The 112372-nt window shown below is 65.1% G+C and carries 115 protein-coding genes, 1 tRNA gene and 1 pseudogene (1 of these 117 cut by a window edge); 53 read left to right on the forward strand and 64 right to left on the reverse strand.

Annotation, left to right across the window (positions count from 1 at the left end; translation table 11 throughout):
* The 6 genes from AB4061_RS14965 to AB4061_RS14990 form a co-directional block, all read left to right on the forward strand.
* Positions 1-164 (forward strand): citrate/2-methylcitrate synthase (locus AB4061_RS14965; RefSeq protein WP_441635230.1); only part of this gene is annotated, 164 nt, incomplete at its 5' end.
* Between the two features lie 196 nt (positions 165-360).
* Complete coding sequence (locus AB4061_RS14970) at positions 361-897, forward strand: hypothetical protein (protein ID WP_441635008.1); 537 nt, start codon at positions 361-363, stop codon at positions 895-897.
* Between the two features lie 137 nt (positions 898-1034).
* On the forward strand, positions 1035-2486 hold the full coding sequence (locus AB4061_RS14975; RefSeq protein ID WP_441635010.1) for a bifunctional 2-methylcitrate dehydratase/aconitate hydratase: 1452 nt from the start codon (positions 1035-1037) through the stop codon (positions 2484-2486).
* A gap of 312 nt (positions 2487-2798) precedes the next feature.
* The gene (gene acnA, locus AB4061_RS14980; protein ID WP_441635012.1) at positions 2799-5504 is read left to right on the forward strand and encodes an aconitate hydratase AcnA; all 2706 of its coding nucleotides are present in this window, start codon (positions 2799-2801) and stop codon (positions 5502-5504) included.
* A gap of 278 nt (positions 5505-5782) precedes the next feature.
* Positions 5783-5929: a hypothetical protein gene (locus AB4061_RS14985; protein WP_170301880.1), complete on the forward strand. Its 147-nt coding sequence runs from the start codon at positions 5783-5785 to the stop codon at positions 5927-5929.
* Between the two features lie 132 nt (positions 5930-6061).
* Positions 6062-7264, forward strand: a complete 1203-nt coding sequence (locus tag AB4061_RS14990) for a DUF2863 family protein (RefSeq protein ID WP_150986348.1) — start codon at positions 6062-6064, stop codon at positions 7262-7264.
* Positions 7265-7316: 52 nt separating this feature from the next.
* On the opposite strand, the gene trmB is transcribed toward AB4061_RS14990, so the two are convergent.
* On the reverse strand, positions 7317-7991 hold the full coding sequence (trmB, locus tag AB4061_RS14995) for a tRNA (guanine(46)-N(7))-methyltransferase TrmB (protein WP_441635015.1): 675 nt from the start codon (positions 7989-7991) through the stop codon (positions 7317-7319).
* A 258-nt stretch (positions 7992-8249) separates the two neighbouring features.
* On the opposite strand from trmB, the gene AB4061_RS15000 reads away from it, so the two are divergent.
* Positions 8250-9893: an ABC transporter substrate-binding protein gene (locus AB4061_RS15000; protein WP_441635017.1), complete on the forward strand. Its 1644-nt coding sequence runs from the start codon at positions 8250-8252 to the stop codon at positions 9891-9893.
* Between the two features lie 84 nt (positions 9894-9977).
* On the opposite strand, the gene AB4061_RS15005 is transcribed toward AB4061_RS15000, so the two are convergent.
* Complete coding sequence (locus AB4061_RS15005; RefSeq protein ID WP_441635019.1) at positions 9978-10838, reverse strand: spermidine synthase; 861 nt, start codon at positions 10836-10838, stop codon at positions 9978-9980.
* Between the two features lie 74 nt (positions 10839-10912).
* On the reverse strand, positions 10913-11668 hold the full coding sequence (locus AB4061_RS15010) for a hypothetical protein (protein WP_441635021.1): 756 nt from the start codon (positions 11666-11668) through the stop codon (positions 10913-10915).
* A gap of 247 nt (positions 11669-11915) precedes the next feature.
* Between AB4061_RS15010 and AB4061_RS15015 the strand changes: the two genes are divergently transcribed.
* Positions 11916-12611, forward strand: a complete 696-nt coding sequence (locus tag AB4061_RS15015) for a mobilization protein (protein WP_441635023.1) — start codon at positions 11916-11918, stop codon at positions 12609-12611.
* 169 nt (positions 12612-12780) lie between these two features.
* Here the strand turns inward: AB4061_RS15015 and AB4061_RS15020 are convergent, their stop codons facing one another.
* From AB4061_RS15020 to AB4061_RS15030, 3 genes are all read right to left on the reverse strand, one after another.
* Positions 12781-13302 (reverse strand): DNA-deoxyinosine glycosylase, encoded by a 522-nt coding sequence (locus AB4061_RS15020; RefSeq protein WP_441635025.1) that lies wholly within the window; start codon positions 13300-13302, stop codon positions 12781-12783.
* A gap of 149 nt (positions 13303-13451) precedes the next feature.
* A complete protein-coding gene (htpG, locus tag AB4061_RS15025; RefSeq protein ID WP_441635027.1) occupies positions 13452-15365 on the reverse strand; it encodes a molecular chaperone HtpG in 1914 nt (637 codons plus the stop codon).
* Between the two features lie 163 nt (positions 15366-15528).
* The gene (locus AB4061_RS15030; RefSeq protein WP_441635232.1) at positions 15529-16950 is read right to left on the reverse strand and encodes an aminotransferase-like domain-containing protein; all 1422 of its coding nucleotides are present in this window, start codon (positions 16948-16950) and stop codon (positions 15529-15531) included.
* A gap of 258 nt (positions 16951-17208) precedes the next feature.
* Here AB4061_RS15030 and AB4061_RS15035 point away from each other — a divergent pair, with 258 nt between their 5' ends.
* From AB4061_RS15035 to AB4061_RS15070, 8 genes are all read left to right on the forward strand, one after another.
* Positions 17209-17901 (forward strand): VOC family protein, encoded by a 693-nt coding sequence (locus AB4061_RS15035; RefSeq protein ID WP_441635029.1) that lies wholly within the window; start codon positions 17209-17211, stop codon positions 17899-17901.
* Positions 17902-17965: 64 nt separating this feature from the next.
* Positions 17966-18682 (forward strand): alanyl-tRNA editing protein, encoded by a 717-nt coding sequence (locus AB4061_RS15040; RefSeq protein ID WP_441635031.1) that lies wholly within the window; start codon positions 17966-17968, stop codon positions 18680-18682.
* A 17-nt stretch (positions 18683-18699) separates the two neighbouring features.
* The gene (locus tag AB4061_RS15045) at positions 18700-19338 is read left to right on the forward strand and encodes a LysE family translocator (RefSeq protein WP_441635033.1); all 639 of its coding nucleotides are present in this window, start codon (positions 18700-18702) and stop codon (positions 19336-19338) included.
* Positions 19339-19420: 82 nt separating this feature from the next.
* Positions 19421-20359 carry a DMT family transporter gene (locus AB4061_RS15050; protein ID WP_441635234.1) on the forward strand — a complete coding sequence of 313 codons (939 nt, stop codon included), beginning with the start codon at positions 19421-19423 and terminating at the stop codon, positions 20357-20359.
* Positions 20360-20370: 11 nt separating this feature from the next.
* Positions 20371-20829, forward strand: coding sequence for a RidA family protein (locus tag AB4061_RS15055; protein WP_441635035.1), 459 nt, complete (start codon positions 20371-20373; stop codon positions 20827-20829).
* A gap of 105 nt (positions 20830-20934) precedes the next feature.
* Positions 20935-21264, forward strand: a complete 330-nt coding sequence (locus AB4061_RS15060; RefSeq protein ID WP_441635037.1) for a DHCW motif cupin fold protein — start codon at positions 20935-20937, stop codon at positions 21262-21264.
* 39 nt (positions 21265-21303) lie between these two features.
* Positions 21304-22491 (forward strand): aminotransferase-like domain-containing protein, encoded by a 1188-nt coding sequence (locus AB4061_RS15065; protein ID WP_441635039.1) that lies wholly within the window; start codon positions 21304-21306, stop codon positions 22489-22491.
* A gap of 155 nt (positions 22492-22646) precedes the next feature.
* Positions 22647-23291, forward strand: coding sequence for a glutathione S-transferase family protein (locus tag AB4061_RS15070; RefSeq protein WP_441635041.1), 645 nt, complete (start codon positions 22647-22649; stop codon positions 23289-23291).
* Positions 23292-23340: 49 nt separating this feature from the next.
* On the opposite strand, the gene AB4061_RS15075 is transcribed toward AB4061_RS15070, so the two are convergent.
* Entirely contained in the window at positions 23341-23994 is a 654-nt protein-coding gene (locus AB4061_RS15075) for a LysE family translocator (protein WP_441635043.1), read from the reverse strand.
* Positions 23995-24420: 426 nt separating this feature from the next.
* On the opposite strand from AB4061_RS15075, the gene AB4061_RS15080 reads away from it, so the two are divergent.
* Positions 24421-26097, forward strand: coding sequence for an L-lactate permease (locus AB4061_RS15080; RefSeq protein WP_441635045.1), 1677 nt, complete (start codon positions 24421-24423; stop codon positions 26095-26097).
* A gap of 95 nt (positions 26098-26192) precedes the next feature.
* Here the strand turns inward: AB4061_RS15080 and hutG are convergent, their stop codons facing one another.
* From hutG to hutU, 5 genes are all read right to left on the reverse strand, one after another.
* Positions 26193-27149 carry a formimidoylglutamase gene (gene hutG / locus AB4061_RS15085; RefSeq protein ID WP_441635047.1) on the reverse strand — a complete coding sequence of 319 codons (957 nt, stop codon included), beginning with the start codon at positions 27147-27149 and terminating at the stop codon, positions 26193-26195.
* Positions 27146-28453 (reverse strand): MFS transporter, encoded by a 1308-nt coding sequence (locus AB4061_RS15090; protein ID WP_441635049.1) that lies wholly within the window; start codon positions 28451-28453, stop codon positions 27146-27148. The genes hutG and AB4061_RS15090 overlap by 4 nt, the downstream gene beginning before the upstream one ends.
* A 185-nt stretch (positions 28454-28638) precedes the next feature.
* Positions 28639-30039 (reverse strand): amino acid permease, encoded by a 1401-nt coding sequence (locus tag AB4061_RS15095; protein ID WP_441635051.1) that lies wholly within the window; start codon positions 30037-30039, stop codon positions 28639-28641.
* 103 nt (positions 30040-30142) lie between these two features.
* Positions 30143-31675 carry a histidine ammonia-lyase gene (hutH, locus tag AB4061_RS15100; protein WP_441635053.1) on the reverse strand — a complete coding sequence of 511 codons (1533 nt, stop codon included), beginning with the start codon at positions 31673-31675 and terminating at the stop codon, positions 30143-30145.
* A 2-nt stretch (positions 31676-31677) separates the two neighbouring features.
* A complete protein-coding gene (gene hutU / locus AB4061_RS15105) occupies positions 31678-33363 on the reverse strand; it encodes a urocanate hydratase (protein ID WP_441635055.1) in 1686 nt (561 codons plus the stop codon).
* A gap of 372 nt (positions 33364-33735) precedes the next feature.
* Here hutU and AB4061_RS15110 point away from each other — a divergent pair, with 372 nt between their 5' ends.
* The gene (locus AB4061_RS15110) at positions 33736-35568 is read left to right on the forward strand and encodes an ABC transporter ATP-binding protein (protein WP_441635057.1); all 1833 of its coding nucleotides are present in this window, start codon (positions 33736-33738) and stop codon (positions 35566-35568) included.
* A gap of 948 nt (positions 35569-36516) precedes the next feature.
* Here AB4061_RS15110 and AB4061_RS15115 read toward each other — a convergent pair.
* The 5 genes and pseudogenes from AB4061_RS15115 to AB4061_RS15135 all read right to left on the reverse strand — a co-directional run bounded on the left by AB4061_RS15115 (position 36517) and on the right by AB4061_RS15135 (position 43130).
* Complete coding sequence (locus AB4061_RS15115; protein WP_441635059.1) at positions 36517-37047, reverse strand: chromate transporter; 531 nt, start codon at positions 37045-37047, stop codon at positions 36517-36519.
* Positions 37048-37175: 128 nt separating this feature from the next.
* Positions 37176-37748: pseudogene (locus AB4061_RS15120) on the reverse strand (chromate transporter); the annotation flags it as partial.
* Between the two features lie 103 nt (positions 37749-37851).
* Positions 37852-40203: a DNA topoisomerase IV subunit A gene (parC, locus tag AB4061_RS15125; protein ID WP_441635060.1), complete on the reverse strand. Its 2352-nt coding sequence runs from the start codon at positions 40201-40203 to the stop codon at positions 37852-37854.
* Positions 40204-40295: 92 nt separating this feature from the next.
* The gene (locus AB4061_RS15130) at positions 40296-41090 is read right to left on the reverse strand and encodes a lytic transglycosylase domain-containing protein (protein WP_441635062.1); all 795 of its coding nucleotides are present in this window, start codon (positions 41088-41090) and stop codon (positions 40296-40298) included.
* 48 nt (positions 41091-41138) lie between these two features.
* Complete coding sequence (locus tag AB4061_RS15135; protein WP_441635064.1) at positions 41139-43130, reverse strand: DNA topoisomerase IV subunit B; 1992 nt, start codon at positions 43128-43130, stop codon at positions 41139-41141.
* A 305-nt stretch (positions 43131-43435) separates the two neighbouring features.
* Between AB4061_RS15135 and AB4061_RS15140 the strand changes: the two genes are divergently transcribed.
* Entirely contained in the window at positions 43436-44668 is a 1233-nt protein-coding gene (locus AB4061_RS15140; RefSeq protein WP_441635066.1) for an MFS transporter, read from the forward strand.
* Positions 44665-44811: a hypothetical protein gene (locus AB4061_RS15145; protein WP_173430684.1), complete on the forward strand. Its 147-nt coding sequence runs from the start codon at positions 44665-44667 to the stop codon at positions 44809-44811. The genes AB4061_RS15140 and AB4061_RS15145 overlap by 4 nt, the downstream gene beginning before the upstream one ends.
* Positions 44812-44878: 67 nt before the next feature.
* Here the strand turns inward: AB4061_RS15145 and AB4061_RS15150 are convergent, their stop codons facing one another.
* Positions 44879-46801, reverse strand: coding sequence for an ATP-binding cassette domain-containing protein (locus AB4061_RS15150; RefSeq protein WP_441635068.1), 1923 nt, complete (start codon positions 46799-46801; stop codon positions 44879-44881).
* Positions 46802-47372: 571 nt separating this feature from the next.
* Between AB4061_RS15150 and AB4061_RS15155 the strand changes: the two genes are divergently transcribed.
* The gene (locus tag AB4061_RS15155) at positions 47373-48299 is read left to right on the forward strand and encodes an amino acid ABC transporter substrate-binding protein (protein ID WP_441635070.1); all 927 of its coding nucleotides are present in this window, start codon (positions 47373-47375) and stop codon (positions 48297-48299) included.
* 95 nt (positions 48300-48394) lie between these two features.
* Positions 48395-49585, forward strand: a complete 1191-nt coding sequence (locus AB4061_RS15160) for a benzoate/H(+) symporter BenE family transporter (RefSeq protein WP_441635236.1) — start codon at positions 48395-48397, stop codon at positions 49583-49585.
* 10 nt (positions 49586-49595) lie between these two features.
* On the opposite strand, the gene AB4061_RS15165 is transcribed toward AB4061_RS15160, so the two are convergent.
* Positions 49596-50036: a hypothetical protein gene (locus AB4061_RS15165; protein ID WP_441635238.1), complete on the reverse strand. Its 441-nt coding sequence runs from the start codon at positions 50034-50036 to the stop codon at positions 49596-49598.
* Between the two features lie 343 nt (positions 50037-50379).
* Here AB4061_RS15165 and AB4061_RS15170 point away from each other — a divergent pair, with 343 nt between their 5' ends.
* Positions 50380-50712 carry a DMT family transporter gene (locus tag AB4061_RS15170; RefSeq protein WP_441635072.1) on the forward strand — a complete coding sequence of 111 codons (333 nt, stop codon included), beginning with the start codon at positions 50380-50382 and terminating at the stop codon, positions 50710-50712.
* A gap of 74 nt (positions 50713-50786) precedes the next feature.
* On the opposite strand, the gene AB4061_RS15175 is transcribed toward AB4061_RS15170, so the two are convergent.
* Positions 50787-50861 (reverse strand) — tRNA-Arg (locus AB4061_RS15175).
* Between the two features lie 165 nt (positions 50862-51026).
* Between AB4061_RS15175 and AB4061_RS15180 the strand changes: the two genes are divergently transcribed.
* From AB4061_RS15180 to AB4061_RS15200, 5 genes are all read left to right on the forward strand, one after another.
* Positions 51027-52067, forward strand: a complete 1041-nt coding sequence (locus tag AB4061_RS15180) for a site-specific integrase (protein ID WP_441635074.1) — start codon at positions 51027-51029, stop codon at positions 52065-52067.
* A 61-nt stretch (positions 52068-52128) separates the two neighbouring features.
* Complete coding sequence (locus tag AB4061_RS15185) at positions 52129-52503, forward strand: hypothetical protein (RefSeq protein WP_441635076.1); 375 nt, start codon at positions 52129-52131, stop codon at positions 52501-52503.
* Between the two features lie 10 nt (positions 52504-52513).
* Positions 52514-53185 (forward strand): SOS response-associated peptidase, encoded by a 672-nt coding sequence (locus AB4061_RS15190; protein ID WP_441635078.1) that lies wholly within the window; start codon positions 52514-52516, stop codon positions 53183-53185.
* A gap of 167 nt (positions 53186-53352) precedes the next feature.
* Positions 53353-54168 carry a DUF2971 domain-containing protein gene (locus AB4061_RS15195; protein ID WP_441635080.1) on the forward strand — a complete coding sequence of 272 codons (816 nt, stop codon included), beginning with the start codon at positions 53353-53355 and terminating at the stop codon, positions 54166-54168.
* Positions 54169-54291: 123 nt separating this feature from the next.
* Complete coding sequence (locus tag AB4061_RS15200) at positions 54292-54693, forward strand: hypothetical protein (RefSeq protein ID WP_441635082.1); 402 nt, start codon at positions 54292-54294, stop codon at positions 54691-54693.
* A 13-nt stretch (positions 54694-54706) separates the two neighbouring features.
* Here the strand turns inward: AB4061_RS15200 and AB4061_RS15205 are convergent, their stop codons facing one another.
* The 34 genes from AB4061_RS15205 to AB4061_RS15370 form a co-directional block, all read right to left on the reverse strand.
* Complete coding sequence (locus tag AB4061_RS15205; protein WP_441635084.1) at positions 54707-55252, reverse strand: DUF2514 family protein; 546 nt, start codon at positions 55250-55252, stop codon at positions 54707-54709.
* On the reverse strand, positions 55245-55541 hold the full coding sequence (locus AB4061_RS15210; protein ID WP_441635085.1) for a phage holin family protein: 297 nt from the start codon (positions 55539-55541) through the stop codon (positions 55245-55247). The genes AB4061_RS15205 and AB4061_RS15210 overlap by 8 nt, the downstream gene beginning before the upstream one ends.
* Positions 55542-55561: 20 nt before the next feature.
* Complete coding sequence (locus tag AB4061_RS15215; protein ID WP_441635087.1) at positions 55562-56203, reverse strand: glycoside hydrolase family 19 protein; 642 nt, start codon at positions 56201-56203, stop codon at positions 55562-55564.
* A 61-nt stretch (positions 56204-56264) separates the two neighbouring features.
* Positions 56265-58682, reverse strand: a complete 2418-nt coding sequence (locus AB4061_RS15220; protein WP_441635088.1) for an SGNH/GDSL hydrolase family protein — start codon at positions 58680-58682, stop codon at positions 56265-56267.
* Positions 58683-58744: 62 nt separating this feature from the next.
* Positions 58745-61924: a host specificity factor TipJ family phage tail protein gene (locus tag AB4061_RS15225; RefSeq protein WP_441635090.1), complete on the reverse strand. Its 3180-nt coding sequence runs from the start codon at positions 61922-61924 to the stop codon at positions 58745-58747.
* Positions 61896-62312: an NlpC/P60 family protein gene (locus AB4061_RS15230; RefSeq protein ID WP_441635091.1), complete on the reverse strand. Its 417-nt coding sequence runs from the start codon at positions 62310-62312 to the stop codon at positions 61896-61898. Before AB4061_RS15230 ends, AB4061_RS15225 begins: the two co-directional genes overlap by 29 nt.
* Positions 62309-62845 carry a DUF1833 family protein gene (locus tag AB4061_RS15235; protein ID WP_441635093.1) on the reverse strand — a complete coding sequence of 179 codons (537 nt, stop codon included), beginning with the start codon at positions 62843-62845 and terminating at the stop codon, positions 62309-62311. The genes AB4061_RS15230 and AB4061_RS15235 overlap by 4 nt, the downstream gene beginning before the upstream one ends.
* A complete protein-coding gene (locus AB4061_RS15240) occupies positions 62842-63339 on the reverse strand; it encodes a hypothetical protein (protein WP_441635095.1) in 498 nt (165 codons plus the stop codon). Before AB4061_RS15240 ends, AB4061_RS15235 begins: the two co-directional genes overlap by 4 nt.
* On the reverse strand, positions 63340-66300 hold the full coding sequence (locus tag AB4061_RS15245; protein ID WP_441635097.1) for a phage tail tape measure protein: 2961 nt from the start codon (positions 66298-66300) through the stop codon (positions 63340-63342). It abuts the gene before it with no gap.
* Positions 66290-66727: an HK97-gp10 family putative phage morphogenesis protein gene (locus AB4061_RS15250; protein WP_441635099.1), complete on the reverse strand. Its 438-nt coding sequence runs from the start codon at positions 66725-66727 to the stop codon at positions 66290-66292. The genes AB4061_RS15245 and AB4061_RS15250 overlap by 11 nt, the downstream gene beginning before the upstream one ends.
* Entirely contained in the window at positions 66727-67011 is a 285-nt protein-coding gene (locus tag AB4061_RS15255) for a phage tail assembly protein T (RefSeq protein WP_441635240.1), read from the reverse strand. The genes AB4061_RS15250 and AB4061_RS15255 overlap by 1 nt, the downstream gene beginning before the upstream one ends.
* Before the next feature lie 17 nt (positions 67012-67028).
* Positions 67029-67433 carry a hypothetical protein gene (locus AB4061_RS15260; protein WP_441635101.1) on the reverse strand — a complete coding sequence of 135 codons (405 nt, stop codon included), beginning with the start codon at positions 67431-67433 and terminating at the stop codon, positions 67029-67031.
* Position 67434: 1 nt separating this feature from the next.
* Positions 67435-68079: a phage tail tube protein gene (locus AB4061_RS15265; RefSeq protein ID WP_441635103.1), complete on the reverse strand. Its 645-nt coding sequence runs from the start codon at positions 68077-68079 to the stop codon at positions 67435-67437.
* A gap of 83 nt (positions 68080-68162) precedes the next feature.
* Entirely contained in the window at positions 68163-68519 is a 357-nt protein-coding gene (locus AB4061_RS15270; protein WP_441635105.1) for a DUF3168 domain-containing protein, read from the reverse strand.
* The gene (locus AB4061_RS15275; protein ID WP_441635107.1) at positions 68512-68868 is read right to left on the reverse strand and encodes a phage head closure protein; all 357 of its coding nucleotides are present in this window, start codon (positions 68866-68868) and stop codon (positions 68512-68514) included. Before AB4061_RS15275 ends, AB4061_RS15270 begins: the two co-directional genes overlap by 8 nt.
* 10 nt (positions 68869-68878) lie before the next feature.
* Positions 68879-69748 carry a head-tail connector protein gene (locus AB4061_RS15280; protein WP_441635109.1) on the reverse strand — a complete coding sequence of 290 codons (870 nt, stop codon included), beginning with the start codon at positions 69746-69748 and terminating at the stop codon, positions 68879-68881.
* 54 nt (positions 69749-69802) lie between these two features.
* The gene (locus tag AB4061_RS15285) at positions 69803-70252 is read right to left on the reverse strand and encodes a hypothetical protein (RefSeq protein WP_441635111.1); all 450 of its coding nucleotides are present in this window, start codon (positions 70250-70252) and stop codon (positions 69803-69805) included.
* A gap of 67 nt (positions 70253-70319) precedes the next feature.
* Positions 70320-71615 (reverse strand): phage major capsid protein, encoded by a 1296-nt coding sequence (locus AB4061_RS15290; protein ID WP_441635112.1) that lies wholly within the window; start codon positions 71613-71615, stop codon positions 70320-70322.
* Between the two features lie 112 nt (positions 71616-71727).
* Positions 71728-72639 carry a S49 family peptidase gene (locus AB4061_RS15295; RefSeq protein ID WP_441635114.1) on the reverse strand — a complete coding sequence of 304 codons (912 nt, stop codon included), beginning with the start codon at positions 72637-72639 and terminating at the stop codon, positions 71728-71730.
* Complete coding sequence (locus AB4061_RS15300; protein WP_441635116.1) at positions 72636-74180, reverse strand: phage portal protein; 1545 nt, start codon at positions 74178-74180, stop codon at positions 72636-72638. Before AB4061_RS15300 ends, AB4061_RS15295 begins: the two co-directional genes overlap by 4 nt.
* Positions 74180-74368: a hypothetical protein gene (locus AB4061_RS15305; protein ID WP_441635118.1), complete on the reverse strand. Its 189-nt coding sequence runs from the start codon at positions 74366-74368 to the stop codon at positions 74180-74182. Before AB4061_RS15305 ends, AB4061_RS15300 begins: the two co-directional genes overlap by 1 nt.
* Positions 74365-76056, reverse strand: a complete 1692-nt coding sequence (locus AB4061_RS15310) for a terminase large subunit (protein WP_441635120.1) — start codon at positions 76054-76056, stop codon at positions 74365-74367. Before AB4061_RS15310 ends, AB4061_RS15305 begins: the two co-directional genes overlap by 4 nt.
* Positions 76053-76523 carry a phage terminase small subunit P27 family gene (locus AB4061_RS15315; RefSeq protein ID WP_441635122.1) on the reverse strand — a complete coding sequence of 157 codons (471 nt, stop codon included), beginning with the start codon at positions 76521-76523 and terminating at the stop codon, positions 76053-76055. Before AB4061_RS15315 ends, AB4061_RS15310 begins: the two co-directional genes overlap by 4 nt.
* A gap of 200 nt (positions 76524-76723) precedes the next feature.
* Positions 76724-77065 (reverse strand): hypothetical protein, encoded by a 342-nt coding sequence (locus AB4061_RS15320; RefSeq protein ID WP_441635124.1) that lies wholly within the window; start codon positions 77063-77065, stop codon positions 76724-76726.
* Positions 77066-77069: 4 nt separating this feature from the next.
* A complete protein-coding gene (locus tag AB4061_RS15325) occupies positions 77070-77447 on the reverse strand; it encodes an HNH endonuclease signature motif containing protein (RefSeq protein WP_441635126.1) in 378 nt (125 codons plus the stop codon).
* Complete coding sequence (locus AB4061_RS15330; protein WP_441635128.1) at positions 77447-77845, reverse strand: hypothetical protein; 399 nt, start codon at positions 77843-77845, stop codon at positions 77447-77449. Before AB4061_RS15330 ends, AB4061_RS15325 begins: the two co-directional genes overlap by 1 nt.
* Before the next feature lie 527 nt (positions 77846-78372).
* Positions 78373-78792 (reverse strand): hypothetical protein, encoded by a 420-nt coding sequence (locus AB4061_RS15335; protein ID WP_441635130.1) that lies wholly within the window; start codon positions 78790-78792, stop codon positions 78373-78375.
* Positions 78779-79108 carry a hypothetical protein gene (locus AB4061_RS15340; RefSeq protein WP_441635131.1) on the reverse strand — a complete coding sequence of 110 codons (330 nt, stop codon included), beginning with the start codon at positions 79106-79108 and terminating at the stop codon, positions 78779-78781. The genes AB4061_RS15335 and AB4061_RS15340 overlap by 14 nt, the downstream gene beginning before the upstream one ends.
* Positions 79105-80172, reverse strand: coding sequence for a hypothetical protein (locus AB4061_RS15345; RefSeq protein WP_441635133.1), 1068 nt, complete (start codon positions 80170-80172; stop codon positions 79105-79107). The genes AB4061_RS15340 and AB4061_RS15345 overlap by 4 nt, the downstream gene beginning before the upstream one ends.
* Positions 80172-80345, reverse strand: a complete 174-nt coding sequence (locus AB4061_RS15350; protein WP_441635135.1) for a hypothetical protein — start codon at positions 80343-80345, stop codon at positions 80172-80174. Before AB4061_RS15350 ends, AB4061_RS15345 begins: the two co-directional genes overlap by 1 nt.
* Positions 80346-80353: 8 nt before the next feature.
* Positions 80354-80767 carry a hypothetical protein gene (locus tag AB4061_RS15355; RefSeq protein WP_441635137.1) on the reverse strand — a complete coding sequence of 138 codons (414 nt, stop codon included), beginning with the start codon at positions 80765-80767 and terminating at the stop codon, positions 80354-80356.
* Positions 80764-81060: a hypothetical protein gene (locus AB4061_RS15360; protein ID WP_441635139.1), complete on the reverse strand. Its 297-nt coding sequence runs from the start codon at positions 81058-81060 to the stop codon at positions 80764-80766. Before AB4061_RS15360 ends, AB4061_RS15355 begins: the two co-directional genes overlap by 4 nt.
* Before the next feature lie 47 nt (positions 81061-81107).
* Positions 81108-81623 (reverse strand): phage regulatory CII family protein, encoded by a 516-nt coding sequence (locus AB4061_RS15365; RefSeq protein ID WP_441635141.1) that lies wholly within the window; start codon positions 81621-81623, stop codon positions 81108-81110.
* 196 nt (positions 81624-81819) lie between these two features.
* Positions 81820-82059, reverse strand: a complete 240-nt coding sequence (locus AB4061_RS15370; RefSeq protein WP_441635143.1) for a transcriptional regulator — start codon at positions 82057-82059, stop codon at positions 81820-81822.
* A gap of 95 nt (positions 82060-82154) precedes the next feature.
* On the opposite strand from AB4061_RS15370, the gene AB4061_RS15375 reads away from it, so the two are divergent.
* Positions 82155-82973, forward strand: a complete 819-nt coding sequence (locus tag AB4061_RS15375; protein WP_441635145.1) for a LexA family protein — start codon at positions 82155-82157, stop codon at positions 82971-82973.
* Between the two features lie 20 nt (positions 82974-82993).
* On the opposite strand, the gene AB4061_RS15380 is transcribed toward AB4061_RS15375, so the two are convergent.
* Positions 82994-83365 carry a hypothetical protein gene (locus AB4061_RS15380; protein WP_441635147.1) on the reverse strand — a complete coding sequence of 124 codons (372 nt, stop codon included), beginning with the start codon at positions 83363-83365 and terminating at the stop codon, positions 82994-82996.
* Between the two features lie 275 nt (positions 83366-83640).
* Here AB4061_RS15380 and AB4061_RS15385 point away from each other — a divergent pair, with 275 nt between their 5' ends.
* From AB4061_RS15385 to AB4061_RS15445, 13 genes are all read left to right on the forward strand, one after another.
* Positions 83641-83772, forward strand: coding sequence for a hypothetical protein (locus tag AB4061_RS15385; RefSeq protein ID WP_441635149.1), 132 nt, complete (start codon positions 83641-83643; stop codon positions 83770-83772).
* Positions 83773-83780: 8 nt separating this feature from the next.
* Positions 83781-84290 carry a hypothetical protein gene (locus tag AB4061_RS15390; RefSeq protein WP_441635151.1) on the forward strand — a complete coding sequence of 170 codons (510 nt, stop codon included), beginning with the start codon at positions 83781-83783 and terminating at the stop codon, positions 84288-84290.
* A complete protein-coding gene (locus AB4061_RS15395) occupies positions 84287-84412 on the forward strand; it encodes a hypothetical protein (protein ID WP_441635153.1) in 126 nt (41 codons plus the stop codon). The genes AB4061_RS15390 and AB4061_RS15395 overlap by 4 nt, the downstream gene beginning before the upstream one ends.
* The gene (locus tag AB4061_RS15400) at positions 84409-84633 is read left to right on the forward strand and encodes a hypothetical protein (RefSeq protein ID WP_428178949.1); all 225 of its coding nucleotides are present in this window, start codon (positions 84409-84411) and stop codon (positions 84631-84633) included. Before AB4061_RS15395 ends, AB4061_RS15400 begins: the two co-directional genes overlap by 4 nt.
* Positions 84634-84667: 34 nt before the next feature.
* A complete protein-coding gene (locus tag AB4061_RS15405) occupies positions 84668-85372 on the forward strand; it encodes a hypothetical protein (RefSeq protein ID WP_441635155.1) in 705 nt (234 codons plus the stop codon).
* A gap of 12 nt (positions 85373-85384) precedes the next feature.
* On the forward strand, positions 85385-86308 hold the full coding sequence (locus AB4061_RS15410) for a hypothetical protein (protein ID WP_441635157.1): 924 nt from the start codon (positions 85385-85387) through the stop codon (positions 86306-86308).
* Positions 86309-86332: 24 nt separating this feature from the next.
* Positions 86333-88381, forward strand: coding sequence for an H-NS family nucleoid-associated regulatory protein (locus AB4061_RS15415; protein ID WP_441635159.1), 2049 nt, complete (start codon positions 86333-86335; stop codon positions 88379-88381).
* Positions 88378-88503: a hypothetical protein gene (locus AB4061_RS15420; RefSeq protein ID WP_441635161.1), complete on the forward strand. Its 126-nt coding sequence runs from the start codon at positions 88378-88380 to the stop codon at positions 88501-88503. Before AB4061_RS15415 ends, AB4061_RS15420 begins: the two co-directional genes overlap by 4 nt.
* Positions 88500-89291 (forward strand): hypothetical protein, encoded by a 792-nt coding sequence (locus AB4061_RS15425; RefSeq protein ID WP_441635163.1) that lies wholly within the window; start codon positions 88500-88502, stop codon positions 89289-89291. The genes AB4061_RS15420 and AB4061_RS15425 overlap by 4 nt, the downstream gene beginning before the upstream one ends.
* Positions 89284-89742 carry a hypothetical protein gene (locus tag AB4061_RS15430; RefSeq protein ID WP_441635165.1) on the forward strand — a complete coding sequence of 153 codons (459 nt, stop codon included), beginning with the start codon at positions 89284-89286 and terminating at the stop codon, positions 89740-89742. The genes AB4061_RS15425 and AB4061_RS15430 overlap by 8 nt, the downstream gene beginning before the upstream one ends.
* A gap of 37 nt (positions 89743-89779) precedes the next feature.
* The gene (locus tag AB4061_RS15435; RefSeq protein ID WP_441635167.1) at positions 89780-90898 is read left to right on the forward strand and encodes a hypothetical protein; all 1119 of its coding nucleotides are present in this window, start codon (positions 89780-89782) and stop codon (positions 90896-90898) included.
* Positions 90895-91254, forward strand: coding sequence for a hypothetical protein (locus tag AB4061_RS15440; RefSeq protein ID WP_441635169.1), 360 nt, complete (start codon positions 90895-90897; stop codon positions 91252-91254). Before AB4061_RS15435 ends, AB4061_RS15440 begins: the two co-directional genes overlap by 4 nt.
* Before the next feature lie 178 nt (positions 91255-91432).
* On the forward strand, positions 91433-91672 hold the full coding sequence (locus AB4061_RS15445) for a hypothetical protein (RefSeq protein ID WP_441635171.1): 240 nt from the start codon (positions 91433-91435) through the stop codon (positions 91670-91672).
* A 202-nt stretch (positions 91673-91874) separates the two neighbouring features.
* Here AB4061_RS15445 and AB4061_RS15450 read toward each other — a convergent pair whose 3' ends face one another.
* Positions 91875-92270 carry a YXWGXW repeat-containing protein gene (locus AB4061_RS15450; RefSeq protein WP_441635173.1) on the reverse strand — a complete coding sequence of 132 codons (396 nt, stop codon included), beginning with the start codon at positions 92268-92270 and terminating at the stop codon, positions 91875-91877.
* Between the two features lie 1012 nt (positions 92271-93282).
* Here AB4061_RS15450 and AB4061_RS15455 point away from each other — a divergent pair.
* Entirely contained in the window at positions 93283-95259 is a 1977-nt protein-coding gene (locus tag AB4061_RS15455) for a DEAD/DEAH box helicase (RefSeq protein WP_441635175.1), read from the forward strand.
* A gap of 143 nt (positions 95260-95402) precedes the next feature.
* Here AB4061_RS15455 and AB4061_RS15460 read toward each other — a convergent pair whose 3' ends face one another.
* Both AB4061_RS15460 and egtD read right to left on the reverse strand, forming a co-directional pair.
* Positions 95403-96662 carry an SUMF1/EgtB/PvdO family nonheme iron enzyme gene (locus tag AB4061_RS15460; RefSeq protein ID WP_441635177.1) on the reverse strand — a complete coding sequence of 420 codons (1260 nt, stop codon included), beginning with the start codon at positions 96660-96662 and terminating at the stop codon, positions 95403-95405.
* 163 nt (positions 96663-96825) lie between these two features.
* Complete coding sequence (gene egtD, locus AB4061_RS15465; RefSeq protein ID WP_441635179.1) at positions 96826-97926, reverse strand: L-histidine N(alpha)-methyltransferase; 1101 nt, start codon at positions 97924-97926, stop codon at positions 96826-96828.
* A 553-nt stretch (positions 97927-98479) separates the two neighbouring features.
* On the opposite strand from egtD, the gene AB4061_RS15470 reads away from it, so the two are divergent.
* The 3 genes from AB4061_RS15470 to AB4061_RS15480 all read left to right on the forward strand — a co-directional run bounded on the left by AB4061_RS15470 (position 98480) and on the right by AB4061_RS15480 (position 100671).
* The gene (locus AB4061_RS15470; protein ID WP_441635181.1) at positions 98480-99178 is read left to right on the forward strand and encodes a TerC family protein; all 699 of its coding nucleotides are present in this window, start codon (positions 98480-98482) and stop codon (positions 99176-99178) included.
* Positions 99179-99379: 201 nt separating this feature from the next.
* Positions 99380-100174, forward strand: coding sequence for a thymidylate synthase (locus AB4061_RS15475; RefSeq protein ID WP_441635183.1), 795 nt, complete (start codon positions 99380-99382; stop codon positions 100172-100174).
* A complete protein-coding gene (locus AB4061_RS15480) occupies positions 100171-100671 on the forward strand; it encodes a dihydrofolate reductase (RefSeq protein ID WP_441635185.1) in 501 nt (166 codons plus the stop codon). Before AB4061_RS15475 ends, AB4061_RS15480 begins: the two co-directional genes overlap by 4 nt.
* A 79-nt stretch (positions 100672-100750) precedes the next feature.
* Here AB4061_RS15480 and pmbA read toward each other — a convergent pair whose 3' ends face one another.
* Entirely contained in the window at positions 100751-102121 is a 1371-nt protein-coding gene (gene pmbA / locus AB4061_RS15485; RefSeq protein ID WP_441635187.1) for a metalloprotease PmbA, read from the reverse strand.
* A 57-nt stretch (positions 102122-102178) separates the two neighbouring features.
* Here pmbA and yjgA point away from each other — a divergent pair, with 57 nt between their 5' ends.
* Positions 102179-102796 (forward strand): ribosome biogenesis factor YjgA, encoded by a 618-nt coding sequence (yjgA, locus tag AB4061_RS15490; protein ID WP_441635189.1) that lies wholly within the window; start codon positions 102179-102181, stop codon positions 102794-102796.
* A gap of 40 nt (positions 102797-102836) precedes the next feature.
* Positions 102837-103490, forward strand: a complete 654-nt coding sequence (gene mog, locus AB4061_RS15495; protein ID WP_441635191.1) for a molybdopterin adenylyltransferase — start codon at positions 102837-102839, stop codon at positions 103488-103490.
* A gap of 18 nt (positions 103491-103508) precedes the next feature.
* On the opposite strand, the gene AB4061_RS15500 is transcribed toward mog, so the two are convergent.
* Both AB4061_RS15500 and orn read right to left on the reverse strand, forming a co-directional pair.
* Positions 103509-104390, reverse strand: coding sequence for an AEC family transporter (locus AB4061_RS15500; protein WP_441635193.1), 882 nt, complete (start codon positions 104388-104390; stop codon positions 103509-103511).
* Positions 104391-104457: 67 nt separating this feature from the next.
* On the reverse strand, positions 104458-105114 hold the full coding sequence (gene orn, locus AB4061_RS15505) for an oligoribonuclease (RefSeq protein WP_441635195.1): 657 nt from the start codon (positions 105112-105114) through the stop codon (positions 104458-104460).
* Between the two features lie 195 nt (positions 105115-105309).
* Here orn and AB4061_RS15510 point away from each other — a divergent pair, with 195 nt between their 5' ends.
* The 3 genes from AB4061_RS15510 to AB4061_RS15520 are packed head-to-tail and all read left to right on the forward strand — an operon-like array spanning position 105310 to position 107945.
* The gene (locus tag AB4061_RS15510) at positions 105310-106557 is read left to right on the forward strand and encodes a M48 family metallopeptidase (RefSeq protein ID WP_441635197.1); all 1248 of its coding nucleotides are present in this window, start codon (positions 105310-105312) and stop codon (positions 106555-106557) included.
* On the forward strand, positions 106554-107582 hold the full coding sequence (rsgA, locus tag AB4061_RS15515) for a ribosome small subunit-dependent GTPase A (protein WP_441635199.1): 1029 nt from the start codon (positions 106554-106556) through the stop codon (positions 107580-107582). The genes AB4061_RS15510 and rsgA overlap by 4 nt, the downstream gene beginning before the upstream one ends.
* Positions 107583-107636: 54 nt before the next feature.
* A complete protein-coding gene (locus tag AB4061_RS15520) occupies positions 107637-107945 on the forward strand; it encodes a putative signal transducing protein (RefSeq protein WP_043348200.1) in 309 nt (102 codons plus the stop codon).
* A 77-nt stretch (positions 107946-108022) separates the two neighbouring features.
* Here AB4061_RS15520 and AB4061_RS15525 read toward each other — a convergent pair whose 3' ends face one another.
* Both AB4061_RS15525 and AB4061_RS15530 read right to left on the reverse strand, forming a co-directional pair.
* Positions 108023-109015, reverse strand: coding sequence for a CobD/CbiB family protein (locus AB4061_RS15525; RefSeq protein WP_441635201.1), 993 nt, complete (start codon positions 109013-109015; stop codon positions 108023-108025).
* Between the two features lie 164 nt (positions 109016-109179).
* Positions 109180-109878, reverse strand: a complete 699-nt coding sequence (locus tag AB4061_RS15530) for a pirin family protein (RefSeq protein ID WP_441635203.1) — start codon at positions 109876-109878, stop codon at positions 109180-109182.
* 150 nt (positions 109879-110028) lie between these two features.
* On the opposite strand from AB4061_RS15530, the gene AB4061_RS15535 reads away from it, so the two are divergent.
* The gene (locus AB4061_RS15535) at positions 110029-110952 is read left to right on the forward strand and encodes a LysR family transcriptional regulator (protein ID WP_043348213.1); all 924 of its coding nucleotides are present in this window, start codon (positions 110029-110031) and stop codon (positions 110950-110952) included.
* Positions 110953-111002: 50 nt separating this feature from the next.
* Positions 111003-111935 (forward strand): tRNA glutamyl-Q(34) synthetase GluQRS, encoded by a 933-nt coding sequence (gene gluQRS, locus AB4061_RS15540; protein ID WP_441635206.1) that lies wholly within the window; start codon positions 111003-111005, stop codon positions 111933-111935.
* Between the two features lie 97 nt (positions 111936-112032).
* Here gluQRS and AB4061_RS15545 read toward each other — a convergent pair whose 3' ends face one another.
* Positions 112033-112372: the 3' end of a DEAD/DEAH box helicase gene (locus tag AB4061_RS15545; protein WP_441635208.1), read on the reverse strand. It continues 1151 nt past the right edge of the window; the window shows 340 of its 1491 coding nt (coding positions 1152-1491); the start codon falls outside the window, past its right edge; the stop codon is at positions 112033-112035.

Consider the following 112372-nt stretch of genomic DNA (forward strand, 5'->3'; position numbering starts at 1 on the left):
GCGTGCCCACCGCCATGTTCACCCCGCTGTTCGTGATCGCGCGCACCTCGGGCTGGGCTGCGCATATCATCGAGCAACGCATCGACAACAAGATCATCCGCCCCAGCRCCAACTACACCGGGCCGGAAAACCTGAAGTTCGTGCCGATCGGAAAACGGAAATAGGCTGTGCAGGCCGCAAACCGCCTTGCCATGTAGCGAAGGCGCCCCCTTGCGTGGCCTGGGCTACACCGAATTATGTAACCGATAGTAGGGGCACTACGCCCCGACTTTCAAATCGTAGAGAATAGCGGCGGACCTGTGACTGCCGGCCTTCCTGGCAATCACCGCCTTTGACCCAACTCCAGAAGGAACCCACAGAATGAAGCATCTCGTCCTCGCCGCCTGCATCGGCGCATTTACGCTGACCACCGCCGGTGTCGCGATGGCCCAGGAACCGGCCAAGAAGGCCGCTCCCGCCAAGAAGGCTCATGTGAAAAGCACCAAGAAGGCTGCCGCGGCAGCACCTGCGGCCGCCCCCAGTGGCGAAAAATGGCAGTGCGAACTGGGCCATGTCCTGTACATCGGCGGCAACATGCAGCGCGATGAAGTCATCACCGTGAACTGGGAGGGCAAGGAATACCGCCTGCCCCGCCTGTCCACCGTAACCGGCGCCGACCGCTACTTCGACGCCCGCTCCGGCCTGGACCTGGTTGTGATCCCGAGCAAGGCCATGCTGTTCAACAAGAACGCCGGCCAGCGCCTGGCCGACGAGTGCCAGACCGCGGACATGCAGGCTGGCGGCTCGGCCCCGACCCAGGCAGGCGCGCTGCGCGCACCGGTAGCCACCCCGTTGCTGGTTGCCCCGTCGGCACCGGCAGCCGATGCCGCCCAGGCACCGGCCGCCCCCAAGCAGTAAGCACCAACCTATAAGCAATAAGAGCAGTAAAGGCAGTAAGAGCAGTAAGCGGTAATCAGTAGTAAGGGGCTGTAGCCTGGCATCGTCCGGCCACAGCCCCATGGGCACCAGGAAGCACAAAACGCCGAGGGAATCCCATGTCCGCGCATATTTCGAACGTCCGCCCCGAACCGGACCCGGTCATGGCCGACATCGTCGACTACGTCACCAGGTATCAGGTCAAGAGCGCGCTGGCCTACGACACGGCCCGCAACTGCCTGATCGACACGCTCGGCTGCGGCCTGGAAGCGCTGTCGTATCCGGCCTGCACCAAGCTGCTGGGCCCGATCGTGCCCGGCACGGTGGTCCCCAACGGCGCCAAGGTACCCGGCACCCAATTCCAGCTCGACCCGGTTCAGGCCGCCTTCAATATCGGCGCCATGATCCGCTGGCTCGATTTCAACGACACCTGGCTGGCCGCCGAATGGGGCCACCCGTCCGACAACCTCGGCGGCATCCTCGCCACCGCCGACTGGATCTCGCGCAACAACGTGGCCGCCGGGCGCAAGCCGTTGACCATGAAGGACGTGCTCACCGGCATGATCAAGGCCCATGAGATCCAGGGCTGCATCGCGCTGGAAAACGCATTCAACAAGGTGGGCCTGGACCACGTGGTGCTGGTCAAGGTGGCTTCCGCCGCCGTGGTTGCGCAGATGCTCGGCCTCGCCCGTGACGAAATCCTCAACGCGGTGTCCCTTGCCTGGGTCGACGGGCAAGCGCTGCGCACCTACCGCCACGCCCCCAATACCGGCAGCCGCAAGAGTTGGGCCGCCGGCGACGCCACCAGCCGCGCGGTGCGCCTGGCGCTGATCGCCCGTACCGGCGAGATGGGCTATCCCTCGGTGCTGAGCGCCAAGGGCTGGGGCTTCTACGACGTACTGTTCAAGGGCCAGCCCTTCAGGTTCCAGCGCCCGTATGGCACCTACGTGATGGAGAACGTGCTGTTCAAGATCGCCTTCCCGGCCGAATTCCACTCGCAAACCGCGGTGGAGGCCGCCATGACCCTGCACGGCCAGCTGTCCGCCGCGGGCAAGACGGCAGCACAGATCAGGCAGGTCACCATCCGCACCCACGAGGCCTGCATCCGCATCATCGACAAGAAGGGCCCGCTGGCCAACCCCGCCGACCGCGACCACTGCATCCAGTACATGGTGGCGGTGCCGCTGCTGTTCGGCCGGCTGACCGCCGAGGACTATGAAGACAAGATAGCGGCAGACCCGCGCATCGACGCCCTGCGCGACAAGATCGTGTGCGTGGAGGATCCGCAGTTCACCGCCGACTACCACGACCCGGAGAAGCGCTCCATCGCCAATGCGCTGACCGTGACGCTGAACAACGGCACGGTGCTGCCCGAAGTCGTGGTGGACTACCCGCTCGGCCACAAGCGCCGGCGCGACGAGGGCATCCCACTGCTGGTGGAGAAATTCAAGACCAACCTGGCCCGCCGTTTTCCGGCCAGGCAGCAGCAGGCGATCCTGGCGGTGTCGCTGGACCAGGCGCGCCTGGAGGCTATGCCTGTCAATGAGTATGTCGACCTGTACGTGATCTGAGTGATCTGAGCGATCTGAGCGATCTGAGTGGCCTGAGCAAAAAAACAGGGGCGATTCGCACGCGCCAAAGCCAACAGGGGCTGACGGCGGCAGACGCCTTGGCCTAAAATCCACGCGGCACGTGCCTTGATTTAGCGATTCGGCAGCAAGGCAGTCCTGCAAGATCAATCAGCAAGAAAAGCAGTAGGCATGAACACGGCGCGCAACCCGCGCCGCGCGCCGCGCGGCGACCCTGCTTCTCCGGCAGCCGGCGGCAATAGACGATTTACGAGTCCAAGCAAGTCCGCACCATCCTTCGATTGGAGTAAGGCAATGCCCCACAATCTCAATAAGACTCTGAAAGAATTCAAGATCGGCCCGTCGAGCAAGGGCCAGTTCTACTCCCTGCCGCAACTGGGCAAGGCACTAGGCGTGGCGGTCGAGCGCCTGCCCGTATCGATTCGCGTCGTACTGGAATCCGTGCTGCGCAACTGCGACGGCAAGAAGGTCACCGAGGAGCACGTCAAGCAACTCGCCCACTGGAAGCCCGTCGCCGAGCGTGTCGACGAGATCCCCTTCGTGGTGGCGCGCGTGGTGCTGCAGGATTTCACCGGTGTGCCCTTGCTGGCCGACCTGGCCGCCATGCGCAACGTGGCCGAGAAGATGGGCAAGAACCCGAAGAAGATCGAGCCCCTGGTTCCCGTGGACCTGGTGGTCGACCACTCCGTGCAGATTGACCACTTCCGCGAGAAGAACGCGCTGGACCTGAACATGAAACTGGAGTTCGAGCGCAACAACGAGCGCTACCAGTTCATGAAATGGGGCATGCAGGCCTTCGATACCTTTGGCGTGGTGCAGCCGGGCTTCGGCATTGTGCACCAGGTGAACCTGGAGTACCTGGCCCGCGGCGTGCACAAGAAGGACGGCGTGTACTACCCCGACACCCTGGTCGGCACCGACAGCCACACCACCATGATCAACGGCATCGGCGTGGTGGGCTGGGGCGTGGGCGGCATCGAGGCGGAAGCCGGCATGCTGGGCCAGCCGGTCTATTTCCTGACGCCTGACGTGGTCGGCGTGGAACTGAAGGGCCGCCTGCGCGAAGGCGTGACGGCAACCGACCTGGTGCTCACCATCACCGAAATGCTGCGCCGCGAGAAGGTCGTCGGCAAGTTCGTCGAGTTCTTCGGCGAAGGCACGGCCAGCCTGGCACTGCCGGACCGCGCCACCATCGGCAACATGGCACCGGAGTACGGCGCCACCATGGGCTTCTTCCCGGTCGACGAGAAAACCATCGACTACTTCAAGGGCACCGGCCGCACCGAAGAAGAAATTGCCGCCTTCGAAGGCTATTTCCGTGCCCAGAAGATGTTCGGCGTGCCCAAGGCCGGCGAAATCGACTACACCAATGTGGTCACGCTGGACCTGGGCACCGTGGCCCCCTCGCTGGCCGGCCCCAAGCGCCCGCAGGACCGCATCGAAATCGGCAACGTCAAGTCCACCTTTGCCTCGCTGTTCGCCAAGCCGACCGCCGAGAACGGCTTCAACAAGGACATCGCGGAACTCGACAAAACCTACACCACCGCCGACGGCGTGAACGTGAAGAGCGGCGACGTGCTGATCGCCGCCATCACGTCCTGCACCAACACCTCCAACCCGAGCGTGCTGCTGGCCGCCGGCCTGCTGGCCAAGAAGGCGGTGGAAGCCGGCCTCAAGGTGGCGCCGCACATCAAGACGTCGCTGGCCCCTGGCAGCCGCGTGGTAACGGAATACCTGCAAGCCGCCGGCCTGCTGCCGTACCTGGAAAAGCTGGGCTTCGGCGTGACCGCCTACGGCTGCACCACCTGCATCGGCAACGCCGGCGACCTGACGCCGGAACTGAACGAGGCCATCACCAAGAACGACCTGGTGGCCGCCGCCGTGCTGTCGGGCAACCGCAACTTCGAAGCACGCATCCACCCGAACATCCGCGCCAACTTCCTGGCCTCGCCGCCGCTGGTGGTGGCCTACGCCATCGCCGGCAACGTCACGCGCGACCTGATGACCGAGCCGGTGGGCACGGGCAAGGGCGGCCGCGAGATCTACCTGGGCGACATCTGGCCGACCTCGGAAGAAATCCACGCGCTGATGAAGTTCGCGATGGACTCGAAGGTGTTCAAGATCAACTACGAGCAGGTCAAGAAGCCGAGCAAGCTGTGGGCCAAGGTCAAGGGCACCAAGGGCCAGGTCTACGACTGGCCGAAGTCCACCTATATCGCCGAGCCGCCCTTCTTCGACGGCTTCGGCATGGAACCGGCCGCCACGCAGTCAAGCGTGCGCAATGCGCGCGCGCTGGGCGTCTTCGGCGACTCCGTGACCACCGACCATATCTCGCCGGCCGGCTCCATCAAGGAATCGTCGCCCGCGGGCAAGTACCTGCTGGCCAACGGCGTGCTCAAGGCGGACTTCAACAGCTACGGCTCGCGCCGCGGCAACCATGAGGTCATGATGCGCGGCACCTTTGCCAATGTGCGCATCAAGAACCTGATGCTGCCCGTCAAGGCCGACGGCTCCCGCGTGGAAGGCGGCGTAACGCTGCACCAGCCTTCCGGCGAAGAACTGTCGATCTACGACGCCGCCATGAAGTACATCGCCGAGGGCACGCCCACCGTGGTGTTCGGCGGCGAAGAGTACGGCACGGGCTCGTCGCGCGACTGGGCGGCCAAGGGCACCCAGCTGCTCGGCGTGAAGGCCGTGATCACGCGCAGCTTCGAGCGCATCCACCGCTCCAACCTGGTCGGCATGGGCGTGCTGCCCCTGCAGTTCAAGGGCAGCGACAGCGTGCAGACGCTCGGCATCGTCGGCGACGAGACCTTCGACATCGAAGGCATCGAAGGCGAACTGAAGCCGCAGCAGGACGTGACGCTGGTGATCAAGCGCGCCAATGGCGACGTGCAGCGCGTGCCGGTGCTGCTGCGCATCGACACCCCGATCGAGGTCGACTACTACAACCACGGCGGCATCCTGCCGTTCGTGCTGCGTCAGTTGCTGGCTGCCTGACCGGAGCAACCCTGGCCCTTCGGGGCCAAGGGGTGACGCCGCTGGCTCTGCGCCTCTTTCGGAGGTCATGGCCAGCGGCGTTTTTCTTTGGGGCGCCATCCGCGCTGGCCCTAAAGCGCATCAACCGTCGCTTGTACCGGGCTTACCCCAAGTCTTGGGTTGGCCGGTGTAAGTTCCACGCAAGGCTGCCCTGCCAAACTGCCCGGCATCCACAAAGAAAACGCCTTGCGCGGGACAGCCATGCCGGCCAACCCCGCCTGAAACGCACAGGAGACATCATGGCAAAGATTTTCATCGCATTCGTCGTCATTGCCGGCGCGGCACTGTATATGCTGTCAAAGGGTGGCGACATCTCGATGGGCGGCGAGCAGCACGGCGTGGAAACCCACGCGCCGGAGGCTGCGCAAGCGCCCGCGCAGAAGTAAAACCTGGCCGGTTCCGCCGCTGCGCGGCGCTGCCTGACGCAATGCAATACAGCCGCCCAGCCCCCAGGCGGCTTTTTTTGTCAACGCAGCGAGTAGAATACCGTTTTACCGAAAAACGGATGATTTCGACTTATGGCAGGTTTTCGCCCCAAGGCTTCCCAACGTCTTTCGCCTGACGCCGAGCGTCTGGTGGCCGATGCGCTTGCGCTCGATGCCTCGGGCAGCCGCATGGAGGATGGCTACTGGGAGCGGCGTCTTTCGCAACGCCTGGGCCGGCTCCTGAAGAACGGCAGCCAGTCCGCGCTCGACGCAGCGCTCGAACACCTGTTCAAGCACAACGCCGACGCCTCCGACGTGCTCGCCGAGCAAGCCGAGACCCTGGCCGAATCGGCTACCGTCGAAATCGACGGCGTCAGCTACGACGCCCTGCTGATCGCCGCGCCCATCCTGGCCCACACCCGCTACGCCATCCCGTCCGGCGCGCTCAAGCCCGAGCTGTCGCAGACGCTGGCTGTGCACATGCAGGCGCATGTGCTGGCGGCCAACACCAAGATGGCGCTGTCACCCTACCTGTACAGCATCGACCAGCTGCCGCGCACGCACAGCGACACCTTTGCCCTGACCTACAAGCTGGTATCGGCCGCCATGGCCGGCACCACGCCCAAGGTCGACCTGCGCGACCTGCCGGAAACCGCGCCGATCCTGGCCGATCCGCGCTACCTGCTGGCCGTGGTGGTGGCGCCGCACGAGCAGGCCCTGTTCCGCTGGCAGGAAGACGCCAAGGAGCACCACGCCGAGCGCAGCGTCTGCCTGGAACAATGGCGCACCCAGGTGCAGCCCTCGATCGCGCTGCTGATGCCAGGCTGTGAGTTCGACCTGCTGCTGCCCGACGCCTTCTTCCTGTCCTGCCGCGAATCCGACAAGAGCATCCGCCCGCTGACCGTGCGCGCTGCCGTCAACTACCTGTGCGGCACGCTGGACGTGCCGGCCGGCCAGATGGCGGCCGTGGTGGCGGCATTCGGCGAGGAAGAAGTCGAGGAATACCGCGTGGGCTTCACCATGCGCGGCGAGAAGGATGTGATCTACGGCATCGTCTGGCCGGTATACGGCCGCGAGTCCGGCGAGATCGATGCCAGCGAGAAGGACAACCCGCTGGAGCAGATCTGCGAGGAACTGCGCAACGCCGGGGTGGAAGACATCTTCCGCCACGCCGCGCTGTTCGACCCCGAGTATTGTGAAGACTGCGGCACGCCGCTTTACGCCGACCGCTCTGGCGAGATCGTCCACGCCGAGTTGCCGGAAGACGCGCCCACGCAGCAGCCGCTGTTCCACTAAGCTGCGTCGCTTCGCCTGACCAACGGCCCGCCTTGCGCGGGCCGTTTTTCCTTCAGCCGGCGGGCGAAGGGCTGATGCAGCGCCACAGCGCATGGCCGGAGGCCGCGTACTTGCGCTCGAACGGCGTGATGGCCTCGGCCGGCTGCCACAGCTCGACCTGCGCAGGCCGGCCGACCAGCGCCAGGGCCCGGGCGAACTCGTCGATATAGACCTGCCAGTTGCTGCGGCACTCCAGGTACCGGCCGCACGCAGCCAGCGCCGGGAACACCGCATGCCCCTGCCAGCGCCGCCCCAGGTGGCCGATCTTGGGCCAGGGGTTGGGATACAGCACGTAATGGCGATCCACCGCGATGCGAGCCGCCTGCAGCATCCGCCAGACGTCGACCAGGTCCGCGCGCGCCCAGGCAAAATTGGCCGGCATCGGACCATCCCACCAGTCCTTGCCCCCGGTCAACCGCTTTTCCGACTGGTCCACGCCGATCACAAAGTGCCCGGGGAACGCCGTGGCCAGGCGCAAGGTGCTCTCCCCCACGCCACAGCCAGCGTCCAGGATCAGCGGGGCCGCCCCGGCCTGCTGCCATTGCTGCAACGCAAGATCCAGCGCGCGCCGGCTTGGCTCGCCGATGGGCTTGCGAAAGGGCTCGGCCAGGTGGCGGGCAAGGCGCGCCTCGAGGTGGTCGTGGACATCGGCCTGGGCCGAGGTGATGGTGCGGGAGTTGGCAAACATGGGCGGGATTCTACCCGGCTGCCGAGCGCTGCGGGATCGCCTGGGCTTGCGGTTCTGGCGACGGGCGTGGACAAATGCCATCCACTGCTGCGAGCATATGGATATGACGTCGATGTCGCACGCAGATGTCGTTTTGACGGCACAATGCGGGCAACCGGGGTGGACAAGCGGGCGGCCCAAGCGTGCCCCGCCACCCCATCTGAGAACCCGCCGCCGCCATCCCATCCTGGCGGCGGCCCGTACGAGGAGCGCATCCCGATGACCGCCACACGCCGCACACGCCGCACACGCCACACCTCCAGCCTCACCGCCATGATGCCGCGCCGCGCGCTGCTGCAAGCCGGTGCCGCGCTCGCGCTCGGCAGTGCCACGCTGATGCTGCTGCCCGCCGGTGCGGCGCAGGCCGAAGACCTGCGCATCGGCTTGTCTGCCGACGTGACCTCGATGGACCCGCAGTGGAACAACTCTGGCCCCAACAACGCCATCGCGCTGCATATCTTCGAGTCGCTGGTGTTCCTCGACAAGAACGCCCGCTACATCCCCGGCCTGGCGCTGTCGTGGAAGCCGGTCAACGCCATCACCTGGGAAATCAAGCTGCGCCCCAACGTGAAATGGCATGACGGCACGCCGTTTACCAGCGAAGACGTCAAGGCCTCGCTCGAACGCCCCGACAAGCTCACCAACAGCCCCGGTTCCTTCACCAGCTACACCAAGCCGATCGCGCGCATCGACACGCCCGACCCGTTGACCGTGCGCCTGACCATGAGCGTGCCGAACTACGCCAACCTGGCCAACGACCTGAACAGCGTGCCGATCATGCCGAAGAAGGTAGCTGCCACGCTGAGCCAGGCGGACTTCGACTCTGGCAAGGCGATGATCGGCACCGGCCCGTTCAAGTTCGTGCGCTTCGCGCGCGGGCAGGAAATCGTGATGGCGAAGAACCCCGATTACTGGGGCCCGAAGACGGAATGGGATCGCGCGATCTTTCGCATCATCACCGACAACGGCGCGCGCAGCGCGGCGCTGCTGTCCGGCGACGTCGACGTGATCGAAAGCGTGCCGTCCGCGGACGTGGCCAAGCTCAGGCAGAACCCCAAGTTCCGCATCGAGCAGCAGGTCTCGTGGCGCACCATCTTCTGGCAGATGGACCAGTCGCGCGACAACCCGCCCTACGTCACCGACAAGGCCGGCAAGCCGCTGGGAAAGAACCCCTTCAAGGACGCACGCGTGCGTGCCGCCATCAGCCGCGCGCTGAACCGCGACGCCATCGTCAGCCGCATCATGGAAGGCCTGGCCGTGCCGGCCTCGTCGATCGTCTCGCCGCAGATCTTCGGCCACCCCGGCACCAAGCCAGAGGCCTATGACCCCGAAGGCGCCAAGAAGCTGCTAGCCGCGGCGGGCTATCCGGATGGCTTCGGCCTGACGCTGCACGCCACCAACAACCGCTACCTGAACGATGCCGCCGTGGCCCAGGCCACCGCCAGCATGCTCACGCGCATCGGCATCCAGACCAAGGTGGAAACGCTGCCGGTAGCCGCGTACTTCACCCGCGCGCGCCAGGGCGACTTTGCGTTCGAGATGCTGGGCTGGGGTTCGGCGGCGGCCGACGTGGCGCTGCGATCGATCACTGGCACGCCGAACCCCAAGACGGGATACGGCACTTGGAACTGGGGCAAATACAGCAATACCCAGCTCGACCAGCTGATCGAGAAATCGCTGACCACGGTGACCAGCGACAAAGCCCGCGAAGAGAACGCCCGCGCCGCGGCCAGGTTCGCCCTGGCCGACCACGCCATCATCCCCTCGCACAGCCAACTGGCGATGTGGGCCATGCGCAAGGACCTGAGGTACGAGGCGCGCACCGACGAATGGTCGCTGGCGCAGTTCTTCCACAAGCAGTAAGAGAGAGGCGGAGAGGCAGAGAGGTGTCTCGCGAGGCGGCGCTGGGCGTTGAACCCGGCGCCGCCAGCCGCCGCGTGGCTTGAATCAGATCCGCAGGCCGTCTTCCTGGTTTGCGTTCGCCGCCCGCAAACCATTCACCCAACTCCGCGCCGGCAACCCGGTCGTATCCTCCAGCACCTTCGCGCGAATCTCCAGCACATCCCACGACACATCGATCGCCGGCCCATTGAAGGCAAGCGCAATGACATTGCCGTCGTGCACTTCGGGGAACACCAGCACACGGTTATCAAACGCTTCGCAGATCCGCACAATGTTCTTTGGGAAGCTGTCGTGGTCGCCGAACAGGTTGATCGTCATCACGCCCGGCGCCTTGAGCACGCGGCGGCACGCCTTGTAGAACGCCGTGGTGTCAAGCACCGGCCCGCGCGCGGTGGCGTCATACAGGTCCACCTGCAGCACATCCAGCGCGCCGGTGTGCGCGCCATCCATCACGTAATCCCACGCATCCTGCTCCCGCACGGTAAGGCGCTCGTCGTCTTCACGCAGGCCGAACATGCTGCGACCCGCAATGATCACGGCCGGGTTGAGTTCCACCGCCGTCACGCGCGCGCGGCTGAACTGGCGATGGCAGAACTTGGTGAGCGCGGCGGCGCCCAGGCCCAGTTGCGTCACGTGAAACTCCGGCGCCGAGGGCGACAGGAACAACAGCCACGCCATCATCTGCTGCGCGTACTCCAGCTCAATGGCATCGGGCTTGCGCAGGCGCATGGCGCCTTGCACCCATTCGGTGCCGAAATGCAGGTAGCGCACGCCGTCCATCTCGGAGAAAGTCACCGGCGCGAAGCGCGGGGTCATGCGCTTTTCCTCGCGCTGCGCGGCTTGCGCGCCGCGCGCGGGACGGCGCGAGGCCACGGCTTCAATCGATTTGCGTTTGAGAAGAGTCATGGTGGTCAGGAAGAATGCATGTAAGCGTGCCGCCCACCGGGGCGGCACGTAAGTCGGTTCGGATCGATCCGGGATCAGGCTTTGCCGAGCGCGCCCTGGGCACGCTGCAGCCACTCCCGGTTGTGCTCGCGGGCGTGGCGCGGCCAGTGCTTGCCGTCGTGCACGATCTCCGCGTACAGCGCCTGGGCACGCTCGCGGTCGGCTGGTTCCCCGCGTGCCGTCAACCAGTCGGCAAACAGGCAGCGCGCGGCGGCATCGTTGGCGCAGGTCAGCGCCTGCTCGAATGCGGCGCGCGTGCCGGGCGCGTCCGACGCGGCCAGCGCGCGCGCGTACAGCAATGCAGGGTCCGCTTGCTGGCGGGCCTGGGGCTGGGCGGCGAACAAGCGCTCCAGCGCTGCCACGGCAGCGGCATGGCCAYYGGTGGCGAACTGCGCGCGCGCCAGCCCCAGCAGCAGCGCCGGGTCAGTGGCGAACGGTCCGCTGGCGGCAGCCTCATAGTGTTCCAGCGCGGCTTTGGGCTCGCCGGCCTCAAGCAAGGCGGCGCCCAGGCGCATGCGGTGATCCACGGTGGGCGCGCGGTCGAACGCGTCGCGTGCCTCGCGCACCGCGCGGTTGGGATCGACCAGCTGGCCGATGGCGCGCTTGGCGGCTCGCGCGCCCCGCGTCTGGCGCAGCCCTGGCAGGTAGATGGCGAAGAAATACACCACGCTGCCCAGGCCCGGGAAGGCGAACAGGATCAGCAGCCAGTACATGTTCTGCTGGGTGCGCACCGCGTGCACGGCGAAGAACACGGCGATGATGACGTGAAAACCAATTCCTAGATACGGCATTGTCTATCTATCCTGCAAAGCGTTGGCCGGCGGACTTCCCGCCGGCATGCATGGCCGTGATTGTGACAGATGCGGCCGGGGTGCCCGATGCGGCATGCTACTTGCTACTGTCACAAATGCCTTTTACGGTAAGGCTGTTTTGCGCTTACGTTCTGCGCTTACCTGCCAGGCTTACCTGCCAGGCGTACCTTAGCAAAACCCGAGACGCCCCTCCAACCTGGCCCTCCACGACAAAGGATCCGCAGATATGAGCTACATCCACTTCATCGGTGGTGAAAAAGGCGGCGTCGGCAAATCGCTCGTCGCCCGCCTGCTGGCCCAGCATTTTATCGACCGGAGCATGCCCTTCCTGGGCTTCGACACCGACAAGTCGCACGGCGCCCTGCTGCGCTTCTATGCCGACTTTGCCGCGCCCGCCGTGCTGGACAAGCACGACAGCCTGGACCCCATTATCGAGCACGCCGTGGAAGACCCGCAGCGGCGCATCCTGGTCGACCTCGCGGCCCAGACGCAGCACGCACTCGCAAGATGGATGGACGACGCCGACGTGCTGGCGCTGGCCGAAGAGCATGGCCTGACGCTCACCTGGTGGCATGTGATGGATGCGGGCCGCGACTCGGTCGACCTGCTGCGCCAGTGGCTTGACCAGTTCGGCGGCCGCATCAAGCTGGTGCTGGTCCTCAATGAAGTCCGCGGCGATCGCTTCGAGATCCTGGAAGCCTCGGGCGAACGCGCCCGCGCCGAAGCGCTGGGCGCCAGCGTGATGACGCTGCGCCACCTGCCCGATACCACCATGCAGAAGATCGACCAGCAAAGCACCAGCTTCTGGGCCGCGGTGAATCATCCGGATCGCGCCGCCACCGGGCTCGGCATGCTGGAGCGCCAGCGCGTCAAGGTCTGGCTGAACCGGGCTTATGGGGAGATGGCAGCGCTGGCGTTGTGAGTGGAGTTGTGAGTGGAGTTGTGAGCGGAATCGGCACCTTGAGCATCGCATCGATGCACGTCGGAATCAAAGAGCGCTCGACACGCGGGCGGCCGATGCCCTCGACCCGCGATCCGACGTCCAGGCTCAGGCTGCTGTCCGGCTGGCCCGCCAGCGCGAATATCGGTGCTTAGTTCAGCAGCGCACGCCACAACGCCAGTTTCTGCTCGAAACTACGCGCCGCATGCGCTGGGCTCGATGAGGGCAGCACGACCGTCTCGTAGCCTGCCGCCGCGAACTGCGCGGCGAAACGACCCGACGTACCGCCGTTAAAGCCGACGCGGCGCAATGCAGGCGCCAGCGCCTTGAGCCGTGCGAAATCGTTGGCCTGCGGATAGCGGATATTGGAGTCCAGGCTGCCCTCGCGCACGCAGGCGCCGAGCACGTCCCACACGCCGATGCCATGGGACAGCAGCCGCACCAACCGATCGGCGTAAGGCAAGTCAGCCAGCGGCTCTCCGGTCAGCGCGCCCAGCAGCGGCCAGAACTGGTTGCGTGGATGCGCGTAATACTGCTGCGCCGCCAGCGATGCCGCCCCGGGAAAGCTGCCCAGCACCAGCACGCGGATGTGCCGATCGATGACCGGTGCAAGGCCTTGCTGTAGATCGGGGGAAAGACGACGCGGAGGGGATGCGGGAGATGGGACTGGCATGGGGTGAGTGTACTTGGCCCCGGGGGAGGACAGGCGCCGGCGCGGCTTGTGTGCGTCAGCCTGATGCCGGCGCCCGCCCTCTGCTCCGCCCCCCTCCCCACAGTTGCACACACGCGGGAAAGGGGAACAAGGGAGCAAACCCGCTACGCTTACGCCAGCAGCTTGTTGACGCGCTGCACGTAGATCGACGGATCTTCGAGCGTGCCGCCCTCGGCCAGCAGGGCCTGGTCGAACAGCACATGCACGCGGTCGCCGAAGGCGTCGTCCGTGGGACCGGCCTCCGCCAGCGCGCGCAGCTTTTTCACCAGCGCGTGGTCGGGGTTCAGCTCCAGGATGGGCTGGGCGTCGGGCGCCTTCTGACCAGCCTGCTTCAGCAGGCGTTGCAGGTAGCCGCTCATGTCGCCTTCGTCCGAGACCAGGCAGGAGGCCGACGCGGTCAGGCGCAGCGTGACGCGCACGTCCTTGGCCTTGCCATCCAGCACAGCCTTGGCGCGTTCCAGCACGTCTTTCCAGTCGCCTTCGGCCTTCTCCTGCTCGGCCTTCTCGTCGGCGTCGGCCAGCGCGCCAAGCTCCAGGTCGCCGCGTGCCACCGAGACCAGTTCCTTGCCATCGAACTCGCGCAGGAAGGACAGCATCCATTCGTCCACGCGGTCCGTCAGCAGCAGGACTTCGATGCCCTTCTTGCGGAACACTTCCAGGTGCGGGCTCGACTTGGCCGCGGCCCAGCTATCGGCCGTGACGTAGTAGATCTTGTCCTGGCCTTCCTTCATGCGGCCCACGTAGGCAGCCAGCGCTACGCTCTGCTCGGCGCTGTCCTGATGGGTGGAAGCAAAGCGCACCAGCTTGGCGATGCGCTCCAGGTTGGCGGCGTCTTCGCCCAGGCCTTCCTTGAGGGCCTGGCCGAACTGCTGCCAGAAGGTGGTGTACTTGGCGCGTTCGGCTTCGTCCTCGCTGTCCGCCAGCGTTTCCAGCATCGACAGCACGCGCTTGGTGCAGCCTTCGCGGATGGCCTTCACGTCGCGGCTTTCCTGCAGCAGTTCGCGCGAAACGTTGAGCGGCAGGTCGGCCGAATCCACCACGCCCTTGACGAAGCGCAGGTAAGCCGGCAGCAGCTGCTCGGCATCGTCCATGATGAAGACCCGCTTCACATAGAGCTTGAGGCCGGCCTTGTGGTTACGATCCCACATATCGAACGGCGCGCGCGCCGGCACGTACAGCAGCTGCGTGTATTCGCTGCGGCCTTCGACGCGGTTATGGGTGTAGGCCAGCGGCGCTTCGTTGTCGTGCGCGATGTGCTGGTAGAAAGCGGTGTACTGCTCTTCGGTGATGTCCGACTTGGAGCGGGTCCACAGGGCGCTGGCCTGGTTCACGCTCTCCCACTCGCCCGTTTCCTTGTAGGCGCTGGTCTCGGCATCCCAGACTTCCTTGGGCATGCGGATCGGCAGCGAGATGTGGTCGGAATACTTCTGGATGATGCCCTTGATCTTCCAGGCGGAGAGGAAATCGTCCTCGCCTTCGCGCAGGTGCAGCGTGACGGTGGAACCGCGCTCGGCACGATCGATGGCATCGACGGTGAACTCGCCGTCGCCTGCACTTTCCCAGCGCACGGCTTCGCTGGCGGGCAGGCCGGCGCGGCGCGTTTCCACGGTGACCTTGTCAGCCACGATGAACGCCGAATAGAAGCCCACGCCGAACTGGCCGATCAGGGCGGCGTCCTTCTGCTGGTCGCCGGAGAGCTGCTGGAAGAATTCCTTGGTGCCCGAGCGGGCGATGGTGCCAAGGTTGCGGATCGCCTCGTCGCGGCTCATGCCGATGCCGTTGTCGGTGATCTTCAGCGTGCGGGCCTTGGCGTCGGCCTCGATGCGGATCGCCAGGTCGGCGTCGTTCTCGAGCAGGGCCGGGTTGGCAATCGCCTCGAAGCGCAGCTTGTCAGTGGCGTCGGAAGCATTCGAAACCAGCTCGCGCAGGAAAATTTCCTTGTTGCTGTACAGCGAGTGGATCATCAGGTGCAGCAGTTGCTTCACTTCCGCCTGGAAGCTCATCGTCTCGTGCGGTGCGGTCATGGTTCTCCTCTTAACAATCTTGGCTAACTTGGCTGATTTGGGAATCTAGGCAATGTGGCGGGCTGGCGCCCCGGGAAGGAGGCTGCCGGCCGGCGTCAGGCCGGTGACCCGAAACATAAGGGCGTCCGACCGGTTTTCAAGACGTGACCCGGCTGGGACCCGGTTAGCGCCGCTCCAGCTGGCGCGCCAGGAAAGCCAGCATGGCAGGGTCCTGGCTGCTGGCCACATTGAAGCGCATCCAGCCGGACGGCATCTGCGACGGCGAGAACAAGCTGCCGGGGGCGAACAGGTAGCCCTCCTCATGCCCGGCGACGGCAATGGCGTTGGTATCGCGCCCGGTGTCCGCCCACAGGTACATGCCGGCGTGCTGGCCCGGGAAGAGCGACAGGCCCATCCGCTCGATGGTGCGCCGGGTCTCGTCGCGCGCCCGGTCGAGCCGGTTGCGCACGCGCTCCACGTGCTTGCGGTAGTGGCCTTCGGTCAGCACCTTGTACAGCACGCGCTCGTTGATCTCCGGCGAAGCCAGGCCCGCCAGCAGCTTGCTGTCGGTCAGGGTGGCGGCCAGCTCCGGATGGGCGGCGATAAAGCCCACGCGCAGGTTGGCGGCCAGCGTCTTGGAAAAGCTGCCCAGGTAGATCACCCGGCGCAACTGGTCCAGGCTGGCCAGCCTGGTGGCGGAGTGACCCGGGGGGCACAGATCGCAATAGATGTCGTCCTCGACGATCAGCAGGTCGTACTGCTCGGCGAGGCGCAGGAGCTGGAAGGCCTTGGCGGCCGACAGCGAGGTGCCGGTGGGGTTGTGCAGCACCGAGTTGATCACCATCAGGCGTGGGCGGCGCGCCTGCAGGATGCGCTCCAGCGCCTCCAGGTCCGGGCCCTCGGCGGTGTAGGGCATGCCGATCAGCTGCGCGCCCTGGGCAGCGAAGCGGCCGAACATGACGAACCACGCCGGGTCGCCCACCAGCACGGCGTCGCCGGGGCGCWGGTAGAGCCGGGCGATCAGGTCGAGCGCCTGGGTGATGCCGGAGGTGAGCACGATCTGCTCGGGGGTGGCGCCGATCTCCAGTTCGGCCAGGCGGTTGCGCAGTTGCTGGCGCAGCGGCAGGAAGCCCTGCGGCGTGCCGCTGGCCAGGAAGTGGCTGCCCGGCTGGCGTCCCAGGCCGCGCAGCGCGCTGGCGATCAGGTCGCCGTCGAGCCAGTCGTTGGGCAGGAAGCCCATTCCAGGCGACTTATGCGGCTCGGTCGAGTGGAACATGCTGCGCAGCAGCCAGGTCACGTCGATGTTGCGCGCGCCGGTCGAAACCGGGGCCACCGCCGCCACTTGCGGCGTGCGCTCGCGCACATAGAAGCCCGAGCCGCGGCGGGATTCGAGATAGCCCAGCGCCACCAGCCGCTCATAGGCCTCGACCACGGTGAAGCGCGAGATGCCCTTTTCCTGCGCGAGCTGGCGGATCGAGGGCATGCGCATGCCGGCGCGGAAGACCCGCTCGTCGATGCGCAGCCGCGCCCATTCGGTCAACTGCTCCACCAGCGTCATCTGCGCCGAGGGCACGGGGTCGGGCATGCGCTCGGTGGGGGGCGGCATGACCAGGCGCAATGAGCGCACCTGCTCGTCAGCCTGTTTGCCAGCCTGTTTGCCAGCCTGTTTGCCAGCCTGTTTGCCAGCCTGTTCGCCAGCGTGGAACGCCGCGCCCTCCTGCTTGCCTGCCGCGGCTCCCTTATCCTTGAGCCCTGGCGCAACCGGTTCCCTGCTGTTCATGCCCTGCTCCCACCACTGTACTGAGAATGTTCTGCATAACTGTATCGGTACTGTACCGACAACCTTGTCTACCATCAACACACAATGCCAATTGCCCTCGACCATCTCGTGATCGCCGCGCCCACGCTTGAAGCGGGGGCGCAGCATGTCGCCGACGCGCTCGGCGTGACGCCCCAGCCGGGCGGCGCGCACCCTGGCATGGGCACCCACAATTGCCTGCTCGGCCTGTTCGGCGGCATCTACCTGGAAGTCATCGCCATCGACCCCGAGGCACCGGCCCTCGCGCGCCCGCGCTGGTTTGGCCTGGACACCGAGGCAGTGCAGGCCCGCCTGCGCCATGGTCCCTTCCTGATGCACTGGGTCGCGCGGGTGGAACGCCCCACCGACCTGTCCCTGTGGCAGGCGCAGTACCCCACGCGTATCGCGCCGGTCATCCCGATGACCCGTGGCGACCTGCGCTGGCGCATCACCGTGCCGGAAGACGGCAGACTGCCCGCGTGGCCGGCTGACGATGCACAGGGTACGGACGGCGCGGCGACGCCGGGCGATGGCATCCTCCCCACGCTGATCCAGTGGGATGTATCGACCCATCCGTCGTCCCGGCTGCCGAACCAGGGCCTGGCGCTGCGCTCGCTGCGGGCGCGCCATCCGCAGGCCGCGCGGCTGGCCGAGGCCTTGCAATGGCTGGGCGGCACCCAGTTCGTCCCGGAAGCATCCACGCTCGCGGAACTGAGCGCGGAGATAGAAACGCCCGATGGCGTGCGCACGCTGCGCTGAAGCTAGCGCCGCAAGACACAAAAGAAGCTGCAACCACAAGAACAACCGCCAAGGAGCCCCTTCGATGTCCGCCACCCGCAAACGCTTCGACGACGACGCCTATCTCGGCAGCTGCACCGCCACAGTGGTAGCCGTGCACGCTGACGGCATCGAACTCGACCAGACCGTGTGCTACGCGCGCAGCGGCGGCCAGGCGGGCGATACCGGCACGCTCAAGCTGGCCAACGGCGCGGCCATCGAACTGCTGGAAACCGTGTACGCACCGGACCGCAGCCATATCCTGCACGTGCCGGCGCCGGGTACCGCGCTGCCGGAGCCGGGCGACATCGTGGCCGTCACGATCGACTGGGAGCGCCGCCACCGGCTGATGCGGCTGCATACCTGCCTGCACCTGCTGGGCTCGCTGATCCCGGTGCCAGTGACCGGCTGCGGCATCTCGCCCGACTCGGCGCGCATCGACTTCGACCTGCCGGAATCCACACTCGACAAGGCCGTGCTCACCGAGCAGCTCAATGCGCTGATCGGCGCCGACAGCCGCGTGCAGGTGGAGCGCATCACGTCCGAGCAACTCGCCGAGCAGCCCGAGCTGGTGCGCACGGTGGGCGCGGCGCCGCCTGCTGGCAGCGGCGTCATCCGCATCATCGACATCCCCGGCGTGGACCGCCAGCCTTGCGGTGGCACCCATGTGGCGGCCACCGGCGAGATCGGCGCCGTGCTGGTGACCAAGATAGAAAAGAAGAGCCGCACCAACCGCCGCGTGGTCGTGCAGTTCGCTGCGTGAGAGCGGCAGGACGATAGATGGATCCCGCACTGCTCACCGGGCTGTCGGCCGCCCAGTTCGCCGCACTGCTGTCGCTGATGGCAGTCGGCGCCTTCACGCCCGGCCCCAACACGACGATTGCCGCGGTCACCGGCGCCAACTTTGGCTTGCGCGCCGCGCTGCCGCACTGCGTGGGCGTAGCGTTCGGCTTTGCCAGCATCCTGGCGCTGTGCGCGGCGGGCGTGGGCGCGCTGATCCTGGCCAGCCCGGCGCTAGCGCTGCTGGTGCACGCCGCCGGCGTGCTCTATCTGCTGTGGCTGGCGCTCAAACTGGCGCGCAGCACCGTGCTGTCGGACAAGCAGGTGCTGCGCCCGCTGTCGGTGTGGCAGTCGGCCGTGCTGCAGTACGCCAATATCAAGGCATGGATGCTGGCGCTGGCGACAGCCGCCTCGTATATGGCGGGCGCGCAGTCGCCAGTGCATCGGGCCTTGCTGGTGTGCGCGGTGTTCGCCGTGTTCGGCTTTGTCAGCAATGGCGTGTATGGCGTGATTGGCGCCACGCTGCGGCAATGGCTGCAGGTTGGCCACCGCATCCGCTGGTTCAACCGCGCAATGGGCCTGGCGCTGGCACTCACGGCGCTGTGGATTGCGCTGGCCGGCCGGCCCACCCTGCACTGATTCAAACTCAAACGCCATGGCTGCCAAATCCACCTCTGTCCAACCCATCGCTAGCTCCCCTGCTGACACCCACAGCGGCGGCATGCTGCTTGGCTTTGTCGGCGTCGCCGTGTTCAGCCAGACCTTGCCCTTCACGCGCATGGCTGTGGCCGAACTGGACGCCACCTTCGTCGCGCTCGGCCGTGCGGTGGTGGCGGCGCTGCTGGCGCTGGTGCTGCTGTGGCAGCGCGGCGCGTTCGCCCGCGCGCGCTGTCCCCGGGGCGGCCAGTGGTGGCGCCTGGGGGTGACCTCGCTGGGCGTCGTGGTGGGCTTTCCGCTGTTTTCCTCGCTGGCCATGCGTGAAGTGCCGGCCGGCCACGGCGCCATCATCACCGGCCTGCTGCCGCTGGCCACGGCGGTCTTCGCCGCGTGGTTCGGCCGCGAGCGGCCGTCGCCGGCATTCTGGCTGTCGGCGGCCGGCGGCAGTGCGCTGGTGGTCGCCTTTGCCCTGTGGCAAGGCGCTGGCGGGCTGCAGCATGCCGACTGGCTGCTGTTCGCGGCGATGGTGCTGGGCGCGCTGGGCTATGCCGAGGGCGGCAAGCTGTCGCGCGAGCTTGGCGGGCTGGAAACCATCAGCTGGGCGCTGGCCGTGGCGCTGCCGCTGCTGCTGCCGGTGGTGGCGTGGCTTGGGCTTGCGCATGCCGGCCAGATCGCAGCCGCCACGCCGCGCGCCTGGCTCGGCATGGGCTATGTTTCCGTATTCTCGATGTTCATCGGCTTCCTGTTCTGGTACGCCGGGCTCGCAAAAGGCGGCGTGGCGCGCGTCGGACAGATACAATTGCTGCAGCCGTTCCTCACGCTGGCGGGCGGCGCCCTGCTGCTGGCCGAGCCGCTCGATGCCGTCACCCTGGCGTTTGCGGTGGCGGTGATCGGCGTGGTGGCCCTGGGCCGCCGTACCGCCGTGCGCAGCGCGCCCGCGAGTCCCATGCCCGCGCCCGCCGTCGAAGAACCCCACCCTGCCCCTACGGGACGATCCCTCTGACTGGAGACCCTATGTCCGTTCACGACACCCTTGCCCGCCTCGGCATCGCACTGCCCACCGCTGGCGCACCGGCCGCCGCCTACGTCATGGCCGCGCAAACCGGCAACACCGTATTCCTTTCGGGCCACATTGCCCGCAAGGATGGCAAACCCTGGGTAGGCAAGCTGGGCAAGGACCTGGGCACCGAAGACGGCAAGGTTGCCGCGCGCGGCATCGCCGTGGACCTGCTGGCCACGCTGAACACCCACCTGGGCGGCGACCTGGACCGCGTCAAGCGCATCGTCAAGGTGATGAGCCTGGTCAACTCCACGGAAGACTTCACCGAGCAGCACCTGGTGACCAACGGCGCCTCGGAGTTGCTGGCGGAAGTCTTCGGCGAGGCCGGCAAGCATGCCCGCAGCGCCTTTGGCGTAGCGCAGATCCCGCTGGGCGCCTGTGTCGAGATCGAGATGATCGTCGAAGTGAAGTAAGCCGGCGTCACGCTAGAAGGCACGGACAAAGTGAATTGAAGTCGGGCCAGGGATCGGGGGATACCTCCCGCCCTGCGCCCAACCAACTGAAGGCACCTCCCACCCATGCGCATCGACAACCTGCCTTTCGGCACCACCGACTGGTCTGACATCACCCCGACCCGCCACCCCGGCGACGCCGGGGAAGCCCTCTGGCGCACCCGCCAGTTCGGCGACATCCGCGTTCGCATGGTGGAGTATTCTGCCGGGTATCTCGCCGATCACTGGTGCACCAAAGGGCACATCCTTTTTGTGCTGGAAGGCGAGTTGCATACCGAGCTGGAAGACGGCCGGCATTTCGTGCTCCGCGCGGGCACGAGCTACCAGGTCGCCGACCAGGCCGAGCCGCACCGTTCGTCCACCCCGACCGGGGCGCGGCTTTTTATTGTTGACTGAGTCGAGCCAACCCGACTCCCCACACACCAAGAGAACATCATGAACTGGGCCATCTCCCGCCGGGCGCAACAGCTGACCAGCTCGGCCATCCGCGAAATCCTGAAAGTGACCGAGCGTCCGGAAGTTATTTCCTTCGCGGGCGGCCTGCCGTCGCCGGCCACCTTCCCGGTAGCGGCCATGGAACAAGCGGTGGCCCGGATCTTCGCCGACAACCCGCAAGCCGCCCTGCAGTACGCCGCCACCGAAGGCTACATGCCGCTGCGTGAATTCATCGCCAAGCGCCATAACGTGGACGTGGAGCGCGTGCTGATCACCACCGGCTCGCAGCAGGCGCTGGACCTGATCGCCAAGGTGATGATCGATCCGGGCAGCCCGGTGCTGGTGGAAACGCCCAGCTACCTCGGCGCGCTGCAAGCCTTCTCGCTGTTCGAGCCCGAATTCGTCTCGGTGCCGGGCGACCATAAGAGCCTGCTGCCGGAATCGCTCACGCCCGAGCTGACCGCCGGCGCGCGCTTCCTCTACGCCCTGCCCAACTTCCAGAACCCCACCGGACGGCGCATGCCGCTGGAGCGCCGCCAGGCCCTGGTGGCCCGCGCCCGCGAGCTCGGCGTGCTGCTGGTCGAGGACGATCCCTACGGCGAACTGAGCTATCGCGGCGACCAGTTGCCGAGCCTGCTGTCGATGAACCCCGACGGCGTGATCTACATGGGCTCGTTCTCCAAGATCCTGGCCCCCGGCCTGCGCCTGGGCTTCGTGATCGCCCCGCCCGAGCTGCACTTCAAGCTGTGCCAGGCCAAGCAGGCGTCGGACCTGCATACACCCAGCTTCACCCAGCGCCTGGCCTATGAAGTGGTGCGCGATGGCCTGCTGGACTCGCATATCCCCACCATCCGCACGCTCTACGCGGCGCAGTGCCAGGCCATGCTGGATTCGCTCGCACGCCACATGCCGGAAGGCGTAACCTGGAACGCGCCAGAGGGCGGCATGTTCATCTGGATGGAGCTGCCCGAAGGCCTGGACAGCATGGAGATCCTGCAAGAAGCGGTCAACCGCAATGTGGCCTATGTGCCGGGCGCGCCGTTCTACGCCAGCAACCCGCGCCGCAATGCGCTGCGCCTGGCCTTTGTCACGGTGGCGCCGGAACGCATCGAGCAAGGCGTGGCCATCCTCGGCACGCTGTTCCGCGAAGCCATCGCCAGGCACGCGCCGCAAGCCAAGGCTGCCTGAGCGTCGCTTGAGCGACACGCGTGGCACGGATACGTCCCTGGCTGATACCGGGCTGGCGGGCTTCATGGCAAGATAACGGCCATCGCCTGTCAGTCCGGGCCGTGAACGCGCAGGCATTGCGCATGCGCGGCCCACGCCTTAAGGAGAAGGTTTTCGTGCTGCGTATCTGGGGTCGACTCTCATCGATCAACGTGCAGAAAGTGGTCTGGTGCGCGCGCGAGCTGCACCTGGATCACGAACGCATCGACATTGGCGTCAGCGAGGGCGACCTCGATACCGAGGCCTATGTCCGGCTCAACCCCGACCGCAGCATCCCGGTGATCGAGGATTTCCGCGGCACCGACGTGGGCGGCGAGCCCTTTGTGCTGTGGGAATCCAATGCCATCGTGCGCTACCTTTGCGCGCACGACGGCGAGGACACCCTGTGGCCCGGCAACGTCAAGGCGCGCGCGCTGGCCGACCGCTGGATGGACTGGCAAACCAACGCCTTCAGCCCGGCCATGGTCGACGCATTCCGCCACCTGGTGCGGCTGCCCGCCGAGCAGCGCGACCCCGACCTGACCGCCCGCTCCCTGGAGCGCACCGAACCGCTCGCGGCCCGGCTCGACGAAGCCCTGGCGCAGCGTGAATTCATCTGCGGCGACCGCTTCACCATGGCCGACATCCCGGTTGCCTGCGCCGCCCACCGCTGGCTGGGCCTGCCGGTCACACACCAGCCCCGCCCGCACCTTGAGCGCTGGGCAGCGGCCATGCGTGCACGGCCTGCCGCCCGCACCATCCTGACGCTGCCGCTGGTCTGAGCCGCGTCCTTATTTGCTGATTTACTGGCCTGCTGATTTACTGGCCGATTTATTTGCTGTTGCGCCCGCCCGACACCGCGGCAAGCAGCCCCAGCCCGATCAGCGCGCCGCCCGTCAGGTAGCGGCCCACGGCCTGCGCGCCCCTGGCGCGCGCGAGCAGGGGCAACAACGCCGCCGCGGCCAGCACATAGCAGCAATCGGTGGTGGCGGCGATCAGGACGAAGGTACCGCCCAGGGCCACGCTCTGCGGCAGCGCCGCGATGGCGGGGTCCATGAACTGCGGCAGGAAGGCAGCGAAGAACAATGTGGTCTTGGGGTTGAACAAGGCCACCACGAAGCCATCGCGAAACACCCGCCGCAGCCCGGCGCCGCCAGCAGCCGGGTCCGTCTGCGCAGCAGCGGCCGGTCGCGCGCGCMGCGCGCGCACCCCCAGGTAGACCAGGTAGGCCGCGCCGGCGTACTTCATCACGGCAAAGGCCAGCGACGACACCGCGAACAGCGCCGCCAGGCCCAGCGCGGCCGCCAGCACATTGACCAGGTTGCCCAGCACCACGGCCGTCACCGAAGCTAGGCCGGCAAGCCGGCCTAGCGACAGCGTGCGCGCGACGATGTAGATCACCGCCGGCCCCGGCGTCACCGCAAGCAACAGGCTGGACAGCAGGAAAGCGGCAAGCACGTGACCGCCGGGAAGGATGGGCAGCATGGCAATGCTCCTTCAGAAACAGGGAACGAGGAACAGGGAACGAGGAACGCCACCTTTCATGCCGGTCCGGTCGGCTTATCGGCAGCGCCAAGGCGCAAAAGGACGACCGGCACATTCTGCCACCACGGGCCTGGCCAGCATACATTTGCGTATCGAGTGGTTTGGAGTACTCTGCCAATAAGGCAGCGAGTGCGCCAACCTGCCCCCCAGGCAAACCCTGAGCCATGAATCCGGCTCACGATGACGGTGACCGGATTTAGGGCAGCGCGGCAGGAACCCATCCTTAGAATCCGGAGTTTGCTGGTCRCTCGGTTGGCAGGTTGGCAATGCGCGCCCGGACAAGAAGACGACACGGCAGCCTGGGCCTAATACGCCTAATACAAAAGACAAAAGCAACCTGTCGCCCCAACCCGAGGAGGACTCATCGTGTGGACTCAAGTCTATGACCCGCTAGGCAGCCTGGCATTGTCCACGCTGGCAGCAGGGATTCCCGTCGCCGTACTGCTGGCGGCGCTAGCCTTCTTTCATTTGCAGGCCCACTTGGCCGCGGGGCTGGCGCTGGTGGTCGGCGTGGTCATTGCCTCCGCGGTGTTCGGCATGCCCGCCGCGATGGCCGGCAAGGCCGCCGGCCTGGGCATTGCTTCGGGGCTGTTCCCGATCGGCTGGATCGTGCTGAACATCATCTTCCTGCACCGGCTGACCACCATCAACGGCTCCTTCAAGGTGCTGCAGAACTCGATCTCCGGCATCACCGAAGACCGCCGCCTGCAACTGCTGCTGGTGGCCTTCAGCTTCGGCGCTTTCTTCGAAGGCGCCGCCGGCTTCGGCACGCCGGTGGCGGTCACCGGCGCCATCCTGATCGGCCTTGGCTTTTCGCCACTGGCGGCATCCGGCCTGGCGCTGATCGCCAATACCGCGCCGGTGGCCTACGGCGCGCTGGGCGCGCCGCTGATCGGTCTATCCGCGGTGACGGGACTGGACCTGCTGCATCTCTCGGCCATGGTCGGCCGCCAGTTGCCCTTCTTCTCGGTGCTCGTGCCGTTCTGGCTGATCTGGGCCTTTGCCGGCTTCCGCGGCATGCTGGCGATCTGGCCGGCGATCCTGGTGGCCGGCGTCACCTTTGCCGTGCCGCAGTTCCTGGTGTCGAACTTCCACGGCCCCTGGCTGGTGGACGTGATTGCCGCGCTGGTGTCGATGGGCAGCCTGACGCTGTTCCTGAAGGTCTGGAAGCCCAAGGAAATCTGGACTTCCACGCGCATCCTCGGCCGCAGGGACGACTCCAAGGTCGACGACCCCGAAGCGGTGGCCGCCGAAGCCCGCGCCAGCGCCGCCTCCACCGGCATCTCGGTGGTCAAGGCCTGGATGCCCTGGGTGATCCTGACCGTGTTCGTCTTCGTCTGGGGCGTGCCGGAATTCAAGAAGCTGATGGACGGCCTGTGGCAATGGAAATTCCCCATCCCCGGCCTCGACAAAGCCGTGTTCAAGGTGCCGCCGGTGGTGCCCAAAGCCACAGCCGAAGGCGCGGTCTTCACCTTCAACGTGCTGTCGATGGCCGGCACCGGCATCCTGGTCTCCGGCATTCTCGGCGGCCTGCTGATGGGCTACTCCGTGCCGCGCCTCGTCAAGGAATACTGGGAGACCATCAAGCTGGTGAAGTATTCATTGCTGACCATCTGCGCGATGTTCGGCGTGGGCTACCTGACCCGTTACTCGGGCCTGGATGCCACGCTGGGCCTGGCCTTTGCCCACACCGGCGTGCTCTACCCGCTGTTTGGCACCATGCTGGGCTGGCTGGGCGTGGCGCTGACCGGGTCCGACACTGCCTCCAACGTGCTCTTTGGCGGCCTGCAGAAAACCACGGCCGAGCAGCTGGGCCTATCGCCGATCCTGATGGCCTCGGCCAACAGCTCGGGCGGCGTGATGGGCAAGATGATCGATGCGCAGTCCATCGTGGTAGCGTCCACCGCCACCAAGTGGTACGGGCACGAAGGCGAGATCCTGCGCTATGTGTTTTTCCACTCGATCGCGCTGGCGATCTTGGTGGGGCTGTTCATTACGCTGCAGGCTTATGTGCATCCGTTCACGCAGATGGTGATTCACTGAGCTGGCGCGCCGCGCGCCCATGACGAACCCCCGCCCCTTGCAGGCGGGGGTTTTCTTTACGGCGATGGCGATGACGATGACGATGACCACGGCCCTCAGGCCACCAACCGGTAAGCCAGCCGCGCCGCAGCCCGAGCGCCGCAGGTGTCGCGGTCATAGAGCGGATTGAACTCCGCCAGGTCCGCCACGCGCAGCTTGCCGCTGGCGCGCACCAGCGCCACCACCTCCTCCACCACGGGCAGGGGCACGCCATAAGGGGCGGGCGCCGAGACCGCCGGCATCACTGCCGCCGGCAGCACGTCGAGGTCGATCGTGAGGTAGACGTGATCGACCGCATCCATCAGCCCCTGCAATTCGGCAAGCCGCGCGTCCAGGTGGCGCTCCTGCATCTGCACGTCCTCAACGTAGTGCACGCCAAGCGCCTGGGCACGCGCGAACAGCGCTGCGGTGTTGCCAAGACGGCTGACGCCCAGGCAGGCGTACTCGAAGCGCTCGCCGCGCTCGCGGCAAGCTTGCGCGATCTGGTCGAACGGCGTGCCCGAACTGCCGGGACGGCCGGTGCGCAGGTCGAAGTGCGCATCGAGGTTGATCACCAGCACGCGGCCGTGGTCGCCACGCGCATCGAGATGCGCGCGCAGGCCCTGCCAGGTGCCCCAGGCGATCTCATGGCCACCGCCGAGCACCAGCGGGAATGCACCCTGCGCCAGTTCGGCCGCGACCGCTTTTGCCAACGCTTGCTGCGCGGTCTCGAGATCGCCATCGTGGCAGACGACGTCACCCGCATCGTGGAACGCTTCCAGGCCATGGGCCGGGATGCCGGCCAGCGCGCGGCGGATCTCGCGCGGGCCACCGGCCGCGCCGGGACGGCCCTGGTTGCGCAGCACGCCAGCGTCGCAGCAAAAGCCCAGCAGCACGGGGGCGCCGGGCACGCGCTCGGCGCCTTGCGCGCGCACGACATTGAACAGCCGGCGCGTGTCGCCCAGCTCGCCCGCATCGCTGCGGCCGTGCCAGATGCTGCCCGGCGCTGCGGCCTTTGGATCCCGTTCGCTCATGACAGGCGGCGGCCCAGGGTTTCCGGCACCATCGCCAGGCCGATCAGCGAGATCAGGCCGCAGCCGATCACGTAGAACGCGGGCGCGTTGGGATTGGCGGTGAGATGGATCAGCTCGGTCGAGAAGAACTGCGCGAAACCACCGAAGATGGCAATCGCCACGCAGTAGGCAATCGACAGGCCGGTGGCGCGCATGCGCTGCGGCAGCACCTCGCTGACCAGCACCATCGACGCGGGCGAAGTCATCGACATCGGCACCGAGAGGCAACCCACCACCAGCAGCAGGCGCGTCAGGCCGGGCTCGGCGTTGATCAGCACGAAAGCGGGATAGATCATCAGCAGCAAGGCCACGCGCGACCACAGCACCACCGGGCGCCGGCCCACCCGGTCGCTCAGCCAGCCGGCGAACGGCGACAGCACGACCTGCACGGCAGCGGCCACGCAAGCGGCCCAGATGCCCAGCGACAGCGGCATATGCAGCTGGCTAACGGCATAGTTGCTCAGGTAGTACACCACGATATAGGTCGACGAAGCCACGCCGATCATCAACAGGATGCTGGCCACCAGCGCACGCCCGTGCTCACGCAGCAGCTGCAGCGTGGAACCGTGCTCCGACTCGCCAGCGGCCGGCGCCGTCTCTTCCAGGCGGCGGCGAATCACCAGGCCCACCGGGATCACCAGGATGCCGATCACGAAGGCCAGGCGCCAGCCCCATGCCTCCAGTGCTTGCTGCTCCAGCACATTGCTGAGCAGCAAGCCAACCAGCGCGCCGAACAGCGCTGCCAGGCCCTGGCTGAACGGCTGCCAGCTGGTATAGAAGCCGCGCGAGCGGTCGTCGGCATATTCCAGCAGCAGTGCCGTGGAGGCACCCATCTCCCCGCCGATGGCAAAGCCCTGCACCAGGCGCGCGAGCAGGATCATGATCGGCGCGAGCATGCCGATCTGCGCATACGTCGGCGTCACCACGAAGATCACCGAGCTCAGGCCCATCAGCCAGAGCGTCAGCGCCACCGCCGGCTTGCGCCCGACACGGTCGGCATACATGCCGATCAGCAGGCCGCCCAGCGGGCGCATCAGGAAGCCCACGCCGAAGGTGGCGAAGGACAACAGCAACTGCCCGGTGGGATCGGAGACCGGGAAATACAGGCGGCCGATCAGCGTCGCGAAGAAGCTGTAGACCACGAAGTCGTAGAACTCCAGGCCGTTGCCAACGGTGATGGCCGCGATGGACTTGAACCTGGACAGCGGCCGGGCCGTGGCGGCATGCTGGGCCGCTATGCCGGGAATGGTGTTGTCAATGGACATGATGAAACTCCGAAGCAAGAAAATCCTGGCCGCCCGCAAGCGGGCGGTGAGCGCAACCCAGAGAGGGTGTTGTTCGCGCCACTACGGCAGCGCGCGGGGTTGGCGTGCGCTGCCGGTTACCCTGGCCTCCGGCTAGACGGATGCCAGGCAACGCGGACCATGCCCAGGCATGGTCCGCGCATGTCTCAGTCCGCCGCAAGGGAGGAAGCAGGCGCACCCTCCTGCCCGCGCGGGCGTCCCCAGCACCACCACGCCACCACCAGCAGCAGCAGCCACACCGCGCCTACCAGCAGCGCCGCGCGGGTCTGCGGGAACCAGCCGAGCACGCCGAAGATGAACAGCATGAAGGCGATGGCCGCGAGCGGCGCTACCGGCCAGAACGGCACGGGGAACTTCAGCGCCGCCACCTCGGCGCGGCTCATGCGCCTGCGCAAGGCGACCTGCGACAGCAAGATCATCAGCCACACCCAGACCGTGGCAAAGGTGGCGATGGAAGCGATCAGCGTGAACACGTCCTCGGGCATCACGTAGTTGAGCACCACGCCGGCCAGCAAGGCGAAGGCCATCACCACCACCGTCATCCAGGGCACGCCCTTGCGCGATACGCTGGCGAAGATGCGTGGCGCCTGCCGTTGCACCGCCATGCCGTACAGCATGCGGCCAGCGCCGAAGATGTCGCTATTGATGGCGGATACCGCGGCGGAGATGACCACGACATTGAGCAACGCGGCGGCCGAGCCAATGCCCAGCCGGCTGAAGATCTGCACAAAGGGGCTGCCCTCGCTGCCGATGCGGTGCCAAGGATAGAGAGACATCAGCACCGCCAGCGTCAGCACATAGAACAGCAGGATGCGCAGGGGCACCGCGTTGATCGCACGCGGAATCACGCGCTCCGGGTCGCGCGCCTCGCCGGCCGTGATGCCGATGATCTCGATGCCGCCAAAGGCGAACATCACCACGGCGAACGAGGCGATCACGCCAGCAATGCCGTTGGGCATGAAGCCGCCGTGCGCCCAGAGGTTGTGGATGCCGGTGGCAACGCCGCCGTCGGCCATGCCAAAACCGAACAGCATGATGGCAACGCCGCCGCCGATCATCGCGGCGATGGCGCCGACCTTCAGCAGCGAAAGCCAGAACTCCAGCTCACCGAACACCTTGACGCTGAGCAGGTTGAGGCCGCCGATCAGGAACACGATGCCGAGCACCCAGATCCAGCGCGGCACGTCCGGGAACCAGAAGCCCATGTAAATACCGAAGGCGGTCACGTCCGCCAGGCAAACGACGATCATCTCGAAGGCATAGGTCCAGCCAAGCAGGAAACCCGCCAGTGGCCCCAGGCCGGTGCTGGCGTACTGGCCGAACGAACCCGCCACCGGATTGCGCACCGCCATCTCGCCCAGCGCGCGCATCACCATGTAGACCGCGGCACCACCGATCACGTAGGCCAGCAGCACCGCCGGTCCCGCGGCCTGGATGGCCGAGGCCGAGCCGTAGAAAAGTCCCGTGCCGATGGCCGATCCGAGCGCCATGAAGCGGATATGACGGGCGCTGAGGCCGCGCTGCAGGCCTTGCGACTGCTCTTGCATCTATTTGTCTCCGAATCATTATTCTGTCTTCTGTCTTCTGTCGCGCCCGGGGCGGGGCCTGCTGCGTGGCAGGCGTCCCGCCGCCGGGCGTCATGCCCCAGCCTCAGAGGCTGGGCAGCAACCGCGCGGGCAGCAGCGCGTTCAGGGTGCCGGCCGCCAGCAAGCGGCTCGCCGTCTCGATGTCCGGCGCGAAGAAGCGGTCCTTCTCGTAGTAGGGCACTTCGGCGCGCAGCTGGCTGCGTGCCTGTTCGAGCTTGGGCGAACTCTTCAGGCCTTCGCGGAAGTCCAGGCCCTGGCAGGCGCCCAGCCACTCCACGGCAAGGATGCCGCGCACGTTCTCGGCCATCGCCCACAGGCGCTTGCCGGCATTCGGCGCCATCGACACGTGGTCCTCCTGGTTGGCGGAGGTCGGCAGGCTGTCGACGCTGTGCGGATGGGCCAGCGCCTTGTTGTCGCTGGCCAGCGCCGCGGCGGTGACCTGGGCGATCATGAAGCCGGAGTTGACGCCGCCGTTCGCTACCAGGAAAGGCGGCAGCTGCGACATGTGCCGGTCCATCATCAGCGAGATACGGCGCTCGGACAGCGAGCCGATCTCGGCGATGGCCAGCGCCAGGTTGTCGGCGGCCATCGCCACCGGTTCGGCGTGGAAGTTGCCACCCGAGATCACGTCGCCTTCGGCGGCAAACACCAAGGGATTGTCCGAGACCGCGTTGGCCTCCACTTCCAGGACCTCGGCGGCCTGCCGCAATTGCGTCAGGCAGGCGCCCATCACCTGCGGCTGGCAGCGCAGCGAGTACGGATCCTGCACCTTGTCGCACTGCGCATGCGAACGCGCCAGCTCGCTGGTATCGGTCAGCAGGCCGCGATAGGTGGCAGCCGCATCGATCTGGCCGCGCTGGCCGCGCACCGCGTGAATGCGCGCGTCGAAAGGCGCGCGCGAGCCGAGCATGGCCTCGACGCTGAGGCTGCCGCATACCGTGGCCGCGGCAAACAGATCCTCGGCCTCGAACAGGCCGCGCAGCGCGTAAGCGGTGGATACCTGGGTGCCGTTGAGCAGGGCCAGGCCTTCCTTGGCGGCCAGGGTCAGCGGCTCCAGGCCGGCGCGGGCCAGCGCCTGGCGCGCCGGCAGCCATTCGCCCTGGTAGCGGGCACGGCTTTCACCCAGCAGCACCAGCGACATATGCGCCAGTGGCGCCAGGTCGCCAGAGGCGCCCACCGAGCCCTTGAGCGGGATATGCGGATAGACCTCGGCGTTGACCAGGGCGATCAGCGCGTCGATCACCTTGCGGCGGATGCCGGAGAAGCCGCGCGCCAGGCTATTGATCTTTAGCAGCATGATCAGCCGCACCATGGCGTCGTCGAGCGGTTCGCCCACGCCGGCGGCGTGCGACAACACCAGCGAGCGCTGCAGGTTCTCCAGGTCCTCGCGGGCGATGCGGGTCTGCGCCAGCAGGCCGAAGCCGGTATTGATGCCGTAGGCGGTCCGGCCTTCGGCAACGATGTTCTCGACGCAGGCCACGCTGGCGGCGATGGCCTCGGCGGCCCCGGCGTCCAGGCTCACGCGCAGCGGCTGCAGATAGGCCTGGCGCAGCTGCGCCAGGGTCAGTTGACCAGGTTTCAGGTTCAGCGCGTTCACGTTCAGGCTTCCTTTTTGCTGTTGAGCATCGGCAGGTTCAGGCCCTGCTCTTGTGCACATTCGATGGCGATGTCGTAGCCGGCATCCGCATGGCGCATCACGCCGGTGGCGGGATCGTTGTGCAGCACGCGGGCGATGCGCGCGGCCGCCTCGTCGGTGCCGTCGCACACGATCACCACGCCCGAATGCTGCGAGAAGCCCATGCCCACGCCGCCGCCATGATGCAGCGAGACCCAGGTCGCGCCGCTGGCGGTGTTGAGCAGCGCGTTGAGCAGCGGCCAGTCGGACACGGCGTCGGAGCCGTCCTGCATGCTTTCGGTTTCACGGTTGGGGCTGGCGACCGAGCCGGAGTCGAGGTGGTCGCGGCCGATCACCACCGGCGCCGACAACTCGCCACTACGCACCATCTCGTTGAACGCCAGGCCAAGCTTGGCGCGCAGGCCAAGGCCAACCCAGCAGATGCGCGCCGGCAGGCCCTGGAAGCTGATGCGCTCGCGCGCCATGTCCAGCCAGCGGTGCAGGTGCGCATCGTCGGGGATCAGCGCCTTGACCTTGGCGTCGGTCTTGTAGATGTCCTGCGGATCGCCGGACAGCGCGGCCCAGCGGAACGGGCCGACACCGCGGCAGAACAGCGGCCGGATGTARGCCGGSACGAAGCCGGGGAAATCGAAGGCATTGTCCACGCCCTCTTCCTTGGCCATCTGGCGGATGTTGTTGCCGTAGTCGAACGTGGGCACGCCCATCTTCTGGAAGTCCAGCATGGCCTGCACATGCAGCGCCATCGATTGCTTGGCGGCCTTGACCACACGAGCCGGCTCCGTCTGCGCGCGGTCGCGGTACTGGCCCCAGGTCCAACCCACCGGCAGGTAGCCGTTGAGCGGATCGTGCGCACTGGTCTGGTCGGTGACCATGTCCGGACGCACGCCGCGGCGCACCAGTTCGGGCAGCACTTCGGCGGCGTTGGCGCACAGCGCGATGGAAACGGCGCGGCCTTCGGCAGTGTATTTGGCGATGCGCGCCAGCGCGTCGTCGAGGTCGGTGGCCTGTTCGTCGACATAGCGGGTGCGCAGGCGGAAATCGATGCTGGCCTGCTGGCACTCGATGTTCAGCGAGCAGGCGCCGGCCAGCGTGGCGGCCAGCGGCTGCGCGCCGCCCATGCCGCCCAGCCCGGCGGTCAACACCCAGCGGCCCTTGAGGTTGCCGTTGTAATGCTGGCGCCCGGCTTCGACGAAGGTCTCGTAGGTGCCCTGCACGATGCCCTGGCTGCCGATATAGATCCAGCTACCGGCGGTCATCTGACCGTACATGGCCAGGCCCTTGGCATCGAGCTCGTTGAAGTGTTCCCAGGTGGCCCAGTGCGGCACCAGGTTGGAATTGGCGATCAGCACGCGCGGCGCGTTGCTATGGGTCTTGAACACGCCGACCGGCTTGCCGGACTGCACCAGCAGGGTCTCATCGTCGTTCAGCGTCTTGAGCGTCTCGACGATCTTGTCGTAGCACGCCCAGTTGCGCGCGGCGCGGCCGATGCCGCCGTACACCACCAGCTCCTTGGGGTTCTCCGCCACTTCCGGGTCGAGGTTGTTCATCAACATGCGCAGCGGCGCTTCGGTCTGCCAGCTCTTGGCGTTCAGTTGGTTGCCGCGCGGGGCGCGGATCTCTACATCGCGAAAGCGGTCGGTGTTGCTCACGGGAACTCCTTGGGTCAATAAGGCCGGCTCGAACCGGTCTGTTCAGCCATGCTAGGTATGTATAGTGTTGTATAGACAAGCAAGGATAAATTGGGGTATTCCCGGAGACAAACCACAGGTATGGATGGAAAAGTGCGCTTATGATTGCTTAAATGATGAGAACGACGGAAAGTGCTCGCCGCTCCGAGCACGCGGTCCAGCACCGCGACATGGACGCTCCGCTGCCCCGACTGCCGCGGGTACGGATAGCGGCGATGTGCAAGCGCGGTATCATGCTCCTGATCCGCCGCATGCCCATGGCATCGATACCACCCTGGCGAGCACGCCTGCGCCCCGGACCAAGCGGTCACCGCGGAACACCCCTGGACTCCCATGCTGATGCGTTTCCTGGAACGGCTGATTGACCCGTTCCGCGCCCTCCCCGACACCCAGCCGCCCGGCCAGATCTGGCGCTTCTACGCCTATTTCCTGCGGGAGGTGTGGCCGGTCTTTGCGCTGCTGCTGGGCGTGGGGCTGGCTGGCGCGCTGATCGAAGTCTCGCTGTTCGGTTTTCTCGGCCGCCTGGTCGACCTGGCGCAAGCAACGCCGCCCGCCGACTTCTTCGCGCGCCACCGCGCCGAGCTGGTGTGGATGGCGGTGGTGGCGCTGCTGCTGCGCCCGTTCTTCAACGGCCTGCACGACATCCTCGTGCACCAGGTCATCAACCCGAGCCTGGGCAACCTGGTGCGCTGGCAGAACCACCGCTACGTCCTCAAGCAGAGCCTGTCGTTTTTCCAGAACGACTTTGCCGGGCGCATTGCGCAGCGCATCATGCAGACCGGCTTCTCGCTGCGCGATTCAGCGGTGCAGGCCGTGGATGCCATCTGGCATGTGCTGATCTACGCGGCCAGCTCCCTCTACCTGTTCGCGCAAGCCGACTGGCGCCTGATGATTCCCCTCGTGGCGTGGATCGCATGCTACGTGGCCGCCATGCTGTACTTCACGCCACGCGTGAAGGCGCGCTCGGTTGCCGCCACCGGCGCGCGCTCGCGGCTGATGGGGCGCATCGTCGACGGCTATACCAATATCACCACGCTCAAGCTGTTCGCCCACACGCGCCATGAAGAGGACTACGCGCGCGAAGCCATGGCCGACCTGACCGACAAGGCACGCCTGTCCGGGCGCATGGTCAGCGCGATGGATTTCACCGTGACCTCGCTCAATGGCCTGCTGATCGCCGGCACCACCGGGCTGGCGCTGTGGCTATGGAGCCAGGGCCATATCAGCGTCGGCGCGATTGCGCTGTCGAGCGGGCTGGTGATCCGCATTGTCAGCATGTCGGGCTGGATCATGTGGGTGATCAGCGGCATCTTCGAGAACATCGGCCAGGTGCAGGATGGCCTGCAGACCATCTCCGTGCCGCGCACGGTCGGCGACCGCGACAACGCGCAGGCGCTGCGCGTCACGCGCGGCGAAGTGCGCTTCGAAGGCGTGGGCTTTCACTACGGCAAGGGCTCGGGCGTGATCGAGAACATCGACCTGATCGTGCGCCCGGGCGAGAAGATCGGCCTGGTCGGCCCCTCCGGCGCCGGCAAGTCGACGCTGGTCAACCTGCTGCTACGGCTGTACGACGTGGAGCAAGGACGCATCCTGATCGACGGCCAGGACATCGCCGGCGTCACGCAGGAAAGCCTGCGCGCGCAGATCGGCATGGTGACACAGGATACGTCGCTGCTGCACCGCTCGATCCGCGACAACCTGCGCTACGGCCGCCCCGGCGCCAGCGAGGCCGAGCTGCTCACTGCGGCCAACGACGCCCATGCCGGCGAGTTCATTCCACGCTTGCGCGATGCGCATGGGGCTACGGGGCTGGATGCGCAGGTGGGCGAGCGCGGCGTGAAGCTGTCGGGCGGCCAGCGCCAGCGCATTGCCGTGGCACGGGTGCTGCTGAAGAACGCACCGATCCTGATCCTGGATGAAGCCACCTCGGCGCTGGACTCCGAAGTGGAAGCCGCCATCCAGGAGAACCTGGAGACGCTGATGCAGGGCAAGACGGTGATCGCCATCGCACATCGCCTGTCCACCATTGCGCGGATGGACCGGCTGGTGGTGCTGGAGGACGGGCGGATCGCCGAAAGCGGCACGCATGCGGAGTTGCTGGCGCGTGGGGGGCTTTATGCGCGGTTGTGGGCGCATCAGACTGGGGGGTTTGTGGGGGTGGAGTAGAGCGGGTTGGTTGGGGGCTCGGCGTTGGCGGTTGTGGTTTTTGGGGCCAAGAGCCTCCATGCTCGGTCTTTCGCTGCTTCTTTTTACGGCGTTGGTTTTTGGGCCCAAGGGCCATACGACATCCCCCTGCGGGGGCTGCCGGTCACTTTTCTTTGGCCGGCAAAGAAAACTAACGAAAAGAAAGCCGCCCTGCCGGGAGCAGAGCAGTTAGGCTGTTCAGCCTCGGTGGTTCCGTCGTACGGCCCGGAGTGTTGGCCGGCGAATCCTACCGGCCCGAAGGACATCGCAACTGCATGACCTATGGGTTACGTCGTGCGGCCCCTGACCTCGTATGCGGTGACCATTCCCACATCTGCCGTTCGCGGGGTGAAGTGCTGCGCCGTTTCGGGTGTGGCTGGTTTCGTGGTTTTGTCTCGGAGGGCAAGCACCGTGAGATGCGGGCGCGGCCCTCGCGGACGGGCCACGGTGCCCACCACGAAACCAGAGGGGGCGATAGCAAGGTGCCGCCCGCGCCGGTACGGCAGGGCATCAAATACCCCGGTGCCAGCCGCCAGAGACAAAACCACGAAACCACCAAAGCAGGCAGGATCGTGGCGCTCCGCACCGCGAACGGCAGATGGTCGAACGCTCACCGAGCAAAGCGATGAGGGGCGCTACGACGTGACCATTGGGTCATGCAATAGCGATGTCCTTCGGGCCGGTTGGACACGCCAACCAACACTCCGGGCCGTACGACGCAACCACTGCCCCACATGAGCCTGATTGCTCTGCTCCCGGCAGGGCGGCTTTCTTTTCGTTAGTTTTCTTTGCCGGTCAAAGAAAAGTGACCGGCAGCCCCCGCAGGGGGATGTCGTACGGCCCTTGGGTCCAAAAACCATCGCCGCTCAAAAAAACAGCGAAAGACCCGAGCATGGAGGCTCTTGGCCCCAACAACCAACAACCACATCCTCAAACCAACCCCATTACCCCCGCCCCGGCCCCCAACCCCACCAGCACCAGCGGATGCACCTTCGTCTTCAGCATCAGCACGATAGTGACCACCGTCACCGCCACGGCGGTCCAGCGGTGATCCACGCTCGCGGCAAGGATCCAGCCGGTGGAAAACAGCAGGCCGATGGTCAACGTGGCCAGGCCGCGCCGGATCAGGCCGGGCCACCTTGCCTGCGGCGAGCGGCCGGCGAAATACTCGAAGCCGAGCGCGATCACGCTGGACGGCCCGCAGATGCCGATCATGCCGACGATGGCGCCGGCCAGACCCGCCACCTGCCAGCCGAACAAGGCAACGAACAGGATGTTCGGCCCTGGCGCGGCCTGCGAGATGGCGTACATGGCGGAGAACTGCGCGTCGCTCATCCAGGCGTTGGACTCCACCAGGAAGCGATGCATGTCGGGGATGGTGGTACTGGCTCCGCCGATGGCGAGGAACGACAGCATCAGGAAATGCGTGAGCAGGCTGGAAAGCACGTTCGGTGAACTCATTGCCGCGGCTCCCCGGGTACAGGCCGCATGGGCGGCACGGGATCGATGCCGTCATCGCTGGATGACATGAGCGGCATGGACGGCACCTCGATAGCAGCCGGCGCCTGCGCGCGCCGCGCAAGCTGCTCGCTGCGCCACTCCAGCACCAGCCCCATCGGCACCAGCACCGCCATCACCGGCACCAGCGGCCAGCGCAACAGCCCGATGCCGGCAAACGCCGCGCCGCCGATCATCAACCCGCGCGCGGTGCGCGGCTGGCTCTGCGCCAGCTTGAAGCCAGTCGACAGCACCAGGCCCGCCGACACCGCCGTCATGCCCGTGAGCATGCGCTGCACCGCCGCCACGTCGCGGTAGTGCTCGTACAGCAGCATCAGCGCCAGCACGCCCACCATCGGCACCATCACCAGCCCCGCAAAGGCCGCCAGCGCGCCGCGAAGCCCGGCAAAGCGCAAGCCCAGCATCAGCGCGAGGTTGATCACGTTGGGGCCGGGCAGCACCTGCCCGAGGCTGAGCAGTTCGACAAAATCGCGGTCGCCCAGCCAGCGGTTGCGCTCGACCACGGCGCGCCGCACGAAGGGCAGCACGCCGCCGAAGCCGGACAGCCCCATGCGGGCGAATTCGATAAACAGGCGCCGCGGCGTGGGTGGGGGTGCTAGCGCTACCATCAGATCGTCGCCGGCGGGAGAGGGAGTAACTGGCATCGCTTGTAACGGGAGAGGCATGGCCGCCGGGGCGGTCCGGCATGCCGGGAAAGAAAAAAGGCCCCGCGCATTGTCGCGCAGGGCCAGTTCGGGTTGGCGCGGCTTAGTTGCCGCTCGCCGGAGGCACGATCCGTACCGGCTCGATGCTCGGCTCCTTGAGCTTGAGATCCAGCGCGCGGCCCTTGCGGGCGCGCTTGCCCACGTAAGGCAGCAGCAGCTGGCCGTAGAGCTTCTGCGAGCTCGGCTTGCCGCCGCGTCCGGCACCGGACACCACCAGCCCCGGGGCGCCGACGGCAATCGCCTGCTGCAGCGTCTCCTTGGGTTCCAGCTCCATCAGGATCACGCCGCGGCCACCGGCCGAGAGCGACTTGATCTCGTCGAGCGCAACCAGCAGCATGCGGCCGTTGGCCGACAGGCAGGCCACGTGCGTGGCATCCTCGCCGATCGGCGCGGGCAACAGCGGCGCATCGCCCTCGTCCAGCGTCAGGTAGGCGCGACCGCCCTTCTGCCGGCTGACCATGTCGCCGACCTTGGTCTGGAAGCCATTGCCGCCGCGCGTGGCGATCAGCAAGCGCTGGTCGACGCCGCCGGCAAAGGTGTGGGCGATCTGGCTGCCGGGCTGCAGCTCGATCAGCGTGGTCACGGGCACGCCGTCGCCGCGCCCGCCCGGCAAGCCGGCCACCGGCACCGTGTAGGCGCGGCCATTGGTGCCGAACACCAGCATCACGTCCACGCTGCGGCACTCGAAGGTGCCATACAGCGCGTCGCCCGCCTTGAAGGTGAACTGCTGCGCGTCATGGCCGTGGCCCTGGCGCGTGCGCACCCAGCCCTTCTGGGAGACCACCACGGTGACGGGCTCGTCGACCACGCGCACCTCGGCGTTGGCGCGACGCTCTTCCTGGATCAGCGTGCGGCGCGGATCCTTGTCTTCCGGGCTGTATTGCTTGGCGTCGGTCTCGATCTCCTTGATGATGCGCCGGCGCATCATGGTCTCGGACTTGAGCAGCACATCCAGCTCGGCCTGCTCGTCGCGCAGGCTCTTCAACTCCTGCTCGATGCGCAGCGCTTCCAGCCTGGCCAACTGGCGCAGGCGGATTTCAAGGATGTCCTCGGCCTGGCGGTCCGACAGGCCGAAGGCCTGCATCAGCGCCGGCTTGGGCTCATCGCTCTCGCGGATGATGCGGATCACCTCGTCGATATTGAGCAGCACCAGCATCCGGCCTTCGAGAATGTGGATGCGGTCTTCGACCTTGCCCAGGCGATGGCGCGTGCGGCGGGTGACGGTGGCGAAGCGGAAGGCGATCCACTCGCGCAGGATGTCGGCCAGGCCCTTCTGGCGGGGGCGGCCATCGGTGCCGATCATCACCAGGTTGATCGAGGCGCCGGACTCCAGGCTGGTGTGCGCCAGCAGCGTCTGGATGAATTCCTGCTGCTCGATGTTCTTGCTCTTGGGCTCGAACACCAGCCGCACCGGCGCGTTCTTGCCGGATTCGTCGCGCACCGCGTCGAGCACCGCCAGCATGCCTTGCTTGAGCTGCAACTGCTCTGGCGTCAGCGACTTCTTGCCCGCGCGGACCTTCGGGTTGGTGATTTCCTCGATCTCTTCGAGCACCTTCTGCGACGAGGTGCTCGGCGGCAGCTCGGTCACCACCAGTTGCCACTGGCCGCGCGCCATGTCCTCGATGATCCAGCGCGCGCGCACCTTCAGGCTGCCGCGGCCGTTCTCGTAGATCTGCGCAATGTCGGCCGCCGGCGAGATGATCTGGCCGCCGCCCGGATAGTCCGGACCCGGCATCAGCGCCAGCAGCTCGGCCAGCGTGATGTTGGGGTTGCGGATCATCGCCACGGTGGCTGCCGCCACTTCGCGCAGGTTGTGCGGCGGCACCTCGGTGGCCATGCCCACGGCAATGCCCGATGCGCCGTTGAGCAGCACAAAAGGCAGGCGCGCCGGCATCAGCCTGGGCTCTTCCATCGAGCCGTCGTAGTTGGGGATGAAGTCCACCGTGCCCTGGTCGATCTCGTCGAGCAGCAGGCGCGCGATCGGCGTGAGCCGGGCTTCGGTGTAGCGCATGGCCGCCGCGCCGTCGCCGTCGCGCGAGCCGAAGTTGCCCTGGCCGTCGATCAGCGGATAGCGCAGCGAGAAGTCCTGCGCCAGGCGCACCAGCGCGTCATAGGCGGACTGGTCTCCGTGCGGGTGGAATTTACCCAGCACGTCGCCCACCACGCGCGCCGACTTGACCGGCTTGGCGTCGGAGCGCAGCCCCATCTCGTGCATGGCGTACAGGATGCGGCGCTGCACCGGCTTCTGGCCATCGGCCACTTCCGGCAGCGCGCGGCCTTTGACCACGCTGATGGCGTAGTCGAGGTAGGCGCGCTCGGCATAGTGCGCCAGGGTCAGCGAGTCCGCTCCGTTGTCGGGCGAACCTGGGTCAAGCGGAATGTCTTGTTGTTCCATGGATTGGCAAGAAGACGGCGCACCGCATCGTTGGCCGGTGCGCCGGTTGCATGTTGTTCGTTATGCGGTTCGTCGTATGGTTCGGGATGGGATCAAGGCATGTTGCGGCGGCCACCGATCACCATCTTGACGCGGTTGACTCCCGCCCCGCCCACCCCCGCGGGCGCGCCGCCCGGACGGTAGAAGCGATAGAACTGCAGCACCGTGCTGACATACTGCTGGGTCTCGGGGAAAGGCGGAATCTTGTTGTTGTAGCGCTGCACCGCGCCCTCGCCCGCGTTGTACGCGGCCAGCACCAGCTCGAGGTCGTTGGGGAACAGCTCCATCAGCCAGCGCAGGTAGCGCACGCCGGCCGAGATATTGGTGCGCGGGTCGGCCAGTTTCTGCTCGACCGTGCGCTGGGCATCGGCGCTCACGCCAAAGCGCGCGCCAGTGCCGGGAATCACCTGCATCAGCCCGATCGCGCCCTTGGGCGAGACCGCGCCTGCGTTGAAGCCGGACTCCACCGCCATCACCGCCTTGACCAGCGCCGGGTCGACATTCTGCGCCGCCGCGATCTGGCGGATCATGGGCTCGACCGTGGCGATATTGGGATGGTTGACGACATAGCGGTAAAGCTTGTGCGTCTCCAGGTCGATCTGGCTGCCTGCACCGGCTCCGGCACGGTACGGCAGCGGGCTCTTGAGCTCGCCGCCGTTCTTCATGAACAGCGTGTAGCGCGCGTCCAGCTTCTCGTCGGAGAAATGCGCCACGCCGTCGTCGTCGATATAGCCATACAGCGCAGCGTGGGCCGCTGGCATGAAGCCCAGGCCGGCCAAGCCGGCCAGCAGCATGCCGGCGGCAATCCATTGCCGTGCACGGGTGCTGCCAGGTCGGGTCTTAGCCATTGGGGCTCCTTGCGTCATGCGGATATCGAACGGTTCGATTCGTGCCGCCTAGATATCGGCGATCACCTCGTTGCCGCGCTCCTCGAGCCAGGTGCGCCGCTGCGCGGCCTCGCCCTTGCCCATGAGCATATTCATCACGCCCACGGTCTGCGGCAGGTCGAAATGGCCAAGCGCCACCGGCAACAGGCGACGCGTGTCGGGATTCATGGTGGTTTCCCACAGCTGCTCGGCGTTCATCTCGCCCAGGCCCTTGAAGCGCGAGATCTGCCAGCCGCCGTCCTTGATGCCATCCTTCATCAGCTTGTCCTGGATGGCCACCAGCTCGCCGTCGTCCAGCGCATAGAGCTTCTGGGCCGGCTTCTTGCCGCGTGCCGGCGCATCCACCCGGAAAAGCGGCGGGCGGGCCACGCACACGTTGCCGTTGTCGATCAGCCTGGGGAAATGCTTGAAGAACAAGGTCAGTAATAGCACCTGGATGTGCGCACCGTCCACGTCAGCGTCGGACAAGATACAGATCTTTCCGTAGCGCAGGTTGGACAGGTCGGGCTCATCGTTGGGGCCGTGCGGGTCCACGCCGATTGCCACCGCGATGTCGTGCACCTCGTTATTGGCGAACAGGCGGTCGCGCTCGGTCTCCCAGGTGTTGAGCACCTTGCCGCGCAGCGGCAGGATGGCCTGGAATTCCTTGTCGCGCCCCATCTTGGCCGAGCCGCCGGCGGAGTCGCCCTCGACCAGGAAGAGCTCGTTGCGGGTGACGTCGGTGGATTCGCAGTCGGTCAGCTTGCCGGGCAGCACGGCCACGCCGGAGCCCTTCTTTTTTTCCACCTTTTGCGCCGCGCGCGTGCGCGCCTGCGCCTGGCGGATCACCAGCTCGGCGAGCTTCTTGCCGTACTCGACGTGATGGTTGAGCCACAGCTCCAGAGCGGGGCGGCTGAAGGTGGACACCAGCTTGACCGCGTCGCGGCTGTTCAGGCGCTCCTTGATCTGGCCCTGGAACTGCGGGTCCAGCACCTTGGCGGACAGCACGAACGAGGCGCGGGCGAACACGTCTTCGCTCATCAGCTTCACGCCCTTGGGCTGCAGCGCGTGCATCTCGATAAAGCTCTTGACCGCCTGGAACAGGCCTTCGCGCAGGCCGGACTCGTGCGTGCCGCCAGCCGGGGTGGGGATCAGGTTGACGTAGGACTCGCGCACCGGCGCGCCATCTTCGGTCCAAGCCACCACCCAGGAAGCGCCCTCGCCCTCGGCGAAGCCATCTTCCGCCGGGTTGGCGTCCGGGTCGGCGAAGTGCTCGCCTTCGAACATCGGCACCACCAGCTCGGCGCCACTGCCCTGCGCCAGCGCTTCCACCAGGTAGCCTTTGAGGCCCTGCTCGTACTGCCAGGTCTGGCGCTCGCCGTTTTTCTCTTGCAGCAGCGTGACCTTGACGCCCGGCAGCAGCACCGCCTTGCTGCGCAGCAGCCGCTGCAGCTCGGCCATCGGGATCGCGGCCGAATCGAAATACTTCGCATCGGGCCAGACCTGCACCCGCGTGCCGCTCTTCTTCTCGCCGCGTTCGAGCTTGCGCGTGGCCAGCGGCACGGTGACGTCGCCGCCGGAGAAGGTCAGCGTGGAGCAGTTGGCGTCACGCCATACGGTTACGTCGAGACGGGTCGACAGCGCGTTGGTGACGGAGACACCCACACCGTGCAGGCCGCCCGAGAAGGCATAGGCACCGCCCTTGCCCTTGTCGAACTTGCCGCCCGCGTGCAGGCGCGTGAACACGATTTCCACCACCGGGACCTGCTCTTCGGGATGGATGCCGACCGGGATGCCGCGGCCATCGTCCTCGACGCTGATGCTGCCGTCGCGGTGCAGGGTGACCATGATCTCGGAACCGTGGCCGCCCAGGGCCTCGTCGGAGGCATTGTCGATCACCTCCTGCACGATGTGCAGGGGATTGTCGGTACGGGTGTACATGCCGGGTCGTTGCTTGACCGGCTCCAGGCCCTTCAGGACCCGGATGGAGGATTCGCTGTACTGACTGATTTTGCTCGCCATGGAGTCGCTTGCTTAGTGGGATTCTCGGCCAGCCTTGGCGGGGGCGCGGTTGCCGCACGCCTGCCAGGGGGGCCGGGCAGCCTGCATTGTAATGGAAGCGGGTAGCCGTCTTGATGCCAATCGTCACCAGCAATTGCCGTGCGCAATTCGGCACATCCGGTGTCGCGGGCGGCACCGGAGTGACGCCCGACGTCCTCCCGCGATGCGGAGTACACTCGCTCGCACCGGCGTGGCCAAGGCGGTTCCGGACCGCGCCGACAAAACTAAAACAGCACTACGCACACCGAGCCAGGATGCAGGACGCCATGCAGAACACGATTCAACACACGCCAAGAAAACCACTCTCCCTCACAACTGTATTGATTTGCGGTGGCCTGCTCGTCACCTTGTCGATGGGTATCCGGCACGGCTTCGGCCTGTTCAACCTGCCGATCACGCAGACACACGGCTGGAGCCGCGAGACCTTTGCCTTCGCGCTGGCGCTGCAAAACCTGATGTGGGGCGTGACCCAGCCGTTTACGGGCGCGCTGGCCGACAAGTTCGGCGGCTTCCGCATCATGCTGGTCGGCATTGCGCTGTACGTGGCGGGCCTGGTCGTGATGGCCATGGCCACCTCCGGCACCGCCTTCGCCTCGGGCGCCGGCATCCTGATCGGCATTGCGCAGTCCGGCACCACCTACAGCGTGGTGTACGGTGTGATTGGCCGCGTGGCCAGCCCCGAGAAGCGCGTGTGGGCCATGGGCATCGCGGCGGCCGCGGGCTCGTTCGGGCAGTTCCTGATGATCCCGGTGGAGCAGACGCTGATCTCGACTGCCGGCTGGCAGAACGCGTTGTTCATCCTGGCGGTGCTGGCCTGCCTGATGCTGCCGCTGGCCTTCAGCCTGCGCGAGCCGCAAGGCGCGACGCATGCGCCCGGCTTCCAGCAAACCATTGGCCAGGCCGTGCGCGAAGCGTTCGGCAACCGCAACTTCCAGTTGCTCACGCTGGGTTACTTCGTCTGYGGCTTCCAGGTGGTGTTCATCGGCGTGCATCTGGCGCCCTACCTCAAGGACCGGGGCCTGACCGACCCGAAGATCGCGACCGTGGCGCTGGCGCTGATCGGGCTGTTCAATGTGTTCGGAACCTATAGCGCGGGCGCGTTGGGGCAGCGCGTGCCCAAGCGCTTCCTGCTTTCGCTGATCTACATCACCCGGTCCGTGGTGATTGCCGGCTACCTGCTGCTGCCGCTCACGGCCACCAGCACCTGGGTGTTCGCCGCGATGATGGGTTTCCTGTGGCTGTCCACGGTGCCGCTGACCAACGGCATCATCGCGCAGGTGTTTGGCGTGCAGTACCTGTCGATGCTGTCGGGCGTGGTGTTCTTCTCGCACCAGATCGGCAGCTTCCTGGGTGCGTGGCTGGGTGGCTTCCTGTATGACCGGACCGGCACCTACAACACGGTCTGGATGATCGCGATCGGGCTGGGCGTAGTGGCCGCCCTGGTCAACCTGCCGATCCGCGAGCATGCGATCGCGCGGCCACAAGGGGCCGCCGCATGATCACGGCACGCCCCGCCGGCCTCGCGCTTCGGGCAGCAGGCTTCACGGCGCTGGCCGGGGTGCTGGCGCTGGCCTTCATGGCCTACCTGCGGCCGGCCTTCATGGTGGACCTGACGAACATGGTGCTCGCCTGGTGCGGGTGAGGATGCGCCAAAGCCGTCGGCGATGACGACGGCTGCGGCTCCCCACGGAGCCACAGCCGTAGCGGCCTTACTGCGCCTCGGCCTTGGTCTTGGCTTCCAGCACTTCCCAGCGCTCCAGCGCCTCCAGCAGTTCCAGGTCAATCTCATCGTGGCGGGCCGCCAGCTGCGCGGCCTTGCCCGCGTCGCTCACATACAGCGAGCCGTCCGCCAGCTGTGCGCCGACGGCCTTCTGCTCGTTTTCCAGCGAAGCGATACGCTCCGGCAGCGTGTCCAGCTCGCGCTGTTCCTTGTACGACAGCTTGACCAGGCGGTTGGCCGCACGGGCTTCGCGCGGCTTCGTGCTTTCCGCGGCGGCCTTGCCCTCGCCACCGCGTGCGTCCTGCATGGCCGCGCTGCGCGCCGACTGGACCTGCCAGTCGGAGTAGCCGCCCACGTACTCGCGCCAGCGTCCGTCGCCTTCGGCGGCGATGGTGGAGGTCACCACGTTGTCCAGGAAGGCCCGGTCGTGGGACACCAGGAACACCGTGCCGCTGTAATCCTGCAGCAGTTCTTCAAGCAGTTCCAGCGTATCGATGTCGAGGTCGTTGGTCGGCTCATCCAGCACCAGCACATTGGCCGGGCGCGCGAACAGGCGCGCCAGCAGCAGGCGGTTGCGCTCGCCGCCGGACAGCGACTTGACCGGCGAGCGCGCGCGTTCCGGCGCGAACAGGAAATCGCTGAGATAGCTCATGACGTGCTTGCGCTGGCCATTGATCTCGACCCAGTCGCTGCCAGGGCTGATGGTATCGGCCAGCGAGCGCTCCAGGTCCAGCTGCGTGCGCATCTGGTCGAAATACGCCACCTGCATGTTGCTGCCGTTCTTGACCGTACCGGCGTCCGGCGCCAGCTCGCCCAGGATCAGGCGCAGCAGCGTGGTCTTGCCCGCGCCGTTCGCGCCGATCAGACCGACCTTGTCGCCGCGCATGATGGTGCCGGTGAAGTCGCGCACCACCATCTTGTTGCCAAAGGCCTTGCTGACATCCGTCAACTCGGAAACGATCTTGCCGGAGCGCTCGCCTTGCGACACTTCCAGCTTGACGTTGCCCTGCACGTCGCGGCGGGCCGCGCGGTCGGTTCGCATCGTCTCCAGGCGCTGGATACGCGCCACGCTACGCGTGCGGCGTGCTTCCACGCCCTTGCGGATCCAGACTTCTTCCTGCGCCAGCAGCTTGTCGAACTTGGCCTGCTCGACCTGTTCGGCGGCCAGCAGCTCGGCCTTGCGCGCCTGATAGGCGGCGAAGTTGCCAGGGAAGGAAATCAGCCGGCCACGGTCGAGTTCGATGATGCGGGTGGCCACGCGGTCCAGGAAGGCGCGATCATGGGTGATCAGCAGCACGCTGCCGCGGAAGGCCAGCAGCAGGTCTTCCAGCCAGCGGATCGCTTCCACGTCGAGGTGGTTGGTCGGTTCGTCGAGCAGCAGGATGTCGGGTTCGGCCACCAGGGCCTGCGCCAGCGCCACGCGCTTTTGCATGCCGCCAGATAGCGCATCCACGCGCACATCGGCGCTCAGGCTGAGCTGCGCCAGCGTGGTTTCGACCCGCGTGCGCAAGCCCCAGGCACCGGCGGCGTCGACATCTGATTGCAGCCGGTGCAGCTCGGCCAGCGAGTCCTCGTCGTGGTTGTCGTCCAGCCCCGCCAGCGCCGCTTCATAGGCGACCAGCAGGTCGTGGATCTTGCCCAGGCCCTGGGACACGGCGTCGAACACGGTCACACCCGCCTCGAACTGCGGCTCTTGCGGCACATAAGCCGAGGTCACGCCGCTCTGGCGCGCGATCAGGCCATCGTCCGGCGCGGACAAGCCGGCCACGATCTTGAGCAGCGACGACTTGCCGGTGCCGTTGCGGCCAATCAGGCCGACGCGCTCGCCGGCTTCCAGCGAGAAGTCGGCATGGTCGAGCAAGGCCACATGCCCGAAGGCAAGCTGGGCGTCGGAAATCGAAAACAGGGCCATGGGAGCAATACGAAAGGAGACAGCAAAAAGGAGGCTGATCAAGGAGGCAGCTCGAGGAGGTAGCTCAAGCGGCTTGATCCCGCGGCCGCGCGCCGGCGTCGGACAGCAACCGGGCGGCGGGGTGCCAGGTAGCCGGCATTGTAGACCACCGGCGCCCACCCTCGCCGGAGGCGGCGCGAACCCATGGCCTGCGGCCGCCACAAAAAAAGAAGGGCCCGCGCTCACGCGGGCCCAAGAGTCTCTCCTCGGTGCCCTGCTCGCAAGGCACGGAAAGGAGCATAGCAAGCGCCCCGGGCTGGCTCTAGTCGTACAAGTCCGTAAGGGAAAGTCCCGTCAACGCTCCCTGCGGCGCGCCTCTTATGCGTCTGCGATGCGTCTGCCACGCACCTGTTGCGCGCTGCGCAACACCCCCACGCGGTGACGATTGCCGGGCTGCTTTCCCCCATGGAACAATGGCCGGCGGCCCGCAAGCCGCAGCACAACGGCAGCAATACAAGAACCGGTCCGAACCGGTGAGAGGCGACCCAACGCCAATTCCGCTTGATGCCTTTTTCTTTGTACGGGGAATTCCATGATCCATCCGCGTGCGCAGCGCTTGCCGCCGCTACTTCTGCTATCGACCCTGCTTTCGCTTTCACTCGGCATCGGCGCCATGCCCGCCGCCGCGCAGTCCGGCGGCACGCCGGTGCTGCAGCGCATCGAACAGACCGGCGTGCTGCGTATCGCCCACCGCGAAAGCTCGGTGCCGTTCTCCTTCGTGGCCGACGGCAAGCCTTACGGCTATGCCATCGACCTGTGCCTGCGAGTGGCCGACGCCCTGCGCGGCGCGCTCCGGCTCCCAGGCCTCAAAGTGGAATTCGTTCCTGTCACGCCGGCCAGCCGCATCGCCGCCATCGTCGACGGCAAGGCCGATCTCGAATGCGGCTCCACCACCAACAACCGCGAGCGGCGCGCGCAGGTTGCCTTCACCATTCCGCACTACATCGCCGGCAGCCGCATGCTCRTCAAGACCGACTCCRGCATCCGCAAGCTGGGCGACCTGCGCGGCAAGACGGTCGTCTCCACGGTGGGCACCACGTCGCTCGCGGTGGTRCGCCAGATCAACGGTTCCGGCGCCATGCAGATCCACGTGGTGGAAGCCAAGGACCACGCCGAAGCCTTCACCATGGTCGAGCAAGGCAAGGCCGACGCCTTCGTGATGGACGACGTGCTGCTCTACGGCCTGCGCGCCAATGCGCGCGACCCGGCCCGCTACACCGTCACCGACGAGATGCTGACGATCGAGCCCTACGCCATCATGCTGTCGAAACAGGACGCCGAGTTCAAGCGGCTGGTGGACAAGACCCTGATCGCCGCCATCTATTCGCTCGATACCCAGAAGCTCTACAAGAAATGGTTCCAGTCGCCGATCCCGCCGCAAGGGGTCAACCTCGACATCCCGATGAGCTACCTGCTGCGCGATTCCTTCAAGTTCCCTAGCGACAAGGTCGCTGACTGAGAGCCGCGTCCGGCACGGCGCAACTCGTGCGAAGATGGCGGCCCATCCGCTTTTTCCGCACGCGTTGCGTCGGGTGCCGCCCCATGTCCCGCCCCATGTCCACCACGCCCCCGAAGCTGACCGATCTCTCCGTCTCCGCCCTGGTCGCCGGGCTGATCGCCATGCTGACGGGCTACACCAGTTCGCTGGTGCTGATGATCCAGGCCGGCCAGGCCGCCCATTTGTCGGACGCGCAAGTCGCCTCGTGGATCTGGGCGCTGTCCATCGGCATGGGCGTGACCACCATCGGGCTGTCCCTGCTGACGCGGGCGCCTATCGTCGTTGCCTGGTCCACCCCCGGCGCCGCCCTGCTGATCGCCAGCCTGCCCGGCGTGCCCTACGCGCAGGCCATCGGCGCCTTCGTCATGGCAGCGGTGCTGATGACCGCCGCCGGCATGACCGGCTGGTTCGACAAACTGATGCGCGCGCTGCCGGCCAGCATTGCCTCGGCGCTGCTGGCCGGGATCCTGTTCCGCATCAGCGTCGACGTGTTCGTGCAAGCCCAGCACCAGACCCTGTTGCTGCTGGTGATGTTCGCGCTGTACCTGCTGGGCAAGCGCTTCTGGCCGCGCTACGCGGTGCCGGGCGTGCTGCTGGCGGGCGTGGCGCTGGCCGGCGCGCTTGGTCAGCTGCATTTCGAATCGTTCCATTTCGCGCTGGCCAGGCCGGTGTGGACCACGCCGGCGTTCTCGCTGCAGGCCTTCGTCAGCATCGCGGTACCGTTGTTCATCGTGGCGCTGGCGTCGCAGAATATTCCCGGGCTGGCGGTGCTGCGCGCCGACGGCTATCACGTCCAGGCTTCGCCGCTGATCACTGTCACCGGCATCGCCTCCGCCCTGCTCGCCCCGTTCGGCTCACACGGCATCAACCTGGCAGCCATTACCGCGGCCATCTGCACCGGCACGCAAGCCGATCCCGACCGCAACCGGCGCTATACGGCGGCGGTGGTTTGCGGCATCGGCTATCTGGTTGCGGGGGCGCTGGCAGCCAGCATCGCCGCATTGTTCGCGGCGTTCCCCAAAGCGCTGGTCGTGGCGGTGGCCGCGTTTGCCTTGCTCGGCTCGATCGCCAGCGGCCTGACCACCGCCATGCAAACGCCGGCTGAGCGCGAATCCGCCCTGCTGACGTTCATGATCACCGCCTCAGGCATGACGCTGGCCGGCGTGGGATCCGCCTTCTGGGGCGTGGTGGGCGGCATGCTGGCGCTGATCGTCTTGCGGCCGCGCACTGCCGCCAAGGCCGGATAAGCGCGAGTGCTTACAGCAGCAGGAAAGCGATGTCCGTGGCGCCGATCCCGGAAACCGGTGTGCCCTTGCGCCGCTGGAACAGGATGTGCTGCAGCACCCGGTCGCGGTGCTCGGCAAACGTGGCTGGATCGAAGCGCAGCGCGGTGAGCGCATAGTGCTCGGAGAGCAGCTTGTAGACCCGGTGGCGCACCATCAGCATTTCGCTATCGGCGCGCAGGCGGCTAATCTCGCCAGCGTTATCCTCCTCCAGCTGCCGCATGCCGACCACCACGCGCGCATGCATGCCACGGTAGCGATCCAGCTCGCCGTGCGCCTTGCGCAACTCCTCGCGCAGCGCTCTCACTTCCTGCTGGAGCTTCAGGTTGTGCTGCACGCCTCGCTGGATGCGCGACGCCTCTTCCAGTGCCACATCCGCTGCGGCAATCGTGTTCTGCCAGAGCCCCTGACCCATCGTCTGGCCATCCACCTGCGGCCACACGGTCTGAACCCCACCCTCGCCTTCCATGACGCTCCCCCTGCAAACCTGACTCACCCGCCGCTGGCTTTATCACGACTGCCAGCGGGTCGGAACAACCGCGACCACCCCACAACGAGACTCCGGACTACCGGCACCTGAACAACGCGCTCTTCCTCGATTGAAGATGGCATCCCGGCAAGGAACAACCACCCGAAAGGAGGGATCGCCAGCCCGCAAAGCGGCCTCGAGCATGCTTTGCACTGTACACCCGGCAAGACCCGCCGGGCAGCTATGGGAAAATGTGGCCCCAGCGACAGCCAATGTGAAGGACCCATCGATGAATGCCTATGTACTACTGGCCCTCGCCATCGCGGCTGAAGTCATTGCCACCAGCAGCCTCAAGGCCGCCGAGAATTTCACGCGCCTGTGGCCAAGCGTGCTGGTCGTGGCCGGCTATGTCAGCGCCTTCTTCCTGCTGATGCAGGTCATGAAGACCGTGCCCGTGGGCATCGCCTACGCGATCTGGTGCGGCGCGGGGATCGTGCTCGTGACGCTGATTGCCAGCGTGCTGTATCGGCAAGTGCCGGATCTGGCGGCCTGGGTGGGGATCGGGCTGATTATTGCGGGGGTGGCGGTGATTCAGCTGTTTTCGAAGATGGGGACGCATTGAGACTTGCACGGTGCGGCGGCAAGCCACTGCACTTCAACTGGGGGGAACTTTGATGGATCGCTAAGACCGTGGGGTGGTCCCGCCGGCAGGAATCGAACCTGCATTTCACGCTTAGGAGGCGCGTGTTCTATCCATTGAACTACGGCGAGAGGATAGGTTCTGTCCAGTAGCTGGAAACCCTAGTCAGGACTGGCTTTTGCCTTATCCTGCCTGGGTTTCCGGGCGATTGGTCGAAGCCAAACTTATCACTTTGCGTCATCCTGTATCATCACATTTCACGCAGCGCGTGCTACAGATTTGCTACAGGAGACCGCATGGCATCGATCCTCAAGATCGGGGAGCGCTGGCGCGCTCAGATCCGGAAGCAGGGCCGGAGTATATCAAAAACCTTTCGCACCAAAGCGGAAGCGCAGGCGTGGGCAAAAAATTCAGAAGTGGACATTGAGACGCCACGCGCTGTCGCCAGCCTCACGGTCGGCACCCTCATCGAGGACTATCGAAAAGCGCGCGAAAAGTCGGGCCGCGCCGTTGCGCTGAAGTCCAACGAGGAGTACATGCTCCGCAAGCTCAAACTGGCTTTTGCGGACCACCTGGTGCACCGCCTCTCTACTCAGGACATCCTCAAGTTCGCCCAGGATCGGAAAGCCGCCGGCGCAGGCCCGTACACCATCAGCATGGACATCTCCAAGCTGGGCACGGTCATGCGCCATATGAGCAGTATCCAGGACCTCGCCCTGCCCGATGTCGTGAAAAATGCCTGGCCCGCCCTAAACCACCTCAAGCTGGTCGGGCCAGGGGGCAAGCGTGAGCGCCGACCCTCCCCCGCTGAGCTAGAGAAAATCTTCGCTTGGTTCCGCGAGCATCCCGAGCACAAGTTGCCGATGGAGGCCATCATCCGCGTCTTGATGCAATCAGCCTTCCGCCGGGGCGAGATCTTCCGCATCACCTGGAGCGACCTGGACGAAGCCCGCCGCCTTGTCCTGGTACGTGACCGGAAGGACCCCCGCCAGAAGCAAGGCAACGACGAGCTGGTACCGCTCATCGGAGATGCCCTTGAGATCATCCAGCGCCAGCCTCGGAACACCCCCGATGACCGGATTTTTCCCCATGAGCCAGGCACGGCCAGCAAATACTTCAAGTGGGCGTGCGACGCCAAGAAGATAGTCGATCTGCACCTGCACGATCTGCGCCACGAAGCGACGAGCAAGCTATTCGAGGCCGGCTGGGACATCCCCGAAGTCGCAGCCGTTACGGGGCACAAAGATTGGCGGAACCTGAAGCGGTACACCAACCTGGATCCCGCTGACGTGGCAGAAAAGGGCAAGCTACTCCACTTCCCTCTGAAGACGGCCTGACCGTGGCGCGGCTGCCCGTTAACACTGTATATTTATACAGTGTTAACCGAGTACACCGATCATGGGTAACAAGAAATCCGCCGCCGGGTGCCAGATGCCCGAAGAGCCGACAGGGCAGAAGCCCACCGTCCGCCAGGTCGCGCAGCGCCTGCTCACCGCGCTCGCTCGCATTGATGCAGGGGGAGATCCAGAAGGCATCGAGCTGGGCGAGGCGCGCCACGAATTGAGTGTGCTGCTGGCGAGCACCCCATCCGCAACCATGCTTCTGACTGGCGCGGACTTCGACCCGGAGGCATTCGAGAGGATCTGGCGATCCACGGCGGTACAGGCGGCCGGTACGCACTACGGCTGGCGCGGTGTGGCAGAGGCAGTGTGGGCTGCAGCACTAGATGAGGCGCGCAGCGGTGGCACAATCGTGGCTCGCGAACGCCCATAGGTGGTCACCCATGTGCACAAACTACGCCCCGGTCCAGCGGAAACTGCTGCGCGACGTCTTCGGCGTCGAGCCGCCGCCTCTCGACTACCCGCCAGAGACCTGGCCGGATTATGCCGCGCCAATCGTCGTGGCCGCCGGAAACGGCGAGCACCAGGCGCTGGTAGGCACGTTTGGCATGGTGCCGAAGACCCGGATCCCGCCAGGCGTGGCCAAGTTCGATACCACCAATGCGCGATCGGAGACGGTTGGCGAGAAGCGGTCGTTTTCCGGTCCGTGGAAGAAGGGGCAGCTCTGCCTAGTGCCGGCCAGCGCGTTCTATGAACCCAACTACGAGAGCGGACCCAAGTCCGTTCGCTGGCGGATCTGGCTGAAGGATGAGCCGGAGTTTGCGATCGCGGGTCTGTGGCGCGCTTGGCCGGGCGAACCTGGCGCCGAGGTGTTCAGCTTCACCATGCTGACTATCAACTCGGACAAGCACCCGCTGATGAACCGCTTCCATGCCCCGGGCAAGGAAAAGCGCATGATCGTCATCGTGCCGCGGGCTGAATGGGATGACTGGCTGACCTGCCGGGATCCAGAGCGGGCGCGCAGCTTCTTGCGGCCCTACCCACCCGAGTTGATGGACGCCGCGCCGGCGCCACGCGAAACCAAACGAACAACTACAGAAAAAACAAGCGCATAAACAACTGCCCACAAAGCCATAACATGACTGAAGCCACGAATCGGATTTTTGACCCACTATGGGATGACATACGCTCCACGCGAAATTTCCCCAATCAACGACCAGTCCTCGCTCATTACACTGCGTTGAGCGTAATAGAGAGCATCCTGCGCCACGATGAGATATGGATGTCCCACCCGTATTTCATGAATGACCATGAGGAACTTCGAGTTGGATTGAGTCTTTCACTTAACGCTTTCTTCTCCCACCGTGGCATTACAGAAGCATGCGGATCGGCTCATCGCCAAGCTATTTTGTACCGCACGTTCATGTCACACCACACGAGGTTCGAGCAGGAACATGTGAACGATGTCTATATATTTTGCTTGTCAAAGCACGATAGCGACGACGGGAAATTGTCTATGTGGCGGGGCTACGGCGGCAATGGATTGGGTGCGGCGATGGTGATTGATACCAGCAGATTGAACCTCAACCCCAAGTCGCCGCTAATGCTGGCGAATGTGAACTACGCTTCTTCAGAACAGCGTCACGACTGGATAGTCTCGAAACTAGATGAGTTCGCCCAACTTCTGAAGAGCAACCCAATACACGATGATCACTTATACATCGCGACACACTATCTGTACGAGAGACTGAAACAGGCTGCAATTTTTACGAAACACTCTGGGTTTATTGAAGAAGATGAGTACCGGCTCGTATATATGCGCGAGCGAGATACAGAGAAAACAATGGAACCTTTTTTCTCTTATCACATTAGCGAGGCAGGGATCCATCCGAAATTGAAGCTAAAATTAAAAGACAGTAATGGATTCATGGCAAGCGGACAAAGTCTTGAAAATATCGTGTCGAGCATAATACTTGGTCCGTCCCACTCGTCGCCACTCGCTGCGGCAACGTTCAAGAGAATGCTGACGATGAGTGGGAAAGGCAGCTTAGCGGACAAGGTTAAGGTTTCTTCGACCCCGTTTCGCAGCCATGGCTAGGTGTCCGCCAACAAGCAATCCAGCGCAATTTCCAACACCCCGCGAGGCGATTCGGCCGAGCCCCTTCCGGGCGGCGTCTGTCGGCAGATGTAGAATTCCACAGACAAAAACCGGGGAATAACAATGAGAACGCTAACTTTGCTGTGTGCGGCGGCCGCCGCGCTGCTGACCGGCTGCGCCGCCACCCAGAATCTCACCGCTAGCGATTTGCGCACTCCGGAACATGCCTACGGCGCGACGGTGTTGCCGATGACCATAGCCCAGGTGCGTACCGCGCTATTCGACTATCACCGTAACTGCCGCCCCCATGCCAGCGCGGACCACGATCCGACTGGACTGGGTCGACTGACGATACAAGGGACCGGCATGGGCATGACGACCGCAAGCGTGCTCTACGCTATCGACTTCGATGGACTCCCTGACGGAAAGACTCAAGTACGCGGCTACGCGTACTACACAGCCGACCGCGTGATGATTGACAAGACGCTAGCGACGATCAAAGACCCGAAGAACTGCCTTTTGTGATCGCGGTGTCATGTCACTTCTTCGTTAGGGAGTCGTAGGTGCGTTCGCAGGCTTGGCCGGCGATCCGGGCGGCGTCAGCGTATGCAGCCAACTCTCCCGCTCGCTTGTCAGCGCGGCCGAGCACGTCGGCAAGCACATCGAGGGGATCACCGGCTGCCTGGCCTGCGCCGACAGCGGCGGCACCGCCTGCGGCATGGGCCGCGGCACCGAGCTGGGCAACGCGCTGGCGCAGCTGCTCAGCCACAGCGCCAGCGGCGCGAGCATCATTCCTGGCCGACTCGGCCACTTTCGTTGCGTCATTGGTGATCTCCGTTTGCCGTTCGACTTTGCCTTGATAGTCTTGGCGCGCGGCGTCAACCGCCGCGGCCACCTCTCTAACCTGCCCCTCGCGCAGCTCGGCCAGCTCGCGCCCGCGCTCGGCGAGCTGGCGTTCGTAGCGATTAGCCTGCCAGTGCCAGGCACCCGGCCCGGCGATTGCACCGCCGAGCGCCACTCCGATGCCCAGCACCAGGACGTACCCCTCCCAGCCGGAGAATGCGCCCAGCACCGCTTCAAGCACTCTTCCCACGGCCGCCCCCCTGTTTGTTCATCCACCGCTTGAGCCACAGCTCCAGGTACTGGCTACCGACGATCCCCAGCGCGCAGCCGATGCCATACAGCGCCATCGGCGGCAGGTCCGGGAACTGGGCCAATCCCACGCCCGCCACCATCGAGGTGGCGGCACCGAGCAGCGCGCGCCCCAGGATGACCCGCGGCGTGATGGGATCGTTGCTGACCAGCAGCTTGCCGACCCCAACCAGGGCGCCCATCAGCAATAGGATGTAGAACGATTTTTCGTGTTCTTGCATGTGACCCGTTCCTCGGCTTGTTATGCGTGAATGAACTGTTGTGCGAGCAGCCAGCGCCGGCGGCGATCCTCCAGGCCGTTGATGCCACCGTTGATCCGGCGCGTGAGCTGCTCGAAGTCGCCGCGGTCGGCCAGCACGTTGCAGCCCTTGGCGTACCAGAACCACGCGGCCGAGCGCGCTGCCAATGTGTCATCGGTGGCCAGCAGCTCGGGATGCGCCACCAGGTCGACGCCGAGCGCGTGGCCACAGTCGCGGTGATTGTCCCGAAAGGTGATCTGCTTGAGTCCATGCCCTGAATACCTCCAGCCGTCGCCTGTGGCCGCATCGCCGTTTCCGTAGCGTCCGGCGTAGACGATCGACGCGATGCGCGCCTGGCGGTCCATTGGCACCATGCGTTCACCTGGCTGGCGCCCCAGCGTGCTGGCCAGTGCTGCCGGCATGCGCTTGTCGAACGTATCGACCAACCCCTGCGGCTTGTAGTCGAACGATTCCTGCAGGCGGGTGAAGCCAGCCGACTCGGTACCGACCTGCGCGACCCATGCCGCAACGCGCTGAGGCGCCACGATGCCGAACTCGAAGAGCGCGGCAGTAACCGGTGAGTGCCAGCGATCAGCAAGTGCCGCGCTGATGCCCGCCGCGTTTTGAAACGTCAGTTTGTCCATACGCTCCTATCCCCAAAAAAAAGCCACCCGCATGGGTGGCTGTACTCGCTGAAAAGTCGGGTTATGTCGACGGCTCGATACTGCGGAGCGTGCCAGTCGTTACCGAGCCGATGCGCTCACCACCCGCCGCATTCGGATGCAGCAAGGCGCCATCGTCGTTAATGAAGGAGGTAATGTTTGCGGTGTTCCATCCCGCCCTCGCCGACACGTCGGCACAGGGGAACCCCCACCGATTTGCCTGGGTGCGCAACGCTTCCGCATAGTCACGCGTGGTCAGCCCCTGCGTGTTGGTGTAGGCGTTCGGCCAGCCACGCGGGGCGAAGTTGTAGATCTCCCCATACGGGGTCGTCATCACCACGATGCGCTTCGCCGGCCAACGAGCCATCGCCTTCGCTGCGAACGTGTTGAACGCCCCATTGAACGTCAGTGGATCGGCAGAATCGACGGCGCCAAGAGGGACGTTCTGCGCCCAGTCGTTCGTCCCCGRCATGATCGTGAGCAGATCGATGGTGGTAGGGATCGCGTTGATGCGTGCGTCCTGGCACATCGCGCTGGTGCTGCCCGCGGCGCCGGAGAGCAATGTCCCGCCCACACCATAGTTCGTATGCACCAGGCCCAGCTTTGCGACTACCGTGGGCTGCCACATATTCTGGCCCGTGATGCTATCCCCGAATGACGCCCAATTCTTACCGGTCCACTTGCTGGCATTGCTGCCGCTTGCATCGGCGCTGATCGGCGTTCCGTCCGCAACCCTCAGCACATAGCCATATGCTTGATAGCCGGTGGCGGCCGACCCGACCTCGAATTGGAATGCATCCTGCGCCGCCGCGTAGACAGTGATACGGACAAAGGCGGCCCCGGCCGGCGGCGTCAGCGTCGACGCGTCGTTGTTGCTCCCACCTGCTACCACGTTACGGTTGGCATCGAAGAAGCAATACATGCGCATCTGCTGCGGCGCGCCGTAACCGTAGTACTGCGTCCCAGGCACAACCGCAATGTAATCGCTGACGTTGTAGGTGGCGTTGGCAGTCAGCGCCCCACCGTTGCCCATGAAGTAACCGGTGGTGACGGTCGCCTTGTTGAACAGGTTTTTGCTAGGCTGCAGGAAATTCACCACGCTAGGCGTCACTGACCCAGGCGCGTATTTCGCGGTGGTCAGGCTAGCATCCTTGATGGTGCTGTAAATCTGCGTCGTGCCGGCATTGAACTTCAGCGTGTAGGAATACGGCTCAAACGCGGTAGGCGCTGCCGCAACCTCGAACTGGAAGGTGTCAATATCCGCGGCCCACAGAGTAAGGCGCACATATGCGGCGCCCGCCGGAACGGTGAAACTCGTGAGCGCATTAGTCGATCCGCCAGCCACTGGCAGTTTGGCCGCGTCAAAGTAGGTGGTGAAACGCATGTTCTGCGTTCCTCCCCTGCCGCTATAGGTTGTCCCAGGCGTTACTGCGATGAAATCGCTGGCTGCGTACGTCGCATTCGGCGAGGACACGCCGGAGACAGGATCGATAACAACACCGATCGTTGCCCTGTCCTTGCTAAACAGGTTCTTGCCGAGTTGCAGAAAGCTAGTTTTCGCTGCGGTCACGGCAGCATCCGCCAGCTTGGCGGTCGGCAGCAGGCCATCCTTTAGCGCCGACAGCAGCAGGAACATCCCATAGCTTTCGTAGGGTGTGCTGCTGGCGCCGGTCTCGATCTGAAACGCCGGCCACTGATTAGCGGTGTTGGCGCTCGCACGCAGATAGGCGGCCCCGGCCGGTGCAGTCACGGTGCGATTTGTATCAGCATCGCTGGTGCCGCTGATGAATACCTTGCTTGCGCTGTACCAGCACAGGTAGTGCTTAACGTTCAAGGTATAGACTTGACCCGCTACCACTGGGACGAATCCGGTCGTAGTGTAAGAGGCATTCGCGGCAAGGTTGCCGGTCGTGTGAACCGGGAAGAACCCTGCTGCAACATCAGGATCTGCGGGGTTCACCAGGTTCTTACCCAGCTGCGCAGCAGCCTTCTTATCGACGGCGGCCTTGCTCGGATAGGTCGCCACCAGCGCCGATGCGCCGGCATTGATGCGACGAAACTCGAAGGCAGCAATGTCTCCGCTACCTTGCACCTTGAAGGCAACTCCGTCGCCTACGGCCGCACGTCCAGAAGGCTCATCCACGTAGACCCCGCCCTGGATCAACGATGCATCGCGCGCCGACTCTGCGCCCGCTTTGGCGACTTGAGCCAATACCGCTTGCGCAGCCGCAGACAAGACACTCCCAGCGGCCGCCGCCGCCGAAGCATCTGCCGCCAATCGATCTGCTTGCGCGCTCGGCACCTCATAGATAACGCGCGCCACAGTTTTGATAGGAACGCCGTCGACCATGACAATGCTATCCGGACCCGTGGCAGGCCCCCGGATGATCGCGCGGTACACCAAATCGTTTGCGCCGATCCGTGCTAGGGCGGCCAGGTAATCTTGCGTCGTAGTAGACATTTGCTCTTTCAACCTATGAAAAAGCCGCCAGAAAGGCGGCTATGGAGTCGGTGTTTGTCTATTCAACCAGTCGGCGGATCCACCGGCATCGGCGGGGTGGTTACGGTCTGTACAGGGCTCTGATTCCCCCAAATGTCCAACTGGAACAACTTGTAGGTGGTCCCCCAGTTAAGCCAAACCGTCGCCGGCGAAGCACCGGACCAAACCAAAGCCCCGTCAATCGACCCCTCCCGCAGCTCGGCTTGCGCCAGGTCCGTATCGCTCGATGGCGTGATCGAGATTTGCGGTGCTGCTGGATCTCCCACCTGCGCATACGTGTAGCCGACCGACGGCGGCGCTGGATTATTCGCCACGAACGACGTGTCCAGCGAGGCCTGGTTATCGCTGTTCACGGCGCGTGCGATGAATGTGATCGATGGAGAGATCGCCCCCCAATTGGCAGAGTCCTCATAGCTCCAGTCAAAACTGAAGCCCGGGATAGAAAACTGCCGGCGCTTGACCCCGCCGGTCCAGACCTCGATCTCGTGGTACGCCACGTAGGACTGCGCGGCGATATCCACCTGCACCGATCGCCCAATGAACGGCGTGCGCAGCACCATGGTCGGCGAGCCGGGCACATAGTTCAGGTCGGTGATGGTCCCAGACCACACCGACCACGGCCCTGGTGCTGCCGACCCGATGGCACGCACACGGACCTTCACCGCACCCGGCGAGACCTGCGCCGTGAGCTGAGGGACCGCGGCATCGCCCAGAAAGACCCAGGATGCCCCGCCGTCGCGACTTACCTGGAACTCATAACGCTGCGCGTTGCGGGCGGCCGTGGCGGTAATGGAAACCGTGCCAGACCACACCGTGCGCACACTGACCGCCTGGATCACGGGTGCGGTATTGTTGCCAGGCAGCAGCGACGGATTCGGCGGCGGGGGAACAGCGCCCCCCTGCTCTGCCGTATGCACGCTGTCGRCCGCGTTCACCACCGTGATCTCCACCTCCAGATCGTTCTTCGGGGATACGGCGGTCACCAGGCAATCCAGCGCGACCCGATCCACCGGCCCGAAGGCGAAAATGGTGGGCTCCTCGCTCGTGCCGTCCGAGATATAGATTGCATCCCGCTGCGACTGCGTCAGCCCCTGCAGCACCACCTCAGTACCCACACTTCCTTCCGTCACGGTGTATGGCCCATCCATCGAGCCGTCGCGCCGACGCAGCGCAATCTGATAGGTCGCGCCGGCCTCGATGACCATCGACTCGGACAGGCTAAGCACACCGCTCAAGTGGTCATAGCCCAACACCACCCCGGAAAAGCCCCAGGCCGGCACGTCGTGACTTACGGCCACCAGGTCCCCATACTGCGGAATATGCCCGTCCAGCTCGGTCGAGAACGTGATGAAGCGACGACGATCCCGGTGACTGGCCGCCATGTACATGCCCTCCCGCCACGCATGGCTGCGGTTGGTGCAACCGAACAGTTTTACCCGCTCCGGCTTCAGCTTAGCGCTCCCGGTCAACGCACAATCTACCTCCGCGGCCTTCCAGGTGATGTCATCGATGTACTCGACGATCACGTAGTCCGGGGAATCGAAGTCATGCAACACATAGTCAGCGCTCCAGGATCCCTTGATGATGTTCTGCGGCGAGAACATCGCCTTACGCACCGTTTGCGGCTGATCCCGCACCACACCGATCACGCCGGCGTAGTACATCGGCAGGGCACGCCCCACGCGGGCCACGCTGGTCGCCGCCTCCCACACCGTGACGGAGCTGTCGAACACCCCATTGAACGTGTCGCCGCGGGTCCCCCAGATGAATGACAGTTGCCGCAAGCCCTCCAGGTCCAGCCTGGAATCTGGCAGACCGCGCCCATAGTCTGTATTGCGGAAGATGTCAGCCAACGCCCACGCCGGGTCCTGCGTCATCTGAGGCGCACTCCATGCCGTGCCATCCCAGATCGGCAGCATGCGCGTCGCAATCACGCCGAGCTGCCGAGCCGTCTGCGCATTCAGGTTGTTCGTCGCCCGGATGCGCGTGGCGATCATCGTCACATTTCCATAGACGCGCTGGCTCGGGTTGTAGCCGCGCAGGCCAGACCAGACGAGCGTATTGCCGGCCCGCGAATCCAGGTCCTTGTTATTGGTGCGTCGCATCCTGACATCACAGCGTGCACCGCCGAGGATCGGCCAGCGATAGGAGCGCACCTGCGGGGTATTCGTCGCCATCGTGATGGTGTCGCTGCCCAACAGAAACCAGTCCCCGGCTGGCGCGCCATTGATCAGCAGCCGCGCCTCCACATCGAAGCTGATCGTGCGCGCATCCAGCCCGCCGCTGTTGTTGGCATAGAACAGGCCGTTCGGCAGCGAGATGTCGATGCCGATGAAGTTGATCCCCGTGCCCGCCGAGTTCGAGACAAACGGACCGACAAAGCCGGAGCCAGCCTCGTTCGGCCCCTTCAGCTCCAACCCGGTCACGGCCGCAGAGGTCTCCACGTTATCGGGAAACAAGGTGACCGCAGCCCCCGGAGGGATGATCTCGTATTGCGCCTCATCAAAAACTGCGATGTTCGACTCGCCGATCAAAACCTTTTCAATGAAGCACTGGCCCTGCGTGACCACAAACAACTGATACAGATACTGCTCGTTGCCGATGTACTCGGTATAGGGCTGCGCCGCGAAGTCAGGCACCACCTTATGGCGACCGTACAGCACCGGGATAGCCGATAGCAGCCGAGCAGAATTGCCCTGCGCCCCGATCCCATAGGTGGGACTAGCCTGCTGCCCTTGCTGCCCCAGGCCGAGATTCGGCTTAGGTGGCGGCAGGATCGCGTTGACCAGCAGGCTTCCCGCAATCATGACGCCGGCGGTAATCATTGCGCCACCTACTGTTCCGGCGCCAACACCCCAGGCGGCAGGAGCCAGATATGGCGCATAGATTGAGATCACGACTACCGCGATCATGGCAATAATCTGCAGCGGATTAGAGCCTCCACCGCCATCCTTCGGTACCGCCACCACGGCCAGCAGGTCACCATCTTCAATGCAGCGCTTCCAATCGCGCTGCAGGAGCGGCTCCCCGTTCAGCAAGACGAAGAAGGGCGAGGACAGGCGAATCGTGCCATCTCCGGCTCGGCACGCCAGGCCCCGGCGCTGCAGCAGGGTCATGATGCGGTTACGCCGCCGGATCACCGCGACCTGGCGGCCTAGTTGCGGCCGGAACGGGTTAGTTATTTGGATCAGGGTTGCGTGCATGGATCTCGAAATATTGTGTGCGGCCGTAGCCAGACATGTTGAGCCGAGCGCTGGGCGTCCAGACGACCCCAGCACCTTGCTGCGCGTGCAGGACACCGCCGCCCTCCACCTCCAGCCACGTCCCCACATGCGGATGCATGCCGGCGCGCATCAGCGCCGGCGCGCCGTGCACGGGCCGCGGGATGATCACCCACTCGCCAGATGCCCGCCGCTGCTCATAGGCCGCGTATGACGCCTTAGCGTCGCCCATCTGTAGGTCAGGCATCTCGCGCCCAAAATGCGCGCGCTGCACGAAGATCAGTAGCCCCCAGCAGTCGAAGGCATCAGGCCCGCGCCCACCGGAGCAATATGGCAGCTCGACATACCGGTTGATGTCATCGGCCGTCATCGCAGCAGACCCGGGAAGTCGGCCGGGTTATAGACGCGGCCCGGGAATGGCCAGTTATGCACGTCATTCAGCGTGGCGGTACCGGCCACCTTGAACACATCGACGGTAACGCGCGACAGGACCATATTGGGCGGCGGGTTCATCTGCGGGCCGGAGGGATCCGATACCAGGTAGGGGCGATAAGTCGTCTGGATGGGATCCGACTGCTGGTATGCCCGCTCGATCGCTGCCGTGATCGAGCGGTCGACGTTATCCACGACGATCTTCAATGTCGGCACCTTGCCTTCAGCCAGGGCCGGCAGAGTGAAGTCGAAGGGCACCGCGAGGAAGGTCACGAGCTGGCCAGCGTTCATTGGCGCACCCGCCTCCAGGTAAGCAGCGAAGTCCAGGCGATCCCGGCAGATCCGGATAGCCGTCGGGTTGCCATCGTCATCCACAAACGAGGGATGGCGGATCTCCAGCGTATCGATGATCACCTCGGATACTGGCGCCGAGGCATAGGCCTCGGCCAGCGCCTGCTTGATCGTCGTCATACTGCACCCCACGAATCTGGGCTGCGAAGCGTGCCGTGAACGAACTGATTCATCGCCTGATCAATCTGCACAATATCCGCCCCCTCATACTGCACCATCACCGCATACTGCTCAGCGGCGAGCCTTGGCATGTCCACCGCCTCCACCTGCATCGTCACTTCCCAATGCTGCGGGTCGACCTGTGTCGGCGTGTACCCATCGGAGATGCAGCGCACGCGGATTAACTGCGGCCCGGTGCCGCTGGTGGCGATCGTGTCGAACCACGACGCACCCTGCAGCAGATCGTTGTCCCAGAAGTACTCGAAGACCGCCAGCTGCTCCTGTAGGAACAGCCACTTCAGGTTGATCTGCGCAGGGGCCCGGCGGAACCGGCGGCGCGAACGTGCGACACCGCTGTCCATCTCAGTACGCGCCGTCGTGGTCTTCTGGGTGTAGCTGTAGCCGCTGGACAGCGGCACCGGCAACGTACCGGGCCATACTGGAACTACCGCCATTTATCGCCTCCCTACCCGGTTGAGCCCATAGCCTCGCTCCATTGCCGTCGAGATCTGGTTACCCCCGGAAATGATGTCGCCGGCGATGGCCTTCTTGATGCTGTCCACGAACACCATGAGATCCAGCCCCTTGCCGTTGCGCTGCTGCTGGACCTGCCCGGCCTTGGCCGAGTCCTCTACTAGCGACACATTCACGTTGATGTCTCCACCACTAAGGACCTGATTTGACAACGCATTTCCCGAAGATGTAGGTACGAAGGGACTAGGAGCGGCATCGCCAACGTAACCGCCAGTCGCGTATCGGCTGGCCGAGCCAACGCCCCTCCCACCATTGATCGCCTCGAGCAGGCCCCGATACTTCGCCGTGGCATCGGCATTGACAACAAACTCGCCATCCGAAAGCCAGGCGGCAATGCTGTCGCTCGTCGACGTGCCAGGCCCAGACACCGCGCCACCGCCGGCCAGGAAAACCCCTGTCGTCTGCGCGCCCCCGAATGCGCCGGATACCCCCTGGATCGAGCCATTGAAGTTCGTCGCCGAGCCGGCGCCGGCGCCGAATGCGCTGCCCAGCATCCCAACGAGGCCAGCTACTGCCTGCTTCATCTGGATCCGTGCGATCTCGGCGATCATGCTATCGGCCAAGCTCTTGAAGTTGAGTTTTCCGGTCGTCACGAAATTAGCCAGCGCGTTCTCCATGCCCTGCGCCATGCTTGTCACCACGTTGGCAGTCTGCGCGGCCATGTTGCGGGCCGAATCGACATAATTGGCAATCGCCGACGTGGCGCCATTGGTCCAGTCCGCCTGCTTGGCCTTGAGCTCGGCGTAGTAGTCGCTGTAGTCCTGCAGCGACTGCTGCAGGCCTGCCTTGATATCGGCCTGACCCTGCAGGTAGGCGTCTGAGTTTCGCGCCTCCGGCTTCGTGGCCTTCTCCAGCTGCCACTGCATGCGCTCGTATTCCTTCGTGAGCGTCTTGACAGCCTCGGCCTGCTTCTGTGCGTCCGCACCCTTGCCGAAGGCGTCCAGCTCCCGTCCGTAGTTGTCGCGGTGGTTTGTCTGGATGTCCTTCATGTGCTCGCTGATCTGCCGCGAGCGCTCCTCGACCTTGGCGATCTCTTCCTTCAGCTTGAGCGCCTTTTCCGTCTCGACGTTCTGCTTGAGCTGGGCCTTGATCGCATCCTGGTTGGCCAGTAGGCTTTGCTGCTCGGCGGTCAGGATGGACTTACCCTTGAGATCCGCGATCTTCTGCAAGAACTCGGCCTGCTGCTTCTGCGCCTGCGTCAGCTTGTCGTTCGACGCCAGCGCGGCGCGATCTGCCGCCTCCTGGTCGCGCAGCTGCTGCAGGAACTTGGTGGCAGCGTCATCCTGGTACGCCTTTGCCTTCGGCCCCTTCGGATCTTTGTACTTATCGTTGATCGCGGCGACACGCCGGTTGTATTCGTCGGCCGCCATGCCCACCGTTTCGGCGTCGCGCTTGAGCTGGTCGATCTCATCCTTGCGCTGAGCGGCGCGGCTGCGCGTGGCCTGCTTCTGCGCGTCAAGCCGCACCTGCGCCGACACCATAGCGTCCTGGCGCTTCTGGGCGTCTGCTGCCACCTGCTGCTGGTTGGAGGCATCCTCCAGCGGCTTGGCCTGCGCCTGCAGCTGCTGCAACTCGTCACGCAGACGGCTCAGCTGGGCAGCGCGGCCGCGTGCGCCGGCACCGAACGCCGCGCCGTTGCCGTTATTGGCGAATCCGCCGTCGCCCTCGATGCTGGCGATTTGGTTCTGCGTTGCCGTGATCTTGCTGCGGATCTCGTCGAGCGTGGCGGCCCGGCCCAGGCCGAGCATGGCATCCCAGGCCGAGGTCGCAGCACCCTTGACCGCGTTCCAGGCACGCTCCATGTAACCAAGGTTTGCGATGACCTTGTCGGCCCGCTCCTTCATCTTGTCGGCCAGTGCCTGCTGCGCCACCGCCGTGGCCTGTTCCTTCTTCCCCTCCTCCTCAAGGGCCGCGATCTGCTCATAGACCGCATGGGTGAGGTAGTGGTACTGCTCGTTGAGCTTGACGGAGGCCTTGACCGGCTCATCCGCCAACTGAACGAACTTCGCGACCGTGTCGTCGACGGCCGCGCCTGTTGCCTTGTGCATGGCCTGGGCAGCCATCCCAATGCTCTGCATCTGCTCGCCGGCGACCTTACCGGTCTCCGCCAGCTTGACCAGCGTTTCGGCGGCCTGGCTCTGCGTGCCAATCGAGCGGCTCATGCTGGCCGCCATGGTTGCCAGCTGGTCCGACGTCTTGCCGGCATGGCCACCCGTCATGACCAGTGCTTCGCTGTATGCGCGAGACTCACCCGCGCCCCTGGACATCACAAAGCCCAGCGAGGCAGCCGCCACCGCGGCGAGACTGAACGGATTGACCAGCGACGCGAGATACGTGCCCATGGCGCGCATCGCGGGCCCGATGCCGCCGAACATGTCCTTGAGCTGGCCACCCTGCTGAATCAGGACCGTCATCGGATTCGCGCCACCCTGCAGCTGCGTCACGATATCGGTCATCTGGGCTGGCACCATGCGCATAGCAGCTGCAGTCTGCTTGGCCGAGATGCCAGTGGCGTTCATGGCATCGCTGATCTTATGCATGCCACCGGCTGCCGCCTCGGCCGCCTTCAGCTTCTCGATGTAGGCTGAGACGGAATCGGTCACGCCGAGCTGGGCCGCCTTTTGCTCGAGCAGCTGCGCCCGTGTCTTGCCGACCGTCTCAGCCATGCGGGAGGCCTGGGAGACAAATGCCGCGATCTGGCGCGCGCTGGCGTCAGCTCCGTTCTTCGCCGCCTCGGTGATCGCGGCCTGCGCAGCTTGCGTGCGGCGGGCGGCCGCTTCCTGCGCCTCGATAAAGGTCGCGGCGCTGCGACGGGCCTTGTCCATCTCGGCGGAATACCCGGAGGCATCCGCCGTGACGCGCACCACGGTGTCATTTGCCACTTGTCGCTTCCTTCACTTTAGTCTGGATAACTTCGTTGACCGCCTCTGCCGCGGCCCGCTTTTTCGCCTCGAACGCGGGCCGCAGGAAGGGCTTGGCGGCCATCTTCGAGGTGCCGTATTCGACGAAGCGCCCGTAGTACGCTTCCCTCGACCAGGTCACCAGGTAGGACGAGATACGCCCCGGCACCGAAACCTCGTCGTCATAGGCAATCAGAAGGTGATCGCGCAGGAAGCCGGGCGGGTGCTTGCCCTGCTTACCCTCGTAGATGCCCAGGTCGATCGGCGCGCGCAGCTTCACCTCGGCGAACACCACGCGAGCGCCCGCCACCGCCGCCTGGCGCAACACCGACTCACTAGCGACATCGTCGAGCGCACGCAGCGCATCGGTCAGCGACTGCGCGTTCTCCATTTCAAACGACTTTGCCATTAGGCCCTCCCTGGGAACATCGTCGAATCGAGCAGCCTGGAGTGCGCCTCCGGATCTGCCATGATGGCTGCCATCGCCGCATCTCCTTCTTCCGCGACATGCTGGTGGTGATCATTCCAGGGCATGAAATCGAGTACACCGAACGGCTTTGGCGCGGCCTTTGTGTTCCGATTGATGTTGGCCAGCATCGAGGTGACGGCACCGGCGCGGAGATCGTCGTAGTGGCTACCCCACGGTTCCAACTCGTAGAAGGCCATCCACCGGACGAACTCCGCGCTGGTGATCTCCGCCTGCGCCTGCCCTACTGACTTGCCAAGAGCGAGGGCGAGGCGGTGCCAGAATCGCTGCTCGGGGCAGCATCGGAGTTTTTTTTCGCCTCCTCCACCGCCTGCGACCCCAAGCCGTTGAGGCGCATGGAGACGGCAACCAGCCGATCAAGAACGGGCTGGCTCTTGTCGCGCAGCGCCTCGACGTCGGCCTCGGTGAACATCGGCTGCCCAGCCTCGTCCACGACGGCAGCGACCAGCACACGCGCCTGGAACTCACTGTAGGCGGCCTTGCCATCGCCCTGCAGCGCGATGAACTTGTCGCGAGCCCGGCCCGACATCACGGCGACACGAACGCTACCACCCCACTCCGGCACGAGGACGTCCTCGGTGGTGATGTCTGCGGCTGCCAGAATGGCGTCTTTCGTCAGGATCGTCATATCAGGCATCCACCACGTCGCCAGAGATCCGCAGGGTCACGCTGGCCGACTTCACCAGCTGGTCGACCCCACCCTCAATCGGGGAGTTCTTGACGTACGCATTGAAAGTGCGCGTCTTGCCGTTGGGCAGCGTGAATTTGATCGGCTTCAGCGCGGCCGCGCGTTTTGCCGCATCCAGCGCCTGCTGACCAGCATCGGCGAAGTCCTTGTGCACGTCGAAAGTGAATTGCCCCCAGTCCTGCAGCCCCTGCTTGACCTCTTTGGCGGTCGACTTGAGGTTCGTGGCATCGAGCTCAGCCGCCTGGCCGTCGAACCCCTTGAAGGTCGTGACGTTACCGATCTCGGTCCAGGCCACCGGCGTGGCGGTACCCGCCCCCGCGGTAATGGTCTTGCCAGTGGTGTCCACGTCGACCGCGAAGGTATTGTCGGTCTTGCTCTTGACGACCAGAACCTGGCCGTTCAGGAGCGGGGCGTCGACGCCGGCCAGAGCAGCGAGCGTCACGACATCGCCGTTGGAAAGGCCATGGGCTGCAGAAGTGAGGATCGTCGGACTGGCGGCTACGATCGCGGTGATGGTCTTGCCGGGACCGTTGCCGGTACCGATCTGCAGGGTCGTGCCCTGCGCAGGAATAGCAGAGGAAGTCATGGGATTGCCCTTAAAAGAAAAATACCCGCTCGCAGCGGGTGATTGGGGAAAAAGGATGGCCGCAGTTGGCAGCCGGGTTGTCTCTACGGGTTAAACCAGATGCTGAAATCCTGCCGCGAGCCGTACAGCTTCGTAGCTGGCTCCGGCGTATCGACAGGAGCACCGATTGACACCGCACGGATCGGTGGCGCAACCAATATCGCAATGGCCGAATTCATGAGTCTGAGCGCCTCAGCTTCGGTGTCAGACCAGACATTTACCTGAATGCGCGCGTTTCGTATCACTGGGCCGTCATCGCCCAGTACGTTGACGGACTGCCCTCCTGCCCCGACATAGGTGATGTATGGACGCGCGACACCGGCCTGAGCAACGCCTGGATAGATCCTCCCGCCTACCAGACCACCCAACGCGGCGGCAACGACCTCATGCGCACTAGCCATGGTTTAGCCCCTCCTCCGCTTGCAGCGTCACGACGCGGTTGCGCTCGTCTTCGTTCAGGCCGGCATGGATGTCGAATACCCGGTTGCGATACTTCACCCGCATCGCGGCCACCGCTTGCGGATTCGCCAGCTCAGCCCGATAGCGCACGGTGATCGTGTGCGTCACCGACGACTGCACCGCCGCCGCCGCAATCAGCTCCCGCCCGCTCAGCGGAGAAATCTCGCCCCAGCAGGTGAAGAGGTCGGCCCAGATATTCAGCTCCTGCCCAAGCTCATCCTGCGTCGTAGACTTGACCTGGAACGTCAGCCGCTTGCGCAGATTGCCGCTGCGCACCAGATAGCTATTCATTCCTGACATGTCAGAACTCGTAGGTCTTGTAGCCGTCCAGCAGACGGTCTACGTATGGCAGCGGCTCGATCTTGCCGCGGCTCATGATGGCCACTTCCTCCCGGTTTTCGTAGAGGGCGGCCAACCGCAGCTTCAGCCAGGCCTTCAGGCCCTCCGGAATCACACCGACGAAGCTCTGGTCATTGCCAGGGCTGGTCAGTGCGATCGGTGCGCCGCCGGCGGTGGCCGCCAGCTGGTAAGTGCCTGGCGCCACCACGTTCGCCACGTAGTAGTCGGTATCCGGCTGCAGCGGCGCAGGAAGCGCGGGACTGTCCGGCAGATGCAGGCCGTTGGAAAGGCGCACCACATCACCTGCAGACAGCGGCGTCCAGCCAGGCGCGAATACTGTGCCGGCAGCGAAGTCCGCCTTCATCGGTGCGGCCCAGCCGGCATCGAATGTCACCCACACGGCGCCGATCTGCGGCAACGGAACCGGCCAGATCTTCCCGAAGACCGGCGTGATACGGACCGGGTCCGACGAGTAGTCGACCGTGTAGTCGCCAGCCGGCATCGTCTGCACGGCGCCGGCCATGTCCAGATACTGGATCGACATGACCTGAAGGACCGGCCCGCGCTGCAGGTAGATCGCATGCCCGGGCAGGGTGAACGGCCGGCCACAGGGAATGCCGATGAGGGACGGGCCCGGGAAGCTGTCCATGACCTGCTTCCAGCGCGCCGCCACCATCTGCTTGTGCGTCAGGCCTTCGGCGTAGTCGCGCGCGGCGGCGATGAGCGCGCCAATCAGCGTGTCGTCGTCAGCGATATCGACACGCAGGTGCAGCTTGGCCTCAGCCAGGCTGACTGGCAATGCCGTGGGCGGCGTAATCAGTTGCAGGGGCATAGAAAAAGAGGCGCCCGTGGGCGCCCTCTCCAGTTCAGGTGGTCAGGGTCGCAATCAGCCGACGATCTGCTTCACGGACGCCACATTGGCATCCGATGCCGGCGCGAAACGTGGGGTGAAGCCGAGCAGCAACGCAGCCGTGAAGCTGGCAGCCGCGCCGACCGTGACCGATAGCTGAACGTAGCCGAAGCCGCCTTCGACATCGAGCTGCTGGGGGTCGAGATTGATCTCGGCCTGCACGTTGTCGCCGGTGGCCTTGACGATTTGGGCAATAGCCGCGCCGGCCACATCCTTGGCGCCGGTACCGCCGGCGTCCTTGGCTTGCTGGAATTTGGCGTCGACGGTCGCCGCCGCGCCCAGCACGCCGGTTTGAATCAGGCCCAGCAGTTTGTTGAAGTTGGCCGCAGGTACCCAGCCGGAGGTCAGCGCGCCGACAGCCTGGCTCGACGGGGCAACGACGCCCAGAATGGCCACCTGCTCGGAGGCCTTGATATTCGGAATCATGGTGTTTCCTCAAATGGGATGGTGAGGGATACGACCCAGGGAGACTTTCTCCCCAGGCAATGGTGGATCAGCGAGCGCCGAGCTGGATGAACGGCGACAGGGTGCTGCTACCCTTGGCCTGCGCGATCGGGTTGGCGATCTTGGGCTGACCATCCACGCGGAAGATGGCGCGGAAGGCAGTCGCATCGGCGTCGAAGTACAGATGCATCGAGGTAGCGGTTTGGACGCCGCCCGCCTTGGTGATGGTGCGGTAGTACGACAGGTCGACCAGCGAGATGTCGCCTTGCGAACTGAATGCGGCTGCGTGCTGACTCACGAGGATCGGTCGGCCCATCAGCGTGCCGTATGGCGAACCCTGTGCACCAGCCGACACCGGAAGGTAGATCGGGTAGTTGCCCAGAGTCAGACCGAACAGAGACGGCAGCGCATCCGGCGTGATAAGCCAATACGACTTCGGGAAGCTGCCCGGGGGCAGGCGCGCGATCATCTTGGTGATGTTCGCAAGCACCACGGTTTGCGCGGCCTGGCCTGCTTCCTTTCCGACGACCACAGCAGCCGAACCACTGAACGCGCCGACCGGCTGACCGGCGCCCGAGCCGAACAGCACGGCCTCGTCGGTCTTCCAGCGGATCGAGCGCGCCAGCAGGCCGGGCAGGTACGAACCCAGCGCATTGGCATCTTCCAGCAGCTCGTCGGTAACCGGCGTCAGCCCCATGAGCTTGTGCAGGCGCATGGTGGTGGTGCCCAGCTTCGGCTTGGAGGCGTTGGCTTGCGTGGCCTCGGCTTGCCAGTAGGCGCGCACGCCATCGGTGCCCCAGGGCGTGGTTTCATCCTTCGGGAAGGTCATGCCGTTGCCGCCGACCTCGGTGCCATCTGTCATCGGCAGCAGCGCGTCGCCTTCCAGGGACAGGGTGAAGATGTCGCTGGAGAATGCAGGCGGGATCAGAAAGCCGCCGTCGGCGCCAGAGCCCTCATTGGCGTAGGTGCCGGCACCAGGGGCAGCAGCACCGATCACCAGGCGCTGATCGAGGCTGCCATTGCGCTGGCTTCCTTGGCGCACGGCCATGGCGAACTCGCCGAAGGACTTGAAGCCGCGGGCCTGGTCGTTCTCGCCGTTGTCGGTCACCGTGATGTGAGCGCCGTCCGGGATCACCACGCCGGCCGAGCGCTCGGCTTCGATAAGGGCCTCCTCGCGCTGGATGGCAGCGCTGCAGCGATCAAGCGCTGCCTTCTCGGCATTGAACGAGGCATCCTCGTCATCGGTCAGGTCGCGGCCTTCGGCGGCCGCCTTGTCGGTAATGGCGCGCATGGCGCCAACGTGCTTGGCTTTGCGAGCCATCAGCTCGCGGAGTTGCTTGGACATATAGGCTCCAGAAACGAAAAAACCCGCCAGAGCGGGTGATAGGTTGTGGTGTACCGCGCGGTCTTCGGACCGCACGCAGCAAGCCAAAGGGCCTACTGCGCTTGGGCTGGCACTAGCCCATGATTGCGAGTTCGCGCTGTGCGCGGGCCAGGCGGCTGGCGGCCGGCTTCGACGAACGAATGTTGCGCTGCATGCGCGCCACTACCTCGTCGAACGTCGCAATGCCGTCCACCATCTTCTCGGCCACAGCCTGTTCGGCACCGAGCACGCGCCCCTGCCCCATGCCGTTGCGTACCTGGTCGATGCCGACCTTGCGACCCTTCGCGACCGCCTTGGTGAACGCGCCGTAGTAGTCATCCACGCGCGACTGCATGAAGCTCTGCGCCTCGGCGTCGAGCGGCTGATAGGGGTTGCCCTCCACCTTGAACTTGCCGGCAGAGATCAGTGTGACGTTGACGCCCTGCTCGGCCAGCGCCTTGCTCCAGTCCTGGTGGGCCTGCCACACGCCGATTGAGCCGACTTGCCCACCTGGTGTGACGTAGAACTCGGATGCCGCTGTTCCGAGCCAGTAGGCGGCGCTCGCGGCCAGGCTATTGGCCACGGCGATCACCGGCTTCTGGGCCCGGGAGACCTCCGAAGCCACTTCCTGAAGGCCGTAGACCGAACCACCGGGGCTATCGATGTCGAGCAGCACCTGTGCGACCGTGTCATCGGCCATGGCATCGGCCAGGGCAGCGCTGATCTGCTGCGTGCTGGTACCCCCTTCGCAGATGTCGATCTGGCTGGCGCGCTGCACGATGGCGCCATAGACCGGGATCACGGCGATCGCACCGGAGCGGGCATTATTGCGGCGCGGAGCCGCTGCAATGCGCTGCGGCGAATCCATGTACTCCGGCCCCTCTTCCTCACCGGCGCGCGGCGCCGCATATTGGCGGGCCAGCATGGAAGCATAGGCAGCCATCCGCTCGGGCATCAGGGCCCACGGCGTGGCCAGGCACCATGCGATGAATCGTTCGTGTTTCATATTTCCCCTTTCAGCGCCAAGCGCGTGAGTTTCACGAGCGCGGCATCGTAGATGTCACGCTCTTCGCGGCCCTTCCGGATAGGGTCTCTGCTACGCGCATCACAGTACTGATGAGCAGCATCTGCAGATACGCCGAGCGCCGCCGCCACGAAGGCTGCATGAGCACTCATGGCGGCCGCACACGACGCTGGCCAGTCGCCCGACTTGAATGCCGCCATAAGCACAGCAGTCTCTTTCCGCGCTACACGCTCGGCAGCAGATGTGGACAGCGCTGCCAGCCGCGCCTCGGCGTCGTCTGCCGGCGCCTGCGGCTCTTGCGCCGGCGGCTTGGCAGTTGCACTCGTTTCCAGGTCCTCGGCGTTGCTCTCCTCGACCATATTCAGCGGGCGCAGCGGCTCGTCGAGGCCGGGCAGCGGCTCTTTGTTTTCACTTGCCCTGGCCTCGTTCCGAGTCATCCAGCCATCCATAATGCCGTTGTGGTAGAACATCCCCCGCGCCTGCTGATCCCCGCGCAGCAGGGCGGCGAAGTCGTGTTCCACCTCGATATCCTTGTCCTCCTCGAGCAGGAGATTGGTTTCAATTGACGACTCCCACCGCTCGGCCCAGGGCGTCATAGAGTGGATGACAAAGTCCAGGCTCTGCTGCTCGATGTTGCTAAACGTGGCCTTCGACAGGTCACCGACCAAGTGCGGCGGCACGCGAAATATCCGGGCGATATCGCTGACCTGATACTGCCGAGCCTCGAGGAACTGGCTGTCCTTGTTCGTCAGGCCCAGCTCGTGGAACTTCATGCCCAGCTCGAGCACGGCGATCTTCCCGCGATTCAAGCCAGTCTGCGCCGCCTGGAACGATTCGCGGAACGTGTCGCGCGCCCCCTTGTCTTTGAAGCTGCCCGGGAACTCGATCCAGCCGCCGCCCGGCTTGGCATCGTTCTGGAAGAACCGGGCGCCGTAGTCCTGCGCCRCCAAGCCCAGACCGACCGCCTCGCGTGCGATCTCGATCGGATTCATGCCGACGATGCCATCGCCAGACAACCCTCGGATGTGCCACAGCTCGCCACGGACAAAGACTTGCTCCTTACCGAAGCGGTCAATGTAGCGATACCGATAATCGAATTCGCCGCCTTTCTCCAGCAACTCGATCTTGATCCGGTCTGGATGCAGCGGGATCAGGTCGGTGATATTGCCGCGGCGGTTCGTGAGGATCTGGTTGAAGGCATTCCCGCGCATGGCGAGGTGGCCTTGCATCATCTCCCGCCATTCAAACGGCGTTTGCCACTTGTTGGGCCGGCGGCACAGCAGGTCATAGAGCCAGTGCTTTTCCACCGGCGTCTTCTTACTACCGCTCTTGCGATACAGACGCAGCGGCAGCATGGCGAATGATTCCGCCAGGACGCGCACGCAGGCATACACAACCGGCAGATGCAGTGCGCGGTCCGGCGAAACTCGCATGCCGGACGCCGTCCGCGTGGTGACCGGCTCAAACCAGAAATCGCCATAGGGCGACCTATCGCCGTCGGCTTTGATGCGCGAGATGAACATCAGTCGGCGTCCTTATCGTCCGGCTTGGCCGAGACATAGATGCCCGCCATGCGGGCGACGATCAGTACGAGCGCCAGCATCAGCAGCCCGGCGAAGATCAAGCCAGCGCCAGCGTTCAGCAGGCAGCCGCCGGCCAGCACCAGCAACCACCCAAGCAACAGGCAAACGTTAAAGAGGCGTGCGTTCATATCGTCATTAGTTCGTAGTCGTCACCGATCACCGGCACCTGGTCGGCGAGCGCCATTGCACGCCCCAGCGCCATGATCGCGGCGACTGGGCCGTCGATCTTGTTTTCGGGCCGTTCCTTGTTCGGGTAAATGTTGTCTTTCTTATCGACGTGGCAGACCACGTTGCTGATCATCCAGGTCATCACCGGGTCGCCGTTGTGCTCAATCTCGCCCTTCAGCACCAGCGCCTCCAGCTGCTTCATCGGCTCGCTGAAATTGAGCACCGTCGGCCGCATCTCAGTCATGGGCACACCCTGACTGATCAGGTGCCCAGACAGCTGGGTCGCCTGGAACGGGTCATATGGCACCTCGGTTACCGAGAACATGGCGCAATCGTCCAGGACGCCCTGCTCGATCTCGTCGTAGTCGGTGACCTCGCCGTCCGTGACCTCGAGGAGGCCGCTCCGGCGCCAGCCGTCAAACTGGCTGTTGGTGCTGTTCTCGATCGCGCGCTCCGGCAGGTAGTACTTGCCGAACAGAGCCCACTTCCGGCGCTCGCCCTGCGGTGGAAACAGCAACACCTTTGCGGCGATATCGACCTTGCTGGCCAAGTCGAGCGCGACATAGCATTCCAGGCCGCGGAAGTCCTCCAGCAGCATGGCTGGGTTCGCGCAACGATCCCAGGCGCGCATGTCCATCCAGGCCGAGTCCGCATTGACCCAGACGTTCAGGCGCTTGGTGAGAAAGTTGGCCACCGCCGACGACATCGACATCGCCTTGCGGCAGGCCATCTCCATGTCGTCCACCAGCACCGAGACCCCGAGATTCGGGTTCGCCTTGACCCAGACCGCCGGATCGGTCCAGTCGTCGCCCTCGTCGAGGGTGAAGATGATCCCGAAGAAGGTCTCATCCACCACCGTGCCCTCCAGCACCTTCGTCACGTGGATCCGCTGCTCGTAGCAGATGCCACTGCGGTCGGTGCCGGCGGTGGTGATCATCCACAGCAGCGACTGGTCGCGTGCCCCGGTCGCGGAGTCGATCACATCGAACACATCGCGCGTCTTGTGCGCGTGTAGCTCGTCGATGATGCCGCCGTGGATGTTCAAGCCATCCAGCGTGCTGCCCTCGGAGGAGAGCGGCACGAACTTGCAGGCCTCCTCCTCGATGATCATCTGGTGCTGCAACACCTCAATGCCAAGCGCCTCGCACATCTCCGGCTCGCGCAGCGCCATCCGGCGCGCGTCGTCGAACACGATGCGCGCCTGGTCGCGGGTGGTGGCCGCGCTGTAGACCTCGGCGCCCGGCTCGTTGTCCGCACCGAACAGGTAGAGGGCGATGCCAGATGACTTCGCCGACTTGCCATTCTTGCGCGCGACCTCTTCGTAGGCCCGGCGGTACCGCCGCAGATCCGCGTCCACGCGTAACCAGCCGAACACAGTGGTCAGGATGAACACCTGCCACGGCTCCAGGATGATGCGCTGCTTGGTGCGCGCCCATCGGCCCTTGGTATGCGGCAGCATCTCGATGAAGTGGCAGATGCGCTCGGCCGCCTCCGCATCGAAGCGGAACGGAAACGCCGGGTCGCCCTCTTCTGCCCTGGCCAGGTCACGCTGCTGCCGCTCGCATGCCAGGCGCACCCACTTGCATGCAACGACGTTGCCCGCCAGGACGTCGGCCACGTACTGGTTGGCAACGTCGATGTAGGTCATTTCTGGAACCGCCCCCACCCTGCAGCTGCCGGTGCTTCCAGGCCCGGTAGCTGCGGCTGATTGCTTGACGGCGTAATGCGCGCACGCTGCGATGGCGACATGCCGAAATGCCCGGCATAGCGCGCGACTGCCTCGGCCTGTGCACGGATCAGGTTGACCAGCGCGGCCTGCTGCGTGAAGCCCTTGGGCGTGACGTCGTAGAAGCAGTACTCCACCGCGGCTTCGTAAGACATGCCGTGATCCCGCACGCGGGTCTCGATCTTGGCATTCATGGCCGCCTCGAGCTCGGCCATGCGCCCCCAGGCCTGGCAGTACAGCGCCAGCAGCGATCGATCCATGCGCGCGATCAGCCCCTCCTCCACCAGGAGCGGCGTGATGCGCTTCCATTCCTTGCGCGCCTCACGACTGAGGTGCTTCGGCATGTCCGGCACTTCCACCAGCGGGTTCACGCCGTCGGCCAGATTCATCGGCCGCTTACCCGGGTTGCCTCGGATCAATCTGAGATTGGTCGGTGTCGGTTGTGGTCCTCGTTTGCCCATATCACTGTGGGAGGCATAGCACCCCCCCTCCAAAACCTGCGCACACAAAAAAAGCCCGGGACGCACGGATCGGAGCCGGGGCGGCCCAGACTTTTGCCACCCCCTCCCCTCCATCGCCTTCACGAGCATCAAGCGCCGCTTTTTCGGCTGGTTTGTGCGCTGCACGCCTCATTTGTGAGCACCGCCGACGCGGGCGCGGCCTGCAGGTCTGCCCACCGCAGGTCAACGACTGGCCTCATCACCAGGAAGGAACGCACCACATGGAGCGCATTGAACATTTCATTCACACCCCTGGCGGCATCCCGATCACGATGCTCCCTGTCGAACTGGAGATCATGGGAGCGATCACGCCTGAACTTAGCCATGCCGTGGAGCGCATCCACATGCCGAAGCGCCCACTCAGGCAGGCCTCGCTTTACTGCCTTGCGCCTTGCCCGAAGGAACGTGCGCTCGATATCGCTGTAGCTCATCGCGTCATCCTCCGACCTTATTGCCGAAGCCACCGTCCTGCCGAGCCGTCTTGGCCGAGTGGCACGATGCGCAGAGGCCCTGGTGATTGCTTGGATCGTCGTTCGTTGAGTCGCCGTCGATGTGATCCACCACGGTTGCCGCTGTCACACGATGCCGCTTCTTGCACTCAGCACAGAGCGGATCACGGCGCAGCACGCCCTCACGAATACGCCGCCAGGCTGTGCTGTTGGTGGGCAGCGCCCGTTTGCTCTGCCGCGCCTTGGCGCGCGCCGTGTTGTCCCACTGTCTCGCATCCGCCTGGTGCGCAGCACAGTAGCCTGGCAACTCGATGCGCCGGCCGCAGCCTGCATGGCGACAGATTGATGCAGCGCGCGCCGGCATCAGCTCGATGCCGGCATCGCGCCTGGGCAACCTGGGTCATCCGCGTCGTCATCGGCCACCATGCCGCGAATGCCAGCACTGATCAGCCCGCAGAGCATCAAGAGCGCAGCCAGCACCACGTGCTCCATCGACGCGAAGAAGGCGATGCGCGCCACAGCCATCAGCGCTCGCCACCAGCTGCCCCGCTTTCGCCAGACCTCCCAGCGGCTGTCGCGCCTCCCGTGCACATCCGCAGCAAGGACAACCAGGAAGACGAACAACAGCAGCGGCAGGGCCACGGCTCCGAGCACCCAGTAACCGACCAGCAGCACGTTGCCCGCCGCCTGGTAGCCAAGCACGTACGCCACTGCCAGCGCGATCGCGATCACGTCGAGCGCCAACTCTCGAAAGGTCTTCATTGGAACACTCCAAAAAGGCAGGCCGGCACGAACGGGGAGAACGTGCCGGCCTATCGGGAAAGGCCCACCAATGCGGGCCAGGGAGGAAAAAGAAGATCGGGCCGATGCCATTGCACCGGCCCGACGGAAGCCTGCCGAGCGACCCCCCGTACGCCGAGCAGGAAGGAGACAACCTTGCCGGTTACGCATCCGGCGACGTTGCGGCGTCCGCTTGTAGTCACCCCAGGGAGGCGCGCATCGCCTCAGTTTTGCCCTCGTGGGTCTGGTCCTGGCCGATTTCTTTAATACTCGCTCGGCAAGCGAACCCTCGGCTTTCGTGCAGGGATACGCGCTGTACGGGGCTGCCCCTAGCTATCCGTCATTTTTGGGGCACCAGGCCTTCGCCCAAACACCCCACCACATGAAGCATGCGATCGGAAGAAACATGGCGGGCTCCAATGAAAAAGCCCGACTCGGGGTTACCGGTCGGGCTTGGTTTCTGCTGCACACAACGAGATCACAGCGTAGCGGAAATGTACCAGCAAATTTCAGGATTTCAAGATCACGCGCAAGGGGGGCGTCCTAACGTTCTGATTCTCAAGGCAATATTTGACGCCAGCCAAAAGCATCTGTTTGCGCCTGGTGACCATGGTCTCGCTGGTCGACAATTCCTCCGCTGCCTCACGTCCGCTGAGACGAACCGCGTAGAGCAGCTCGGCCACACGCTGCAGGTCCCGCGGCTGCTTCTTGACCGCCAAGTCGGTCTCCTGCGCCTTACCAGGCAGCTCCGGCACATGCGAGAACGCATTCGATGAACGCACCTCCGAAATGTTGAGGCAGCTGCCGCCCCAGCCGAGGCTGAGATAGCCGGAGCCCACCATCATCGCCGTGCCCCACTCCTCCAGGCGCTCGATCACCCATCCATCGGAGACACTGCGTATCACTCGCGCAACCTTACCGTTTGCCATGCCCAGCCCTCCCTCCAACGATGGTGCGCATCCGCGCAAATTCTCGCTCGGCCGCCGTAGCGTCCGAAGGCATGTTGTCGACCTCGGCCACGCCAGGGATAGGCAGCAAGTGTTCGCGCACGGCCACCGACCACAGCGCCTCCCAGCGTGATCGCGCCTCAGGCCATGCGCCGGTCAGCACCTGGTCGACGCCAAAGCGCACCGCCGTCCAGAACACGGCGCGCGAACTCCAGCGATCGCGCTTGACGGCACGCATCTGCAGCTGCTCGACCGCCTCGGCATAGGCAATCTCTGCACTCCGCTCAGCCGCCGTCATTGCCGGCCCCGCCCTTTCATGGACTGGAGCAGCTCACCAGATGTCATAACCGGCTTGCCCTTGATGTTGCTCTCATACCAGGCCGCGTCTGCCGCCGCCTGATTGGCCAGCCGGATGCGCTCCCGCTCACGCGCGGCCTCCACATCCTCAGCGTAGTGCGTCTCCCAGGCCTCGCCACACTCTTTCGCATTCCGCAACAATGAATTGAAGTACGGCCAAGGCTTCCCGACCACCCCCGCCTTCATAGCGCCGTGCCATTCGTCTAAAACGCGCTGCGCGAGCGTTTTGCTCAGCGGCGCTGTCGATTGAGCGATGTAGGCCCGCTGCCGCTTCGTGATGCCGGTCGGCCAGTCCAGATGCGGCTCCCAGGTGAGCGCCGGCTCCGAACCCTCCTCCTCTGTAAGCCGGGCCGGAGGCCGATCCCCACCGCCTTGGATGGTCTGCTGTCGTTCCTCTGAGAGCCCCTGTGCTTCTGCATCGATGGGTGTTTCGTCGCAGTTAAGAGTGTTGCCTTCCTCCTGCGCCGCAGGCGCGGGAGGGTTGATCGCTTTGCCATCCTCCTCGGGCCGAAGGCCTGAGGGGGTAGGGGGAGTAGGGTTTAAGGTATTACCGGACTCCTGATGTGTGGCGGCCTCGCCTTTTTTGCCTTCTGTGGACAAGTGCCGTGAAGCCTTTGCCGGCTTGGGCTTGGCTGGCTTCATCAACTGTATCGACTTCGTATTGGCCTGTTTTTGATCGCAGTTATCCCTATCAGCGAGGGGGCAGACAAACACCAGGTCATACGGGCCGCCCAACTTGCGCAGCAGGCCGAGCTGCTGCAGGCGCGTCAGCATGCGCTGGAGCTTGGACTTGTCGTGAGCAAGGAACCGCACGCCAGACCGTGCGGCGCGCTCTGTCCACTCCTTCAGCGCCTGGTAGGAGATGCGCACGCCTGGGCGCCGGCCCACCACGCCCGTCTTGAAATCCATCCGGGGCCGGATGGCGCCCACATAGAGCTGGAACAGGTCCGCGCCCTCACCCATCAGCGCGTCGAGCTCTGCGTCATTGATACGGAATGCGGGCATCAGACCTTCTCCTCGCGACGAGGATCGAGGAGCTGCCACACGTGGCCATGCTCCCACTGACGATAGTGGCTGCCGCGGGGCGGGAACGGATTGGTATCGTTCCCCTTGCCCTGCGCGGCAGCCGCACGCCCTGCGGCGCGCAGCGACTCGATCGATTGGATTGGTAGGTCCATGGAAGTCCTTACGGCCGCGCGCTGGCGGCAGCACAGAGAAAATCGAAGGTGGCGACGAAGGCCGCCGAGTTGTATGGCCCGGCTTCTGCGCGGCAGACATTCACCGCAGCCATGACTTCGGCCCGGTACGCCGCGCGTGCGGCCTCGTCCGGCATTTGCGTCCACCGCTCCCGGCAGATCTCAGCCAGCGCTGACATCTGGCCCGCGGTCGCAAAGACCCAGAACACACTGGACAACGGCCAAAAGCCCAGCAGGTGCCGAGCAAAGGTATCGAGGCCGCGCAGGCCCTTGTCGTCGGCAATCCCGCAGGCGTGACGCCTGGCACAGCACATCTGCACCGGACGCCGGCATGTAAGGCCCGAGGCTACGCGGGTTGACTTGCAGCAGGTCATATCCTGCCGAAAGACGATCTCCATCTTCACCGGGCGGGCACCTGGTCGAAGGCACACAGGTCTTCCCAGACGTGGCCGAGATCCGCGTTACCGTCATACGTGGCAATCATGTGCTGGCGCGCCCGGTCGACGCGGAGCTGCACCGCATATTCGGGTGAGCTGGAGCCGATCAGGCGGAAGGTGCGCCCGCGGCCATCCCGCATAGCGAACACGCCGAACGGCTCGCCGCCGCGCAGGATGCGCTTCTTGATCTTGTCGAATGCCGTGTTGAGCTCACGCGTTGTCAGCGGCTTACGCTGACGCAGCACAACCCTGCTACGCATGGGAGCGCCGGCCACCGAGGGGGCGGCCGGCGAAGGATTGGCTCGGATCATTGGGCGTTCGCCCCATCCCGCTGCGCGGCAACGTCAACCTCGTTGGTCAACTCCATCACAGCCTGCATGACATCGAGCGCTTCCTTGTGGATTCGCTGGCGCTCGTCGGCACTAATGCACCCGTCGGCCGTATCGGCTGTGACTTCCGCCACCAACTCGGCAAATTCGCGCGACACTTGGCTCAGCCTTGCGAGGACATCGCGGCCAGTGGCGGTGGCCGCCGGCGGCTCAATAGCCACCAAGCCGTGACGCCAACACATCGCCTGCAGCGGCACCTTGGCACCCTTTAGCCCGGCTTCTTCGCACAACTCGACAACCAATGAGTACTCCTCGGCGTTAAGGGAGTGCGTGGCGATATTCGGACGGAGTTTGTTGCGCAAGACATTGGGCGAAACCGCTTTGCCCTGTCGGCGACCCATAGCGTGCGCAAGCGCATCGATGCTGCCAGGGTACCGACGCGCGAGGCTGTAAAGCGCCTCGTGCTGGTCGATGTCGGAATATTCGTGCGTCACGGTAAACCCCCGGTGATTTGGCCGTTTCATTTTGGGCAACGGCCATCTAATCTTCGATTCAAACGCGGCACTATCGACCGCGACTCAGGGAGAAATACGATGTTCCAACCCAAGCCAAAATTCATGCGCTCGCTCACCCCGACCGAACGCAAAGCCATCGCTCGGAGCGCCGCACTGCGTCGCAAGCCCCGCCTCGCTAGTCCTCCCCGTCCGTTGGCGGAGGTGGCTTCAATTCCGGCCAGATTTCCAGCCAGTCCACTCGAAGTGCCTGCCGCGTGACCACAGCGCCCGACAGCCTCTCGATCTGCACGCAGCGTTTAATGGGCGGCTTCACGCCACGCAACCACTGGGCGACCAGCGACTGCGTGACACCAAGCTGGTCCGCAAACTGTTTCTGCGTGATGCCGGCCGTGGCCAGGTAGGTTTTGAGATCCATAGAGCGAGATAGTAGAAGTTCTACTTCATGCGGTCAAGTAGCATTTCTGTTCGACTTCTTGCTTAAGAAAGTAGAACCCCTAATAAAATTGCCGAATGGCTACCGTATCTAAAAGACCCCTTAGCGCTGAGGAACAGGCTGATGCTGGCCGCCTAAAGGCCGCCTGGCAGGCCTATCAGGCCACGTGCCGAGACCGGGGAGAGAGCCCAACCCAAGAGTGGCTGGGTTCGGTGACAAACCTAGGAAAACAAAGCGTTGTTGGCCAATATTTACGCGGCGTAATCCCTCTAAACTTGCGCGCGCTAGTGGCGATTTGCGCTGCTATCGGCGCCCGTCCAGAAGAGATCAGCCCCTCCCTTACATCTTCATTACGAGACATTACAAGGTTTCCCGGCCGGCAGGGGCACCCTACGGCAGAGGGGGGGATTTCTACTGAAGCGGATGCTTACAATCGGCCTTCATCAGGGGACAACTTCGAGCCAGGCCCAGACCTGAAGCCAAGGAGATATCCCGAAATTTCATGGGTGCAGGCGGGAATGTGGACTGAAATAGGTGAGAACTTCGCCCCAGGCGAGGCAGTGGACTGGCACCTCTGCCCCTACGACCTTGGAGAGCGGGGATTTGTGGTCAGGGTCAAAGGGGTCTCGATGACAGCGCCGGTCGAGTCGCGTCATTCATTTCCAGAAGGAACCCTTCTTTTCATCAATCCGGATCTGGAGGCACTACCAGGGAAGTTCGTTGTGGTCCGACGCAATGGCAAGGTACAGACCGAAGCAACATTCAAGCGACTCACCCTTGTCGATGGCGAGCCGTTTCTCGAAGCACTCAACCCGGCTTGGCCGAATCGTTACGTACGGGTAGAGGCAGGAGATCACTTCTGCGGCGTCGTCGTATTTGCCGGCATGCAGCTCTAGCACGCCAACCTCCCCTCGCCTCACTTCGGAGGCCGCCCCCGCGCCGCGACTGCGGCGGCCTCTGCAAGATCCAAGAACGCTTGAATCGCTGCCTCGGCTTGCTTTGTCAGCAGCCCGAGGCGATCCATCTCACGTATTCGGTCGGAAAGTCGGCGGGCTGCCTTGCTCAGCTCGTCCCGCCCCACATCTTGCTCCAGCAGCTGCTCGAGCGAGATGGCGAACGCATCCGACAACTCACGCGCACGCCCCAACGGGGCTCCGCCTCTACGCTTCCAGTTGGTGACCACATTGGTACCGACATTCATGCGCTCCGCGAGCCAGGCCTGGCTGCGATCCGTGCGGTCCAGTAGCACCGCGATCCGTGCCCAAGGGATGGTCTTATTTTCCTCCATAAGGCGCGACGGTATCCACTATTGCGCGCTCTGCGCATCACATTATGTGTTGTATCTAGTACACAAAATGACACCACCGCGCTAGAAGATTCCCGAGGCATGCGCTTTTTTCGTCGCATTTTGCAGACATTCCCCTTTTCGACGTCATCGCAACACTTTGCAAGGCTATGGACCCTCCCAAAGTGGGGTCCATATCGCACAAGTAGAAGTTCTATTGACGTTTTGCAGTAGCACTTCTACTATTCTGATTCCCACGGTACTGCCTGGAGTCCCGAATGCTCACGAAATACTGCCGAGGTCCTGCCCTCTACCTCGCCCTTGTTGCGGCCGCATTCGTGGCCCATGCCTGCGCCATGGAGCGCGACGAGCAGGCCACGCCTGCCACCACCGCAACCCGCAGCGTGTGAGGCCGACCATGCATCTCAAACTCAGCTTTACACCTCCTCGGCCCAACGGATGGATCGTCATCGACGACTTTGGCGTCGAGCACGATGCGCTTTTCCGAGATGGAGACTTCGGCGGCAGCTCAGACGCCCCTTGCCGAGCCCGGTGGGCGTTTGAAGACACCGGCGACGAAGACCCGGACTACTTCCGTATTAGCAGCACGCATCCGCGCCCGTACTACTGCCGTGAAGCCGTGCCTTTTACTTCCGCCTTCGGCCTCAGTATCGAGATCGATCTGACTGTCGATTTCCAACTCATCCCCGCCTGGGATGAAGACGCCGGCTTGTCGTGCGAGAGCCGCGAGTCAGGCGCTCGCATTGAGATCCTGCACACCAGCGGATGGGACCAGCCCTATATGGTCTCGCTCGACAAGAAGGCCCTAGAAGACTTCTGTTGGGCGTACATCGATCTCGAAAAAGCCCGCGAGGATGCCGAGCGGAAGGCGCGCCTGGCCAAGCCATCTGCGGAGGCCTTGCAATGATCCGCTTCCGCATCACCATCGATGGCCGGATCACCTACACGGGCCTGTTCCGCAGCACCTGCGACGCGATTATTGACGCCCTAGATCGCGGCGCGCGCACTGTGTCGGCGGAACTAGCATGAAGCGCCGCCGCTTCTCTGATGCGGAGCTCATCGCGGAGTTTGTTCGTATCCAGGGGAGCGGCATTCCGCAAGACGAACTAGGCAAGGACACGATCCGCCGCAAGGTGATCCGATCTCTCCGCGCCCACCTGAGCACCCAGGCCCGCCGCATTCCTGCGCGCCCCCGCTTCGATCCCACGGTCATCGACCACAAACGCCGTCAGGCAAACGACCTCGACTGACCGAGGCGTAACCGCACCACTCCGGGGAAACATCGTGAACGAACAACTACTGGACATTCTTCTCAACGCAAAGGACTGGCTTACCGCCGCCCAGATCGCCGACAAGGGCAAATGGCGCAGCGAGGCCAACGTCAGCCTGCAGCTCAAGCAGCTGCAAGGCCAGAGCCGCGCGGTCTGCCGCAAGTCGGCCACCGTGAAGGACGCAAAGGACCGGCCGGCGCTGGAATGGCGGCATCCGGATCTCGCCCGCGCGGAGTGCGAAGGCGAAGCCGCCCACATCGCAGGCTCGCCCACCGAACCCGCACCGGTCACTACCAGCGCGCTGGAACAAAACTTGGCTGAGCAGCTGCAGGCCCACAAGGATCTCGCAGCGGCCGCCGCAGCGGAAGTGGCTGAAGTCCAGGCCGAGCGCGACCAGCTGCAAGCCACCCTCGCCGAAGTGTCGGAGACACTGGGATACGCCAAGGAAGCCATGAAGGCTCAGGGCGGGATCATCACTCAACTGCGCCAGGAACTTGCCGCACGCGACCAGGCATCGGCCCTAGTCGCCCCCACCGGCTATGCCGTCGCCGTCCCTGGCCGCCCGCTGCGCCGCTTTACCAAGCCGGAATCTGCCACCCGCCGCGCCGTCGCCGCCGCCCGCGGCAAATCCGGCCGCAGCGAGGTGTTCGCCCTCATCCCGATCGGCCGTGCACAGCGCTCCGCTGAATGGCAAGCCACCCACCCCACCGCAGCCTAAGAGGACCGCCCCATGCGCTACCTTGAACTCACCCTGCTGACCACCGGCGCCATCGTCGCCCTTGCCTGCGCCATCTCCATCTTCGCCGCCGCCTTTTGGTGGCTTACCGCCGAAGGCCGCGGCGTTCTTTGGCTCCGCAACCAGGAGCTCTACCGCGAATGGCGCCGCATCTCCGGCAGCGGCATCGCTGACGCCTCCTGGTGGATCAACCAGTCCCACCCCCAAGCTGCTCACGCACTGCGCTACCTGTCCAACCTGATGATTGGCGGCTGCGAGATCGAGGGCGGCCGCCTGCGTGGCGAGCTGGAAAAGGCATTCCCTAGCGGGTTCATCGGAACCCAATGGCCCGCCTCGATCGCCGGCTCCCCCGTCAACCTGGAAGGCCTGGCCGATGCGCTGCTGCGCGCGGATGCCCAGCGTGACGAAAACGGATTCACCTCCAACCCCGCGCTACCCGCCTTCGATGAAGGCACGCGCCATGACCTGATCCTCCAAGCGCTAGGACTGGAGTCCGCTTTTGTGGCGATGGATAGCGACTGCGAAGACGAGGCCGTGACGCATCGCTACTTTGGCGACGAGTTCACTGAAGGCGAGTGCGACTGCACCGCCTGGACGCCAACCCGCCCCGAAGGCGATGGCTGGGTGCTACTGGAAGTCTACGACACCGAGGATGGCCCGGCGGCCATGTTCGCGCGCCGCATCACCGCCGCCCACCGCAAGCAGGCCGAGCGCCAAGCACAATTCGACCGCGACGTCACCGCCGGCTATCGGCAGACCCTCGGCGACCTTCTCGCCGATATAGCTGAAATCGCAGCCTATGCAGAAGGCGTTGGCCACCTCCCCATCGACGGCCCCACGCCAGAAGTGCTGCGGCGCCTTGTCGACGCGATCACCAAGCTGCGCGACCAACAGCGCCCCGCCGCCATCGCCGCCTAATCCCGCACTACCAGGAGAACCCCCATGACTTCCCCACAAGCCGGCGAACTGCTGCACGTGCGCGTTGCCGACCTAACCATCTCGCCACGCAACGTCCGCAAGACCCCCTCGTCCACAATCAACGAGCTGGCTGCGTCGATCTGGTCACACGGCCTGATGCAGAACCTGACCGTCACGACCAGCACCAGCCGCAAGAAGAACGCTGCGGCCTATGAGGTCATCGCAGGCGGCCGCCGCCTGCTGGCGCTGCAGCAGCTAATCAGCCAGCGGATCCTGCCCAAGGATCACGAGGTGCTTTGCATCCTGCGCGATGTCAGCGGCGCCGAGGAAGCGAGCATTGCCGAGAACATGCACGAGGCCATGCACCCTGCCGATGAGTTCGAGGCATTCAAGGGGCTGATCGATGCCGGCAGCTCAGTCGACGATGTCGCCGCGCGCTTTGGCGTCACGCCGCTGGTGGTGCGCCGCCGCCTCAAGCTGGCCAACATCTCGCCGCGGCTGATCGATGAATACCGCGCGGGCAACGTCAAGCTGGACCAGCTCACCGCACTGGCTATCTCCGATAACCACGCCGACCAGGAGCGCGTGTGGGATTCCGCCAAAGGCTGGAATCGCAATCCGCAGGCGCTGCGCGAAGCCCTGGTCGACAAGGCCATCGATGCCTCGCGCGATCGGCTTGCACGCTTCGTCGGCCTGGATGCTTACGAGGCCGCCGGCGGTCCCGTCACCCGCGACCTGTTCAGCGACGGCGGTGGATACATCGGCGATGGCCAGCTGCTCAAGCGTCTGGCCATGGAGAAGCTCGAGGCGATCGCCGACCAGGTGCGCGCAGAAAACTGGAGCTGGGTCGAAGCCCGGGACAAGCTCGACTACAGCGAGGAGCACAGCTTCGGCCGCAGCCAGCCGAAGAAGCGCCAAGCCACCACCGAGGAGGCCGCGCAGCTCGAGCAACTGGAGGCGCGCGCGCGCCAGCTGGACGATCTGCTCCAGGACGATGACTCGACCGAAGAACAGCAAGCCGAGTTCGACCGCGTCGAGGCCGAGATCGCCAACCTCAAGGCAGGCCTGGAAGACTACACCGAGCGCCAGAAGTCCCGCGCCGGCGCGATCGTCACCATCGACCACAGCGGCGTTGTCGAGATCCATCGCGGCATGATCAAGCCGGCCAAGGACGGCAAGAAGCCGCGCGATCTGCCGGCTGACGACGGCAACAGCGAGACCCCCACCCAGGCGCCGCAAGCGCCGACGCTGTCCGCGACGCTGGTGCAAAAGCTCACCGCTCACCGCACGGCCGCACTGCAGGCGCTGGTGGCTGGGGCGCCGGCGGTGGCGCTCACCGCGCTGCTGTATGCCCTGGTACCGGATGTTTTCCAGTCGTCGCTGGGCCATCGCTTCCGCTATGACGCCGTGGCCAAGGTGTCGATCACCGACCAGCGCGGCTCGGTTTCCTCGGCCTCGGCCGACATGGAGGCCTCGCCCGCCTGGCAGAGCATGGAAGCCAGCGTCGCCCGCTGGGAAGACCGCATGCCTGGTGAGGATGAGGATTTGTTCACCTGGCTGCAGGATCTCAGCCAGGCCGACCAGCTCGATCTGCTGGCCGTCTGCGTTGCGCACAGCATCAACACGTTCGCGCAGCGCGAGGACTCCGCTGGCCACGCGCGCGCCAACCAGCTCGCCGAGGCAGTGGATCTGGACATGGCCGACTGGTGGCAGCCTACGGCCGACTCCTACCTGGCCAGCGTGCCGGCATCCCGGCGCATCGAAGCCGTGCGCGAGGCCGCCGGCGAGGAAACCGCCGCAGGCCTGGAAGGCATGAAGAAGGCCGACATGATCGCCGCCGCCGAGGGGCACCTGGACGGGCGCCGCTGGCTGCCGGAAGTACTGCGCCGCCCCGTCACCAAACCAGCCAGCAACGCACCCGCTAGCAAGAAGACCAACCAAGCACCGATCCGTTATCGCGACGAGGCAGGCAACACCTGGACGGGTCGCGGCAAGCGTCCCACCTGGCTCACCAAGTCACTGGAGAGTGGCAAAACACTCGAAGACTTCCTCGTCATGCCGGAGGCAGCATGACCTGGGAAGTATCCGCTGCACTCACCCTCACCGCCATGTTCATCGTCATGGCAGTGGGCTCATATGCCCACTACGTGTGGGCGAAGAAACAGGCTGCTAATCCGATCAAGGACGACGTATGACCAATCTCAACCCACACCCCGATGACGCCGCAGTCGACCGCTTCGCTGCAGCATTGAAAGACAAGCTCGCCACGGCGCGCGCTAAGGGACGCAGCGGCTGGGACGACCCCACTCGTTGCACAACCGACTCGCTCGCCGTCCACCTAGTGGAGCATATCGGCAAGGGCGATCCCCTCGATGTCGGCGCATTCGCCATGATGCTGCATCAGCGCGGCGCGGCGCGTAGTGCGCTGGCCACCTACGGCGTGCGCGCCCTCCTCCCCGCCATTCGAGGGGAGATTGCCAAGGGCGAGGGGGCGGCGTTCTCCGTAGACGTATCTGACTACGCCACGCTGCTGGAGATGACTGCCGAAGCTGCCGAAGCCCAGGCCGCACACTTCCGCGCTCGCGGGCACACCGTGACAGTGACGGCGCTTGGCCCTATCGCCGCCCCGCAACCGGGCGCAAAGGCGCTGACGGACCTGATCCGCGGCATGACCGGCAACACCATGTGCCAGATCGAAGGCGAGGACCTGGTCATCCGCATCCCTGTGAGTGCGATCGCCACTGCTGCAGAAATCATCCTGCCGGAGTTGCTTGGCATCGATCCGATGCTGTGCGAGCACCCAGTCAAGGTCACCGACCAGGCCGTCTGGGCTGATGAGGTGATCCACACCCTGCTCGCAGAGGATGAAATCGGCCAGACCCGCATCACCAAGATGTTCGATAGAGCATTTCTGCACGCGCTTGAACAAGGTGCCGAAGGCATCGAGGTCGAGGATGTCTCGGAGGGAGCTAGCCATGGCTGAGCTGGCCACCCGCATCCCGCGTGAATGGACGGCCGCCATCACCAGCCCCACCCGCGCCGTCATGGACATGGCACCAGGTGCATGGCGTCATAGCCCCGCCGACATTGAGCGCGTCCTGGTACGCGAGATCCTGCCCGGAGAGCAGCCGGCCGCGGTCACACGCGCCGCCGGCGCATCCATCGATGCCGCCCAAGCCGTCGAGTCCGCCATGACCGAACTGGCGCGTGAGCTTGGCTGCTTCTACTCCGACCTGATCCCACACAACGCCGGCCTCTTCATTCCAGGCGAGGGGCAAGCCTGCCCCAACCCGGTCGACGCGATCCGCCGACTTTTCGCACACGTCCACGCCGGCGGCACAGTGCACCGCCCGGGAACGCCCAACGATGCAGAGAAGGCCCAGCGCGGCCCTGCGGAACGCGCTGTAGATCCTCGCCAGGAAGGCCTGTTCTAGCCCTTACCTATCACACTCATATTTTGCATTTACCCATATGACTGCTAACCAATTGAACAGCCCCCTCCTTGCGCATCCGGAAGCATTGACGGATGCGCAGATCATCGGCCTCTGGGATCGCCTCGCGATAACCCATCAGAACTCTGCCAGACGCATTGTGGGATTTGCGCGGGAGGTCCTCGCCCACGCCGCCCCCGTGCCGAGTGCATCGCCTGCCGACCAGACTGACTACAAGGCCATGTTTAAGGACGCGTGCCTTGACCTAGCAGCAATTCATACATCGCTTGGCATACCCGACGATGAGGCAGGAGGCGCCGAGCCGATCTTGAGCGCCATCGAGGAACTGAAGGCGAGCTCATCGCCTGCCGCGCTGACGGCAATCCGCGAGAAGCTGGCGCGTTTCGAAGAATGCGCCGGAGACGACGAGGGCTGCGATATTGGCCGTAGGTGGTTCGATGCGCTGACCACCATTGGATTGCTGTCTCGCACCCAGCGCAGCCCCGCCACGTGGTCACTGACGCCTACGGGCGAGGCCCTGCTTGCCGTATCGCCTGCCGACCCTACGGGAGCCGAGGCGGAGGACTTCAATCCCGTCGAAGCCATCGGCGTGGAGCTTGCCCGGGCAGAGGCTGGCCCTAACCCGCGAGGCGTAGACATCCTCATCGAAGCGCTCGACTGCACCCTGCACGCTCACGGCTTCGAAGTGCGACCCCGCGAGGCCGACGCCCCGCAACCGAGCGCCAAGGCGCTGACGGACTACAGCTATCAGCAACTGTTTGATGCCATTGCAGCGGCAACGCATGTGAGTGCAGGCAACGTTGCTGTTTCAGTCAAGAACTTCCGTGCCGCCCTCCTGGCCGCAGAGCAGCCCAGCGAGGACAAGCGCGATGCGGAGGTGTGGACACGTATGGGCGAAGGGTTTCCTCAGCTGCCGGGGCCCTGCCTCGTGATGTTCACCGAAGACAACGAGCTGGAACTGACGACCGAGTATCCGATGCAGGCCAGCTACCGAGAAGTCACGGGCAAGGGATTCACCTACTTCGATTCGTGGAGAGGAGAGAACATCAGCATTGACGACCAGATTACGCACTGGATGCCAATGCCTGCACGGCCCGCCACCGACGCCTCAGTCGCCAATGGAGAGCCGCAATCATGAGATTCCACATCGCATGTTTCAGCCCCCTGGAGGGCAAGTCGTACCTCGAGGAAGTCATCGGCGATCTCGTGGAAATTGAGGGGATGCCAGAGAATTCATGCGCCGTGCATGCCCTGGTCAACAAAGGCCCCGAGGAACCGTTTTACGCTGTCTCTCACATCGAGAGCGGACATCGCGTCGCTGGCGGCGACAGCATCGACTTGGCCATCCTACAGGCGCGCGAAACGGTAGCGTGGATGCTGGCCACTCACCCTACCAAGGAGATCCATTCGAGCACCGCACGCGCTGTCGAAAAGCGCCGACAGCTCGATGTTCGCCCCATCATCCCGCAACCGCAGCCGAGTGCACGCCGATGAGCCGCCCTGCCCTCTCCCGAACAGCCGGCATCCTGTGCGAGTTGGACAAGGACAAGGCCGCCGCCCTGCGGTATCACTGCCGGATCGGGCTACCTTTCAGCGACTGGCGCCGAGTTCAGTCCGAAAACATCGCCGGCAACGGCCAACGAAGCTCCGAAGGCTATCGGGAGACACAGCAATGAGCCTGCTCACGCAAGCCTACTTGCTCGAGCAATACGGCCCGCGGCTGAGCGTGGCCCAGCTGGCGAGCCTACTAGATATTACGGAGGGAACGATTCGGAACCAGGTTAGCGCCAGGTCATTCCCAATCCATACGTATTCGGAAGGGGGACGCCGCTTTGCCTCTTACCAGGCAGTCGCCGAGTATCTCGACGCCATGGATTCTGCTGCGCGTGGGAGGGGCCTGAAGGCGGCCTGACGAAATTGACCTGCTACAAAAATGCTACAGCAAAGATCAATTCCGTTAAAAATCAAGACCTTAGGCTGTCATTCCTCGCCGTGAACTACGGCGAGACGATAGACACTTCCGGATCGGTGAATGCGCCTTGGCGGCGCGGATCCTGAAGCAGGCCGGAGTATATCAAAATCCTCACCGCCCAAGAAACGCGCCGCCCCTCGCTTCAGCACTCGCCTTTCTTGGCGTGCCCCGGGGGACAGTGATAGCCCTTGTCTTTCTTGCCATACCCGCCGTCGCCGCGTCCGTCCCAGCGCTCGGGCATCAACACCCAGCCACCGCTGGCCTGCACCCAGCGCGGCGCCTCGTAGACGTAGCCGGCGCGCTCGCGCTCCCATTTGCCCTTTTTCCATTTGTGCTTGTGGCCGCGATCGTCCCAATCCCAGTAGCCGGGGGCCCAGACGTAGCCGGGACGCGCAACCGGGACGGCTTCATAGACGGGGGCCGGCGGCGGAACGCCAATCGCCAGATTGATTGACACCTGGGCCAGCGCCGCCGGCGCCACGCCCAACCCACCCGCCAAGCCCGCTGCTGCTGCCGCGCACAACAGAATCTTTCGCATATTGTTCTCTCGCTTGCCTGTGTTGTTCAGGAGCAAGAATAGCCTGACCCGGAACTTCAGGCTGTTAGCAAAGGTATCCATCGATGACTTTTGTCGCGCGAAGGAAACGCAGCGGCGTGGCGAGGCGCGGTTAGCAGAACCGCCAGCCCCACAAACGAGAAGCCCGCCAGGAGACTGGCGGGCTGGTTGCGGACGGTCCGGGCCTTCCAGGTCAACGCCGGCGCTATCGCGGCAACAGTCGTTGCAAGCAGCGTTTCCCATGATTCCGCCCATGACGCGGACGTCCCTCCGGACCACCCGGAGAGTCGAAGGAAAGCTGGCAGTGACGCCGACTGCCGCGATATCAGCGGCTAGCAGCACTTAAAGCAAAGCGCCGAGGAAGGTCAGCGGGTATTCCAGGTCCGCCACCTTGCCGGGCAACCGTGTGCCCGACGGCTTCAGTATAGGCAGGCAGCCCACGGATGCAACTTTGAATGGGGCAGGGAAAAATGCCAACAAAAGTGCGCGATGACACGCAAAATCTCGCGCTTCAGCCGCCTATCGGCCTCAAAAAGGAATTCCTATCGCAGTGCAACAAACTTACTTTTGTTTCTGCTATAATTCGCGCCGTGAGTTCGCACTGTGAGTTGTGCAACACGCCAGCCGGGTTCTTCCGGCAGGCGATACCGCCCCCGCTCTCAAGCTCTGCTCCCCGGTCCCGCCGACTGGCCTGCTTTATGTTGCCGCGCTGTTTGCTGCATCAGGGCCAACTGGTGATACCCGACAGAACGCATTTCTCACCGACGTCGCCTCGTCTCCGATCCTGTTGAATAGCTCTATAGAGCTGTTTGCCTGCCAGGGACTGCCGCCCGGCCTTGTGCCCGGTGTCACCCTGCCTGCCGCCGTACTGCCAGCTGTGTCTGTCGTAACGGCCTCACCGATTGGCGCCGAAGCCTTTTTAAGACTTTGCACTGCGCCCGCCCCTGTTCGCTAGTTCGGCATGGGGTGCCATGCATTTAAAGAAAATTACGACATGACCCAGCACGACATTCGTGCGGAGCAAGATTTTGCCTCCGCCGCCGACGCATCGATCGAAGCCGCAGCCATCGCCACCCCCGCTATCCAGGAACCGAGCCCGCTCGACAAGCTCGACGCCATCCTCAGCCCGGAAGCCGCCGTGGCGCCTGCCGCTGTTGCCATCGATGCCGAAAACGGCTTCGCCAAGCTCGGCCTCGAAGAAGCCATTCTTCGCGCCCTGGTTGAACTGAACTACACCACCCCGACCCCGGTGCAGGCACAAGCGATCCCCGCCTTCCTGGCTGGCCGCGACCTGCTGGTGTCGAGCCAGACCGGCTCGGGCAAGACCGGCGCCTTTATCCTGCCGGCAATCCAGCGCATCAGCGAGAAGGCTTCGCCGAATCGCCCGCGTTCGGACGATCCGGTCAAGCGCATGAAGGGCAAGCGCCCCCGTCCGTCGCCGGCGCAACCCGCGCTGCTGGTGCTGACCCCAACCCGCGAACTGGCCCTGCAAGTTACCGAAGCCACCGCCAAGTACGGCCGCCACCTGCGCCGCATCGTCTGCGCCAGCATCCTGGGCGGCATGCCTTACCCGAAGCAGCTCGCCGCGCTGTCCAAGATGCCTGACATCCTGGTCGCGACCCCGGGCCGCCTGCTGGACCACGTTGAAGCCGGCCGTATCGACCTGTCCCAGCTGGACATGCTGGTGTTCGACGAAGCCGACCGTATGCTCGACATGGGCTTCGCCGACGACATCGACGCCATCGTTGCCGCTACCCCGGCCACCCGCCAGACGCTGATGTTCTCGGCCACGCTGGACGGCCGCATCGCCCAGCTGGCCTCGCGTCAGCTGCGCGATCCGCAACGCATCGAGATCGCCGCGACCCGCGCCGACCAAAGCAATATCGAACAGCGCCTGCACTTCACCGACGACATGTCGCACAAGGAAAAGCTGCTGGACCACCTGCTGCGCGACACCACGCTCAAGCAAGCCATCGTCTTCACCGCGACCAAGCGCGATGCCGATTCGCTGGCCGAGCGCCTGTCGGACACCGGCTTCGCGGCCGGCGCGCTGCACGGCGACATGACCCAGGGCGCGCGTAACCGCACCCTGACCTCGCTGCGCCGCGGCAACCTGCGCATCCTGGTGGCAACCGACGTGGCCGCACGCGGCATCGACGTGCCCGATATCACCCACGTGGTCAACTTCGACCTGCCCAAGCAAGCGGAAGACTACGTCCACCGTATCGGCCGTACCGGCCGTGCTGGCCGCTCGGGCGTCGCCATCAACCTGGTGAACCACGGCGACATGTTCCAGTGGAAGCGCATCGAGCGCTTCACCAACAACCGTGTCGACGCATCGGTGATCGAAGGCCTGGAGCCGCGTCGCTCGCCGAAGCCGCGTTCGGGCTTCGCCGGCAAGCCGGGCGGCGACCGCGGCGGCTACCGTGGCAACAGCAATGGCGGCGGCTATCGCGGCGGTGAAAACCGCAGCTTTGGCGACCGCAAGTTCGGCGGCGGCGAAAGCCGCGGCTTCGGCAGCCGTGACGGCGCCCCGCGTCCCGCAGGCGATCGCCCGTTCGGCGACCGTGACGGCAACCGTGGCTTCGGCGACCGCAGCAGCCTGGGCAACCCCAATGGCAACAGCACCGGCTATCGTGGCCAGGGCGGCCAAGGCGCGGCCGGCGGCCAGCGCAGCTTCAACAACGAAAGCGGCGGCTACCGTGGCGGCGACAATCGCGGCTTCGGCAATCGTGACGGCGCGGCTCCCCGCAGCTTCGGCGACGGCAATCGTGGCGGCTTTGGCGGCGGTGCAGCCGGCAATGGCAGCAACGGTGGATACCGTGGCGGCGAAGGCCGCAGCTTCGGCAACCGCGATGGCAACCGTGACGGCGCACCCCGCAGCTTCGGCGACGGCAACCGCGGCGGCTTTGGCGGCGGTCAGCGCAACGGCAACGGCAACACCGGCGGCCGCTCGCGTTTCGAGCGTTAATTCGCCAGGCTGAACAGGTTCACCGCTTAGGCGGTGATCTCTCGCAAAGCCAAAGAAAAAGGCACCTTCGGGTGCCTTTTTCTTTGGCTGGCGACTTTGGCCGCCTCAACCAACAGCGCTCGCCACCGGCAACCAGTGCCCCGCTACATCGAACAGCTGCGAAAGCCGACGAACGCGAAATCGTCCTCGGGCAGCAGCGCCATGCGCGCGCGTGCATGGCGCTGGCGCGCCGGGCTGGCGAAAGAGGTGCTCCGCACCGCCTGGTGGCTGGCAAAGCAGTATACGTATTCCATATCGGCGGGGTCCGCCTCGAATCCCGCGTAGGGCTCGTACGGCGTCGCCGTCCACTCGCGCACCATGCCCCAGCGCAGGCCGCCCCGGTCCTGGACTGCAGCCAGCTCCCATTCCGTCTCCGTCGGCAGGCGCCGGCCTGCCCAGGCACACCAGGCTTGCGCCTCGAACAAGCTGACGTGACGTACCGCCTCGTCAGGGCTCAACGTGCGCAGACTGCCGAAACGCAAGGCCATCCAGGCCCTGGACTCAGGATGGCGGGCCCAGTAGCGCGGCGCCGAGCGATCCTGCATCATCAGCCACTGGCGCCCCGCCGCCGACCACCACGACGCGCGCTCGTAGCCGCCGTCCTCTACGAAATCGAGGAACTGCGCATTGCTGACCGGCGCGGCATCCATCTCGAAAGCCGGCACATAGGTGGGCTGGGCCGGCCGTTCATCGGGCAGCGCGAAGCCATCCGGCGCGTTCCAGCCCTGGATGAAACGCCCGCCGGGAAACTGCAAGGTGCCGCCGTGCGGCACCGATACCGATGGCAGGACGACCGCAGGCTCCACGGGGGCAACGCCCAGCGCCTGCAGCAGCGCGGCGATGGCCTCGCCCTGGCGGTCCTCGTGGAACAGCGCGCGGCGCCAGGCGTAGAGCGTGGCATCGCCATCGTCGGGTTGCGCCGCCAGCCGGCGCAGGACGGCATCGAGCACGTCGGCGGCGTAGCGCTTGACCACGGCCACGTCGGGCAGCGTGACCTCCCAGCGGGCATCGGGATCGATGCGATCGGGATCGAACCACTCATCCGCGCCAGTCAGCAGCGACGGCACACTGGCCACCTGCAGCCAGGCGCCATCGCGCTCGAGCGTACGCACGTCGCGCAGGCACCACCATTCGGCGTGCCAGGCCACATGTCCGAGAGTCCACAGCGGTGGGTCGGCAAAGTCCTGCCGTGGCACCTCCCAGCCGCGCCGGGTCTGGCCAAAAGCTGCCAGCCAGGCCAGGGTGCGGTTGCGCGCCTCCACCAGTGCCTGAGCCAGGCCTTCGCGCGGCAGCCGCCGGGCATCGGCCCAGACGGCCTTGCCGCCGTTGAAATGAAGGTCGGGAAGCATGGAGAAGCCGCTCATCGAACACCCTGCCGGAAAATGGGATTGGCACCCGGTTGCGTGATCCGGCGAGCCGCGTGTGCCATGCGCCGCACCTCTCGCCGGAGAGATGCGGGCATTATGACACCAGCCCTACCGCCCCCTCGCGGTGCGCCCGGTGGCTTCAGGCTTCAGGCTTCAGGCTTCAGACCCGGGCGTGGAACACCGCGAACCATCCGCGCGGATCGCTCCACCAGACCGGATCGCCGAAGCCCGCGGCCTCGAGCAAGGCAGCGAAGTCGTCCGGGCGGTATTTATACGAATCCTCCGTATGAATTTGCTCGCCCGCGCGGAAGCCGCGGCTACCCTCCGCCCAGCGCACGGTGACCTCGCGCTCAGCTTGCAGGTGCATCTGGATGCGCGACCCCACGCGGTCGAAGCTGGCCACATGGCGCCAGTCCTCAAGCTGGAAGTCGCTGCCCACGATGCGGTTCAGGTTGCGCAGCACATTGCGATTGAAGGCGGCGGTCACGCCCAGCGGGTCATCATAGGCAGCCACCAGCGCCTGCTCGTCCTTGAGCAGGTCCACACCGATCAGCACGCCATCCCCCTTGCCCGCCGCGGCCCGCAGCCGCTGCAGCAAGGCCTGCGCCTGCGCGGGTGCGAAATTGCCGATACTGGATCCTGGATAAAAGAACAGACGGCGCCCGTGCCTGACCTCGGGCGGCAGATCGAGCGGCACGCACAGGTCGGCGCCCAGGCCAAGCATGGGAATCTGCGGATGCTGCTGCTGCAGGCAGAACAGCGTGCCGCGCAGGAACTCCACCGAGATGTCGAGCGCCACGTATTGCGCCGGCTGCAGGCTGCCGAAGAGCCGGGCCGCCTTCTGGCAGTTACCCGCGCCAAGGTCGATCAGCACGCAGCCGCTGCCGGCGCGTGCGGCCATCGCGGGAGCAAATGCCGAAAAGACCGCGGCCTCGGTGCGCGTGGGGTAGTACTCGGGCAGATCGGTGATGGCCTCGAACAGGCGCGAGCCGAGCACGTCGTAGAAGAACTTGGGGCTGATGCTGGCGGCGCCGGCCAGCAGGCCGCGCGTGATCTCGCCGCGTAGCGCGCCGCTGTCTTCGTGGTACTGCTGGATGAAATCCAGCCGCGGCACCGGGTTCGGCTGTGCATGGCCGTTGCCGACGACGACGCTGCTGGCGGGAGAGCCGTTGGGTTTCAGGGCGGAGGTGCCGTTGTGATTGGCTTGCGTGTGCTTGAGGCGTGCGTTCAGCGGATTCAGCGGGGTCGGGACTGCCGGCATGACGTTTCCTTGATGGTCGATGGGCACTGCATAAAACCCCCAGAGGCCCGCACGTCACGGCATGCGCGGGAGTTGCAAGGGATTCGCCTCCGGTGACGTCTGGGGCGCATCAGCGATGCAAGTCTTTTCAGGATAGCTGGCGAGCGCGGAGTGTGCTTACCGCATTGCACAAAATCCTCTGTGCAGTGGAAACCAGAAAGTGCGCCTTATTCAACAACAGTTTGCCGCCGCAATGCCACCACAACGCCACCACATAAAATACGCGGCATCGTTTATAATCCGCCTCAGCGTATCTGCTTCGGGCTCGCCCGGATTGGATCGCCCCTCAAAGGGGAGTAGCTCCGGGGCCATGCCCTTAGCACAATCGTCATTCCGGGACTGACAGTCTCCGGTTGTGCTGACCGCGCCAAGTACCATCGGCGGTCGAGCAAGACCTTTGCAACCTGGTTTCATGGTTTGCAAAGGCGCCTCCCAAGCCCCCCACACATCATGTCTCCAGGCCAAACCGGTGCGTACGCACGGCTCTTAGCTATTCGTTGTTCGAGGAGATTTCATGGAATGGTTTACCGATTTGTTCACGATGCAGTTCCTGACGGCACTGCTATCCATCGTCGTCATTGACCTTGTGCTGGCCGGCGACAATGCGATCGTGATCGCCCTGGCGGCGCGCAACCTGCCGCCCCACCTGCAGAAGAAAGCCATCATCTGGGGAACTGTCGGCGCGGTCGTGGTCCGTTCGGCCATGACGGTCGGCGTGGTGTGGCTGCTCAAGATCCCTGGCCTGCTGCTGATCGGCGGCGCGGCCCTGGTGTGGATTGCCTACAAGCTGCTGTCCGATGACGGCAATGGCGACGAACATGGCGCGGGCGCAACCACCCTGGTGGGCGCGATGAAGACGATCATCATCGCCGATGCGGTGATGGGCGTGGACAACGTGCTGGCAGTGGCCGGCGCGGCGCACGGCAGCTTCCTGCTGGTGGTGCTGGGCCTGCTCATCAGCATCCCCATCGTGGTGTGGGGCTCGAGCCTGGTGCTCAAGCTGATGTCGCGCTTCCCCTCGGTCATCTTCGTCGGTGCCGGCGTGCTAGCCTTCACCGCAGTCAAGATGATCGTCAGCGAGCCGCTGGTGAAGGATTTCTTCAACAGCAACGCACTGGCTTACTACGGCTTGTTCGTGGTTGTCGTTGGCGGCGTGCTGGGCGCTGGCTACCTGGTGCAAAAACGCCGGGCTCCGGCTACGGCCGCGCAGTAATGCGCGGCGGCGCCAGCGCCGCCGAGCTAGCTGGATCCTGAAAACGGGTCGCCACGGGTCGCCGAAAGGCGGCCCGTTTTGCTTTGCGATAAAATGCTAAACATTTAGCAATTTGCTATCCGGTTATTTGCTATTCGGTTAGCAGATTGCCGCCATACGCGCACGCCGCTGTCGCGTCACTTTTCCCCAACACCCGCGCCGATGAAACAGTACCTCGACTTCATGCGCCATGTGCAAGAGCATGGCACCGAAAAGGCCGACCGCACCGGCACCGGCACGCGCTCGGTGTTTGGCTACCAGATGCGCTTCGACCTGCGCGAAGGCTTCCCGGTGGTGACCACCAAGAAGCTGCACATGAAGTCGATCATTCACGAACTGCTGTGGTTCCTGAAGGGCTCGACCAACATCCAGTACCTGAAGGACAACGGCGTCAGCATCTGGGACGAATGGGCCGACGCAAACGGCGAGCTCGGGCCGGTCTATGGCTCGCAGTGGCGCGCGTGGCCCACGCCGGACGGCCGCCACATCGACCAGATCACCGAGCTGATGGCGCAGATCCGCAGCAATCCCGATTCGCGCCGGCTGATCGTATCGGCCTGGAACGTAGGCGAGATCGCGCAGATGAAGCTGCCGCCCTGCCATGCTTTCTTCCAGTTCTACGTGGCCGACGGCCGCCTGTCGTGCCAGCTGTACCAGCGCAGCGCCGATATCTTCCTGGGCGTGCCGTTCAATATCGCCAGCTATGCGCTGCTGACGCACATGATCGCGCAGCAGACCGGGCTGGAGGTGGGCGACTTCATCTGGACCGGCGGCGACTGCCACATCTACAGCAACCATGCCGAGCAGGTGGCAACCCAGCTCGCGCGCGCGCCGATGGCGTTGCCGCAGCTGAAGATCCTGCGCAAGCCGGACAGCATCTTCGACTACAAGTACGAGGACTTCGAACTGGTGGGCTACGAATCGCATCCGGCCATCAAGGCACCGGTGGCCGTATGACGCTGCTGACCCTGATCGTGGCGAAAGCCCGCAACGGCGTGATCGGCCGCGACAACACCCTGCCCTGGCGCCTGCCCGAGGACCTGGCGCACTTCAAGCGCACCACCATGGGCGCGCCCATCGTGATGGGCCGCAAGACGTGGGAGTCGATCGGCCGGCCGCTGCCAGGCCGGCGCAATATCGTGGTGAGCCGCAACCGCGACCTGCGCATCGAAGGCTGCGACGTGGCGAACTCGCTCGAAGACGCGCAGCGGCTATGCGTGGGTGCTGAACAGATCTTCCTGATCGGCGGCGCGCAGCTGTATGCCGAGGCCCTGCCCTGCGCTGACCGGCTGGTGGTGACGGAAATCGATGCGGATGTGGAAGGCGACGCGGTGTTTCCGGCCATCGACCCGCAGCAGTGGGTCGCGACGCAGCGCGAGCGGCATCATTCGGAGGCGAACGGTTTCGACTACGCGTTCGTGACGTACGAACGCCCGCCCTCGGGCGAGGAATAGCGGTCGCCTCAAACGCCAGGTTTAAAGCGACGCTGACGTTCTACGCGCGGCGGCCTGTCTTCAGGCCGCCGCTGTCGTTTTAGTTGCCGCCGGCAATGGTCATCTGCTCGATCAGGACCGAGCCGGTTTCCTTGGTGCCGCGCACCAGCGCATCGGCGCCAATGGCCACGATCTGCTGGAACATCTCCTTCATGTTGCCGGCGATGGTGATCTCTTCCACCGGGTACTGGATCACGCCGTTCTCGACCCAATAGCCCGACGCGCCGCGCGAGTAATCGCCCGTCACGTAGTTCACGCCCTGCCCCATCAGTTCGGTCACCAGCAGGCCGGTGCCCAGCTTGCGCAGCATGCCGGCGAAGTCATCTTCCGGCGTGGTCAGCTTGCTGGAGAGCGTCAAGTTGTGCGAGCCGCCGGCATTGCCGGTGGTCTTCATGCCCAGCTTGCGCGCCGAGTACGTGGAGAGGAAATAGCCTTCCACCACGCCGCCGCGCACCACATCGCGCGCGTGGGTCTTCACGCCTTCTTCGTCGAAGGGCGCGCTGCCCATGGCGCCCGGCAGATGGGGCTGCTCGTGGATATGGATATGCGGCGCAAACACCGCCTTGCCCAGTGTGTCGTAGAGGAAGGTCGACTTGCGGTACAGCGCGCCGCCGGACACGGCCTGCACGAAGGCGCCGAGCAGACCGGCAGCCAGAGGTGCCTCGAACAGCACCGGGCAGCGGCGCGTCGACAACTGGCGCGCATTCAGGCGGGCCAGCGAGCGCTCGGCGGCATAGCGGCCGATGTCCTCGGGCGCGGCCAGCGCGCCGGGCGCGCGCTTGGACGAGTACCAGTCGTCGCGCTGCATGCCGCTGCCGGTGCCGGCGATCGGCGCGCAGGAAATAAAGTGGCGGGAATACGGGTAGCCGCCCGTGAAGCCGCGCGAAGTGGCCAGCACGAACTGCGAATGCTGGGCCGAGACGCTGGCGCCGTCGCTGTTGCGAATGCGCGGCGAGACCGCGAAGGCGGCCGCCTCGGAGCGCCGCGCGATCTCGATGGCTTGCTCAGCGTCGATATTCCAGGGGTGGAACAGGTTGAGGTCCTGCGGGTTGCGCTCGAGCAGCGCCTCTTCCGCCAGGCCGGCGCAATCGTCTTCCGCGGTGAAGCGGGCGATGTTGTAAGCCGCCTCGGCCGTGGCGCGCAGGGCCGCCGGCGAGAAATCCGAGGTGCTGGCGTTGCCGCGCCGCTGGCCGATCATGACCGTGACGCCCACTACCTTGTCGCGGTTTTGCTCGATGGTTTCCACCTGGCCCTTGCGCACCGACACCGACAGGCCGCTGCCCTCGGAGATCTCGGTAGCCGCGTCGGTGGCGCCCAGCTCGCGTGCCACCCGCAGCACATCGGCGGCCATCTCGCTGAGCTGGGCCTGGGTATAAGTGAAGTGGGTGGTCTGGTCTGCGGATTGATCCATTGTGGGCGCGGTCATCAAAAGTCCAAACAAGAATCATAGCAAGATAAAATGCCAACCATGACGCGAAACACCCGCCCCTCCCCCCGGAACGCCTCCGGCTTCCCCGACCCGTTCTCCCCTGAACCGGCCGACGACGACGACATGCTCAAGAGCAAGTCGCAGAAAAAGCGCGATATGCTCGCCCTGCAAGACCTGGGCGTGGAACTCGAAGCCCTGCCCAAGGACCGCCTGGCGCGCGTGCCCATGCCCGAAGCGCTGGCCGACGCCATCCGCGACGCGCGGCGCATCACCAACCACGAAGGCAAGCGCCGCCAGATGCAGTATGTCGGCAAGGTCATGCGCAGGCTGGACGATAACGAAGTGGCCGCCATCCAGCGCGTGCTGGAAGGCTTCAAGGGCACCAGCAAGGCCGAGACGGCTAAGCTGCACCTGGTCGAGCGCTGGCGCGAGCTGCTGCTGGCGGACGACGCGGCGCTGACGAAGTTCCTGGCCGAGCACCCGGCCAGCGATGTCCAGACGCTGCGCAACATCATCCGCAACGCGCGCAAAGAGCACGAGATGAACAAGCCGCCGCGCTACTTCCGCGAGCTGTTCCAGGCCATCAAGACGGCGCTGGAAAGCAAGCTGGCCGCAGCCGCCGGCGAGCAGGAACCCGAGCCGGAAGCCGGCGAATAACCAGCAACCCAAACGCAGCAACCAAGGAAATGGGGACAAGATGACGCAAACCACAACGCCCGCGCTGGTCCATCCCGTTGCCCGCAGGCACCCGGACGAACTGCTGGTTGGCTTTGTCTCGATCTCCGACCGTGCCTCAACCGGCACCTATCAGGACGAGGGCATCCCGGCGCTGCGCGACTGGTTCGGGCGCGCCCTGACCTCGCCCTGGCAGGCCGTGGAGCGCCTCATCCCTGACGAGCAGGCGCTGATCTCGCGCACGCTGATCGAGCTGGTCGATGTGGCTGGCTGCGATCTGGTGCTGACCACCGGCGGCACCGGCCCGGCCCGCCGCGACGTCACCCCCGAGGCCACGCTGGCGGTAGGCACCAAGGAAATGCCTGGCTTTGGCGAGCAGATGCGCCAGGTCAGCCTGCACTTCGTGCCCACGGCCATCCTGTCGCGGCAGGTGGCGGTAATTCGCGAAACCGCCAGCCGCGCCGCCCTCATCATCAACCTGCCGGGCCAGCCGCGCGCCATCCGTGAAACCTTGGAAGGCCTGCGTGGCGAGGACGGCAAATCCATCGTGCAGGGCATCTTTGCCGCCGTGCCCTACTGCGTCGACCTGATCGGCGGGCCTTACATCGACACGGACGAAGCCGTGGCCAAGGTGTGGCGCCCCAAGCACGCGATCCGCGCCAAACCCGCCGCGTGAACCTCCGGGGCAGCAACGCTATCGCAGCCCCAGATACAGCCCCACCGGCACGAACACCACGGCAGCCACATTGCCCAGCAGCACGATCGACGCCACCTGGTCCGGCTCCTGCCGGAAATGATCGGCCACCAGGAAGTTGAGCACGGCCGGCGGCAGCGAGGCGAACACGAACAGCAGCCCGCGCTGGAGCTGGGTCAGCGGCACCATCTGTGCCAGCAGCAAGGCGCAGGCGATGCCGGTCAGCGGACAGGCCACGGCACCGATCGCGCCCATGCCCCAGTTGCGCAGGCTCACATCCTTCATGCGCACGCCGAGCGCGAACAGCATCAAGGGCACGGTGGCGTCGCCCAGCAGCTTGATCGACTGGAACACCGGCTCCGGCAGCGAGAACCACGGCCGCGCCAGCGACAACCCCACCCCCGCCACCGTTGCCAGCACCATCGGGTTGCGCGCGATCTGCGTGATCGACGCGTGCCGGTTGACGATCTTCATGCCGATGGTGAAGTGCATCAGGTTGGACGCGGCGAACAGCGCCACCGCGGGCGCCAGCCCGAGCGGCCCGAACGCGAACACCGATAGCGGCAAGCCCATGTTGCCGCAGTTGTTGAACATCATCGGCGGCACGAAGGTGCGCGGATCCGCCCCCAGCAGCCTCGCGCCAAGCCACGCCAGCAACCCCGAGCCCAGCACCACGGCAACCGCGCAACCCAGCAGCACAAGCTGGTCGGCCAGCACGAATTCCTTGCTGACAAAAGCCGACACCACCAGCAGCGGCGCGATCACATCGAGCGTGGCGCGGTTGATCCCGGACATGTCGGGATGCGCGCGGCGCCCGTAGAGCCAGCCGACCAGGATGATCAGGATGACCGGCGTGATGATCGAGACGATACGCGCAAGCATGGGCGGGCTGCCGTTAAGCCAAAGCGCCCCGCAGGGCGCCTTGGCAGTGACATGGGAGGAGAAAAAATCAGGCGGCCGGGGTATCCGGCGCTGCGCTCGCCTCGGTTGCGGCCGCGGTTGCGGGCGCTGCCGCCGGTGCCGACTGGCGGATGAAGTGGGTGCGGTAGTAGCGAAGCTCTTCCACGGACTCCAGGATATCGGCCAGCGCGGTGTGCAGCTGGCGCTTGATGAAGCCCTTGTGGATGGCCGGCTCCCAGCGCTTGCACAATTCCTTGAGCGTGGAGACGTCGAGGTTGCGATAGTGGAAGAAGGCCTCCAGCTTGGGCATGTAGCGCGCCATGAAGCGGCGGTCCTGGCAGATCGAGTTGCCGCACATGGGCGACTTGCCGGCCGGCACCCAGCGCTTGAGGAAGGCCAGCAGTTCGACCTCGGCCTGCGCTTCGGTCAGGGTCGAGGCCTTGACCTTGTCGATCAGGCCCGAACGGCCATGGGTGCCCTTGTTCCAGTTGTCCATACCATCGAGCACGGCGTCTTCCTGATGGATCACCAGCACCGGGCCTTCGGCCAAGATGTTGAGCTCGGAGTCCGTCACGACAATGGCGATCTCGATGATGCGGTCCGTGTCGGGCATCAGGCCGGTCATCTCCATGTCCAGCCAGATCAGGTTGTTTTCGCTCTTGACGGATTTGACGCCGCTGGGGACGTGGGTATTTTGGCTGGTCATCTGGACTGCAATCGAAAGGGAAGCAAAAGAGGGCGCGCCCGCTCCCCGGATCAGGAACAAGGGGCAGCAGGCACGAACAACTTATAATTCTCGCATATCCGCCGCCGCAGCCGGTTCCAACGCGTTCGGAAACCCGCTTCGGCGGCCCGGCCGCCACCGCGTACGCCAAGGCTTCACACGACAAGGCCCTGCCCGATGTTCACGTTTCTGTTCCTAGCCGCCCTGATGCTGATGGTGCTGACCAAGCTCTGGCTGGCGGCCCGCCAGGTGCGCCATGTGGCGCAACACCGTCATGCGGTGCCTGCCCGCTTTGCCGACACCATCACGCTGTCCTCCCACCAGAAGGCGGCCGACTACACCATCGCCCGCACCCGGCTGTCGATGCTGGAAGTGCTGGCTGGCGCCGCGCTGCTGATCGTGCTGACCATGCTGGGCGGGCTGCAGTGGATCAACCAGTTCTGGATCGACACCTTCGGCCCGGGCTACGCCTACAGCGTGGCGCTGATCGCCAGCGTGGCCGTGATCGGCGGCCTGGTCGACCTGCCCTTCTCCCTCTATGGGCAGTTCGGCATCGAGCAGCGCTTTGGCTTCAACCGCATGAGCTGGAAGCTCTACCTGGCCGACATGCTCAAGATGACCGCCGTTGGCTGCGCGCTCGGCCTGCCCTTGCTGCTCGCCGTGCTGTGGCTCATGGCCCATATGGGCGAGTACTGGTGGGCCTGGACGTGGCTGACGTGGATCGCCTTCACGATCTTTGTGCAGATGATTGCCCCGACGGTGATCATGCCGCTGTTCAACCGCTTCGAGCCGCTGGCCAATGCCTCGCTGGAAGCCCGCATCACGCGCCTGCTGCAGCGATGCGGCTTTCGCAGCCGCGGCCTGTTCGTGATGGACGGCAGCAAGCGCAGCGCGCACGGCAATGCCTACTTCACCGGCTTCGGCGCGGCCAAGCGCATCGTTTTCTTCGACACGCTGATGGAGCGCCTTGCCGATGACGAGATCGAAGCGGTACTGGCGCATGAGCTTGGCCACTTCAAGCGGCGCCACATCCTGAAGGGCATGCTGGTCAGCTTCGCGCTGAGCCTGCTCTTCCTCGCCGCGCTGGGCTGGCTTTCCAGCCGCACGTGGTTCTACACCGGGCTGGGCGTGCTGCCCAACCTTGGCACCACCAATCACGCCCTTGCCCTCGTGCTGTTCTTCCTGACCTTGCCGGTATTCACCTTCCTGCTCGGCCCCCTGGCCAGCCAGACCTCGCGCCGCCATGAATTCGAGGCGGATGCCTTTGCGGCCGGCCAGACCGATGCCGGCCACCTGGTCTCGGCCCTCGTCAAGCTTTACAAGGACAATGCCTCTACCTTGACCCCCGACCCGATCTACAGCGCCTTCTACTACTCGCACCCACCGGCAGCACAGCGGATCGACCGCCTGCTGGCGCACGCATGAGCCGCGCCGCCAGCCGGGGAGGCCCGCAGCGCGCCCCAAGCCCTGCCAAAGCCAATGCCAATGGCGCCGCCGCCGAGGAGGCGCTGATCGTCGCCGCGCACGGCCGCCACTATGTGATCGAGCTGGACGACGGCAGCCGCCTGCACGGCTTCCCGCGCGGCAAGCRCAGCGAATGCGCGGTGGGCGACCGTGTCACCATCGAGCGCGCCGCGTCCGACCAGTGCGTGATCACCGGCTTCAAGCCGCGCAAGAACCTGCTGCATCGCTCGGACCAGTTCAAGTCCAAGCTGCTGGCCGCCAACATCGACCAGGTAGTGATCGTGCTGGCGACCGAGCCGGGCTTCTCGGAAGACCTGCTGGGCCGCGCGCTGGTGTCTGCCGAAGCACTGGGCATCCGCCCGCTGATCATCCTCAACAAGATCGACCTGACCGAGCGGCTGGAAGAAGCGCGCGGCCGCCTCGAGCTGTACCGCGGGCTGGGCTACGAGACGCTGTTCCTGTCGGTTCACGGATCGCCGGAAGACACGCTGGCGCAGTTGCGCCCGCAGCTGGCGCACCGCGCCAGCATCCTGATCGGCCAGTCGGGCATGGGCAAGTCCTCGCTGCTGAACCTGCTGATCCCGGGCGTGGAAGCGCAAACGCGGGAAATCTCCGCCAAGCTGGATTCGGGCAAGCACACCACCACCTTCACCCGCCTCTACCACCTGCCCGCCAGCGTGGATGGCGGGGCCGATGGCGTGGATAGCGTGGATGGCGCAGATCCTCAAGCGCGCCAGCGTGGCTGCCTGATCGATTCGCCGGGTTTCCAGGAGTTCGGCCTGCACCACCTGAGCGAAGGCATGCTGGAGCGCGCGTTCCCTGAATTCCGCCCACGCCTGACCGAGTGCCGCTTCTACAATTGCCACCACATCAACGAGCCCGGCTGCGGCGTGCTGGCGTCGATGAAGACCGGCGAGATCTCCGGCCGGCGCCACCAGCTCTACACGCAGCTGCTGCACGAATCCCGCCAGCAAAAGCCGTGGTAAGGTAATCGGGCGCGCCGCCTGCGGGCAAACGGGCATGTGGCGCACCCGATCACCATGAAACTACTGCTATCGACCCCTTCCCTCGTCCATGCCGCGCACTGCCAGAACGTACTGGAAGCCGCCGGCATCCGTGCCGACCTGCGCAATACCTGGCTGGCTGGCGCGATGGGCGACATCCCGTTTCGTGAGAGCGCGCCCCAGGTCTGGCTGATCGACGATGAACGGGAGGCCGAGGCCTGGGAGGTATTGCACGCCGCCGCCAATCCGGCGCCGGGGCCGCGATGGGCCTGCGCGTCCTGCGGGGAATGGCACGATGCGCAGTTCGGCTCGTGCTGGCAATGCGGCGCGCCGCGGCAACCCTGAAAGCAAAGCGCCCGCGGCAAGCGCGGGCGTCGATGGTCAACGGGTACAGCGGGTACGGCAGGTACGGCGGGGTTGGCTCAGCCCACCCAGAGCGCCAACGACAACATCGCCAGCAGCAGCATCCACAGCACGACGGCACGCCACACCAGGCCGATGGCCGATTGCAGCGTACGCACGTTGGGTTCCACCCCGAATTCCGGCGCGGCCGCCTCGGGCTCGCTATCGTCTTCCATGCCCGGCGCATAGTCCACCGCCGGGCCGGCCAGGCTGGTGCGCAGCACCACGGCAGTACTCTCTTCCGCCAGCGGCACCCCCAGGCGCACACCAAGCGCGCCGCCGCCGCTGGCAAGCAGGATGCCGTTGACGGCATCGTTCCACTTGCGCGCATGGTTGCGCCACGCATACACCGCGTCCTCGAAATTGCCGACGATGGCAAAGCCGACCGAGGTCAGCCGCGAGGGAATCCAGTCCAGCAGGTAGAAAGCACGCGCGGCAAAGCGGCCCAGCGCGGGGCTGCGGTCCGTGGAGGGGATATTCCAGTGGCGCGCGAGGTACTCGGCAATGCGGTACAAGACCACGCCGCCCGGGCCGATCGGCACCAGGAACCAGAAGAACACCCCGAACACATGCCGGTGCACAGCCACGATGGCAGCTTCCAGGGTATGCCGCACGATTTCCGTGACCGGCATTTCGATGGTTTCGAGACCGGTCCACTGGTGCAGCAGCGCGCGGGCGCGCGGCAGGTCATCGCGGTTGAGGGCCTCGTGGATATCGGTGAAGAAGTGGCTGAACTGCCGGAAACCCAAGGTGAGGTAGAGCAGCAGGACATTCCACGCCAGCGTGAGCGCCACGCTGATGGAGGCCAGCAGGTAGTGCACCACCATGGCGGTCAGCGTGAGCGGCAGCACCACCGTGAACCAGGCCAGCGCGGTATCGCGCGGGCGCCCGGTGTCAAAGGCATGCTCGGCGCGCTCGGCAAGAACGCGCACGATGTCGTAGATCGGATTGTTGCGGCCCAGGGCGCGGAACTGCTCGGCGATCAGCGCGAGGAGAACGGATACAAATGTCATCTCTGGTCTGGGTGTCGATGGCCAGGGCGCATCAGGCGGCGCGTGTGCCGGGCTGATCGCTTATCTTATCTATAGCGAGACGATAGCATACGGCAACCCTGCCCAGACGAAGCACCGCAGCCCGCCGGCAAAGCGGGCGGGCTGCGGGCTGCCGAAGCGAGGCCTCAGGGCAGGTCAAACACCAGCACTTCGGCACCATCGCCGTGCGCCAGGGTCACGGCCTCGGCACCTTCGAGCTGTGCGGCATCGCCCGCTTCCAGCGCCTTGCCATTGACGGTGACGCGGCCACGCGCCACATGCACATAGGCCTTGCGCTTGGGCGCCAGCGCCAGCGTGGCGGACTCGTCGCCGTCAAACAAGCCGGCATACAGGCGCATGTCCTGATGGATCACCACCGAGCCCTCAGCGCCGTCGCGGCTGCCCACCAGGCGCAGCCGGCCGCGCTTGTCGGCCGCCGCAAAGTGCTTCTCCTCGTAGCCGGGCTCAAGGTTGGACTTCTCCGGCAGGATCCAGATCTGCAGGAAGTGCGTGGTGTCGTGTGCGGCGTGGTTGTACTCCGAGTGCCGCACGCCGGTGCCCGCGCTCATGCGCTGCACGTCGCCGGGGCGGATCACGCTGCCGTTGCCCATGCTGTCCTTGTGAGCCAGCTCGCCTTCCAGCACATAGCTGATGATTTCCATGTCGCGGTGGCCATGGGTGCCAAACCCCATGCCCGGCGCTACACGGTCTTCATTGATGACGCGCAGYGGCCCGAACTGGACGTGCTTGGGATCGTAGTAGTCCGCGAAGGAAAACGTATGGTACGACTTGAGCCACCCATGATCGGCATAACCACGTTCACCCGCCTTTCTGATTTCAATCATTTTGACGGCCCTCCTTCAGGCCACATCGGCGCAGGAACTGGGTTAATCCTAGTCCTGGCCTTGCGTAACGTTTCGATACTAGGCAGTTTAGGGTGGCAGGCGTATATTTGGCGGACCGATCTTAGAAGCATTCATTCAGAAATTCTGAACATGGCACTCTCACTCGAATCCCTGGAAGTTCTTGACGCCATCGAGCGCAAGGGCAGCTTTGCCGCCGCCGCGCACGAGATGGGCAAAGTGCCCTCCGCGCTCACCTATGTGGTGCGCAAGCTGGAGGAAGACCTGGACGTGCTGCTGTTCGACCGGCGCCGCCACCGCGCCGAGCTCACGCCCGCCGGGCGCGCGTTGCTGGACGAAGGCCGCCACCTGCTGCACGCCGCCGACGACCTGGCCCGCCGCGTCAAGCGGCTGGCCACCGGCTGGGAAGCCACCCTGACCATCGTGGTCGACGACCTGATCAACTTCCGCGCCCTGCTGCCGGTCATCCAGGACTTCTATGCCGAGAACAATGCCACCCGGCTGCGCTTTGCCAAGGAAGTGCTGGGCGGCGCGTGGGATGCGCTGGTCAGCAGCCGCGCCGACCTGGTGATCGGCGGCGCCTACGATGCGCCGAGCACCCAGGGCTTCCAGGTGCGCCCGCTGGGCTCCATGCCCTTTGTCTTCGCGGTAGCCGCGCATCATCCGCTGGCGACCGAGCCCGGCCCGCTGACCACCCTGCAGATCGCCAAGCACCGCATCGTGGCCGTGGGCGATACCTCGCGCAACCTGCCGGCCCGCACCCATGGCGTGCTCGCCGGGCAGGACGTGCTGGTGGTGCCCACCATGCGCGACAAGCTCGAAGCCCAGATCCGCGGCCTGGGCTGCGGCTGGCTGCCGGCGCCCATGGCACAGCCCTTTATCGAAAGCGGCGTGCTGCAGGCACGCGAGACCCTGGAGGTGCGTGCCCCCGGCAACTTCAAGGTAGCCTGGCGCACCAGCACGCGCGGCAAGGCGCTGCAATGGTGGGCCAACAAGCTGGACGACCCGCGCCTGGCGCAAGCCCTGCTCCAGCAGCAGCCGGGCCAGCCTGACTAAGCACCAGGCCAAGCGCCAGACCCATCACCGCCCTAACACCTGCTTTCGCCATGCCTACCCGCCCTAGCCCGGCGCCCAGCTACCGGGGCCGCTTTGCGCCCTCCCCCACCGGCCCGTTGCATATGGGCTCGCTGGTCACCGCGCTGGCCAGCTGGCTCGACGCGCGCGCCCATCTTGGCATCTGGCTGGTGCGCGTCGAGGACATCGACTATCCGCGCTGCGTGCGCGGCGCGGACCAGCAGATCCTGCGGGCGCTGGCGCGCCTCGGCCTGCATCCGGACGAGCCGCCGCAATGGCAGAGCCGGCGCGAAGCGCTGTACGCCGAGGCGCTGCGCAAGCTCGATGCCGACCATCGGACCTATCCCTGCGGATGCTCGCGCAAGGAAATCGCCGACTCGCTGCTGCATGCGCGCGAGCGCCACCAGACGCTCGGATATCCCGGCACCTGCCGCGACGGCCTGCATGGCAAGCTGCCCCGCGCCTGGCGGGTGCGGGTGCCAGACGGCAACGCCGCGCTGATCTGCTTCGACGACCGCTGGCAAGGCCGGCAATGCCAGGACCTTGCGACCGAGCTCGGCGACTTCGTGCTGCGCCGCGCCGATGGCTTGTGGGCTTACCAGCTGGCGGTCGTGGTCGACGATGGCCACCAGGGCGTCACGCATATCGTGCGCGGCGCCGACCTGCTCGACTCCACGCCGCGGCAGATCCACCTGCAGCATCTGCTGGGGCTGCCCACGCCGTCGTACCTGCACGTGCCAGTGGTGACCAACGCGCTGGGCGAGAAGCTCAGCAAGCAAAGCGGCGCGCAGGCCATCGACGAGCTCGATCCGCTGGCGGCGCTGCGCACGGCCGGCGCGCACCTGGGACTGGCGAGCGCGGCGCAATCGGTGGAAAGCTGGCTGAGCGATGCGACGGCCGGCTGGGCGGCCATGCTGGAACGCCTGCCCGCCCAGGCGCACAGCGAAGCGACGACACCCCCCTGAATGGCATGAGGCCCAAAACACGAAAGGCGCCCGAAGGCGCCTTTCTTGCTGGCTGCGGCGGCAGCGTTTCGCTACGCCACGGGTCGCGCCGTGCCGCTCAGGACTTGCGCGGCACGCCGCCCAGCAGCGCCGCCAGTTGCCGCTTGGGCGCCGGACGGCCGCGGCCAAAGGCGGCGGCATTGTTGTCCGTCACGTCGGGCTGCGCGGCAATCGCCGCGGCGCTCGGCTCGTAAGGACGCGAGAAGAAGGAATCGTCGGCGGGGCGGAACGTGTTGCGCGAGCTGGCCGGATCGTTGCGGCGCGCACGCGGCTCCTCGCCGTCGCCATTGGCGCGCGGGCGGCGCACTTCGGTGCGGGCACGGCGGCGGTCGTTCTCGTCAGCGCGGGCGCCGGCGCCGGTGGGGTCGAACCCGGCCAGCGCGGTACGCGGCAGGCTG

Origin of the sequence: Cupriavidus sp. YAF13 (assembly GCF_052113425.1) — a bacterium.
Classification (GTDB): domain Bacteria; phylum Pseudomonadota; class Gammaproteobacteria; order Burkholderiales; family Burkholderiaceae; genus Cupriavidus.

Bases quoted from the DNA above. Each gene is read 5' to 3' on its own strand.
- AB4061_RS15425 (WP_441635163.1), top strand. From the start codon at position 88,500: ATGACCAATCTCAACCCACACCCCGATGACGCCGCAGTCGACCGCTTC.
- AB4061_RS15145 (WP_173430684.1), top strand. From the start codon at position 44,665: ATGATCACGGCACGCCCCGCCGGCCTCGCGCTTCGGGCAGCAGGCTTC.
- AB4061_RS15325 (WP_441635126.1), bottom strand. From the start codon at position 77,447: ATGCCGGCGCGCGCTGCATCAATCTGTCGCCATGCAGGCTGCGGCCGG.
- AB4061_RS15440 (WP_441635169.1), top strand. From the start codon at position 90,895: ATGAGATTCCACATCGCATGTTTCAGCCCCCTGGAGGGCAAGTCGTAC.
- AB4061_RS15055 (WP_441635035.1), top strand. From the start codon at position 20,371: ATGTCCGTTCACGACACCCTTGCCCGCCTCGGCATCGCACTGCCCACC.
- AB4061_RS15165 (WP_441635238.1), bottom strand. From the start codon at position 50,036: ATGGGTCAGGGGCTCTGGCAGAACACGATTGCCGCAGCGGATGTGGCA.
- AB4061_RS15340 (WP_441635131.1), bottom strand. From the start codon at position 79,108: ATGACGGCGGCTGAGCGGAGTGCAGAGATTGCCTATGCCGAGGCGGTC.
- AB4061_RS15180 (WP_441635074.1), top strand. From the start codon at position 51,027: ATGGCATCGATCCTCAAGATCGGGGAGCGCTGGCGCGCTCAGATCCGG.
- AB4061_RS15020 (WP_441635025.1), bottom strand. From the start codon at position 13,302: ATGCCAGTCCCATCTCCCGCATCCCCTCCGCGTCGTCTTTCCCCCGAT.
- AB4061_RS15040 (WP_441635031.1), top strand. From the start codon at position 17,966: ATGTCCGCCACCCGCAAACGCTTCGACGACGACGCCTATCTCGGCAGC.
- AB4061_RS15420 (WP_441635161.1), top strand. From the start codon at position 88,378: ATGACCTGGGAAGTATCCGCTGCACTCACCCTCACCGCCATGTTCATC.
- AB4061_RS15460 (WP_441635177.1), bottom strand. From the start codon at position 96,662: ATGAGCGGCTTCTCCATGCTTCCCGACCTTCATTTCAACGGCGGCAAG.
- AB4061_RS15160 (WP_441635236.1), top strand. From the start codon at position 48,395: ATGTCCACCACGCCCCCGAAGCTGACCGATCTCTCCGTCTCCGCCCTG.
- AB4061_RS15345 (WP_441635133.1), bottom strand. From the start codon at position 80,172: ATGCCCGCATTCCGTATCAATGACGCAGAGCTCGACGCGCTGATGGGT.
- AB4061_RS15240 (WP_441635095.1), bottom strand. From the start codon at position 63,339: ATGGCGGTAGTTCCAGTATGGCCCGGTACGTTGCCGGTGCCGCTGTCC.
- AB4061_RS15500 (WP_441635193.1), bottom strand. From the start codon at position 104,390: ATGCTTGCGCGTATCGTCTCGATCATCACGCCGGTCATCCTGATCATC.
- AB4061_RS15395 (WP_441635153.1), top strand. From the start codon at position 84,287: ATGATCCGCTTCCGCATCACCATCGATGGCCGGATCACCTACACGGGC.
- AB4061_RS15170 (WP_441635072.1), top strand. From the start codon at position 50,380: ATGAATGCCTATGTACTACTGGCCCTCGCCATCGCGGCTGAAGTCATT.
- AB4061_RS15360 (WP_441635139.1), bottom strand. From the start codon at position 81,060: ATGCGTAGCAGGGTTGTGCTGCGTCAGCGTAAGCCGCTGACAACGCGT.
- AB4061_RS15215 (WP_441635087.1), bottom strand. From the start codon at position 56,203: ATGGACAAACTGACGTTTCAAAACGCGGCGGGCATCAGCGCGGCACTT.
- AB4061_RS15330 (WP_441635128.1), bottom strand. From the start codon at position 77,845: ATGAAGACCTTTCGAGAGTTGGCGCTCGACGTGATCGCGATCGCGCTG.
- AB4061_RS15090 (WP_441635049.1), bottom strand. From the start codon at position 28,453: ATGTCCATTGACAACACCATTCCCGGCATAGCGGCCCAGCATGCCGCC.
- AB4061_RS15315 (WP_441635122.1), bottom strand. From the start codon at position 76,523: ATGAATCTGGCCGACGGCGTGAACCCGCTGGTGGAAGTGCCGGACATG.
- AB4061_RS15285 (WP_441635111.1), bottom strand. From the start codon at position 70,252: ATGATTCCGAATATCAAGGCCTCCGAGCAGGTGGCCATTCTGGGCGTC.
- mog (WP_441635191.1), top strand. From the start codon at position 102,837: ATGACGCAAACCACAACGCCCGCGCTGGTCCATCCCGTTGCCCGCAGG.
- AB4061_RS15015 (WP_441635023.1), top strand. From the start codon at position 11,916: ATGAGCTACATCCACTTCATCGGTGGTGAAAAAGGCGGCGTCGGCAAA.
- AB4061_RS14970 (WP_441635008.1), top strand. From the start codon at position 361: ATGAAGCATCTCGTCCTCGCCGCCTGCATCGGCGCATTTACGCTGACC.
- AB4061_RS15150 (WP_441635068.1), bottom strand. From the start codon at position 46,801: ATGGCCCTGTTTTCGATTTCCGACGCCCAGCTTGCCTTCGGGCATGTG.
- hutG (WP_441635047.1), bottom strand. From the start codon at position 27,149: ATGAGCGAACGGGATCCAAAGGCCGCAGCGCCGGGCAGCATCTGGCAC.
- AB4061_RS15370 (WP_441635143.1), bottom strand. From the start codon at position 82,059: ATGGATCTCAAAACCTACCTGGCCACGGCCGGCATCACGCAGAAACAG.
- AB4061_RS15230 (WP_441635091.1), bottom strand. From the start codon at position 62,312: ATGACGGCCGATGACATCAACCGGTATGTCGAGCTGCCATATTGCTCC.
- AB4061_RS15210 (WP_441635085.1), bottom strand. From the start codon at position 55,541: ATGCAAGAACACGAAAAATCGTTCTACATCCTATTGCTGATGGGCGCC.
- AB4061_RS15320 (WP_441635124.1), bottom strand. From the start codon at position 77,065: ATGAGCTACAGCGATATCGAGCGCACGTTCCTTCGGGCAAGGCGCAAG.
- AB4061_RS15295 (WP_441635114.1), bottom strand. From the start codon at position 72,639: ATGAAACACGAACGATTCATCGCATGGTGCCTGGCCACGCCGTGGGCC.
- AB4061_RS15430 (WP_441635165.1), top strand. From the start codon at position 89,284: ATGGCTGAGCTGGCCACCCGCATCCCGCGTGAATGGACGGCCGCCATC.
- AB4061_RS15000 (WP_441635017.1), top strand. From the start codon at position 8,250: ATGACCGCCACACGCCGCACACGCCGCACACGCCACACCTCCAGCCTC.
- AB4061_RS15290 (WP_441635112.1), bottom strand. From the start codon at position 71,615: ATGTCCAAGCAACTCCGCGAGCTGATGGCTCGCAAAGCCAAGCACGTT.
- AB4061_RS15035 (WP_441635029.1), top strand. From the start codon at position 17,209: ATGCCAATTGCCCTCGACCATCTCGTGATCGCCGCGCCCACGCTTGAA.
- egtD (WP_441635179.1), bottom strand. From the start codon at position 97,926: ATGCCGGCAGTCCCGACCCCGCTGAATCCGCTGAACGCACGCCTCAAG.
- AB4061_RS15050 (WP_441635234.1), top strand. From the start codon at position 19,421: ATGCTGCTTGGCTTTGTCGGCGTCGCCGTGTTCAGCCAGACCTTGCCC.
- AB4061_RS15260 (WP_441635101.1), bottom strand. From the start codon at position 67,433: ATGACGATCCTGACGAAAGACGCCATTCTGGCAGCCGCAGACATCACC.
- AB4061_RS14985 (WP_170301880.1), top strand. From the start codon at position 5,783: ATGGCAAAGATTTTCATCGCATTCGTCGTCATTGCCGGCGCGGCACTG.
- AB4061_RS15385 (WP_441635149.1), top strand. From the start codon at position 83,641: ATGCTCACGAAATACTGCCGAGGTCCTGCCCTCTACCTCGCCCTTGTT.
- AB4061_RS14990 (WP_150986348.1), top strand. From the start codon at position 6,062: ATGGCAGGTTTTCGCCCCAAGGCTTCCCAACGTCTTTCGCCTGACGCC.
- AB4061_RS15235 (WP_441635093.1), bottom strand. From the start codon at position 62,845: ATGACGACGATCAAGCAGGCGCTGGCCGAGGCCTATGCCTCGGCGCCA.
- AB4061_RS15305 (WP_441635118.1), bottom strand. From the start codon at position 74,368: ATGAACGCACGCCTCTTTAACGTTTGCCTGTTGCTTGGGTGGTTGCTG.
- AB4061_RS15480 (WP_441635185.1), top strand. From the start codon at position 100,171: ATGACGCTGCTGACCCTGATCGTGGCGAAAGCCCGCAACGGCGTGATC.
- AB4061_RS15535 (WP_043348213.1), top strand. From the start codon at position 110,029: ATGGCACTCTCACTCGAATCCCTGGAAGTTCTTGACGCCATCGAGCGC.
- AB4061_RS15275 (WP_441635107.1), bottom strand. From the start codon at position 68,868: ATGAATAGCTATCTGGTGCGCAGCGGCAATCTGCGCAAGCGGCTGACG.
- AB4061_RS15135 (WP_441635064.1), bottom strand. From the start codon at position 43,130: ATGGCGAGCAAAATCAGTCAGTACAGCGAATCCTCCATCCGGGTCCTG.
- AB4061_RS14975 (WP_441635010.1), top strand. From the start codon at position 1,035: ATGTCCGCGCATATTTCGAACGTCCGCCCCGAACCGGACCCGGTCATG.
- AB4061_RS15270 (WP_441635105.1), bottom strand. From the start codon at position 68,519: ATGGCTAGTGCGCATGAGGTCGTTGCCGCCGCGTTGGGTGGTCTGGTA.
- AB4061_RS15510 (WP_441635197.1), top strand. From the start codon at position 105,310: ATGTTCACGTTTCTGTTCCTAGCCGCCCTGATGCTGATGGTGCTGACC.
- AB4061_RS15130 (WP_441635062.1), bottom strand. From the start codon at position 41,090: ATGGCTAAGACCCGACCTGGCAGCACCCGTGCACGGCAATGGATTGCC.
- AB4061_RS15250 (WP_441635099.1), bottom strand. From the start codon at position 66,727: ATGGCAAAGTCGTTTGAAATGGAGAACGCGCAGTCGCTGACCGATGCG.
- AB4061_RS15520 (WP_043348200.1), top strand. From the start codon at position 107,637: ATGAAACTACTGCTATCGACCCCTTCCCTCGTCCATGCCGCGCACTGC.
- trmB (WP_441635015.1), bottom strand. From the start codon at position 7,991: ATGTTTGCCAACTCCCGCACCATCACCTCGGCCCAGGCCGATGTCCAC.
- AB4061_RS15380 (WP_441635147.1), bottom strand. From the start codon at position 83,365: ATGGAGGAAAATAAGACCATCCCTTGGGCACGGATCGCGGTGCTACTG.
- AB4061_RS15195 (WP_441635080.1), top strand. From the start codon at position 53,353: ATGTCCCACCCGTATTTCATGAATGACCATGAGGAACTTCGAGTTGGA.
- AB4061_RS15190 (WP_441635078.1), top strand. From the start codon at position 52,514: ATGTGCACAAACTACGCCCCGGTCCAGCGGAAACTGCTGCGCGACGTC.
- AB4061_RS15065 (WP_441635039.1), top strand. From the start codon at position 21,304: ATGAACTGGGCCATCTCCCGCCGGGCGCAACAGCTGACCAGCTCGGCC.
- AB4061_RS15095 (WP_441635051.1), bottom strand. From the start codon at position 30,039: ATGCAAGAGCAGTCGCAAGGCCTGCAGCGCGGCCTCAGCGCCCGTCAT.
- AB4061_RS15415 (WP_441635159.1), top strand. From the start codon at position 86,333: ATGACTTCCCCACAAGCCGGCGAACTGCTGCACGTGCGCGTTGCCGAC.
- yjgA (WP_441635189.1), top strand. From the start codon at position 102,179: ATGACGCGAAACACCCGCCCCTCCCCCCGGAACGCCTCCGGCTTCCCC.
- AB4061_RS15445 (WP_441635171.1), top strand. From the start codon at position 91,433: ATGAGCCTGCTCACGCAAGCCTACTTGCTCGAGCAATACGGCCCGCGG.
- AB4061_RS15280 (WP_441635109.1), bottom strand. From the start codon at position 69,748: ATGCCCCTGCAACTGATTACGCCGCCCACGGCATTGCCAGTCAGCCTG.
- AB4061_RS15435 (WP_441635167.1), top strand. From the start codon at position 89,780: ATGACTGCTAACCAATTGAACAGCCCCCTCCTTGCGCATCCGGAAGCA.
- AB4061_RS15390 (WP_441635151.1), top strand. From the start codon at position 83,781: ATGCATCTCAAACTCAGCTTTACACCTCCTCGGCCCAACGGATGGATC.
- AB4061_RS15400 (WP_428178949.1), top strand. From the start codon at position 84,409: ATGAAGCGCCGCCGCTTCTCTGATGCGGAGCTCATCGCGGAGTTTGTT.
- htpG (WP_441635027.1), bottom strand. From the start codon at position 15,365: ATGACCGCACCGCACGAGACGATGAGCTTCCAGGCGGAAGTGAAGCAA.
- parC (WP_441635060.1), bottom strand. From the start codon at position 40,203: ATGGAACAACAAGACATTCCGCTTGACCCAGGTTCGCCCGACAACGGA.
- AB4061_RS15475 (WP_441635183.1), top strand. From the start codon at position 99,380: ATGAAACAGTACCTCGACTTCATGCGCCATGTGCAAGAGCATGGCACC.
- AB4061_RS15005 (WP_441635019.1), bottom strand. From the start codon at position 10,838: ATGACTCTTCTCAAACGCAAATCGATTGAAGCCGTGGCCTCGCGCCGT.
- AB4061_RS15060 (WP_441635037.1), top strand. From the start codon at position 20,935: ATGCGCATCGACAACCTGCCTTTCGGCACCACCGACTGGTCTGACATC.
- AB4061_RS15470 (WP_441635181.1), top strand. From the start codon at position 98,480: ATGGAATGGTTTACCGATTTGTTCACGATGCAGTTCCTGACGGCACTG.
- AB4061_RS15455 (WP_441635175.1), top strand. From the start codon at position 93,283: ATGACCCAGCACGACATTCGTGCGGAGCAAGATTTTGCCTCCGCCGCC.
- gluQRS (WP_441635206.1), top strand. From the start codon at position 111,003: ATGCCTACCCGCCCTAGCCCGGCGCCCAGCTACCGGGGCCGCTTTGCG.
- AB4061_RS15375 (WP_441635145.1), top strand. From the start codon at position 82,155: ATGGCTACCGTATCTAAAAGACCCCTTAGCGCTGAGGAACAGGCTGAT.
- AB4061_RS15335 (WP_441635130.1), bottom strand. From the start codon at position 78,792: ATGGCAAACGGTAAGGTTGCGCGAGTGATACGCAGTGTCTCCGATGGA.
- AB4061_RS15045 (WP_441635033.1), top strand. From the start codon at position 18,700: ATGGATCCCGCACTGCTCACCGGGCTGTCGGCCGCCCAGTTCGCCGCA.
- AB4061_RS15110 (WP_441635057.1), top strand. From the start codon at position 33,736: ATGCTGATGCGTTTCCTGGAACGGCTGATTGACCCGTTCCGCGCCCTC.
- AB4061_RS15525 (WP_441635201.1), bottom strand. From the start codon at position 109,015: ATGACATTTGTATCCGTTCTCCTCGCGCTGATCGCCGAGCAGTTCCGC.
- AB4061_RS15265 (WP_441635103.1), bottom strand. From the start codon at position 68,079: ATGACTTCCTCTGCTATTCCTGCGCAGGGCACGACCCTGCAGATCGGT.
- AB4061_RS15410 (WP_441635157.1), top strand. From the start codon at position 85,385: ATGCGCTACCTTGAACTCACCCTGCTGACCACCGGCGCCATCGTCGCC.
- AB4061_RS15115 (WP_441635059.1), bottom strand. From the start codon at position 37,047: ATGAGTTCACCGAACGTGCTTTCCAGCCTGCTCACGCATTTCCTGATG.
- pmbA (WP_441635187.1), bottom strand. From the start codon at position 102,121: ATGGATCAATCCGCAGACCAGACCACCCACTTCACTTATACCCAGGCC.
- orn (WP_441635195.1), bottom strand. From the start codon at position 105,114: ATGACCAGCCAAAATACCCACGTCCCCAGCGGCGTCAAATCCGTCAAG.
- AB4061_RS15310 (WP_441635120.1), bottom strand. From the start codon at position 76,056: ATGACCTACATCGACGTTGCCAACCAGTACGTGGCCGACGTCCTGGCG.
- AB4061_RS15200 (WP_441635082.1), top strand. From the start codon at position 54,292: ATGAGAACGCTAACTTTGCTGTGTGCGGCGGCCGCCGCGCTGCTGACC.
- AB4061_RS15185 (WP_441635076.1), top strand. From the start codon at position 52,129: ATGGGTAACAAGAAATCCGCCGCCGGGTGCCAGATGCCCGAAGAGCCG.
- AB4061_RS15350 (WP_441635135.1), bottom strand. From the start codon at position 80,345: ATGGACCTACCAATCCAATCGATCGAGTCGCTGCGCGCCGCAGGGCGT.
- acnA (WP_441635012.1), top strand. From the start codon at position 2,799: ATGCCCCACAATCTCAATAAGACTCTGAAAGAATTCAAGATCGGCCCG.
- AB4061_RS15450 (WP_441635173.1), bottom strand. From the start codon at position 92,270: ATGCGAAAGATTCTGTTGTGCGCGGCAGCAGCAGCGGGCTTGGCGGGT.